The 111,816-nt window shown below is 67.7% G+C and carries 107 protein-coding genes and 1 tRNA gene (2 of these 108 cut by a window edge); 45 read left to right on the top strand and 63 right to left on the bottom strand.

Translation table 11 applies throughout. The features are described 5' to 3' along the window. The 6 genes from xerC to BLS66_RS14665 all read right to left on the bottom strand — a co-directional run. Positions 1-511 carry the 5' portion of a tyrosine recombinase XerC gene (xerC, locus tag BLS66_RS14690; protein WP_074726173.1) on the bottom strand. Its footprint begins 386 nt before the window's first position, so only the first 511 of its 897 coding nucleotides appear in the window; its start codon is at positions 509-511; its stop codon lies beyond the left edge, outside the window. 16 nt (positions 512-527) lie between these two features. Continuing rightward, the gene (locus BLS66_RS14685) at positions 528-1,202 is read right to left on the bottom strand and encodes a DUF484 family protein (protein WP_057495124.1); all 675 of its coding nucleotides are present in this window, start codon (positions 1,200-1,202) and stop codon (positions 528-530) included. Beyond that, positions 1,199-2,050 carry a diaminopimelate epimerase gene (dapF, locus tag BLS66_RS14680; RefSeq protein ID WP_074726172.1) on the bottom strand — a complete coding sequence of 284 codons (852 nt, stop codon included), beginning with the start codon at positions 2,048-2,050 and terminating at the stop codon, positions 1,199-1,201. Before dapF ends, BLS66_RS14685 begins: the two co-directional genes overlap by 4 nt. After that, positions 2,043-2,315, bottom strand: a complete 273-nt coding sequence (gene lptM / locus BLS66_RS14675; protein ID WP_074726171.1) for an LPS translocon maturation chaperone LptM — start codon at positions 2,313-2,315, stop codon at positions 2,043-2,045. Before lptM ends, dapF begins: the two co-directional genes overlap by 8 nt. Before the next feature lie 82 nt (positions 2,316-2,397). Next, complete coding sequence (locus BLS66_RS14670; protein WP_074726170.1) at positions 2,398-2,823, bottom strand: YbaN family protein; 426 nt, start codon at positions 2,821-2,823, stop codon at positions 2,398-2,400. 53 nt (positions 2,824-2,876) lie between these two features. Then, complete coding sequence (locus tag BLS66_RS14665; protein WP_074726196.1) at positions 2,877-4,988, bottom strand: S9 family peptidase; 2,112 nt, start codon at positions 4,986-4,988, stop codon at positions 2,877-2,879. A gap of 241 nt (positions 4,989-5,229) precedes the next feature. On the opposite strand from BLS66_RS14665, the gene BLS66_RS14660 reads away from it, so the two are divergent. Next, positions 5,230-6,423: a pyridoxal phosphate-dependent aminotransferase gene (locus BLS66_RS14660; protein WP_057495121.1), complete on the top strand. Its 1,194-nt coding sequence runs from the start codon at positions 5,230-5,232 to the stop codon at positions 6,421-6,423. 118 nt (positions 6,424-6,541) lie between these two features. Here the strand turns inward: BLS66_RS14660 and BLS66_RS14655 are convergent, their stop codons facing one another. Together BLS66_RS14655 and BLS66_RS14650 are read right to left on the bottom strand one after the other, a co-directional pair. Further along, positions 6,542-8,638: a prolyl oligopeptidase family serine peptidase gene (locus tag BLS66_RS14655; protein WP_074726169.1), complete on the bottom strand. Its 2,097-nt coding sequence runs from the start codon at positions 8,636-8,638 to the stop codon at positions 6,542-6,544. Between the two features lie 69 nt (positions 8,639-8,707). Continuing rightward, positions 8,708-9,031 (bottom strand): hypothetical protein, encoded by a 324-nt coding sequence (locus BLS66_RS14650; RefSeq protein ID WP_057495120.1) that lies wholly within the window; start codon positions 9,029-9,031, stop codon positions 8,708-8,710. 128 nt (positions 9,032-9,159) lie between these two features. Between BLS66_RS14650 and BLS66_RS14645 the strand changes: the two genes are divergently transcribed. Then, the gene (locus tag BLS66_RS14645) at positions 9,160-9,762 is read left to right on the top strand and encodes a lipocalin family protein (protein WP_049464637.1); all 603 of its coding nucleotides are present in this window, start codon (positions 9,160-9,162) and stop codon (positions 9,760-9,762) included. Positions 9,763-9,802: 40 nt separating this feature from the next. Here BLS66_RS14645 and BLS66_RS14640 read toward each other — a convergent pair whose 3' ends face one another. The 5 genes from BLS66_RS14640 to BLS66_RS14620 form a co-directional block, all read right to left on the bottom strand. After that, positions 9,803-10,102: a HigA family addiction module antitoxin gene (locus tag BLS66_RS14640; RefSeq protein WP_049439995.1), complete on the bottom strand. Its 300-nt coding sequence runs from the start codon at positions 10,100-10,102 to the stop codon at positions 9,803-9,805. 10 nt (positions 10,103-10,112) lie between these two features. After that, positions 10,113-10,391 (bottom strand): type II toxin-antitoxin system RelE/ParE family toxin, encoded by a 279-nt coding sequence (locus tag BLS66_RS14635; protein WP_074726168.1) that lies wholly within the window; start codon positions 10,389-10,391, stop codon positions 10,113-10,115. A 206-nt stretch (positions 10,392-10,597) separates the two neighbouring features. Then, the gene (locus BLS66_RS14630; RefSeq protein ID WP_049464639.1) at positions 10,598-11,287 is read right to left on the bottom strand and encodes a methionine ABC transporter permease; all 690 of its coding nucleotides are present in this window, start codon (positions 11,285-11,287) and stop codon (positions 10,598-10,600) included. After that, positions 11,284-12,291, bottom strand: a complete 1,008-nt coding sequence (locus tag BLS66_RS14625; RefSeq protein WP_010481369.1) for a methionine ABC transporter ATP-binding protein — start codon at positions 12,289-12,291, stop codon at positions 11,284-11,286. The genes BLS66_RS14630 and BLS66_RS14625 overlap by 4 nt, the downstream gene beginning before the upstream one ends. 179 nt (positions 12,292-12,470) lie before the next feature. Next, positions 12,471-13,367, bottom strand: a complete 897-nt coding sequence (locus tag BLS66_RS14620; RefSeq protein ID WP_014038546.1) for a DMT family transporter — start codon at positions 13,365-13,367, stop codon at positions 12,471-12,473. Between the two features lie 95 nt (positions 13,368-13,462). Between BLS66_RS14620 and BLS66_RS14615 the strand changes: the two genes are divergently transcribed. Further along, positions 13,463-13,945 carry a YajQ family cyclic di-GMP-binding protein gene (locus tag BLS66_RS14615; RefSeq protein WP_049464641.1) on the top strand — a complete coding sequence of 161 codons (483 nt, stop codon included), beginning with the start codon at positions 13,463-13,465 and terminating at the stop codon, positions 13,943-13,945. 34 nt (positions 13,946-13,979) lie between these two features. Here the strand turns inward: BLS66_RS14615 and BLS66_RS14610 are convergent, their stop codons facing one another. From BLS66_RS14610 to BLS66_RS14600, 3 genes are all read right to left on the bottom strand, one after another. Then, the gene (locus tag BLS66_RS14610) at positions 13,980-15,077 is read right to left on the bottom strand and encodes a helix-turn-helix domain-containing protein (protein ID WP_049464643.1); all 1,098 of its coding nucleotides are present in this window, start codon (positions 15,075-15,077) and stop codon (positions 13,980-13,982) included. A 95-nt stretch (positions 15,078-15,172) separates the two neighbouring features. Further along, positions 15,173-16,300 (bottom strand): NAD(P)-dependent alcohol dehydrogenase, encoded by a 1,128-nt coding sequence (locus BLS66_RS14605; protein ID WP_053461428.1) that lies wholly within the window; start codon positions 16,298-16,300, stop codon positions 15,173-15,175. A gap of 17 nt (positions 16,301-16,317) precedes the next feature. Continuing rightward, entirely contained in the window at positions 16,318-17,784 is a 1,467-nt protein-coding gene (locus tag BLS66_RS14600; RefSeq protein WP_074726167.1) for a benzaldehyde dehydrogenase, read from the bottom strand. 192 nt (positions 17,785-17,976) lie between these two features. On the opposite strand from BLS66_RS14600, the gene BLS66_RS14595 reads away from it, so the two are divergent. Continuing rightward, a complete protein-coding gene (locus BLS66_RS14595) occupies positions 17,977-18,543 on the top strand; it encodes a DUF1415 domain-containing protein (protein ID WP_049464648.1) in 567 nt (188 codons plus the stop codon). Continuing rightward, complete coding sequence (locus tag BLS66_RS14590; RefSeq protein ID WP_049464650.1) at positions 18,540-19,343, top strand: SDR family oxidoreductase; 804 nt, start codon at positions 18,540-18,542, stop codon at positions 19,341-19,343. Before BLS66_RS14595 ends, BLS66_RS14590 begins: the two co-directional genes overlap by 4 nt. 105 nt (positions 19,344-19,448) lie before the next feature. On the opposite strand, the gene BLS66_RS14585 is transcribed toward BLS66_RS14590, so the two are convergent. Continuing rightward, entirely contained in the window at positions 19,449-21,479 is a 2,031-nt protein-coding gene (locus BLS66_RS14585; protein WP_074726166.1) for a M3 family metallopeptidase, read from the bottom strand. Between the two features lie 170 nt (positions 21,480-21,649). Here BLS66_RS14585 and BLS66_RS14580 point away from each other — a divergent pair, with 170 nt between their 5' ends. Next, positions 21,650-22,054 carry a hypothetical protein gene (locus tag BLS66_RS14580; RefSeq protein ID WP_049464654.1) on the top strand — a complete coding sequence of 135 codons (405 nt, stop codon included), beginning with the start codon at positions 21,650-21,652 and terminating at the stop codon, positions 22,052-22,054. Between the two features lie 138 nt (positions 22,055-22,192). Here BLS66_RS14580 and BLS66_RS14575 read toward each other — a convergent pair whose 3' ends face one another. Next, positions 22,193-23,305, bottom strand: a complete 1,113-nt coding sequence (locus BLS66_RS14575; RefSeq protein WP_057495081.1) for a PLP-dependent cysteine synthase family protein — start codon at positions 23,303-23,305, stop codon at positions 22,193-22,195. A gap of 124 nt (positions 23,306-23,429) precedes the next feature. Here BLS66_RS14575 and gloA point away from each other — a divergent pair, with 124 nt between their 5' ends. Beyond that, positions 23,430-23,945 carry a lactoylglutathione lyase gene (gene gloA / locus BLS66_RS14570; protein WP_049464656.1) on the top strand — a complete coding sequence of 172 codons (516 nt, stop codon included), beginning with the start codon at positions 23,430-23,432 and terminating at the stop codon, positions 23,943-23,945. A gap of 90 nt (positions 23,946-24,035) precedes the next feature. After that, a complete protein-coding gene (locus tag BLS66_RS14565) occupies positions 24,036-24,464 on the top strand; it encodes a VOC family protein (RefSeq protein ID WP_049464657.1) in 429 nt (142 codons plus the stop codon). 68 nt (positions 24,465-24,532) lie between these two features. Here the strand turns inward: BLS66_RS14565 and BLS66_RS14560 are convergent, their stop codons facing one another. Together BLS66_RS14560 and glmS are read right to left on the bottom strand one after the other, a co-directional pair. Beyond that, a complete protein-coding gene (locus tag BLS66_RS14560; protein ID WP_014648481.1) occupies positions 24,533-24,964 on the bottom strand; it encodes a CBS domain-containing protein in 432 nt (143 codons plus the stop codon). 448 nt (positions 24,965-25,412) lie between these two features. Further along, entirely contained in the window at positions 25,413-27,251 is a 1,839-nt protein-coding gene (glmS, locus tag BLS66_RS14555) for a glutamine--fructose-6-phosphate transaminase (isomerizing) (protein ID WP_074726165.1), read from the bottom strand. Between the two features lie 202 nt (positions 27,252-27,453). Between glmS and BLS66_RS14550 the strand changes: the two genes are divergently transcribed. The 7 genes from BLS66_RS14550 to BLS66_RS14520 all read left to right on the top strand — a co-directional run bounded on the left by BLS66_RS14550 (position 27,454) and on the right by BLS66_RS14520 (position 35,240). Continuing rightward, on the top strand, positions 27,454-28,731 hold the full coding sequence (locus tag BLS66_RS14550; protein WP_049466613.1) for an efflux RND transporter periplasmic adaptor subunit: 1,278 nt from the start codon (positions 27,454-27,456) through the stop codon (positions 28,729-28,731). A 24-nt stretch (positions 28,732-28,755) separates the two neighbouring features. Then, positions 28,756-29,478 (top strand): ABC transporter ATP-binding protein, encoded by a 723-nt coding sequence (locus tag BLS66_RS14545; RefSeq protein WP_049466611.1) that lies wholly within the window; start codon positions 28,756-28,758, stop codon positions 29,476-29,478. Positions 29,479-29,487: 9 nt separating this feature from the next. Continuing rightward, the gene (locus tag BLS66_RS14540) at positions 29,488-30,792 is read left to right on the top strand and encodes an ABC transporter permease (RefSeq protein WP_049443921.1); all 1,305 of its coding nucleotides are present in this window, start codon (positions 29,488-29,490) and stop codon (positions 30,790-30,792) included. A gap of 21 nt (positions 30,793-30,813) precedes the next feature. After that, positions 30,814-32,016 carry an ABC transporter permease gene (locus BLS66_RS14535; protein WP_057495084.1) on the top strand — a complete coding sequence of 401 codons (1,203 nt, stop codon included), beginning with the start codon at positions 30,814-30,816 and terminating at the stop codon, positions 32,014-32,016. A gap of 1 nt (position 32,017) precedes the next feature. Continuing rightward, entirely contained in the window at positions 32,018-32,419 is a 402-nt protein-coding gene (locus tag BLS66_RS14530) for a PDZ domain-containing protein (protein ID WP_074726164.1), read from the top strand. A 125-nt stretch (positions 32,420-32,544) separates the two neighbouring features. Then, positions 32,545-33,891: a sigma-54-dependent transcriptional regulator gene (locus BLS66_RS14525; RefSeq protein ID WP_074726163.1), complete on the top strand. Its 1,347-nt coding sequence runs from the start codon at positions 32,545-32,547 to the stop codon at positions 33,889-33,891. Next, positions 33,888-35,240, top strand: coding sequence for a sensor histidine kinase (locus BLS66_RS14520; RefSeq protein WP_049466602.1), 1,353 nt, complete (start codon positions 33,888-33,890; stop codon positions 35,238-35,240). Before BLS66_RS14525 ends, BLS66_RS14520 begins: the two co-directional genes overlap by 4 nt. Before the next feature lie 47 nt (positions 35,241-35,287). On the opposite strand, the gene BLS66_RS14515 is transcribed toward BLS66_RS14520, so the two are convergent. Then, positions 35,288-35,821 (bottom strand): GNAT family N-acetyltransferase, encoded by a 534-nt coding sequence (locus tag BLS66_RS14515; protein WP_074726162.1) that lies wholly within the window; start codon positions 35,819-35,821, stop codon positions 35,288-35,290. Further along, positions 35,790-37,157 (bottom strand): bifunctional UDP-N-acetylglucosamine diphosphorylase/glucosamine-1-phosphate N-acetyltransferase GlmU, encoded by a 1,368-nt coding sequence (gene glmU / locus BLS66_RS14510; protein WP_074726161.1) that lies wholly within the window; start codon positions 37,155-37,157, stop codon positions 35,790-35,792. Before glmU ends, BLS66_RS14515 begins: the two co-directional genes overlap by 32 nt. Positions 37,158-37,240: 83 nt before the next feature. Here glmU and BLS66_RS14505 point away from each other — a divergent pair, with 83 nt between their 5' ends. Beyond that, complete coding sequence (locus BLS66_RS14505) at positions 37,241-37,624, top strand: GtrA family protein (protein ID WP_049466598.1); 384 nt, start codon at positions 37,241-37,243, stop codon at positions 37,622-37,624. A 221-nt stretch (positions 37,625-37,845) separates the two neighbouring features. Here the strand turns inward: BLS66_RS14505 and BLS66_RS14500 are convergent, their stop codons facing one another. The 9 genes from BLS66_RS14500 to BLS66_RS14460 all read right to left on the bottom strand — a co-directional run bounded on the left by BLS66_RS14500 (position 37,846) and on the right by BLS66_RS14460 (position 45,062). After that, complete coding sequence (locus BLS66_RS14500; protein ID WP_005411127.1) at positions 37,846-38,268, bottom strand: F0F1 ATP synthase subunit epsilon; 423 nt, start codon at positions 38,266-38,268, stop codon at positions 37,846-37,848. 113 nt (positions 38,269-38,381) lie between these two features. Next, on the bottom strand, positions 38,382-39,788 hold the full coding sequence (gene atpD, locus BLS66_RS14495; RefSeq protein WP_005419510.1) for a F0F1 ATP synthase subunit beta: 1,407 nt from the start codon (positions 39,786-39,788) through the stop codon (positions 38,382-38,384). A gap of 37 nt (positions 39,789-39,825) precedes the next feature. Next, positions 39,826-40,689, bottom strand: a complete 864-nt coding sequence (gene atpG / locus BLS66_RS14490; protein ID WP_074726160.1) for a F0F1 ATP synthase subunit gamma — start codon at positions 40,687-40,689, stop codon at positions 39,826-39,828. A 97-nt stretch (positions 40,690-40,786) separates the two neighbouring features. Next, entirely contained in the window at positions 40,787-42,334 is a 1,548-nt protein-coding gene (atpA, locus tag BLS66_RS14485) for a F0F1 ATP synthase subunit alpha (RefSeq protein WP_005419511.1), read from the bottom strand. Positions 42,335-42,378: 44 nt separating this feature from the next. Then, the gene (locus tag BLS66_RS14480) at positions 42,379-42,906 is read right to left on the bottom strand and encodes a F0F1 ATP synthase subunit delta (protein ID WP_049466594.1); all 528 of its coding nucleotides are present in this window, start codon (positions 42,904-42,906) and stop codon (positions 42,379-42,381) included. Between the two features lie 2 nt (positions 42,907-42,908). Then, positions 42,909-43,379 (bottom strand): F0F1 ATP synthase subunit B, encoded by a 471-nt coding sequence (locus tag BLS66_RS14475; protein ID WP_005419512.1) that lies wholly within the window; start codon positions 43,377-43,379, stop codon positions 42,909-42,911. A gap of 106 nt (positions 43,380-43,485) precedes the next feature. Then, positions 43,486-43,791, bottom strand: a complete 306-nt coding sequence (gene atpE, locus BLS66_RS14470; RefSeq protein WP_005411133.1) for a F0F1 ATP synthase subunit C — start codon at positions 43,789-43,791, stop codon at positions 43,486-43,488. A 73-nt stretch (positions 43,792-43,864) separates the two neighbouring features. Beyond that, positions 43,865-44,665, bottom strand: coding sequence for a F0F1 ATP synthase subunit A (gene atpB / locus BLS66_RS14465; RefSeq protein ID WP_049466592.1), 801 nt, complete (start codon positions 44,663-44,665; stop codon positions 43,865-43,867). A 31-nt stretch (positions 44,666-44,696) separates the two neighbouring features. After that, positions 44,697-45,062, bottom strand: coding sequence for a hypothetical protein (locus BLS66_RS14460; protein ID WP_014648497.1), 366 nt, complete (start codon positions 45,060-45,062; stop codon positions 44,697-44,699). Positions 45,063-45,520: 458 nt separating this feature from the next. Between BLS66_RS14460 and BLS66_RS14455 the strand changes: the two genes are divergently transcribed. After that, the gene (locus BLS66_RS14455) at positions 45,521-46,339 is read left to right on the top strand and encodes a hypothetical protein (RefSeq protein ID WP_049466590.1); all 819 of its coding nucleotides are present in this window, start codon (positions 45,521-45,523) and stop codon (positions 46,337-46,339) included. A gap of 661 nt (positions 46,340-47,000) precedes the next feature. Here the strand turns inward: BLS66_RS14455 and lpdA are convergent. From lpdA to BLS66_RS14440, 3 genes are all read right to left on the bottom strand, one after another. After that, positions 47,001-48,809: a dihydrolipoyl dehydrogenase gene (gene lpdA, locus BLS66_RS14450; protein WP_074726159.1), complete on the bottom strand. Its 1,809-nt coding sequence runs from the start codon at positions 48,807-48,809 to the stop codon at positions 47,001-47,003. 107 nt (positions 48,810-48,916) lie between these two features. Beyond that, the gene (gene aceF / locus BLS66_RS14445; protein WP_057494524.1) at positions 48,917-50,629 is read right to left on the bottom strand and encodes a dihydrolipoyllysine-residue acetyltransferase; all 1,713 of its coding nucleotides are present in this window, start codon (positions 50,627-50,629) and stop codon (positions 48,917-48,919) included. A gap of 167 nt (positions 50,630-50,796) precedes the next feature. After that, positions 50,797-51,312, bottom strand: coding sequence for a DNA-deoxyinosine glycosylase (locus tag BLS66_RS14440; RefSeq protein WP_074726158.1), 516 nt, complete (start codon positions 51,310-51,312; stop codon positions 50,797-50,799). Positions 51,313-51,498: 186 nt separating this feature from the next. On the opposite strand from BLS66_RS14440, the gene BLS66_RS14435 reads away from it, so the two are divergent. The 3 genes from BLS66_RS14435 to glpK all read left to right on the top strand — a co-directional run bounded on the left by BLS66_RS14435 (position 51,499) and on the right by glpK (position 55,371). Beyond that, positions 51,499-52,134 (top strand): OmpW/AlkL family protein, encoded by a 636-nt coding sequence (locus BLS66_RS14435; protein WP_019660737.1) that lies wholly within the window; start codon positions 51,499-51,501, stop codon positions 52,132-52,134. A 128-nt stretch (positions 52,135-52,262) separates the two neighbouring features. After that, on the top strand, positions 52,263-53,768 hold the full coding sequence (glpD, locus tag BLS66_RS14430; protein WP_074726157.1) for a glycerol-3-phosphate dehydrogenase: 1,506 nt from the start codon (positions 52,263-52,265) through the stop codon (positions 53,766-53,768). A gap of 103 nt (positions 53,769-53,871) precedes the next feature. Next, positions 53,872-55,371, top strand: coding sequence for a glycerol kinase GlpK (gene glpK / locus BLS66_RS14425; RefSeq protein WP_074726156.1), 1,500 nt, complete (start codon positions 53,872-53,874; stop codon positions 55,369-55,371). Between the two features lie 687 nt (positions 55,372-56,058). On the opposite strand, the gene BLS66_RS14420 is transcribed toward glpK, so the two are convergent. Further along, positions 56,059-56,853, bottom strand: coding sequence for a MetQ/NlpA family ABC transporter substrate-binding protein (locus BLS66_RS14420; protein WP_053506979.1), 795 nt, complete (start codon positions 56,851-56,853; stop codon positions 56,059-56,061). A 26-nt stretch (positions 56,854-56,879) separates the two neighbouring features. Further along, positions 56,880-57,851, bottom strand: coding sequence for a helix-turn-helix transcriptional regulator (locus BLS66_RS14415; RefSeq protein ID WP_049467495.1), 972 nt, complete (start codon positions 57,849-57,851; stop codon positions 56,880-56,882). Positions 57,852-57,931: 80 nt separating this feature from the next. Between BLS66_RS14415 and BLS66_RS14410 the strand changes: the two genes are divergently transcribed. Both BLS66_RS14410 and BLS66_RS14405 read left to right on the top strand, forming a co-directional pair. Continuing rightward, positions 57,932-58,534 (top strand): LolA-like protein, encoded by a 603-nt coding sequence (locus tag BLS66_RS14410; protein WP_053461456.1) that lies wholly within the window; start codon positions 57,932-57,934, stop codon positions 58,532-58,534. Positions 58,535-58,640: 106 nt separating this feature from the next. Then, positions 58,641-59,417 carry a DUF481 domain-containing protein gene (locus tag BLS66_RS14405; RefSeq protein WP_014648509.1) on the top strand — a complete coding sequence of 259 codons (777 nt, stop codon included), beginning with the start codon at positions 58,641-58,643 and terminating at the stop codon, positions 59,415-59,417. Positions 59,418-59,534: 117 nt separating this feature from the next. Here the strand turns inward: BLS66_RS14405 and hemC are convergent, their stop codons facing one another. The 5 genes from hemC to mdoH form a co-directional block, all read right to left on the bottom strand. Beyond that, on the bottom strand, positions 59,535-60,446 hold the full coding sequence (gene hemC / locus BLS66_RS14400) for a hydroxymethylbilane synthase (RefSeq protein ID WP_049467492.1): 912 nt from the start codon (positions 60,444-60,446) through the stop codon (positions 59,535-59,537). A gap of 654 nt (positions 60,447-61,100) precedes the next feature. After that, positions 61,101-61,832, bottom strand: a complete 732-nt coding sequence (locus BLS66_RS14395) for a LytR/AlgR family response regulator transcription factor (RefSeq protein WP_053461458.1) — start codon at positions 61,830-61,832, stop codon at positions 61,101-61,103. 10 nt (positions 61,833-61,842) lie between these two features. After that, positions 61,843-62,886 carry a sensor histidine kinase gene (locus tag BLS66_RS14390; RefSeq protein WP_049471035.1) on the bottom strand — a complete coding sequence of 348 codons (1,044 nt, stop codon included), beginning with the start codon at positions 62,884-62,886 and terminating at the stop codon, positions 61,843-61,845. Positions 62,887-62,889: 3 nt separating this feature from the next. Beyond that, positions 62,890-63,549, bottom strand: a complete 660-nt coding sequence (locus tag BLS66_RS14385; protein WP_080355599.1) for an alpha/beta hydrolase — start codon at positions 63,547-63,549, stop codon at positions 62,890-62,892. A gap of 50 nt (positions 63,550-63,599) precedes the next feature. Continuing rightward, on the bottom strand, positions 63,600-65,525 hold the full coding sequence (mdoH, locus tag BLS66_RS14380) for a glucans biosynthesis glucosyltransferase MdoH (RefSeq protein WP_053506877.1): 1,926 nt from the start codon (positions 65,523-65,525) through the stop codon (positions 63,600-63,602). A gap of 494 nt (positions 65,526-66,019) precedes the next feature. Here mdoH and BLS66_RS14370 point away from each other — a divergent pair, with 494 nt between their 5' ends. After that, positions 66,020-68,065, top strand: coding sequence for a TonB-dependent receptor domain-containing protein (locus tag BLS66_RS14370; RefSeq protein WP_074726155.1), 2,046 nt, complete (start codon positions 66,020-66,022; stop codon positions 68,063-68,065). Between the two features lie 60 nt (positions 68,066-68,125). On the opposite strand, the gene BLS66_RS20780 is transcribed toward BLS66_RS14370, so the two are convergent. Next, a complete protein-coding gene (locus tag BLS66_RS20780; protein WP_005419553.1) occupies positions 68,126-68,296 on the bottom strand; it encodes a hypothetical protein in 171 nt (56 codons plus the stop codon). Positions 68,297-68,513: 217 nt separating this feature from the next. Here BLS66_RS20780 and BLS66_RS14365 point away from each other — a divergent pair, with 217 nt between their 5' ends. Beyond that, entirely contained in the window at positions 68,514-68,900 is a 387-nt protein-coding gene (locus tag BLS66_RS14365; RefSeq protein WP_046432666.1) for a DUF2628 domain-containing protein, read from the top strand. Between the two features lie 78 nt (positions 68,901-68,978). Here BLS66_RS14365 and BLS66_RS21005 read toward each other — a convergent pair whose 3' ends face one another. The 3 genes from BLS66_RS21005 to BLS66_RS14350 all read right to left on the bottom strand — a co-directional run bounded on the left by BLS66_RS21005 (position 68,979) and on the right by BLS66_RS14350 (position 73,628). Beyond that, positions 68,979-71,510, bottom strand: a complete 2,532-nt coding sequence (locus tag BLS66_RS21005) for a methyl-accepting chemotaxis protein (protein ID WP_049471027.1) — start codon at positions 71,508-71,510, stop codon at positions 68,979-68,981. Between the two features lie 211 nt (positions 71,511-71,721). Further along, a complete protein-coding gene (locus BLS66_RS14355; RefSeq protein ID WP_049471026.1) occupies positions 71,722-72,618 on the bottom strand; it encodes an NAD-dependent epimerase/dehydratase family protein in 897 nt (298 codons plus the stop codon). A gap of 98 nt (positions 72,619-72,716) precedes the next feature. Next, positions 72,717-73,628 carry a S41 family peptidase gene (locus BLS66_RS14350; RefSeq protein WP_074726154.1) on the bottom strand — a complete coding sequence of 304 codons (912 nt, stop codon included), beginning with the start codon at positions 73,626-73,628 and terminating at the stop codon, positions 72,717-72,719. 49 nt (positions 73,629-73,677) lie between these two features. Here BLS66_RS14350 and BLS66_RS14345 point away from each other — a divergent pair, with 49 nt between their 5' ends. Further along, positions 73,678-74,142: a MarR family winged helix-turn-helix transcriptional regulator gene (locus tag BLS66_RS14345; RefSeq protein ID WP_057493885.1), complete on the top strand. Its 465-nt coding sequence runs from the start codon at positions 73,678-73,680 to the stop codon at positions 74,140-74,142. 4 nt (positions 74,143-74,146) lie between these two features. Here the strand turns inward: BLS66_RS14345 and BLS66_RS14340 are convergent, their stop codons facing one another. Beyond that, positions 74,147-75,631 carry a DUF4434 domain-containing protein gene (locus BLS66_RS14340; RefSeq protein ID WP_074726153.1) on the bottom strand — a complete coding sequence of 495 codons (1,485 nt, stop codon included), beginning with the start codon at positions 75,629-75,631 and terminating at the stop codon, positions 74,147-74,149. A gap of 194 nt (positions 75,632-75,825) precedes the next feature. Here BLS66_RS14340 and BLS66_RS14335 point away from each other — a divergent pair, with 194 nt between their 5' ends. Continuing rightward, a complete protein-coding gene (locus BLS66_RS14335) occupies positions 75,826-76,131 on the top strand; it encodes a KGG domain-containing protein (protein WP_049471020.1) in 306 nt (101 codons plus the stop codon). Between the two features lie 10 nt (positions 76,132-76,141). On the opposite strand, the gene BLS66_RS14330 is transcribed toward BLS66_RS14335, so the two are convergent. After that, on the bottom strand, positions 76,142-77,614 hold the full coding sequence (locus BLS66_RS14330) for an MFS transporter (RefSeq protein WP_074726152.1): 1,473 nt from the start codon (positions 77,612-77,614) through the stop codon (positions 76,142-76,144). A 125-nt stretch (positions 77,615-77,739) separates the two neighbouring features. Here BLS66_RS14330 and BLS66_RS14325 point away from each other — a divergent pair, with 125 nt between their 5' ends. Continuing rightward, positions 77,740-78,369, top strand: coding sequence for a TetR/AcrR family transcriptional regulator (locus BLS66_RS14325; protein ID WP_074726151.1), 630 nt, complete (start codon positions 77,740-77,742; stop codon positions 78,367-78,369). A gap of 15 nt (positions 78,370-78,384) precedes the next feature. Here BLS66_RS14325 and BLS66_RS14320 read toward each other — a convergent pair whose 3' ends face one another. The 3 genes from BLS66_RS14320 to BLS66_RS14310 all read right to left on the bottom strand — a co-directional run bounded on the left by BLS66_RS14320 (position 78,385) and on the right by BLS66_RS14310 (position 79,650). Next, positions 78,385-78,735 carry a VOC family protein gene (locus BLS66_RS14320; RefSeq protein ID WP_049471015.1) on the bottom strand — a complete coding sequence of 117 codons (351 nt, stop codon included), beginning with the start codon at positions 78,733-78,735 and terminating at the stop codon, positions 78,385-78,387. 104 nt (positions 78,736-78,839) lie between these two features. After that, positions 78,840-79,040 (bottom strand): hypothetical protein, encoded by a 201-nt coding sequence (locus BLS66_RS21030; RefSeq protein ID WP_049471046.1) that lies wholly within the window; start codon positions 79,038-79,040, stop codon positions 78,840-78,842. Positions 79,041-79,131: 91 nt separating this feature from the next. Next, positions 79,132-79,650 carry an SLOG cluster 4 domain-containing protein gene (locus BLS66_RS14310; RefSeq protein ID WP_074726150.1) on the bottom strand — a complete coding sequence of 173 codons (519 nt, stop codon included), beginning with the start codon at positions 79,648-79,650 and terminating at the stop codon, positions 79,132-79,134. A gap of 175 nt (positions 79,651-79,825) precedes the next feature. Here BLS66_RS14310 and BLS66_RS14305 point away from each other — a divergent pair, with 175 nt between their 5' ends. Continuing rightward, a complete protein-coding gene (locus tag BLS66_RS14305) occupies positions 79,826-83,182 on the top strand; it encodes an autotransporter domain-containing protein (protein WP_074726149.1) in 3,357 nt (1,118 codons plus the stop codon). 138 nt (positions 83,183-83,320) lie between these two features. Here the strand turns inward: BLS66_RS14305 and BLS66_RS14300 are convergent, their stop codons facing one another. Next, complete coding sequence (locus tag BLS66_RS14300) at positions 83,321-83,773, bottom strand: PA2169 family four-helix-bundle protein (protein ID WP_014648535.1); 453 nt, start codon at positions 83,771-83,773, stop codon at positions 83,321-83,323. 472 nt (positions 83,774-84,245) lie between these two features. Here BLS66_RS14300 and BLS66_RS14295 point away from each other — a divergent pair, with 472 nt between their 5' ends. Continuing rightward, complete coding sequence (locus BLS66_RS14295; RefSeq protein ID WP_049471009.1) at positions 84,246-84,887, top strand: glutathione S-transferase family protein; 642 nt, start codon at positions 84,246-84,248, stop codon at positions 84,885-84,887. 22 nt (positions 84,888-84,909) lie between these two features. Here the strand turns inward: BLS66_RS14295 and BLS66_RS14290 are convergent, their stop codons facing one another. Together BLS66_RS14290 and BLS66_RS14285 are read right to left on the bottom strand one after the other, a co-directional pair. Continuing rightward, a complete protein-coding gene (locus BLS66_RS14290) occupies positions 84,910-85,317 on the bottom strand; it encodes a hypothetical protein (RefSeq protein ID WP_049471007.1) in 408 nt (135 codons plus the stop codon). 8 nt (positions 85,318-85,325) lie between these two features. Beyond that, entirely contained in the window at positions 85,326-85,745 is a 420-nt protein-coding gene (locus BLS66_RS14285) for an H-NS histone family protein (RefSeq protein WP_049471004.1), read from the bottom strand. Between the two features lie 122 nt (positions 85,746-85,867). On the opposite strand from BLS66_RS14285, the gene BLS66_RS14280 reads away from it, so the two are divergent. The 4 genes from BLS66_RS14280 (at position 85,868) to BLS66_RS14265 (ending at position 88,444) form a co-directional block, all read left to right on the top strand. After that, entirely contained in the window at positions 85,868-86,266 is a 399-nt protein-coding gene (locus tag BLS66_RS14280; protein WP_049471003.1) for a DoxX family protein, read from the top strand. A 119-nt stretch (positions 86,267-86,385) separates the two neighbouring features. After that, on the top strand, positions 86,386-87,216 hold the full coding sequence (locus BLS66_RS14275) for an alpha/beta fold hydrolase (protein WP_074726148.1): 831 nt from the start codon (positions 86,386-86,388) through the stop codon (positions 87,214-87,216). A gap of 6 nt (positions 87,217-87,222) precedes the next feature. Beyond that, the gene (locus BLS66_RS20940; protein ID WP_240908319.1) at positions 87,223-87,645 is read left to right on the top strand and encodes a hypothetical protein; all 423 of its coding nucleotides are present in this window, start codon (positions 87,223-87,225) and stop codon (positions 87,643-87,645) included. A gap of 238 nt (positions 87,646-87,883) precedes the next feature. Continuing rightward, a complete protein-coding gene (locus BLS66_RS14265) occupies positions 87,884-88,444 on the top strand; it encodes a fasciclin domain-containing protein (protein ID WP_049470998.1) in 561 nt (186 codons plus the stop codon). 78 nt (positions 88,445-88,522) lie between these two features. Here BLS66_RS14265 and BLS66_RS14260 read toward each other — a convergent pair whose 3' ends face one another. The 4 genes from BLS66_RS14260 to dtd form a co-directional block, all read right to left on the bottom strand. After that, entirely contained in the window at positions 88,523-89,002 is a 480-nt protein-coding gene (locus BLS66_RS14260) for a hypothetical protein (protein WP_244153000.1), read from the bottom strand. 174 nt (positions 89,003-89,176) lie between these two features. Next, positions 89,177-89,252 (bottom strand) — tRNA-Ile (locus BLS66_RS14255). Positions 89,253-89,369: 117 nt separating this feature from the next. After that, complete coding sequence (rpoD, locus tag BLS66_RS14250) at positions 89,370-91,223, bottom strand: RNA polymerase sigma factor RpoD (RefSeq protein ID WP_049470997.1); 1,854 nt, start codon at positions 91,221-91,223, stop codon at positions 89,370-89,372. Positions 91,224-91,314: 91 nt separating this feature from the next. Then, positions 91,315-91,755, bottom strand: coding sequence for a D-aminoacyl-tRNA deacylase (dtd, locus tag BLS66_RS14245; RefSeq protein ID WP_049470994.1), 441 nt, complete (start codon positions 91,753-91,755; stop codon positions 91,315-91,317). Positions 91,756-91,816: 61 nt separating this feature from the next. On the opposite strand from dtd, the gene BLS66_RS14240 reads away from it, so the two are divergent. From BLS66_RS14240 to BLS66_RS14225, 4 genes are all read left to right on the top strand, one after another. Beyond that, positions 91,817-92,737: a lauroyl acyltransferase gene (locus tag BLS66_RS14240; protein ID WP_053461508.1), complete on the top strand. Its 921-nt coding sequence runs from the start codon at positions 91,817-91,819 to the stop codon at positions 92,735-92,737. Positions 92,738-92,810: 73 nt separating this feature from the next. Continuing rightward, the gene (ribA, locus tag BLS66_RS14235) at positions 92,811-93,947 is read left to right on the top strand and encodes a GTP cyclohydrolase II RibA (protein ID WP_074726147.1); all 1,137 of its coding nucleotides are present in this window, start codon (positions 92,811-92,813) and stop codon (positions 93,945-93,947) included. A 75-nt stretch (positions 93,948-94,022) separates the two neighbouring features. Continuing rightward, positions 94,023-94,523 (top strand): PH domain-containing protein, encoded by a 501-nt coding sequence (locus tag BLS66_RS14230; RefSeq protein ID WP_049470988.1) that lies wholly within the window; start codon positions 94,023-94,025, stop codon positions 94,521-94,523. Next, positions 94,520-96,058, top strand: a complete 1,539-nt coding sequence (locus BLS66_RS14225; protein WP_074726146.1) for a PH domain-containing protein — start codon at positions 94,520-94,522, stop codon at positions 96,056-96,058. Before BLS66_RS14230 ends, BLS66_RS14225 begins: the two co-directional genes overlap by 4 nt. 124 nt (positions 96,059-96,182) lie before the next feature. On the opposite strand, the gene BLS66_RS14220 is transcribed toward BLS66_RS14225, so the two are convergent. Continuing rightward, complete coding sequence (locus tag BLS66_RS14220; RefSeq protein ID WP_074726145.1) at positions 96,183-97,241, bottom strand: CDP-glycerol glycerophosphotransferase family protein; 1,059 nt, start codon at positions 97,239-97,241, stop codon at positions 96,183-96,185. On the opposite strand from BLS66_RS14220, the gene BLS66_RS14215 reads away from it, so the two are divergent. After that, positions 97,240-98,046 (top strand): glycosyltransferase family 2 protein, encoded by an 807-nt coding sequence (locus BLS66_RS14215; RefSeq protein ID WP_053461511.1) that lies wholly within the window; start codon positions 97,240-97,242, stop codon positions 98,044-98,046. The two genes, BLS66_RS14220 and BLS66_RS14215, sit on opposite strands and share 2 nt — an antisense overlap. Positions 98,047-98,076: 30 nt before the next feature. On the opposite strand, the gene BLS66_RS14210 is transcribed toward BLS66_RS14215, so the two are convergent. From BLS66_RS14210 to def, 5 genes are all read right to left on the bottom strand, one after another. After that, a complete protein-coding gene (locus BLS66_RS14210; RefSeq protein ID WP_074726144.1) occupies positions 98,077-99,333 on the bottom strand; it encodes an O-antigen ligase family protein in 1,257 nt (418 codons plus the stop codon). 152 nt (positions 99,334-99,485) lie between these two features. Beyond that, complete coding sequence (locus BLS66_RS14205; RefSeq protein WP_057493870.1) at positions 99,486-101,195, bottom strand: ArnT family glycosyltransferase; 1,710 nt, start codon at positions 101,193-101,195, stop codon at positions 99,486-99,488. A gap of 22 nt (positions 101,196-101,217) precedes the next feature. Next, on the bottom strand, positions 101,218-102,549 hold the full coding sequence (gene rsmB, locus BLS66_RS14200) for a 16S rRNA (cytosine(967)-C(5))-methyltransferase RsmB (RefSeq protein WP_074726143.1): 1,332 nt from the start codon (positions 102,547-102,549) through the stop codon (positions 101,218-101,220). A gap of 3 nt (positions 102,550-102,552) precedes the next feature. Next, the gene (gene fmt / locus BLS66_RS14195) at positions 102,553-103,476 is read right to left on the bottom strand and encodes a methionyl-tRNA formyltransferase (RefSeq protein WP_074726142.1); all 924 of its coding nucleotides are present in this window, start codon (positions 103,474-103,476) and stop codon (positions 102,553-102,555) included. Positions 103,477-103,596: 120 nt separating this feature from the next. Next, positions 103,597-104,109 carry a peptide deformylase gene (def, locus tag BLS66_RS14190; RefSeq protein WP_049470976.1) on the bottom strand — a complete coding sequence of 171 codons (513 nt, stop codon included), beginning with the start codon at positions 104,107-104,109 and terminating at the stop codon, positions 103,597-103,599. Between the two features lie 126 nt (positions 104,110-104,235). Here def and BLS66_RS14185 point away from each other — a divergent pair, with 126 nt between their 5' ends. From BLS66_RS14185 to tsaC, 7 genes are all read left to right on the top strand, one after another. Further along, positions 104,236-105,366, top strand: coding sequence for a LysM peptidoglycan-binding domain-containing protein (locus tag BLS66_RS14185; RefSeq protein ID WP_049470975.1), 1,131 nt, complete (start codon positions 104,236-104,238; stop codon positions 105,364-105,366). A 153-nt stretch (positions 105,367-105,519) separates the two neighbouring features. Further along, positions 105,520-106,647: a DNA-processing protein DprA gene (gene dprA, locus BLS66_RS14180; RefSeq protein ID WP_074726141.1), complete on the top strand. Its 1,128-nt coding sequence runs from the start codon at positions 105,520-105,522 to the stop codon at positions 106,645-106,647. A 43-nt stretch (positions 106,648-106,690) separates the two neighbouring features. Further along, on the top strand, positions 106,691-107,164 hold the full coding sequence (locus tag BLS66_RS14175; RefSeq protein ID WP_005419622.1) for a DUF494 family protein: 474 nt from the start codon (positions 106,691-106,693) through the stop codon (positions 107,162-107,164). 39 nt (positions 107,165-107,203) lie between these two features. Further along, a complete protein-coding gene (locus BLS66_RS14170) occupies positions 107,204-107,962 on the top strand; it encodes a pilin (protein WP_064239351.1) in 759 nt (252 codons plus the stop codon). A gap of 49 nt (positions 107,963-108,011) precedes the next feature. Further along, complete coding sequence (locus tag BLS66_RS14165) at positions 108,012-108,941, top strand: RDD family protein (protein WP_049470972.1); 930 nt, start codon at positions 108,012-108,014, stop codon at positions 108,939-108,941. Between the two features lie 193 nt (positions 108,942-109,134). Further along, positions 109,135-111,609: a DNA topoisomerase I gene (locus BLS66_RS14160; protein ID WP_074726140.1), complete on the top strand. Its 2,475-nt coding sequence runs from the start codon at positions 109,135-109,137 to the stop codon at positions 111,607-111,609. 152 nt (positions 111,610-111,761) lie between these two features. Beyond that, a protein-coding gene (tsaC, locus tag BLS66_RS14155) for an L-threonylcarbamoyladenylate synthase type 1 TsaC (RefSeq protein WP_083348168.1) crosses the window boundary here: on the top strand, positions 111,762-111,816 show its beginning. The gene runs 536 nt beyond the window's last position; only the first 55 of its 591 coding nucleotides appear in the window; its start codon is at positions 111,762-111,764; its stop codon lies off the right edge, out of view.

Raw genomic sequence — 111,816 nt, 5'->3', positions numbered from 1 at the left:
GGCGGTTGCCCTTGCCCAGCACGTTGACCAGGCCGCTGTCGAAATCCAGATCGCGCCAGGTCAGCGCGCAGACTTCGCTCAGGCGCAGGCCCGAGGAATAGAACAGCTCCAGCAGCGCGCGGTCACGGCGGCCGAGGTCGCCGTCCGGCTCCAGCTCGACCAGCTGCACGGCCTCATCGGCATCGAGAACCTGCGGCAAGCGGCGCGGCGCGCGCGGGGCCTTCAACGTCGCCGCCGGGCTGGCCTCGACGCGTCCGTGCTTGAGCAGCCAGGCGTAGAAGCTTCGGCAGGCCGACAGGCGGCGCTGCAGGCTCTTGGCCGACAGCCCGCGGCGATGCTCATCGGCCACGAACTGGCGCAACGCATCGGCATCCAGTGCTTCCACGGCCACGCCGCGCGGCTCGGCCCAGGCCGACAGCGCGTCCAGGTCGCGGCGGTAGGCATCCAGCGTATGCGCCGACATCCGCCGCTCCACCTGCAGGTGCTGCAGGAAGGCCTGTACCGCGCTCATCGCCGTCGTGCCCTGCTCAGCCCGCGAAGCGCTTCAGGCCAGTGGCCAGGGCGTCGCCCATCATGCGCAGGAACAACGTGCCCATGCCCGGGTAGAAGCGGTTCGGGTCGTGGCTGCCGACCGCGATCAGGCCCACCCCTGGCAGTGGCAGCAGCGCGGTGGTCTGCACTTCCTCGCTGCGCGCGCCGTACAGCACGGCGTTCTTTTCCGGCTGCAGGCGGCCGCAGATCGGCTCGCCGTCCTTCAGGCAGTCGCGGAACGGCCCCAGCTGCGGATCATCGGCAGCGATCACCTGCAGCCAGTCGGCCTGCTCCAGCCCGGCCACCGGCGCATGCACCACCAGCCGCACCAGGTCGCCGGCGAAGTCTTCCTGAAGCGATGCGGCCATCGCGCGCAGGGTGTCAGCCGCGTTGTCCTGCTTCATCAGTGCCAGGGTCAGCTGGTGCGTACGCACCGCCAGCCGTTCATTGACCTGGGCGGTCGCGCCCAGGTCGGCCAACCGTCGCGCCAGCTCGCGGTTCTTCTCGCGCAGGACTTCCAGCTGGTAGCTGGCCAGCGACGCGGTCGGGCCGTCATCACGCGGCACCACCAGGGTCAGCGCCAGGTCCGGGAACTGCTTGAGGAAGCCGGGATGACGCCGCAACCAGGCAGCGACTTCATGGGCCCCGAGCTTGTCGACGGTTTCGGTCATGCCACCCACTCCCCTTCGAAGACGAATGCGGTCGGGCCGGCCATCACCACCGGCTGGCCCTCGCCCGGCCACTGGATGCGCAGGTCGCCGCCGGGCAGGCTGATGCGGGCATCCCGCTGCAGGCGGCCGCGCTGCATCAGGGTCACCGCGGCGGCGCAGGCGCCACTGCCGCAGGCAAGGGTTTCGCCGACGCCGCGCTCGAACACGCGCAGGCGGGCGTGCGCCGGGCCCATGACCTGGGCAAAGCCCACGTTCACCGACCTCGGGAACGACGCGTGCTGCTGCAGCAGCGCACCCACGCGCTCGACCGGTGCGGCATCGATCAGGCCCACTTCGATCACGGCATGCGGGTTGCCCATCGACACTGCGGCGAAGCGTACGCTCTCGCCCTGCAGCGGCAGCAGGTATTCCTCGCGCGGGTGGGCAAAGCCCACCAGCGGCACGTTGGCCGGCTCGAACGCGGGCACCCCCATGGTCACGGCGAACTGGCCATCGCCCAGCACCTTCGCTTCATGGCTGGCCAACGGGCTGTCGATGACGAATGTATCGCCTTGCGCACTGCCTTCGCGCACCAGCCAGGCCGCGATGCAGCGCGCGCCGTTGCCGCACTGTTCGGAGTTGGAGCCGTCGGCATTCCAGATGCGGTACGAGGCCACCGAACCGTCCGCACGCGGCGCCTCGATGGTCAGGATCTGGTCGCAGCCGACGCCGGTGTGGCGGTCGGCCAGGCGCGCGGCCAGTTCAGGCGTGGGCGGCGCGGTGCCGTCACGCAGATCAATCACTACGAAATCATTGCCCGCGCCATGCATCTTGCTGAAGCGCAGGGCCCTGGAACCGGCCTTACTCATTCCCGCTGCCCGCCGTCTTCTCCGGCGCGGGTGCCGGCTGGGTGGTCGGTGCAGCCGGGTCCACGGTGGTGGCCGGGGTAGCGGTGCCCTGGGTCTGCGCCGGGGTCGCCTCGGTGGCGGGCTCGGCTGCCGGTTCGACGGTCTCTTCCACCGGCACCGGCTTCTGCGGCAGTACCAGCGGGCCCTTGTTGCCGCAGGCGGCGAGGAGCAGCAGCGAGGCCGCTGCCAGCGGAATCAGGATGGCGTTTCGATGGGGGATCTTCATGCCCCGAGTATAGCCATTGGCGGCTGAGCGGTTGGTGCAGGGGATCGGGTTGCCGGCCAGCGGCCGGTACTACCGCCGGTGCTCAATCCGCGGGGGGCGGCAGCGGCCGGGTCCACAGCCAGATCGCCACCACGGTCATGCTGCCGATCGAGAACCACTTCACCCAGGCGATCGGCACGCACCACAGCATGATGCCGGCGCATACCGCCATGGTGATCGTGGCCATCCACTTGCCGTAGCGGCTGACCGCGCCGTGCGCCTGCCAGTTGGCGATGGCCGGGCCGAAGCGCGGATGCTGCAGCAGCCAGGTGTGCAGGCGCTCGGATCCGCGCGAGGCGGCCCACGCCGAGATCAGGATGAACACGGTGGTGGGAAGGCCCGGCACGAAGATGCCGACGATGCCGGTGCCCAGGCTGGCGTAGGCCAGCAGCCACCACGCCCAGCGGAAACGCACCACGCGTGGCGGCACAGCGCTATCGCCGGAGGCTGGTGGTTCGGGCAGGCTCATGGCCGCAAGGATACCGGTTCGGGGCGCCGGGAATGCCCGGCACCCCTTCACGCTCAGGGCTGGGCGATGCCCAGCTGCTGCAGCACGAATGCGTACGACTCGGACAGCTCGCGGTAGCGCTGGAAGCGCCCCGACTTGCCGCCGTGGCCGGCTTCCATGTTGGTGCGGAACAGGATCGGGTAGTGGCCGGTGTTGTCATCCCGCAGCCTGGCCACCCACTTGGCCGGCTCCCAGTACTGCACCTGCGAATCCCACAGGCCGGTGCCCACGAACAGCGCCGGGTAGGCCTGCCGCTTCACGTTGTCGTAGGGCGAGTAGGACAGCATGTAGTCGTAATACTGTTTCTGTTCCGGGTTGCCCCACTCGTCGTACTCGTTGGTGGTCAGCGGAATGGTCGGGTCGAGCATGGTGGTGACCACGTCGACGAACGGCACCTGCGCCACCATCACCCGGTAATCCTGCGGCGCCTGGTTGGCCACCGCGCCCATCAGCAGGCCACCGGCGCTGCCGCCGGACGCGGCGACGCGATCCTTCGCCGCCCAACCCTGCGCGACGAGGCCGCGGGTGACATCGATGAAGTCGTTGAAGGTGTTCTGCTTGTGCAGCAGCTTGCCGTTCTCGTACCAGTCGCGGCCCATTTCCTGGCCACCGCGGATGTGGGCGATGGCATACACCACGCCACGATCGAGCAGGCTGACCGCCGTCTGGTTGAAGTACGGGTCCATCGACATGCCGTAGCTGCCGTAGGCGTACTGGAACAGCGCGCCCTTGCCATCCTTCTGGTAGCCCTTGCGGTAGACCAGCGACACCGGCACCTTCACCCCATCACGCGCGGTGATCCAGACGCGATCGGTTTCGTACTTCGAGGCGTCATAGCCGATCACCGGCTGCACCTTCAGTTGGCGGCGCTCACCGGTGGCGGTGTTCAGTTCGAACACCGTGGTCGGGGTGGTCATCGAGGTGTAGACGTAGCGCAGCCACGGCGTATCGGCCTCGGTGTTGTCGCCCAGGCCCATCGAATACGCCGGCTCATCAGCCTTCACGTAGTCGCTGCGGCCATCCTTGAACAGCAGGCGGATACGCTCCAGGCCCTCGGAACGTTCGGCGATGGCGGTGTACGCATCGAACAGTTCAAAGCCCTCGATGAACACCGCATCGTCGTGCGCGATCCAATCCTTCCATTGCGCGCGCGAGGTGGCATCGGTCGGCGCAGTGACCAGCTTGAAGTTCTTCGCACCGTCGTTGGTGCGGATCACCCAGCGGCCGTCGTAGTGGTCGGCGTCGTATTCGACGTCGCGCTGGCGCGGAGCCAGCACGGTGAACGTGGTCGGATCGCTGGCCGGCGCGTAGCGCTCTTCCGACGACACCGTGCTGTGCACGCCGATGGTGATGAAGCGATCGTCGCGGGTGCGGCCGATGCCCATGTAGAAGCTGTCGTCCTGTTCTTCGTAGACCACGGTGTCGGCGCTGACCGGGGTGCCCAGCACGTGCTTTTTCACCCGCACGGTCAGCAGCGTTTCCGGATCGTTCTCGACGTACAGCACGGTGCGGTTGTCGTCGGCCCAGACCAGGTCGCCGGAGCTGCCGGTGATCACATCGGGCAGCACCTGGCCGGTGCGCAGGTCCTTGAAGCGGATCGTGTACTGGCGGCGGCCGACATCATCATCGGCCCAGGCCAGCAGCTGGTTGTCCTGGCTCACTTCCATCGAGCCGACGCTGAAATAGCCCTTGCCGGCGGCCATGGCGTTGACGTCCAGCAGGATCTCCTCGGCGGCCTCCATGCTGCCCTTGCGGCGCGCGTGGATCGGATAGTCCTGGCCGGTCTCGAAGCGGCTGTAATACCAGTAGCCGCGCTCACGCGCCGGCACGCTGGAATCATCCTGCTTGATGCGGCCGACGATCTCCTTGTACAGGGTGTCTTCGAGCGGCTTGAGCGGCGCCAGCACCTGGTCCGCGTAGGCATTCTCGGCCTGCAGGTAAGCCAGCATGTCCTTGTTCTCGCGCTTGTCGTCGCGCAGCCAGTAATAGTCATCATTGCGGGTCGCGCCGAACGGCGCCTTGACCACATGCGGATGCCTGGCGGCATCCGGCGGAACGGGCGGAGTGGCGGCGGTAGCAGTCGTGGTCATCAGGCTGGCGAGCAACAGGCAGAGGGTGGACTTCATGAAATAGGGTTCCTGGCGCATCAATGCAATGGTCTTCGGCGGGGTCACATCCGTTTTCCCGAAAGGGGATCTGACCCCAATCCCGGCAATGCGGCAACCCTGCGGATCGTCATGGTGGCCATGCCTGCCGGTAGTGCCGGCCGCTGGCCGGCAACCGACCCACCCGCAGGCCGTGAGGTTGCCGGCCAGCGGCCGGCACTACCGGAGCGCGTGACCCCGGTGCGCGGCGTACCATGGGCACATGAGCACCCTGCCCCACCCGCCGGGCTACAGCCGGCGCAGCCATGAAATCGCCCCGTTCCACGTGATGTCCCTGCTGGCCCGCGCGCAGGCGCTGGAACAGGCCGGCCACGATGTGATCCACCTGGAAATCGGCGAGCCGGACTTCACCACGGCCGAACCGGTCGTGCGTGCCGGCCAGGCCGCATTGGCCGCCGGCCATACCCGCTACACCGCTGCACGCGGCCTGCCGGCGCTGCGCCAGGCGATCAGCGGCTTCTATCGCAGCCACTACGGGCTGGACATCGACCCTGAACGCATCCTGGTCACTCCGGGCGGCTCCGGTGCGCTGCTGCTGGCCAGCAGCCTGCTGGTCGACCCCGGGCGCCACTGGCTGCTGGCCGACCCCGGTTATCCGTGCAACCGTCATTTCCTGCGCCTGGTGGAAGGCGGCGCGCAACTGGTGCCGGTTGGCCCGGACACGGCCTACCAGCTCACCCCCTCCCTGGTCGAACAGCACTGGAACGCCGACAGCGTCGGCGCGCTGGTCGCCTCGCCGGCCAACCCCACCGGCACCGTGCTTGCCGCCGACGAACTGGCGGCACTGTCGCAGGCCCTGCACGCGCGGGGCGGCCACCTGGTGGTGGACGAGATCTACCACGGCCTGACCTACGGCCTGGATGCGCCCAGCGTGCTGCAGGTGGACGACAGCGCGTTCGTGCTGAACAGTTTCTCCAAGTACTTCGGCATGACCGGCTGGCGGCTGGGCTGGCTGGTGGCACCCCCGGCAGCGGTACCGGACCTGGAGAAGCTGGCGCAGAACCTGTACATCAGCGCCTCCAGCATTGCCCAGCACGCCGCGCTGGCGTGTTTCAGCGAAGAATCGATGGCGATCTTCGAGCAGCGTCGCGAAGCGTTCCGCCAGCGTCGCGACTTCCTGCTGCCCGCGCTGCGTGAGCTGGGCTTCCGTATCGAGGTCGAGCCGCAGGGCGCGTTCTACCTGTACGCCGACGTCAGCGCATTCACCGACGATGCGCAGGCGTTCTGCGCCCACTTCCTGGAAACCGAGCACGTGGCGTTCACCCCGGGCCTGGATTTCGGCTTCCATCGCGCCAACCAGCACGTGCGGCTGGCGTACACGCAGGAAGTACCCCGGTTGCAGGAGGCGGTGGCGCGGATCGCGCGCGGGTTGAAGCGCTGGCAGGGATCACGTTGACGGTAGTGCCGGTCGCTGGCCGGCAACCCGGGAATGCGTGAATGATGCAGTTGCCGGCCAGCGGCCGGCACTACCGGCAAAGAAAAACGCCGCCCTCGGGCGGCGTTTTCCGTTCTGCTTACTTGCCGCCCAGCCGCTCCCACAGGAAGCTGTAGGCCAGCGCCGACATATGCGCGGCCTGCGCGTTGTTGGCGGCGCCGCCGTGGCCCCCTTCGATGTTCTCGTAGTAGGTCACGTCCTTGCCGGCGTCGATCATCTTCGCGGCCATCTTGCGGGCGTGGCCCGGGTGCACGCGGTCGTCGCGGGTCGAGGTGGTGAACAGCACCGGCGGGTAGTTCTTCTTCGCGTTGAACAGGTGGTACGGCGAGAAGGTCTTGATGAACTCCCAGTCGCTGGTATCCGGGTTGCCGTACTCGGCCATCCACGAGGCACCGGCCAGCAGGTGGCTGTAGCGCTTCATGTCCAGCAGCGGCACCTGCACCACCACCGCACCGAACAGCTCCGGGTACTGGGTCAGCATGTTGCCGGTCAGCAGGCCACCGTTGCTGCCGCCCTGCACGCCCAGGTGCTTGGCGCTGGTGATCTTGCGCTTGACCAGGTCCCGCGCCACCGCAGCCATGTCTTCATAGGCCTTGTGACGGTTCTGCTTCAGCGCCGCCTGGTGCCAGCGCGGGCCGTACTCGCCGCCGCCGCGGATGTTGGCGACCACATACACACCGCCCTTCTCCAGCCAGGCGCGGCCCATGCCACCGGAATAGCTCGGGGTCAGCGAGATCTCGAAGCCACCGTAGCCGTACAGCAGCGTCGGATTGGAGCCATCGAGCTTCATCGCCCTGTCGTGCACCACGAAGTACGGCACGCGGGTGCCGTCCTTGCTGGTGGCGAAGTGCTGCTCGATCACCTTGCCCTTGGCATCGAAGAAGGCCGGCATGGTCTTCAGCGTTTCCGGTGCCTGGCCGATCTCGGCCAGGGCCAGCGTGGTCGGGGTCAGGTAGTCGGTTGCAGTCAGCCACACCGCATCGCTGTCGTTGCTGTCCACGGCCGCCACGCCCAGCGTGCCAAAGGCCGGCGCGCCCACGAAGCGGCTGGTCTGCCAGCCATTGGCGCCCGGGGTCAGCACCGACAGGCGGTTCTTGACGTCGTCCAGCACATTCAGCACCAGGTGGTTCCTGGTCCAGGTGGCGCTGGCCAGCGAGGTGGTCGCGGTCGGGGTGAACAGCACGTCGAACTCGCGCTTGCCGGCCAGGAAGTCATCCAGCTTCGTCGCCAGCAGCGAACCGGACGCGTACGTCTTGCCGCGCACGGTCCACGGATCGCGCAGCTCCAGGGTCAGCCACTGCTTGTGCAGGCCCTTCTCGGCCGAATTCGGCGCGTCGATCTTGGTCAGCGTGCCGTCGTCGCCGCGCAGGTAGATCTCGTTGTTGTAGAACGCCAGGGTGCGGCTGACCAGGTTGCGTTCGAAGCCCGGGGTGTCATCGTGCATCGCCGCGATGTACATGTCCTCCGGCTTGCCTTCATACACCACGGTGGCCGAGGCCATCGGCGTGCCGCGCTTCCACAGCTTGGCCACGCGCGGGTAGCCGGAGGTGGTCATCGAGCCGGCACCGAAGTCGGTGTAGACGAACACGGTGTCGCGATCGACCCAGTTGAGGCCGCCCTTCGACTCCGGACGGAAGAAGCCGTCCTTGATCCAGGTCTTGTTGGCCAGGTCGAACTCGCGGGTCACGTCGGCGTCGGCACCGCCGCGCGACAGCGCGATCAGGCAGCGGCTGTAATCCGGGCGCAGGCAGTCGGCGCCGTGCCAGACCCAGTTCTCACCCTCGGCCTTGTTCAGTGCATCCAGGTCGAGCACGGTCTCCCACTGCGGCGAAGCCTTGCGGTACTCGGCCAGGGTGGTGCGCCGCCACAGGCCGCGTTCGTGCTGCTGGTCCTTCCAGAAGTTGTAGTAGTAGTCACCGATCTTCTGCACGCCGGGAATCTTGGCATCGGAGTCGAGCACCTCGCGGATGCGGGTCTCCATCTGCTTGAAGGCCGGGGTCTGCGCCAGGCGCGCCTCGGACTTGGCATTCTGTTCCTTGACCCAGGACAGCGGCTTGTCGCCGGTGACGTCCTCCAGCCAGGCGTAGCGATCGGTGTCTTCAGCGGCCACGGCGGTCCCCACCGAGGCAGCGGTCATCATGCCGGCCAGCAGGCAGGCGGAAGCGAGTCGTGACATTGCAGCTCCAGGCAGTCATAAGCCGTGGAACGCTAGCACGGAATGTCGTGGCCTCCCCCGTGTCGAAGGTCAGGCCGTGGCGGCCGGGCTGCGCCGGCCACGCGAGGCCGGAACAGGCCTGCGCCGCGCCTGTCCACCGGTACGCCGCACCAGCGGCAGCCCTGACAGGCGCGGCAGTGGAAAGCGCAGCAGCGCCCACCAGGCCACCAGCGGCATGCCCACCAGCCACATCGGCAGCCAGCCGAGCCACGTGCTGTTGCCACGTGCCGCCGGCCAGACCAGCACCAGCGCCAGCCCGGCCAGGGCCAGCTGCCGCACGCCACGCAGCAGGCGCGGGTCGGCGCGTTCGACAATGCGTTCAGTTGCAGGGCGACGGACGGAACGTGCGTTCATGGGGCTTCTCCGGTAGACAATGCAACACAGCTTGGGCAAGCCCCTTCTCACAGGTTGCGACACCATTGACGGATCGCGCACGCTCAGTCGACCATGCTCAGGCAAAGCCCTCCTGAGCCCGCTCCCGCATGACTTCGATCCGCCCGCTCTGCGCCGTGTTGCTGGCCCTGTCCCTGGCGGGTCCCGCCATGGCGGCCGGTGAGCCGCCATCACCCCGTGCCAGCGTCCCGCGCGCCGCCGATCCGGATGCACCGATCGACCTGAAGCGCTTCATGGGCACCTGGTACGTGATCGGCCGCGTGCCGAACTTCATCGAGCGCGGGCACGTGGCCAGCGTCAACGAGTACGAACTGCGCGACGCGCACAAGGTCGGCATCACCTACCGTTACCGCGATGGCTTCGGCGAACCGCTGCAGGAAGTGCGCGCGCGCGCCAGCGTCGACCCGGACAGCGGCAACCACGGCTGGCGCACCTGGTTCTACCGCGTGGTGCCCACCCATTCGCGGGTACTGGAAGTCGCCCCGGATTACTCGTGGGCGCTGATCGGTTATCCGGGCCGTGAGATGGCCTGGATCTTCTCGCGCACGCCGGACATGGACAAAGCCCTGTACAAGGAGCTGGCCGAGCGCCTGCGTGACGAGTACGGGGTAAACACCGACAAGCTCAAGCGCGTGCCGCAGCACCCGGAGCAGGTCGGCAAGCTGGGCTACGAAGTACCGAACGCGCGTTGACCGGATCGTGGGCGCGGATCCGGGGCCGCGCGTCCAGGATTCATGCCGCCCGAGGCTGCACGCGGCGTTCGATCTCGCTGCGTGTTGGCAACGTCTTGAGATCGTAGGCCGCCTGCATCGCAAGCCAGGAAGCGGCATCCCCGCCGAAATGCCGTGCCAACCGCGCTGCCGTGTCCGCCGAGATGCTGCGCTGACCGTGGACGATGGCGTGCAGCCGCGTTGCGGGAACATCCAGCGCCTTCGCCAACGCATTCACGCTCAGCGACAGGGGCAGCAGAAACTCTTCGCGCAGGATCTCGCCAGGATGGATGGCGCGCATGCCGTTGTGGGGACGCTTCATGGCGGGCACCTCAGTGATAGTCAACAATTTCCACGGCATCGGCGCCGCTGTCGGTCCAGGTGAAACAGAGCCGCCACTGATCATTGATGCGGAGGCTGTATTGTCCTCTCCCATCACCTGACAGCGCCTCAAGACGATTCCCGGGCGGGCTGCGCAGGAAGGCCAGCGTCTGTGCCGAATCGAGCAGCTGGAGTTTACGTTCAGCCGCGCGTCGTATCGGGCGCCAAGCGCGAGGGCAGGCTCCTTCAAACAGGGCACGGGTCTGCTTGCAGCGGAATGAACGGATCATTCCGTCAAACGTATTACGCCTTACGGAACATACCAAGGAACGCGATGTGCTGCCAGTCCCAGTCTGGCGATATCGATCCCTGATGGGCGTGGCGGCTTCCAGAGCCTGGCGCTATGACAGGCACCCTGTCGACCCTCTGCAGGCTGCAAGCTGCCGGCCAGCGGCCGGCACTACCCGAACGATGCCGGGCGCCGCCCGGCACTCTGTTATCTGCGGCTGTAATGCGCGACCAGGCGGTCGCCGAGCATCTGCAGCAGCTGCACCAGCACCAGCAGCAGGACCACGGTGACCAGGGCGACGTCGGTGTGCGAACGCTGGTAACCATCGCGGAACGCCAGGTCGCCAAGGCCGCCCGAGCCGATCGCACCGCCCATCGCGGTGAAGCCGATCAGGGCCACGGTGGTGACCGTCGCACCGGCAATCAGGCCCGGGCGCGCTTCCGGCAGCAGCACGCGGGTGACCAGCTGCCAGGTGGTGGCACCCATCGCCTGGGTCGCCTCGATCACGCCCCGATCCACTTCGCGCAGCGCGGTCTCGACCAGGCGCGCGTAGAACGGCGCGGCACCAATGACCAGCGGCACGATCGCACCGCGCACGCCCAGCGAGGTGCCCATCAGGAACAGCGTGACCGGGATCAGCACGATCATCAGGATGATGAAAGGCACCGAACGCAACAGGTTCACCACCAGCGCCAGCGCACCGTAGGCGAACGGACGCCGCTTCATCTGCGGCGCGCCGAACAGGTACAGCAGCACGCCCAGCGGCAGGCCGATGACCAGGGTCAGCGGCAGCGAACCAAGCAGCATCAGCAGGGTGTCGAGGGTCGCCTGGCCGATGTCGGCCCACTTGCCCGCATCCAGATGGCGGAAGAAACCACCGGCAGTGGCGATGATCATCGACGCAGCTCCTCAACATGCACGCCGGCAGCCACGAACGCGGCCTGCGCGGCAGACTGGTCACCGCCCACCAGGGCGACCACCAGCTGGCCATACGGGGTGTCCTTGATCCGGTCGATACGCCCGGACAGGATGTTGTAGTCGACCCCGGTCTGGCGCGCGACGCTGCCGAGCAGGGGTTCGTAGGTGTCGCCGCCGAGGAAGGTCAGGCGCACGATGCGCCCGCCGACCACGTCGAAATCGCGGTGCAACGCGCCTTCGTCCACATGCTCCGACTCGCTGACGAACCGGCGCGTGGTCGGGTGCTGCGGGTGCAGGAAGACGCGGGTAACCGGTCCGGTTTCGACCATCTGGCCGGCATCGAGCACGGCGACGCGGTCGCAGACGCGGCGGATCACATCCATCTCGTGGGTGATCAGCACGATGGTCAGGCCGAGCTCGCGGTTGATCTTCGACAGCAGCGACAGCACCGATGCAGTGGTCTGCGGGTCGAGCGCACTGGTGGCCTCGTCGCACAGCAGGATCTGCGGGCGGGTCGCCAGCGCACGGGCGATGCCGACGCGCTGCTTCTGGCCACCGGACAGCTGCGCCGGATACTTCTGCGCATGCGCTTCCAGGCCGACGGTCTGCAGCAGTTCGGCAACGCGCGCATCGATCTCCGCCTTCGGCGTCCCGGCCAGCTCCAGCGGGAAGGCGACATTGCCGGCCACGGTGCGCGAGGACAGAAGGTTGAAGTGCTGGAAGATCATGCCGATGCGCCGGCGCAGCGCGCGCAGGCCGTCCGCGTCCAGCGCGGTGACATCCTCGCCGCCGATCAGCAACCGCCCGCCACTGGGTTCTTCCAGCCGGTTGATCATGCGGATCAGGGTCGATTTGCCGGCGCCGGAATGGCCGATGATGCCGAATACCTCACCGGCTTCGATGGTCAGGTCCAGCGGTTGCAGCGCGCTGACTTCGCGGCCGGCAACGGCATAGGATTTGTGCAGGCGCTGGAACTCGATCACGGGCGTGGCTCACCGGCTGGGTGACGGAAGGGGGCGTGCAGCCTACCAGCGCAGGCCGTCGCGCGCCCGCGCCATGGGCCAGAATGTTATTCCTTTTGGTTCTAAGCCGCCCGCGCCGGCGCATTCGCCGGGGTCGGATCCCCGCAGGGGCTCTGACCGCATTCCCTGGCCCAACCGGCTCAGGGATGATCCAGCGGCTTCGGCGGCTCCTGCCGGTTCACCCGCTCGCGGTGCAGCAGGTACAGACCGGAGGCGACGATGATCGCGGCGCCCACCCAGGTATAGCCGTCGGGCAGCTGGCCCCAGAAGGCCAGGTCCCAGCCGATCACCCAGACCAGCCCGCTGTACTCCAGCGGCGCGATCATCGAGGCCTCGCCCAGCTGGAAGGCCTTGGTCAGGGCGATCTGGCCCAGGGCCCCGGCCAGGCCCATGCCGGCGATCAGCGGTGCATGCGCCAGCTGCAGCGGCACCCAGCCGGGAATGGACAGCAGGCCGGCACCGATGGCCATGATGACCAGGAACCACACCACCATCGACTGCGAGGTATCGGTGCGGGTCAGCAGGCTGACCGTGATCGCCGCCACGGCATAGGCGGTTGCCGCCGCCAGCACCATCAGGCCGGGCACCGAAATGAAGCCGTCCACGCCCGGACGCAGCACCACCAGCACGCCGACCAGGCCGATGCCGATGGCGACCCAGCGCCGCGGCCCGACCCGCTCGCCCAGCAGCGGCACCGACAAGGCGGCGATCAGCAGCGGAGCGACGAAGTAGATGGTGTAGGCGGTGGACAGCGGCAGGTCGCGCAGGGCGAACACGAAGCAGCCGATCATCGCCATGCCCAGCGCCCCGCGCAGCAGGTGCAGGCCCCAGCGGCGCGGCACCAGCGAACGCGGCCCCGCGCTGGCCAGCACCCACACCAGCACGAACGGCAACGAGGCCGCGCCGCGCAGGAAGGTCACTTCCAGGGTGGGGTAGCTGGCCGACAGCTGCTTCATGCCAGCGTCCATCAGCGAGAAACAGGCGACCGCAGCGACCATCCAGGCCACCGCACGCGAAGGGGAGCGTTGCACGTTCATGGCCCATTATCGCCCGGTCGTCGCCTTCTGCAGAACACGGGCATGCGGGCCCTCGCGATAGAATGGTCGCCACTGAATCCTGCGGAGCATCGCCCATGCCTTCCTTCGACGTCGTGTCCGAAGTCGACACCCACGAACTGACCAACGCCATCGACCAGGCCAACCGCGAACTGAGCACCCGCTTCGACTTCAAGGGCGTGGATGCCCGGTTCGAACGCGACGGCGATGTGATCAACCAGACCGCGCCGACCGAGTTCCAGCTCAAGCAGATGAACGACATCCTGCGCGCACGCCTGGCCGCGCGCGGCATCGACGTGCTCAGCCTGGAGTTCGGTGACATCGAGACCAACCTGGCCCAGGCCCGGCAGAAGATCACCGTCAAGCAGGGCATCGAGCAGAAGATCGCCAAGAAGATCGCCGCTGCACTGAAGGACGCCAAGCTGAAGGTGGAAAGCCAGATCAACGGCGACAAGCTGCGCGTGCAGGGCAAGAAGCGCGACGATCTGCAGGAGGCCATCGCAGTACTGAAAGCCGGCAAGTTCGAACTACCGCTGCAGTTCAACAACTTCCGCGACTGATCGATCCGCCGGGCCGTGCCCGGCGATCCCCGCGTCAATCGCGCAGCAGCTTGTACAGCGTGGTGCGCGAGATCCCCAGCTGGCGCGCAGCCAGGCTGAGATTGCCGTCCGCGGCCTGCGCCGCGCGGCGTGCCGCCTCGCGCTGCTGCTGACGCAGCAGTGGCGTACCGGTGGTGTTGCTGGCACGGCGCGGCGTACCGCGCCGCGCCGCGCACCGCGGCCCCTGCAGATGCTGCAGGTAGACCGCACTGCCCTCGCCCAGCCGGACCCGATGCGGTGCACCGGGTTGCAGCAGGCGGCGCCGCTGTGCCGCACTGGCGCCGGCAAACAGCACGCCCAGGTCCAGCAAGGGCAACGGCCCGCGCCTGGGCAGGCCCAGCAGGCGCCGCGCAACGCGGTTGGCCGCGCGCAGCTGGCCATCCTCCTGCACTGCCAGCAGCCCCTGCAGCGGCGACAGCAACCAGCGCGGATCATGCTGCACCGCCAGCAGGTGGACGTCGGCCAGCGCACTGAACAGGCGATTCTCGCTGGCCAGCGCCGCCTGCCGGAAATAGCCCTGCAGCAAGGACGGATCCCGCTCGCCCAGGCCGGTAATGTCGATCGCCCCACAGACCCGGCCATCGGGATCATGCAGCGGCTCACTCAGGCAGAACACCGGGGCGAAACGCTGCAGGTAGTGCTCGTTGCCACGCACCAGCGCAGGCAGGTCGTCGGCCAGGCTGACCGCCGGTGCGGTGGTGCCGATCACGCTCTCGCCGAGCCGCCGCCCGACCTGGATCGGCCGCAGCAGGGGCGCGTCTTCCAGGCCATGCGCCTGCTGCGCGATCACCATGCCATCGCGGTTGGCGCAGAACATCGTCCAGCCGCGCCCACCGAACGCGGCCCACAGCTGTTCGAGCTCGGGCCGCACGCAGCCCGCCAGGCGCCGGTCATCGGGATGGGACAGGTGGCGGCCGTCACCCAGCAGCGGTGGATAGCAAGGCTCCTGTCCCGGCTGCAGGCCCGCCGCACGGGAGCGCTGCCACGACCGCTGCAGGGGCAACGGCAACAGCTGCAATGACTGCGCATCGCCCTCGGCGAAGGCGGCACGCGCCGCCACCACCTGCTGTTGCCCGACTGTCGTGGCCATCATCACCTGCGCCCTCCGCCGGTGGCCGACGCGGCCACGGCTACCGAGGGTACACCTGCGTTGCCGCGGCGAACCAGGCGCCGCGGCAACGCATCGTTTCATGCGGCGATGCGCAGGATCGGCTTCAGCGTGATGCCACGGGTGCTGTCTTCGGCGGCCTGGTTGATCTGTTCCAGCGGATAGAACTTCACCAGCTTGTCGAACGGGAAGCGTCCCTGCTGGAACAGGGCCACCAGCTGCGGAATGAACACCTGCGGCACGCTGTCGCCCTCGACGATGCCACGGATGCTGCGGCCCCCCAGCAGCAGGTTGTTGACATCGAAGCTGGCAGTTGTGCCCAGCTTCGGCGCACCCACCACGCCCATCATGCCCCGTCCGCCGAGCGCCTCGATCCCGGCTGAAAGCACCTCCGGGCGCCCGGTCGATTCCAGCGCGTAGTCGGCCCCGCCGCCGGTGATCGCACGCACCGCCTCGACCACGTCAGTCTCGCGACTGTTGACCACGTGCGTGGCCCCCAGCTCCAGCGCCAGTTCCAGGCGCGAGGGCACCACATCGACGGCGATGATGGTGGTGGCGCCGGCCACCTTGGCCGCCATCACCGCGCTCAGCCCGACCGCACCGGCACCGTAGCTGGCGAAGCTGCTGCCGGACCGTACCTGCAGTGCATTGAGCACCGCACCGGCGCCGGTCTGGATGCCACAGCCCAGCGGGCCGAGCAGTTCCAGTGGCGCATCGTCGGGCACCTTGATCGCGTTGATCTCGCGCGCCAGCGCATAGGTGGCGAACGAGGACTGTGCAAAGAAGTGGTCGTGCAGCGGCTGGCCGTGCGCATCGGTGATCGCGGTATGGCCGTGGCCATCGTCGCCACCGAAATTCAATGCGAAGAAGTCGCGGCAGTAGGCGCCGTGACCGCCGCGGCAGGGATTGCAGTGGCCGCAGGCACCATAGGTCAGCACCACGTGGTCACCCACCTGCAGCGCCTTGACGTTGGGCCCGACCGCTTCGACGATGCCGGCACCTTCGTGGCCGAGCACAGCCGGCAATGGCACCGGGTAGTACTGGTCGCGCACGATCAGGTCGGTGTGGCACAGGCCGGCGGCCACCACTTTCACCCGTACTTCGTCATCCTGCACGCCACGCAGCGTGGCCTGCTCGATGACGAACGGCTGTTCCTTGCCGCGCACAACGGCAGCGGTGATCTCACGGGATGCAGCGTCGTTGTTCATGCGTAGGTCCTCCTGGATCAGATCGGGTAGGCGGGCGCTTCGCCCTTGACGGTCAACCACTGCCACTGGGTGAATTCTTCCCCGTTGGCCGGGCCGCCGATGCTGGTGCCGTTGCCGGACGCACCCACGCCGCCGAAGGGATTGATCACCTCGTCATTCACCGTCTGGTCGTTGATGTGCAGCAGGCCGGTGCGCAGGCGCTCACCCAGCTTCAGCGCGCGACCGACATCGCTGGAGACGATGGCCATCGACAGCCCGTACTCGCTGTTGTTTGCCAGCTGCACGGCGTGGTCGTCGTCGTCGAACGGCACCACCACGGCGACCGGCGCGAAGATCTCTTCGTTGAACGCGGGATTGCCGGCGTCGACGTTGCCGAGCACGGTCGGTGCGAAAAACAGATCGTGGTACGTGCCACCGGCTTCCAGCGAAGCGCCGGCCTGCACCGCCTGCTCGACCACGCGCACGGCATGGTCGCGCTGGCCGGCATTGATCAACGGGCCGATCGCCACGTCTTCGCGCGCCGGATCCCCCACCTTCAGCGACGCCGCTTTGGCCACCAGCTTCTGCAGGAACGCATCATGGATCTTCCTGTGCACCAGCACGCGGCCGGTGGCCATGCAGATCTGTCCCTGGTGCAGGTAGACGCCCCATGCCGTATTGGCCACCGCCAGCTCGAGATCGGCGTCATCAAGAATGATCAGCGAATTCTTGCCGCCCAGCTCCAGCGAAACCTTCTTCAGGTGCCGGCCTGCGGCTTCTCCGACCTTGCGCCCGGCCGCGGTGGAGCCGGTGAACTGGATCATCGCCACGTTCGGATCGCTGGTCAGTGCGGCGCCGGCGGCGCCGTCCCCCGGCAGCACGTGCAGGACGCCCGCGGGCAAGCCGGCCTGCTCGAACAGGCGGGCAATCACCGCGCCACCACATACCGCCGTGCGTGGGTCCGGCTTGAGCACCACCGCATTGCCCAGCGCGATCGCCGGGGCCACCGCGCGCATCGCCAGATACAGTGGAAAATTGAACGGTGAAATGACGCCGACCACGCCCAGCGGGCGACGCCGCGCCAGGTTCAGGCGGCCGGGTTCGGAGGGCAGGATCTCGCCGACACTGCGCGACGGCAATGCGGCGGCCTCGTGCAGCGCCTTGACGGTCACATTGGCCTCGAAGCCGGCCTTCAGGCGGGTCGATCCGCTTTCGCGGACCAGCCATTCAACCAAGGTGTCGATATTCTCCTCGGCCAGCCGCGCGGCGGTGCGCAGCACCTGTGCGCGCTGCTCATAGGGAGCCGCGGCCCAGGCCTGCTGGGCCTGCGCCGCAGCGGCTGCCGAACGCGCGACCTGCGCCGGGTCGGCCAGGCCGATCTCGCCGAGCGTCCGGCCGGTGGCCGGCTCGATCACCGGCTGCCGCTGCACGGCGGCCTGCCAACGGCCATCAAAGAAGGTGCCGGACCAGAGCGCATCCGGCAGCCACGGGGAAGTTGCAGTCATGGGTGTCCTCCTGTGTCGTGCGTCCATTCCACGCCCACCGCCGTCGGCAGGCAATCCGCCATCCGCCGGTGGCCTGCAAGGGATTGACGTGGCGGGGATTTCCAGCATCGCCGCTGTCCAGTTCCTGCACAGTGAACGGCGCGTGGCGGCACACGCCTACAATGGGCGGCCCCGCCAGCCGACGTGCCCGCCATGACCGATTCCCCCCTGCCCACCGATGACCCGATCGCCGCCACCCGCCTGTGGCTGGAGCGCATCGTCATCGGCCTGAACCTGTGCCCGTTCGCCAAGGCGGTATATGTGAAGGAGCAGGTCCGCATCGTGCTCAGCGATGCGACCACGCCCGAAGCGCTGGTTGAGCAGCTGGCCGAGGAGCTGGTGCTGCTGCGCGATACGCCGGCCGAGCAGATCGATACCACGCTGATCGTGCACCCGCAGGTGCTGACCGACTTCCTCGACTACAACGATTTCCTCGACAACGCCGACGCGGCCATCGAGGCGCTGGACCTGCAGGGCATCCTGCAGGTGGCCAGCTTCCACCCGGACTACCAGTTCGAAGGCGTGGCGGCGGACGATGCCAGCAACTACACCAACCGTTCCCCCTTCCCCACCCTGCACCTGCTGCGCGAAGACAGCGTGGCGCGCGCGGTGGACGTCTATCCGGACCCGGACGTGATCGTCGAGCGCAACATCCAGACCCTCGACCGCATCGGCGTGGACGGCTGGCACCGCCGCCTGCGTGGCGAGGACCTGACGTGAGCACGGTGCCATCGATTGCCCCATGGCCGGCCGCGCCGCTGTCGGGCAAGGTGGTGCTGGTCACCGGCGGCGCCAACGGCATCGGCCGTGGCATTGCCCAGTCCGTGCTCGGTGCAGGCGGCCGCGTGCTGATCGGCGACCTCGACGTGGACGCAGGGCAGGCCTGCCTGGACGAATGGCAGCGCGGCGATGACGCCGCGTTCCAGCGCCTGGACATCATGGACGAAGCCAGCGTGCGCGGTTTCGTCGCGGCCGCGCTGCAGCGTTTCGGCCGCATCGATGGACTGGTCAACAATGCCGGCATCGCCGCACCGCACGGCACGCTGCTGCAGGACATGGACTGGGAGGAATGGCAGCGCCGCCTGTCGTCGCTGCACGGTGCCTTCCTGTGCAGCAAGCACGCGCTGCCGGCGCTGTCGGCGAACGCTGCGGGCGCGATCATCAACATCGCCTCCACCCGGGCCTGGCAGTCCGAAGCGCACAGCGAAGCCTACGCCGCAGCCAAGGGCGGGCTGGTCGCCTTCACCCATGCGCTGGCGATCAGTGCCGGCCCGGCGGTGCGGGTCAACAGCATCAGCCCCGGCTGGATCGGTACGACGGCGTGGCAGGCGCCTTCGCGCCGCCACGCGCCCGCGTACTCGGCCATCGACCACGCACAGCACCCGGTCGGTCGTGTCGGCCGCCCCGAGGACATCGGTGCGCTGGCGGTGTACCTGCTGTCCTCGCTGTCCGGCTTCAGCACCGGCCAGGATTTCATCGTCGACGGCGGCATGACCCGGAAGATGATCTACGCCGAATGACCCGCCTCCGGTAGTGCCGGCCGCTGGCCGGCATTCCGGTGGGTCCACGCCCTGCGTGGATAACGGTGACGTGCCAACCAGGGTTGGCCCCGCCACACTGAGGGTTTACGCCATGCCCGAGTGGCGCAGCAGCGCGTCGATCTGCGGGGCACGACCGCGGAAGGCCTTGAAGTTCTCCGCCGCCGGACGGCTGCCACCCCGCGACAGGATTTCATCGCGGAAGCGTGCGCCGGTTTCGGCCACTGCCTGCGGGGCTTCCTCGAACGCGGCATAGGCGTCGGCACTGAGCACCTCGGCCCACTTGTAGCTGTAGTAACCGGCCGCGTAACCGCCGGCGAAGATGTGGCTGAACTGGTGCGGGAAGCGGTTCCAGACCGGCGGGTGGTTCACCGCCACCTCGGCGCGCACGCGGTCCAGCAGGGCCAGCACGCTGTCCTGTGCCGGTTCGAACTGGCTGTGCAGCAGCATGTCGAACAGGCCGAACTCCAGCTGGCGCACGGTGGCCATGCCGCTGTGGAAGTTGCGCGCGGCCAGCATGCGCTCATACAGCGCGCGCGGCAGCGGCTCGCCCGTGTCCACGTGCGCGGTCATGCCCTGCAGGTGCGCCCATTCCCAGCAGAAGTTCTCCATGAACTGGCTGGGCAGTTCCACTGCATCCCATTCCACGCCATTGATCCCGGCCACGCCCAGCTCGCCGATGCGGGTCAGCAGCTGGTGCAGGCCATGGCCCATCTCGTGGAACAGCGTGGTCACTTCGTTGTGGCTGAAGGTGGCCGGCTTGCCGTTGGCGCCACGTCCGAAGTTGCACACCAGGTAGACCAGCGGCGTCTGCACGCTGCCGTCGGCGCGCACGCGACGGTTGCGGCAGTCATCCATCCACGCGCCACCGCGCTTGCCCTCGCGTGCGTACAGGTCCAGGTAGAACTGGCCGACCAGCGCGCCCTGCGCATCGACCAGGCGGAAGAAGCGCACGTCTTCGTGCCAGACCGGCGCGCTGTCCTCCTGCACATGCAGGCCATACAGCTGCTCGATCACCGAGAACAGGCCGCCCAGCACCTTCGGTTCGGTGAAGTACTGCTTCACTTCCTGCTCGGAATAGCTGTAACGCGCCTGCTTCAGGCGGTCGGCGGCGAACGCCAGGTCCCAGGCCTGCAGGTCGTCGATGCCCAGCTGCGCGCGTGCGAACTGCTCCAGCTCGGCCCGGTCGCGGGCCGCGAACGGCTTGGCACGCGCGGCCAGGTCGCGCAGGAAGCCAAGCACTTCGGCCGGGTCCTGCGCCATCTTGGTCGCCACCGAGTAATGGCCGTACGAATCGAAGCCGAGCAACGCGGCCAGTTCGGCGCGCAGGGACAGAATGCGGTCGATGTTGCCACTGTTGTCCAGGGCCTCGTCGCCGAACTCGGACGCACGCTGCGCGCTGGCGCGGTACAGGATCTCGCGCAGGTCGCGGTCTTCGGCCCAGGTCTGCACCGGCAGGTAGCACGGCATCTGCAGGGTCAGTTTCCAGCCGGTCCTGCCGTCCTTCTCTGCCGCAGCGCGCGCGGCGGCCTTCACGTCTTCCGGCAGGCCCTGCAGCCGCGCTTCGTCCTCGATGAACAGCGACCATGCATCGGTGGCGTCGAGCACGTTCTGCGAGAACTTGGCCGACAGCGCCGACAGTTCCTCCTTGATCGCAGCGAAACGCTGCTGCGCCTCCGGCGCCAGCTCGGCACCGCCCAGCCGGAAGTCACGCAGCGTGTTGTCCAGCACCTTGCGCCGGGCTTCATCGAAGCGTGCTGCCTCCGGGCTGGCGGCCAGTGCCTGGTATTGGCGATACAGCGCCAGGTTCTGGCCCAGCGCACTGGCGAAGCGGGTCACCCGCGGCAGATTGCTGTTGTAGGCCTCACGCAGTTCGGGCGTGTTGACCACACCCTGCAGGTGACCGACCAGCCCCCAGGCGCGCCACAGGCGCTCGGTGGCATCGTCCAGCGGGGTCACGAAGGTCTGCCAGGTGACCGGCTGCACCTGCTCGGCCGCGCTGACGGCGGCTTCGGCCTCGGCCAGCAGCACGTCCAGCGCCGGCGCCACGTGCTCGGGGCGGATCGCCTCGAAGCGCGGCAGGCCGGAAAAATCGAGCAGGGGGTTGGCAACGGTCACGGCAGATCTCCAGGGGACGGGCCCGGCACGCGGGCAGCGTTCCCGATATGGCGCTGCCAGGTGCGGCTGACAAGGGGGCGTGCATTGCCGTTCACGTCGGCCTGACGGCCGCGCGCCGAAGCTCTGGCTGCGGGGGAGTCCGCAGCGGTACTTACCGAACGAGGCCCTACATGGAAGGTCTGGCTGCAGTTGCATCCGCCGCACCGCCGCGCTCGCTGGCATTGACCGCCAGTGCGGCCGAGCTGGCCTGGATCGCCGCGCTGTGCGATGCCGGCGACGACGCCCCGCGCCATCTGCAGCAGCTGCAGGCGGTGCTGCAGCAGGGGGGCACCTTCAACGACGCCCAGGAGTGGTACCCGTTCGAGGTGATCGAGCGCGGCGCCAGCCAGTTGCAGCTGGGCCACGAACGTGAGTTCGTGATCTGCGTGCTGCTGTGGCTGCAGGCGCTGGCCCAGGGCCGCGCCAGCATCCTGGACCCCAGCCTGCACCTGGATGACCGCGCGATGGATATCGAGGCGTTGCCGGACGCGCTGCGCGACGCCGTGCTGGATGCATTCACTGCGGCGGGATATTGAGACGGCCCGGCGACCGGGCAGCGTCGACGGTTGGTCGACCATCGCGCGCAGCGCGGCGATTTCACGACCTGAACGGAGAGCAGTCGACCAACCGTCGACGCTGCCCAGCCGATGCAGATCCGGCCGTGCGTTGCCGTGCTACAGCGCTTCCAGGCTGCACCACGGCAGTTCGGGCAAGCCCTGCCCGGCGACCGCTGCGGCCAGCTGTGCGTCGGCGCCGTCGACATCGATCCCCATCCGCGCGTACCACGCCGGGTCGTAGTAACTCTGCGCATAGCGCTCGCCGCTGTCGCACAGGATGCTGACGATGCTGCCGCGGTGGCCCGCCTCGCGCATCCACTGCGCGGCCTGCAGCACGCCGATGAAGTTGGTCCCGGTCGAGCCGCCGACGCGGCGCCCCAACTGCCGGCTGACATGGCGCATGGCGGCCAGGCTCAGCGCATCGGGCACCTTCACCATCGCATCGACGCTGGTCGGGATGAAACTCGGTTCCACCCGCGGCCGGCCGATGCCTTCCACGCGCGAACCACCGCTGCAGGTCAGCGCGCGCCAGTCCTGTTCACCCGCCACAGCGGCCCTGTAACCATCGAAGAACACCGACACTTCCGGGTCCGCGCACAGGATGCGGGTGTCATGCCGGCGGTAGCTGACATAACGGCCCAACGTGGCTGCGGTGCCGCCGGTGCCGGGGCTGCATACGATCCATTCCGGAACCGGGCTGGGCTCTTCGGCCATCTGCTTGAAGATGGACTCGGCGATGTTGTTGTTGGCGCGCCAGTCGGTGGCGCGCTCGGCATAGGTGAACTGGTCCATGAAGTGGCCGCCGGTTTCGCGGGCCAGCTTTTCCGAATCACAGTTGAGGTCGCAGGCGCGCTCGACCAAGTGGCAGCGGCCACCGTGGAACTCGATCGCGGCGATCTTCTCCGGCGAGGTGGTGGCCGGGATCACGGCGATGAACGGCAGGCCGAGCAGGCGCGCGAAATAGGCCTCGGACACCGCCGTCGAGCCGCTGGACGCTTCGATCACCGGCCTTCCTTCGCGCAGCCAGCCATTGGCCAGCGCGTACAGGAACAACGAACGCGCCAGCCGATGCTTGAGGCTGCCGGTGGGATGGCTCGATTCATCCTTCAGATAGAGGTCGATGCCCTCGAACCCGGGCAGTGCCAGCGGGATCAGGTGCGTATCGGCGGAACGGTTGAAATCGGCTTCGATCTTGCGGATGGCGGCGGCCACCCATTCACGCTGCGACATGGCGGGCAATCGTCTTCAGGACGGAACGGTGCGATCCAGCCATTGTACGTCGCAGTGCCGTCAGGTGCCGGCCGGTAGAATGGGCCATCCGGCCGGCAACGGCCCTGTCTGAAGGACCTCCCCCATGACCATTCCCGCCCTGCGCGATGTCCCCGGCGTCGCCGCCCAGGCCCCGGCCGAAACCAGCGGCTTCGTGTTCAACCACACCATGCTGCGGGTCAAGGACATCACCGCCTCGCTGGACTTCTACACCCGCGTGCTCGGCTACCAGCTGATCGACAAGCGCGACTTCCCCGAGGCCCAGTTCAGCCTGTACTTCCTGGCCTATGTGCCGGCCGGCGCGGTGGTGCCGGAAGACGACAGCCAGCGCCGTCTGTGGATGGCCGGCCTGCCGGGCGTGCTGGAACTGACCCACAACCACGGCACCGAGACCCAGCAGGGCGCGGTCTACCACGACGGCAACAGCGACCCGCGCGGCTTCGGCCACATCTGCGTGTCGGTGCCGGACATCGAGGCGGCCTGCCAGCGCTTCGAAGACCTGGGCGTGACTTTCCAGAAGCGCCTGACCGACGGCCGCATGAAGAACCTGGCCTTCATCAAGGACCCGGACGGCTACTGGGTCGAGATCATCGCCAACTGACAAAAAGGGGACGGAGGGGATTAAGCCGTTTCTGGCACTATTGGCCGGAAGCGACTTAATCCCCTCCGTCCCCTTTTTTGCGAGGTTCGCATGGAAACGATGGAACTGCACCGCGGCCGCTTGATCGACCACCTGCAGCTGGTGGTGCGTGACCTGGCCGCCAGCCGCCGCTTCTACCAGGCGGTGTTCGATACGATCGGCGTGCCGCTGGGCGGCGAAGGGCCGGACTTCTTCTGGGCCGACGAGCTGTTCATTTCCAGCGCCAGCAGCAAGGCTGCCGCCGGCCAGTTGACCGGCCGCCACCATCTGGCGTTCCAGGCACGTGACAGCGCGACCGTCGATGCCTTCCACACCGCCGCGATCGCCGCCGGTGGCACCGACAACGGCGCGCCGGGCGAACGTCCCTACCATCCGGGCTACTACGGCGCCTTCGTGCTCGACCCGGATGGCAACAACATCGAAGTGGTCTACCACGGCCCGGCCAGTTACAGCGCCGATTCGGTGAAGGTCACGTTCTGATTTCACCGGCGCCGTGAACGAAGAAGCCGGGCAATGCCCGGCTTCTCTGCATCCAGCGCTGCTGGCCCTCAGTGGGCCGCCATGTAGATGTCCTGCAGCACGGCCTTTTCCAGCTCCAGCTCGCCCAGCAGGTTCTTCACGATATCGCCCAGGCTGAGGATGCCGACCAGCTGGTTGCCGTCGGTCACCATCAGATGACGGCGCCGCGAGTACGTCATCAGCGACATGGCCTGCTTCAGCGTGGCGTCCGGCGCAATGCCCTCAAGGCCGGTGGACGGCAGGCTGGAAATCACCCGGCGGCCGGCCTGCGGGCCGTCGTCGGCCAGGGTACGCACGATGTCCTTCTCGGAAATGATGCCGACCGGGGCATCGTCCTTCATCACCACCAGCGCAGCGATCCTGTTCGCGCTCATCTTGTGGGCGGCGGCACCGATCGTGTCTTCGGCATCGATGGTGATGACAGCTTCTTTCTTGGATTGCAGGAGTTCGCGGACGTTCATTCTTGTTTCCTGGTGCAGGTCACTGAAGTCAAAAAAGTGTGCTCTTCCGATACGCCCCCTCCCCGGGAACAGACCTTTCAGCGCACGTCTGGCGCACCCGGCTGCCGCATCGAATGGTTCGGCAGGCGACGTGCTGCAACGCGAACGAGGAAGGGTTCAACCGCTCAACCCGGACCTCGGTCGAATCGATTCTACGACTGCGACCCTCGGTCACTACCGGCATCGATGGGACAGTTCGTCGTGGGAACCGACTGACGATCCAGAGAATGGCACCGCGGCTGAAACCGCCGCTGAATACTGCCGGCCCTGCGCATTAAAGATTGACGGACGCCTGCCGCCCGCGGACAGAACAGCCGGCCGCTGTCCCACTTGGCGCTGCCACCGCTGCAAACGAAAGGGGGCCACGCGGGCCCCCTTCGCTTGCAGCGTCGCCGCCATCCGACGGCTGTTACTCCACCGTCACGCTCTTGGCCAGGTTGCGCGGCTTGTCCACGTCGGTGCCGCGTGCCAGCGCGGTGTGGTAGGCCAGCAGCTGCACCGGGATGGTGTGCACGATCGGGCTGAGGACGCCGGCATGACGCGGCGTGCGGATCACGTGCACGCCGTCGGACTCATTGAAGTTGCTGTCCTGGTCGGCGAACACGAACAGCTCGCCACCACGGGCGCGCACTTCCTGCATGTTCGACTTCACCTTCTCCAGCAGGCTGTCGTTGGGGGCGATCACCACCACCGGCATGTCCTCGTCCACCAGCGCCAGCGGGCCGTGCTTCAGTTCACCTGCCGGGTAGGCCTCGGCGTGGATATAGGAAATCTCCTTGAGCTTGAGCGAGCCTTCCAGCGCGATCGGGTAATGCAGGCCACGGCCCAGGAACAGCGCATTGGACTTGCGCGCGAAGCGCTCGGCCCACGCCGCGATCTGCGGCTCCAGGTTCAGTGCGTGCTGCACGCTGCCCGGCAGGAAGCGCAACTGCTCCAGGTAATCCGCTTCCTGCGCCGCGTCGATGCGGCCATGCAGCTTGCCCAGCACCACGGTCAGCTGGAACAGCGCGGCCAGCTGGGTGGTGAAGGCCTTGGTCGAGGCCACGCCGATCTCGGCGCCGGCGCGGGTGTAGCACACCAGTTCGCTGGCGCGCGGGATCGCGCTTTCCGGCACGTTGCAGATCGACAGCGTGTGCGTGTGGCCGAGCGACTTGGCGTACTTCAGTGCCTCCATCGTATCCAGCGTTTCGCCCGACTGGGAGATGGTGACGATCAGGTGCTTCGGGTTGGCATAGGCCGCGCGATAACGGTACTCGCTGGCGATCTCCACGCTGCACGGCAGGCCGGCGATGGCCTCGATCCAGTAGCGCGCGGTCAGGCCGGCGTAGTAGCTGGTGCCGCAGGCAATGATCTGCACGCCCTCGATGCCCGACAGCACCGCTTCGGCGTTCTTGCCGAACAGCTCGGCCGGGAAACCACCGGCGTCGATCGCCGCCTCGATGGTGTCGCCCAGTGCGCGCGGCTGCTCGTGGATTTCCTTCTGCATGAAATGGCGGTACGGGCCCAGCTCCAGCGATGCCAGCGACACGTCGGACAGGTGCACATCGCGCTCGACCGGCCGGTCATGCTCATCGAAGATGCGCACGCCATCGCGACGGATCTCGGCGGTGTCGCCCTCTTCCAGGAAGATCACCTTGCGGGTGGCCGAGATCACCGCCGAGACGTCGGAGGCGACGAAGTTCTCGCCCTCGCCCAGGCCCACCAGCAGCGGGCAGCCCATGCGCGCGCAGACGAAGCGCTCCGGCTCGGCACGGCTGACCACGGCCAGCGCGTAGGCGCCGGTCAGCTCCTTCACCGTGTGCTGCAGCGCCACCAGCAGGTCATCGCCGCCCTTCAGGTGATGGTGGATCAGGTGCGCGATGACTTCGGTGTCGGTCTGCGACTCGAAGGTGTAGCCCATCGCACGCAGTTTCTCGCGCTGCTCTTCGTGGTTCTCGATGATGCCGTTGTGCACCAGCGCCACGCCGTGGCTGATGTGCGGATGCGCGTTGGCCTCGGTGACGCCACCATGGGTGGCCCAGCGGGTGTGGCCGATGCCCAGCACCGCATGGAAGCCTTCGGCTTCAGCCGCCGTCGCCATTTCCGATACGCGGCCGGTACGGCGCACACGCCGTACCTCGGGGCGCTCGGCGTGGTCGATCACCGCGATGCCCGAGGAGTCATAGCCACGGTACTCAAGCCGCTTCAGGCCTTCGATCAGTAGCGGCACCACGTCGCGATCAGCGATTGCACCCACGATTCCACACATGTCACGCGTTTCCTTGAAGACGATCGGCGCATTCTAGCCCGCGCGTCCGGCTTCGCCCTCCTGTCCGCTTAATGAAAGTGTCCGGAAAGGTGTCCGCGGACACCCGGACACTCGTGCGAGCCACCCAAATCATTGATCTGCAATGAATTAAAGTTGGCACGCTACGTGCTTGGTACTGGCTACCACCGTCAGGCACGCACCGATGATCCGCGACACTTCCGCACAGGACCAGATCGTTTCCTCCGCCCCGGCCGGCACCTCCCGCGCAAGCTGGCACCGCTACCGCTGGCCGGCGCTGGGCGCCATCGCGCTGCTGGCCGGCATCGGCTGGGCGGTGCATGCCTGGTCCAATGCCAGCCGCTCCTTCGACAGCAGCCGCGTGCGCATCGCGGAGGTGAAGCGGGGCGATCTGGTCCGCGACATCGCCGCCGATGGACGGGTGATCGCGGCCAACAGCCCGATCCTGTATGCCGTGTCGGCCGGCACCGTCGACCTGAAGGTCGTTGCCGGTGACGTGGTCAAAAAGGGCCAGGAGCTGGCGATCATCGACAGCCCGGAGCTGCGCAGCAAGCTGGCCCAGGAACAGGCAACGCTGGCGGGCCTGGAAGCCGAGGCCAGCCGCGCCGCGCTGGACGCGACCCTGGCCCGCGCCAAGTCGCGCAAGGAAACCGACCAGGCCACGATCGAACGGCAGGCCGCCGACCGCGACCTGCAGCGCTACCAGCGCGGCTATGACGGCGGTGCGGTGCCGCAGATCGACCTGGCCAAGGCCAAGGACTCGCTGAAGAAGGCCGACATCACCCTGGCCAACGCCACCACCGATGCGCGCCTGCAGAGCCAGGGCGCGGACCTGGATGCCCGCAACAAGCGCCTGCTGGCCGACCGCCAGAAGGCCGTGGTGGCCGAGGTGCAACGCCAGGTCGATGCACTGACCCTGCGCGCGCCGTTCGATGGCCAGGTCGGCCAGGTGCAGGCCGTCCAGTCCACCAACCTGGCCGCCAATGCACCGGTGCTGGGCGTGGTCGACCTGTCCAAGTTCGAAGTCGAGATCAAGGTGCCGGAAAGCTTCGCCCGCGACCTGGCGATCGGCATGCCGGCCCAGCTGACCGGCGGCAACGGCAAGCCCTTCCCGGGCGAGATCAGCGCGGTGTCGCCGGAAGTGGTCAACGGCGAGGTCAACGCCCGCGTGCGCTTTGCCAGTGCGCAGCCGGAAGGCCTGCGCCAGAGCCAGCGGATGTCGGTGCGGGTGCTGCTCGATACCCGCAAGGACGTGCTGAAGGTCGAGCGCGGCCCGTTCGTCGAGCAGGGCAATGGCATGGCCTACGTGATGGATGGCCGCACCGCCGTGCGGCGTCCGGTGGAACTGGGCGTCAGCAGCCTGGGCGAAGTGGAAATCAAGTCGGGTGTGCAGCCGGGCGACCGCATCGTGGTCTCCGGCAGCGACCTGTTCAAGGACGCCGAACGCGTCTCCGTCAACTGACACATCCTGGAGAGAGGACACCCCATGTACATGCTCGAAATGCGTTCGGTCGCCAAGGTCTTCCGCACCGAACAGGTGGAAACCCACGCGTTGCGCTCACTGGAACTGCAGGTCAAGGAGGGCGAGTTCGTCGCCGTCACGGGGCCGTCCGGCTCCGGCAAGACCACCTTCCTCAACATCGCCGGCCTGCTGGAGACCTTCACCAGCGGCACCTACCTGCTGGACGGCCAGGACGTGAGCACGCTGGGCGACGACGCCCGCAGCCGCCTGCGCAACCAGAAGATCGGTTTCATCTTCCAGGGCTTCAACCTGATCCCCGACCTGAACCTGTTCGACAACGTCGACGTGCCGCTGCGCTACCGCAAGATGAGCGCCAACGAGCGCCGCGAACGCATCGAGAAGGCGCTGACCCAGGTCGGCCTGGGCTCGCGCATGAAGCACTACCCGAATGAGCTGTCCGGTGGCCAGCAGCAGCGCGCGGCGATCGCGCGTGCGCTGGCCGGCAGCCCGCGCCTGCTGCTGGCCGACGAACCGACCGGCAACCTGGACACGCAGATGGCGCGCGGCGTGATGGAACTGCTGGAGGAGATCAACGCCGCCGGCACCACCATCGTGATGGTCACCCATGATCCGGAACTGGCCGCGCGTGCACAGCGCAACGTGCACATCGTCGACGGCCAGGTCACCGACCTGGTCCGCGAGCCGGTGCTGGCCACGCCGCGCCACATCGTCGCCGTCAACGAGTGAGGCCCGGCCATGTTCGCCTACTACGCCCGATTGGCGGTACGCAGCTTCCGCCGCAACAAGGTCCTGACCGCGCTGATGGTGGTGGCCATCGCGCTCGGCATCGGTGCCTCGATGACCACCCTGACCGTGTTCCACGTCCTCTCCGGCAACCCCATTCCGGACAAGAGCGAGCGCCTGTTCTACGCGCAGATCGACCCGCGGCCCCGCAACGGCTTCGGCCTTGAGGAGGAACCGGAAGAGCAGATGACGCGTTATGACGCCGAAGCGCTGCTGCGCGAAGCGAAAGCCGAGCGCCAGGTGATGATGACTGCCGGTGATGCAACGATCGAACCGGACAACAGTACGCTCAAGCCGTTCTCCATCGACACCCGCTGGACCTCGGCCGACTTCTTCCCGATGTTCAACGTGCCCATGCAGTACGGGCGGCCGTGGACCCGCGAGGACGACAACGGGCGGGCCCGCGTGGCCGTCATCTCCAAGGCGCTCAACGAGAAGCTGTTCCAGGGCGCGAACAGCGTCGGTCGCGAAATCCGGCTCGAGGGCAATGCGCTGCGCATCGTCGGCGTCATGAAGGCCTGGAACCCGGAGCCACACTTCTTCGACCTCACCACCGGCGCGTTCGGCAAGGAAGAGGATCTGCTGGCGCCGATCTCCACCTCGTTCGATCTGCAGCTGGGCAGCAATGGCAACATGAACTGCTTCGGTGAAAATCCCGACGGCGCCAACAGCTACTCCGTCAACGCGCCCTGCGCGTACCTGCAGTACTGGGCAGAGATGGATCCGTCCAAGGCCGGCGACTACCGGCGCTATCTGGAGAACTACTCCAGCCTGCAACGCCAGGCCGGCCGCTTCGAACGCCCGGTCAACGTCCGCCTGCGCAACGTGATGGAGTGGCTGGACTTCAAGGGCGCTGTACCCAGCGACGTGCGGCTGCAGCTGTGGCTGGCCCTGGGCTTCCTCGGCGTCTGCCTGGTCAACACGGTCGGCCTGCTGCTGGCCAAGTTCCTGCGCCGCAGCGGCGAGATCGGTGTGCGCCGCGCGCTGGGCGCCAGCCGCGGCCAGATCTTCCTGCAGTGCCTGGTCGAAGCCGGTGCCGTGGGTGTGGTCGGCGGCGTGCTCGGCATCGGACTGGCCCTGCTGGGGCTGTACGCGGTCCGCCAGCAGCCCGTCAGCTACGCGCAGCTGGCCCACCTGGATGGCAGCATGCTGCTCCTCGCGCTGGGCCTGACCCTGCTCGCCAGCCTCGCCGCCGGCTTCCTGCCCGCCTGGCGCGCGATGCAGGTCACTCCCGCCATCCAGCTCAAGTCGCAGTAAGCACGAGAACGAGGACATCCCATGGACATCCGCCCCATCCTCAGCACCCTGCGCCGGCACAAGACCGCTGCCGCGCTGATCGTGCTTGAAATCGCCCTGACCTGCGCCATCGTCTGCAATGCCCTGTTCCTGGTCAGCCAGCGCGTGGAGCGCATCAGCCGGACCAGCGGCATGGCCGAAAACGAGCTGGTCCTGGTCCGCGTGACCGGCGTCGGCAAGCAGACCGATGCCGCCGCCCGCACCCGCGAGGACCTGGCATCGCTGCGCGCCATCCCCGGGGTCACCGCGGTCAGCGTGATCAACCAGGTGCCGTTCCGCAACAGCTCGTCCAACACCAGCATCTCGCGCGAAATGAACCAGGAACGGCCGACGGCCAGCGTCGGCATGTACACGTTCTCCGAAGACGCGTTGCGCACGCTGGGCCTCAACCTGGTTGCCGGCCGCGACTTCCAGCCGGCCGAGTACTTCGACTTCGACAACCTGAGCAAGGCCAACGGCACGCCGGTGATCCTCAGCCAGGCCGCCGCGCACAAGATGGCGCCGGACGGCAATGCGCTGGGCAAGACGTACTACATGGGCAAGCAGACGGTGAACGTGATCGGCATCGTCGATACGCTGGCCACGCCCAATGGCTGGGGCAACAACTGGGATGACACCATGATCATGCCGGTGCGCCGCGTCTTCGGCGATGGCATCTACATGCTGCGCACCGATCCTGCGCGCCGCGATGAGGTGCTCAAGGCCGCACTGTCCGCCCTGGACCGCAACGATCCCAACCGACTGATCCGCGAGAAGCAGTCGTTCACCGACCAGCGCGAGGACTTCTTCAAGAACGACCGCGCAATGGTCGGCCTGCTGATCACCGTCTGCGTGGCGCTGCTGGTGGTCACTGCGCTCGGCATCGTCGGGCTGGCCAGCTTCTGGGTGCAGCAGCGCAGCAAGCAGATCGGCATCCGCCGCGCGCTCGGCGCCACCCGGGGCCAGATCCTGCGCTACTTCCAGACCGAGAACTTCCTGCTGGCCACGCTGGGCATCGTGCTGGGCATGCTGGCCGCCTACGCGATCAACCTGGCACTGATGAACCTGTACGAGCTGCCGCGCATGCCGCTGCTGTACCTGCCGCTGGGCGCCCTGCTGCTGTGGACGCTGGGCCAGGTCGCGGTGTTCGGCCCGGCGCGCCGCGCTGCGGCGGTCCCCCCCGCAGTCGCCACGCGCGGAGCCTGAGATGCGCACACGTCTGATGACCCTGCTGATGCTCCTCCCACTGCCGGCAGTTGCCGGCGGTGGCAGCGCAAGCACCCTGCAGTGGCAGCAGGGCGAGGCCCGGCTGGCGCTGCACTCGACCGAAGGCCAGATCCAGGTGGAGGCGGCGCGCCCGGAGGGCCGATTCGGTGTCCGCCGCGGGGACCGCATCCTGCGCGTGGATGACACGCCCGTGTACCAGATCGATCACCTGTCCCGGGCGCTGATCGATTCCCCCGCCGCGCGGGCCTACCTGCTGCTGCGGCGGGAGCGACGGCTGGTGAGCGTCGCGGTGGATGTGGACGCCTGGCGCCAGGCGCTGGACGCTCCGCCGCCGCCCCCGCCGCCGCCCCCGCCGCCGCCACCTCCTCCGCCCCGCCCCTGAGAAGCGGCAACGCCTGCATGGCCACGGCTTTGGCTATGCTTGATGGGTGGCGCCGGGCTCTCCCGGCGTACGGACACGAACACGGCTCCATCGGTGCCGCCCATCCCTTTCTGCAGAACCGCTTGATGCCTTCGATCCTGATCATCGATGACAACGCCAGTGTGGGCACCGCGCTGGACGTGCTGTTCTCCCTGCACGACATCGACACCCTGCAGGCGCAGAGCCCGGCCGAGGGCCTGGCGCTGCTGGAGTCGCAGCCGGTCGACCTGGTGATCCAGGACATGAACTTCAGCGAGGACACCACCTCCGGCGAGGAGGGCGAAGCGCTGTTCGCACAGATCCGCGCGCGCCACCCGGACCTGCCGGTGATCCTGCTGACTGCCTGGACCCACCTGAGCAGCGCAGTGGACCTGGTCAAGGCCGGTGCCGCCGACTACCTGGCCAAGCCGTGGGACGACCGCAAGCTGCTGACCACGGTCAACAACCTGCTGGAACTGTCCGAGGCCCGTCGCGAGCTGGACCGGCGGCGCGCGCGTGAGCTGCGGCAGCGCACTGCGCTGGAGGAGAAGTACGACCTGTGTGGCGCGGTCTTCGCCGACCCGGCCAGCGAGCGCGTCATCGCCCTGGCCTGCCAGGTCGCGCGCTCGGAGCTGCCCGTGCTGATCACCGGCCCCAACGGCGCTGGCAAGGAGAAGATCGCGCAGATCATCCAGGCCAACTCGCTGGTGGCCAAGGGCCCGTTCGTCACGGTCAACTGCGGCGCACTGCCGTCGGAACTGATCGAGGCGGAACTGTTCGGCGCCGAGGCCGGCGCGTATACCGGCGCCAACAAGGCACGCGAAGGCAAGTTCGAAGCTGCCGACGGCGGCACGCTGTTCCTGGATGAGATCGGCAACCTGTCGCTGGGCGGGCAGATGAAGCTGTTGCGCGTGCTGGAGACCGGCCGCTTCGAGCGCCTGGGCTCCAACCGCGAACGACAGGTCAAGGTCCGCGTGGTCAGCGCGACCAATGCCGACCTGCCGGCGATGATCCGCGACGGCAGCTTCCGCGAGGACCTGTATTACCGCCTCAACACGGTCGAACTGGTGCTGCCGCCGCTGGCCGAACGTCCGGGTGACATCGTGCCGCTGGCCGAGCGCTTCCTGGCTGCCGGCAAGCCGCTGGCCAGCGCCGCCGCTGCCGCCCTGCAGCGGCACCCGTGGCCGGGCAACGTGCGCGAACTGCGCAACGTGATCCAGCGCGCCGAACTGCTGGCGACCGGCAACCGCATCGACGTGGCCGATCTCAACCTGCCGCGTGCGGCACCGGCACCGCGCGCCACCGCGAACGCCGGCAATGATCCAGACCGCGCGCGCATCGAGGACGTGCTGGCGCGCCACCATGGCGTCATCGCCCAGGCGGCCGCCGAGCTCGGCCTGAGCCGCCAGGCGCTGTACCGGCGCATGGACCGGCACGGCATCCCACGCGAATGAAACGGCGCTCGTTCACCTTCCGCCTGTTCCTGCGCCTGCTGCCGGTGCTGGCCCTGGCCGCTGCGTTGCCGTGGCTGCTGGCCTACTGGATGGACCATGGCTGGGTGGTGACCTCGGTGTCGGCGGCGCTGCTGCTGGCGCTGATGTGGTGGACCCTGCGCCGCGCCACCGCTCCGGTGCGCTCATTGATGCGCGCGCTGTCCGGCACCACCAGCAGCTACCGCGACGGCGAGTACACCTTCGGCGTGTACTGGCCGGACAACGACGAACTGGGCGACCTGGTGCAGGCCCACCGAGAGCTGGGCGATGTGCTGCGCGAACAGCGGCAGGGCCTGGTGCAGCGCGAACTGCTGCTGGACACGATGGTGCAGAACACGCCGGTGGCGATGCTGTTGATTGCATCCGGCGGCGATGGCATCGCCCGCGTGGTGTTCTCCAACCTGGCCGCGCGCAAGCTGCTGCACGGCGGCTGGAAGCTGGAGGGCCAGCGCCTGGAAGAGGTGCTGGAACAGGTGCCGGTGGAGCTGCGCGATGCCATCGTCCGCGGCGGCGACAGCCTCTTTGCGGTGCATGCCGAGGGCGAAGAAGGCGATGAGGAGGACGAGCAGGTCTATCACCTCTCCCGCCGCGCCTTCCAGCTCAACGGCCGCCCTCACGATCTGCTGCTGGTGCGCCTGCTCACTGCCGAGCTGCGCCGCCAGGAAGTGCAGACGTGGAAAAAGGTGATCCGGGTGATCAGCCACGAGCTCAACAATTCGCTGGCACCGATCGCCTCGCTGGCCCATTCCGGCGGCGTGCTGGTGCAGCGGGAGCGTTTCGAACGGCTGCCGGAGATCTTCACCACCATCGAGGACCGGGCGCGCCACCTGGAGGGCTTCATCCGTGGCTATGCGCGCTTTGCCAAGCTGCCCCAGCCACAATTGCAGACCGTGCACTGGGCGCCCTTCCTGTCCAGCCTGCGCCAGCAGATCCCGTTCACCCTGGAGCAGGAGCCGGACGAGGAACTGAGCAGCCGCATCGACATCGCGCAGTTCGGGCAGGCGCTGTTGAACCTGCTGAAGAACGCCCACGAAGCCTGCGCCGAAGCCGATCCGCCCAATGATGACGTGCGGGTGCAGCTGACGCGGCTGCCGCAGTGGCTGCGCCTGGATGTGCTGGATCGCGGCAAGGGCATGAACGAGCAGGTGCTGCAGAACGCGCTGATGCCGTTCTATTCGACCAAGCGCAATGGCACCGGCCTGGGATTGGCGCTGACCCGCGAGATCGTGGAGGCGCACGGGGGACGGGTGTCGCTGCAGAACCGCGGTGATGGCGGCTTGTGCGTGTCGATCCTGTTGCCGGTGGCTTGATCGGGTAGATCCACGCCATGCGTGGATGTGCCGAGCCAGGTCGGCACCTACCCAACCTGCCGCATCGCCACCCGCAGGTGCATCGGGAACCCCAACGCAGCCTCTTCGGCCATCACCGCGCGCAGGCCCTCGCTCCACTCCGCTTCCGGCACTTCAACGAACCCTTCGCTGGCGTAGAAGGCTGCATTCCACGGGACATCGCTCAAGGTGGTCAGCACCGCGGCGGCAAAACCGGCCGCCCTGGCCTGCGCCAAGGCATGCCGCAGCAGGGCACGGCCATGGCCACGACGCGCATGTGCCGGGTCCACATCCATCTGCACGACATGGAACTCGCCGCACAGCTCGCCGCCCAGCAGGTAACCCGCAATACCGCCTTCAGCGGCATCGACCACCCACAGCTGCCCGCGCCGAAGGCCATCCTGCAGTGCCTGCGGGTCCAGGCCGTGGCCGGCAAACACCGGATAGGCTTCGTGGCCCTTCAGCAGTTCGCCGGCACGCTGTTCAATTGCCGGCAACAGGCCGAGCTCGTCGGCGCGCGGGACACGTGGCTCAGGGCTTCTTGACCGGGCGCTTCCAGCCATCGATCGTTTCCTGTCGTGCGCGCGCCAGGGTCAGCTTGCCGTCCGGAGCGGTGCGGGTGATGACCGAACCCGCGGCGATGGTGGCGCCCTCGCCGATCGTCAGCGGCGCCACCAGCGAGCTGTTGGAGCCGATGAACGCGTTGTCGCCGATGGTGGTGGTGGACTTGTTCACGCCATCGTAGTTGCAGGTGATCGTGCCGGCACCGATGTTGACCCGGCTGCCGATCTCGGCATCACCCAGGTAGGTGAGGTGGTTGGCCTTGCTGCCGACGCCAAGGGTGACCTTCTTGGTTTCAACGAAGTTGCCGACGTGCACGCCATCGGCCAGCACGGTACCGGGGCGCAGGCGCGCGAACGGTCCCACCAGCGCGGCACCTTCGGTGACCACGCCTTCCAGATCGCAGTGTGCGCGCACCTCGGTGCCCGGGCCCAGATTGACATCCTTCAGGCGATTGAACGGGCCCACGGTGACGCCGTCACCGAGCGCGATGTTGCCCTCGAGGATGACATCGACATCGATCAGCACGTCACTGCCGACGGTGACCGTGCCGCGGATGTCCAGCCGCGCCGGATCGCGCACCCGCGCGCCCTGCGCGCACAACGCCCGCACCGCGCGACGCTGCCACGCACGCTCCAGCTGCGACAGCTGCCAGGGATCGTTTGCGCCCTCGGCTTCCTGCGCGTCGGCCACCAGCGCCATTTCGGCCGGGGTGTACTCATGCGCGGCGAAGGCGAACACGTCGGTGAGGTAGTACTCGCCCTGTGCGTTGCTGTTGGACAGCTGCGACAGCCAGCGCCGCAGCGCGGTGGATTCAGCGGCGATGATGCCGGTGTTGATCGTGCGCACGCGCAGCTGGTCGTCGGTGGCGTCCTTCTGCTCGACGATCGCGCCGACCCTGCCCTCGGCGTCACGCAGCACGCGCCCGTAACCGGTCGGATCATCGACCTCGGCCACCAGCACCGCCAGTCGCCCCGGCTCGGCCAGCAGGTCGCGCAGCGTCTGCGCGCGGATCAGCGGCACATCGCCGTACAGCACCAGCACCTGCGCGGCATCGGGCACCTGCGGCATTGCCTGCGCCACCGCGTGGCCGGTGCCGAGCTGTTGTGCCTGCTCGGCCCACTGCAGGTCGGGCTGGTCGGCAAAGTACTGCCGCACCGCCTCGCCACCGTGGCCGTAGACCACGTGGATGGCCGCCGGCTGCAACGCGCGTGCGGTATCGATCACGTGCGCCAGCATCGGCTGGCCGGCGATCGGCTGCAGCACCTTCGGCAGCACCGACTTCATGCGCTTGCCGGCGCCGGCGGCGAGGATGATGACGTGCAGGGCTTGGGTCATGGGAGCGGCGGTCCGTAATTCGTTGCCGGTGATTCTAGAGCGTGGGCCGTTAACATGGGCATCCCTCTTCCTTCACCATGCCGATGAGCCTCGTCCGCCAGGGAAGCGCCTACCTCGTGATTGGGCTCGTGCAGCTGCTGGTCGATTGGCTGGTGTTCGTGGCCGCCACCGCGCTGGGCATGCCGGTGGCGCCAGCCAACATCGCCGGTCGCCTGGCCGGCATGCTGCTGGGCTTCTGGCTCAATGGCCGCTACACCTTTGCAGAGGCCGGCACCCGCAAGCTGGGATGGAAGCGCTTTGCACGCTTCTTCGGGCTGTGGCTGCTGCTGACGGCGGCGAGCACGCTGCTGGTCAGCCTGGTCGACCAGGCGCTGGGCCTGCAGTACACCTGGCTGGCCAAGCCGCTGGTGGAAGGCGGTCTGGCGTGCGTGTCGTTCCTGTTGATGCGCTACGTGGTGTACCGCTGAGACGGCACCAGGATCGGGATCGGGGCTGGGATTGGTAGAGTCGACTGTCAGTCGACTGCGCTTCCATCAGGTCGCCAGAATGCCGCGCTGCGCGCGATAGTCGACTAACAGTCGACTCTACCCGGTCGACTCTACCCGGTCGGCTCCAGCCAGTCGGCCCTGCCCGCTCCAAATAAAAACGCCGGCACGGGGCCGGCGTTCTCGTGGATGCTGCGCGAGCCTCAGTGCTTGAGGGTCTTGCGCAGGCGCTCCAGTGCCTGCAGCTGGACGACGGCCTCGGCCAGCTTCTGCTGGGCTTCGGCCACTTCCATCGCTTCGCCGCGGTTGGCCAGGATGCGCTCGGCTTCTTCCTTGGCCTTGCGGACCGAGGCTTCGTCGATGTCCTGCGCGCGGATCGCGGTGTCGGCCAGCACGGTCACCACCTGCGGCTGCACTTCCAGGATGCCGCCGGAAATGGCGAAATCCAGCTGCTCGCCGTTCGGCGTGGTCACCACCACCTTGCCCGGCTTCAGGCGGGTGATCAGCGGCGCGTGCTTGGGCGCGATGCCCAGTTCGCCCAGCTCACCGGTGGCCACGACCAGGGTCGCTTCGCCACGGAAGATTTCCTGCTCGGCGCTGACGATGTCGCAACGGATCGTGCTCATGCAAATCTCTTCGCTGTTCGCGGCGGCGCAATGCCACCGTGGGGGTCCACCGGCGCGGGCGGTTGCCCGGCACCGGCGTCAGGTCGGGCAGGATCGCTCCCACCCGGCCCGGATCAGGCCTTCTCGGCCATCTTCTTGGCCTTCTCGACCGCTTCTTCGATGCCGCCGACCATGTAGAACGCCTGCTCCGGCAGGTGGTCGTATTCGCCATCGACGATGGCCTTGAAGCCACGGATGGTGTCCTTCAGCGGCACGTACTTGCCCGGCGAACCGGTGAACACTTCGGCCACGTGGAACGGCTGGCTGAAGAAGCGCTCGATCTTGCGTGCGCGCGACACGGCCTGCTTGTCCTCTTCGGACAGCTCGTCCATGCCCAGGATCGCGATGATGTCCTTCAGTTCCTTGTACTTCTGCAGGGTCTGCTGGACGCGCTGGGCGGTGTCGTAGTGCTCGTGGCCGATGACCAGCGGGTCCATCTGGCGGCTGGTGGAGTCCAGCGGATCGACGGCCGGGTAGATACCCAGCGAGGCGATCGAACGCGACAGGGTCACGGTCGAGTCCAGGTGGGCGAAGGTGGTCGCCGGCGACGGGTCGGTCAGGTCGTCCGCGGGAACGTAGACGGCCTGGATCGAGGTGATCGAACCATTCTTGGTCGAGGTGATGCGCTCCTGCAGGACGCCCATTTCCTCGGCCAGGGTCGGCTGGTAACCCACCGCGGACGGCATGCGGCCCAGCAGTGCCGACACTTCGGTACCGGCCAGGGTGTAGCGGTAGATGTTGTCGACGAACAGCAGGACGTCCTTGCCCTTGCCGTTTTCGTCCTTCTCATCGCGGAAGTACTCGGCCATGGTCAGGCCGGTCAGGGCGACGCGCAGACGGTTGCCCGGCGGCTCGTTCATCTGGCCGTACACCATCGCCACCTTGTCCAGGACGTTGGAGTCCTTCATTTCGTGGTAGAAGTCGTTGCCCTCACGGGTACGCTCACCCACGCCGGCGAACACGGACAGACCGCTGTGCGCCTTGGCGATGTTGTTGATCAGTTCCATCATGTTGACGGTCTTGCCGACGCCGGCGCCGCCGAACAGGCCGACCTTGCCGCCCTTGGCGAACGGGCACATCAGGTCGATGACCTTGATGCCGGTTTCCAGCAGCTCGGTGGCCGGGGACTGGTCTTCATACGACGGCGCAGCGCGGTGGATTTCCCAGTTGTCGCTGGCAGCGACCGGGCCGGCTTCGTCGATCGGACGGCCCAGCACGTCCATGATGCGGCCCAGGGTGCCGGCGCCGACCGGCACCGAGATGCCACGGCCGGTGTTGACGGCAACCAGGTTGCGCTTCAGGCCGTCGGTGGAACCGAGGGCGATGGTACGCACCACGCCGTCGCCCAGCTGCTGCTGGACTTCGAGGGTGATCTCGGTGTTTTCCACCTTCAGTGCGTCGTACACCTTCGGCACCGATTCACGCGGGAATTCGACGTCGACGACCGCGCCGATGATCTGAACGATCTTGCCCTGACTCATTGCTGCATCCTCTAATGTGTGCTTTGAACGAACGCGGTCAGACTGCTGCCGCGCCGCCGACGATTTCGGAGATTTCCTGGGTGATCGCTGCCTGGCGCGCCTTGTTGTAGACGAGCTGCAGGGTGCCGATCAGCTTGTTGGCGTTGTCGCTCGCCGCCTTCATCGCAACCATGCGTGCCGCATGCTCGGAGGCGACGTTTTCCAGCAGTGCCTGGTACACCAGCGACTCGATGTAACGCGTCATCACGTGCTCGAGCACGGTCGCGGCATCGGGTTCGTACAGGTAATCCCAGTCGTGGTGAGCGACCTGCTTCTCAGCCGGCGGCAGCGGCAGCAGCTGATCGAAGCTGGCCTTCTGCACCATGGTGTTCACGAAGCGGTTGTAGACCAGGTACACGCGGTCGATCTTGCCTTCGGTGAAGGCGTCGAGCATGACCTTGATCACACCGATCAGCGATTCCAGCTTCGGCACGTCGCCGATGTGGGTCACGCTGCCGACCATGTTGACCTTCACGCGGCGGAAGAAGGTCGAAGCCTTCTGGCCGATGGTCACCAGGTCCACTTCGGCACCCTTGTCCTGCCATGCCTTGGCTTCGCTCAGCATCTTGCGGAACAGGTTGTTGTTCAGGCCGCCGGCCAGGCCGCGATCGGAGGAGATCACGATGAAACCGACCCGCTTGACCTGCTCGCGCTCGACCAGGAACGGATGCTGGTAGTCGGTGCTGGCCTGGGCCAGATGACCGATCACCTGCTTCATCGCCTGCGCGTACGGACGCGAGGTCTTCATCCGATCCTGCGCCTTGCGGATCTTGGAGGCCGAGACCATTTCCAGGGCGCGCGTCACCTTGCGGGTGTTCTGCACGCTCTTGATCTTGGTTTTGATTTCGCGTCCGCTTGCCATCTCTTGTTTCCCGTGGCGCGGGGCTGATGCCCCGCGTTGTTCAACCGTTTGTCATCTGGTCCAGCGGAGCCAGCGGCTCCGCTCTACAGGACCGCGATTACCAGCTGCCGGTGGTCTTGAACTCGGCGATGCCCTTCTTGAAGGCACCTTCGATGTCGTTGTCCCAACCGCCGGTGGCGTTGACCTTGCTGATCAGCTCGCCCTGGGTGTTGGCGAAGTGGGCGTGCAGGCCTTCTTCGAACGCCAGCAGCTTGTTGACCGGCACGTCGTCGAGGTAACCCTCGTTGACGGCGTAGATCGACAGCGCCTGGTTGGCGATCGACATCGGCGCGTACTGCTTCTGCTTCATCAGCTCGGTGACGCGCTGGCCACGCTCCAGCTGCTTGCGGGTCGCTTCGTCCAGGTCCGAGGCGAACTGCGCGAACGCAGCCAGCTCGCGGTACTGGGCCAGCGAGATACGGATGCCGCCCGACAGCTTCTTGATGATCTTGGTCTGGGCCGAGCCACCGACGCGCGACACCGAGATACCGGCGTTCACGGCCGGACGGATGCCGGCGTTGAACAGGTCGGTTTCCAGGAAGATCTGGCCGTCGGTGATCGAGATCACGTTGGTCGGAACGAAGGCGGACACGTCGCCGGCCTGGGTCTCGATGATCGGCAGCGCGGTCAGCGAACCGGTCTTGCCGGTGACCTTGCCTTCGGTGAACTTCTCGACGTATTCCTCGGACACGCGGGCCGCGCGTTCCAGCAGGCGCGAGTGCAGGTAGAACACGTCACCCGGGTAGGCTTCACGGCCCGGCGGGCGCTTCAGCAGCAGCGAGATCTGGCGGTAGGCCACGGCCTGCTTGGACAGATCGTCGTACACGATCAGCGCGTCTTCGCCGCGATCCATGAAGTACTCACCCATGGTGCAGCCCGAGTAGGCGCTGATGTACTGCATGGCGGCCGATTCGGAGGCGGTCGCGGCCACCACGATGGTGTGGGCCAGCGCGCCGTTCTCTTCCAGCTTGCGCACGATGTTGGCGATGGTCGACGCCTTCTGGCCGATCGCAACGTACACGCACTTGATGCCGGTGCCCTTCTGGTTGATCACCGCATCGATCGCCATGGCGGTCTTGCCGGTCTGGCGGTCACCGATGATCAGCTCACGCTGGCCACGGCCGATCGGGATCATCGAGTCGACCGACTTGTAACCGGTCTGCACCGGCTGGTCGACCGACTTGCGCCAGATCACGCCCGGCGCAACACGCTCCACCGGAGCGGTCAGGTCGGTGCCCAGCGGGCCCTTGCCATCGATCGGCTCGCCCAGCGCGTTGACCACGCGGCCCAGCAGTTCCGGACCGACCGGCACTTCCAGGATGCGGCCGGTGGTCTTGGCGACGTCGCCTTCGCGCAGGTGCTCGTAGTCACCCAGGACCACGGCGCCGACCGAGTCGCGCTCCAGGTTCAGGGCCAGGGCGAAGGTGTTGTTCGGCAGTTCGATCATTTCGCCCTGCATCACGTCGGCCAGACCGAAGATGCGCACGATGCCGTCGGACACGCTGGTCACGGTGCCTTCGTTGCGCGATTCCGCGGCCAGCTTGACCTTCTCGATGCGGTTCTTGATCAGTTCGCTGATTTCGGAGGGGTTGAGCGTGGTTGCCATCGTCAAGTCCTAGTGCCGGCAGCGGGGCCGGACGTTAAATGAATTCAGTTAGCGAGCGCGGTCTGCAGACGGGCCAGCTTGCCCTTCAGCGAACCATCGATGACCACGTCGCCGGCGTCGATCACGGCGCCGCCGATCAGCGAGGCATCGACCGCGGTGGTCACGTCGACCTCGCGGTTGAAGCGCTTGCGCAGCGCAGCCTTGATCGCGTCCAGCTCACCGGCCGACAGTTCGGCCGCCGAGGTCACCGTGGCCTTGACCACGTGCTCGGCTTCGGCGCGCAGGGCGTCGAACATGCCGGAGATTTCCGGCAGCAGCGGCAGACGATGCGATTCGGCCAGGATGGCCAGGAAGCGCGAGTAGGTCTCGCCGTGCGACACCGGCGCCAGCAGGGCGACGGCGTCGTCACGACCCAGCTCCGGGTTGGCGAGCAGGGCCGCCACGCGCGGGTCGGCGGCGACGTGGGCGGAGAACGCCAGGGCGTCCGACCACGGCGCGAACGCGCCTTCGTCGCGCGCGGTCGCGAACGCGGCGCGGGCGTACGGGCGGGCAAGCGTGAGGGCCTGGCTCATCCTTAGATCTCCGAGGCCAGCTCGTCGAGCAGCGCCTTGTGGGCGTTGGCGTCGATTTCGCGCTTGAGCAGCTTTTCGGCACCGGTCACGGCCAGCGCGGACACCTGCTTGCGCAGATCTTCACGGGCACGGTTGGCGGCGGCGTCGATTTCAGCCTGGGCCAGTTCCTTCTGACGGGTGGCTTCGGTGATCGCTTCGTTACGGGCAGCATCAACGATCTGGTTGGCACGCGCGTGGGCCTGATCGATGATCTCGTTGGCCTTGGTGCGGGCTTCCTTCAGCGCTTCGTTGACCTTCTCCTGCGCCTGGGCCAGGTCTTTCTGGCTGCGGTCGGCCGCGGCGAGGCCTTCAGCAATCTTCTGCTGGCGCTCTTCGATCGCGTTCATCAGCGGCGGCCAGATCTTGGTCGCGATGATCCAGATCAGACCAGCGAAGGCCAGCGCCTGCGCAAGGAGGGTGAAATTGATATTCATGGTTAGCTCGATCGCTGGTTTCGGGGTGGACGCGCCGCCGTAGCGGCACATCCGGCCTTCATCCGAAACCGGGTGCATCAGCACCCGGTCGTCTCAAACCGCTGTATCAGCCGGCCAGAGCCTTGGTGACGGCGCCAGCGAAGGCAGCCGACAGCGGGTTGGCGAAGGCCAGCAGCAGGCCAACGGCGACCGAGATGATGAACGCGGCGTCGATCAGGCCGGCGGTGATGAACATGCGGACCTGCAGGACCGGGATCAGTTCCGGCTGGCGCGCGGCCGACTCCAGGAACTTACCAGCCATGATGGCCAGACCCAGACCGGCGCCCAGCGCGGCCAGGCCGATCATGATGCCGACGGCAAGGGCGGTGGAGCTCTGAATCTGCGCGAAGTTGGTCAGGACGGCGAAGTACATGGTTATCTCCAGGAACTTAAGTTGCTAAGGGTGATGAAACGGATGAAGGTTGAAACGCGTTGAAGCTTGAAACTCAGTGAGCGTCTTCCGACAGGCTCAGGTACACGATCGACAGCATCATGAAGATGAAGGCCTGCAGCGGGATCACCAGCAGGTGGAACAGCATCCAGCCAAGGCCGAACGCACCACCGGCAATGGCACCGAAGAAACCGGCACCACCCAGCACCCAGATCAGCAGGAACACGATTTCGCCGCCGAACATGTTGCCGAACAGTCGCATCGCCAGCGAGATCGGCTTGCTCAGCCACTCGACGATGTTGAGGATCAGGTTGAACGGCATCATCCACTTGCCGAACGGCGCCGTCAGGAATTCCTTGATGAAGCCCAGCAGGCCCTTGGACTTCAGCGCGAAGAACAGCATCAGGAAGAACACGCTGATGGCCATGCCGAGGGTGGCGTTGACGTCAGCGGTCGGTACCGGCTTCCAGTAATGGATGCCCGCCCATTCCAGCGGCTTGGCGATGAAGTCGGCCGGGATCATCTTGATCAGGTTCATCATCAGGATCCAGAAGAAGATCGTGATGGCGATCGGCGTGACCAGCTTGCTCTTGCCGTGATAGGTGTCCTTGGCCTGGCGGTCGACGAACTCCAGGCAGATCTCGACGAAGGCCTGCCACTTGCCCGGCACGCCGGCAGTGGCCTTGCGGGTGCCCAGCCAGAACGCGACCACGATCACCAGGCCCATCAGGACGGCGGTGAGGAAGGTATCGACGTGGATATGCCAGAACATACCCTCACCCTTGCCGACCGGCGCGGTCAGGTTGTGCAGGTGATGCTGGATGTAGCTGGTAGGGGTTAGAGCCTCGCCCGCCATGTGTCCGGAACCTTCAGTTAATTGAATTCTGTCAACGCCTGGCCATGGCCAGGACCTGGAACATCAAGCCGACGGCGATACCGGCCAACAGCGCCAATGCAGGCAGCTTGAAGACCAGGAACCCCACCAGCAGGACGCCGAAAACCACGACCCACTTGGCCACGATCGCAATGATCAGGCGAGCCATCGCCGATCCTGCGGCCACCGCGCCACCGCCCAGTGCCATCCGTGCAGCCACCCAGCCACCGGCGGAAATCGCCACTCCGGACGCCAGCGCACCGAGGGCATATTTCGGACCCACCAGCAGGAAGGCCAGGGCCAGGACAGCGACCGCGGCCAGCGGGTAGACCGCGGCGCGCAGCATCAGTCGCCGACCCGCATCAACGGAGTTCAGCACAGGACGTCCCGCGTGGTTGCAAGTGGAAGGCTGAGGCGGGCTAAAGCACGGGGGCCTCATCGAGCCGCCAAATTATAGCAATGGGACAATTTGCGAGACAACCGCTGCCTGTTCATCCCTGGAAGCCGCAAGTTGCGGTAACGGTTACATTTTTGCGTGCCACCAGGGGGACAATGACGTCCGCACCATGTTGCGGCGCAGTATTGAACTTTGGTCGCAGGCTGCGGAACTTTCGTCAGGCATGCCGGTCCGACCATTCGACCTGCCTGCAGCATCCTCGTCGGCTCCACCCCGCAGGTCCCACGATGGCCCCGAAGCCCCGCTCCGGGGCCATCCTTTTGCAGGATCGCGACAGGGCTGAACCGTACACGCCCCATGGACCATACGTTCACGCATGGTGGACGCGTGCGTCCGGCACAGTGGTCTTCATTCTGATGAACCACTGCAAGGACTCTTCGATGCGCCCCGTACCCACCCTGCTCGCCCTTTCCCTGCTCGCCGCCGGCGCTTCGTTCGCCTCTGCGGCCCACGCCGCCGAAGGCGATGACCGCTTCGCCATCCGCCTGGGTGCGATGAACATCGACTCGGACAACACGCTGCGCGGCAGCACCACCGTGGCCGGCCAGGACATCTCCCTGGACCAGGACTTCAAGCTGGGCGGCAAGGAATGGGAGCCGCGCATCGACGGCATGTTCCGCATCAGCAACCGCCAGCGCCTGCTGTTCAACTATTTCAAGTACGACAAGGACCGCCGCGAGACGCTCGACCAGGGCATTTCCTTCGGCGGTGAGACGGTGCCGGCCGGCAGCTTCGTGAAGGGCGAGCTGAAGTACCAGGTGGCAAGCTTGGTCTACGACTACTCGGTCGTCGATACCGACACCTTCGACCTGGGCCTGCAGATTGGTGGCGAGTACGCCAAGGTGAGCACCAAGGGCTACGCCGACCTGGGCACTGTGTACGAAGGCCAGTTCCTCAACGAGAAGGCCGACGGCGTGGCACCGGTGGTGGGTGCACGCATGACCTTCACTCCGTCCGAGCGCTGGATGATCACGCTGCAGGGCCAGTACCTCAACACGCGCTGGGGCAGCTTCGACGACTACAAGGGCGACCTGAGCCGCGCCAATGCGATCGTCGATTATCGCTTCACCAAGAACTTCGGCGTGTTCGCCGGCTACGACTGGTTCAAGCTGGACGTGGACAAGAAGGGCAGCGACGGCACGGTCGGCCTGAAGCAGGAGTTCAAGGGCCCGGTGGCCGGCATCAGCTTCGTGTTCTGATCCCCTGCCCCTTCCACGGCATCTTCTCTCCTGGCGCGGCCTCCGGAACATCGGGGCCGCGTTTTTTGTGGATTGCTGGCGAAGAGCAGAAGCGGGTTGGTCGAGCGCCGGAGGGAGCGGGGGCTGCGTGCGAATGTCCCCCGGCGCCGGCCTGCGGCCGGCACCTCCTCCTTTACTTCGCACACACCCCCGCTCCCTCCGCGTGTAAGGCATCCCGGCCGCCCAGGCTGTGGCTCTCGACTATCCGCAAGCCGAGCCGCTGCGCGGGTGGCAATTGCCGTAGACGCATGCGTGGTCGAGCGCTGGAGGGAGCGGGGGCTGCGTGCGAATGTCCCCCGGCGCAGGCCTGCGGCCGGCGCCTCCTCCTTTACTTCGCACACAACCCCCGCTCCCTCCGCGTATCAGGCATCCAGGCGGCCGTGGCAGAACAGCCGGCTGTGGCTGCTCCGTCCGCAAGCCGAGCCACTGCGCGGGTGGCAGGCATTTCGACAAAGTAAAGGAGGAGGCGACCGCCGCAGGCGGGCGACGGGGGACATTTGTCGAAATGCCTGCCACCCACGCAGTGGCCCAGACCCTCGCGATGTGCTGCCGAAGGCATCCCCGCAGCCAACAAAAAACCCCGGCAGAAACCGGGGTCTTCGTTCGGAACGGCGCGGGCGCCTTACTTCTTCTTCGGCATGTACAGATCGGTGATCGTGCCGTCGTAGATTTCCGAGGCCATCGCCACCGACTCGCTCAGCGTCGGGTGGGCGTGGATGGTGTGGCCGATGTCTTCGGCTTCCGCACCCATCTCGATCGCCAGGCCGATCTCGGCCAGCAGGTCACCGGCATGCACGCCAACGATCGCGCCACCGATGATGCGGTGCGTCTCTTCGTCGAAGATCAGCTTGGTGAAGCCCTCGGTGCGACCGATGCCGATCGCGCGGCCGCTGGCCGCCCACGGGAACTTGGCCACGCCGACCTTCAGGCCCTTGGCCTTGGCTTCGGTCTCGGTGACGCCAACCCAGGCGATTTCCGGGTTGGTGTAGGCCACCGACGGAATCACGCGGGCCACCCACTCCTTCTTGTGGCCGGCCGCCACTTCGGCCGCCAGCTTGCCCTCGTGCGTAGCCTTGTGGGCCAGCATCGGGTTGCCGACGATATCGCCGATGGCAAAGATGTGCGGCACGTTGGTGCGCATCTGCCGATCGACCGGGATGAAGCCACGATCGGTGACCTGCACGCCGGCCTTTTCGGCATCGATCTTCTTGCCGTTCGGCGAACGGCCCACGGCCACCAGCACGCGGTCGAAGGTGCCCTTCGCCAGCGCCGGCGCCTGGCCTTCCTCGGCGGCGTCGAAGGTCACGGTGATGCCCTTGGCGTCGGCAGTGACACCCGATGCCTTGGTCTTCAGGTGCACGTCGATGCCCTGCTTCTTCAGGCGGTCGGCCAGCGGCTTGACCAGGTCCTTGTCGGCACCCGGCATCAGCTGGTCCATGAACTCGACCACGGTGACCTTGCTGCCCAGCGCGCTGTACACGGTGGCCATTTCCAGGCCGATGATGCCGCCACCGACGACCAGCAGCGAGCCCGGCACTTCGGCCAGCTCCAGCGCGTCGGTGGAATCCATCACGCGCTTGTCGTCCCACGGGAAATTCGGCAGCTTCACCGCCTGCGAACCGGCGGCGATGATGCACTTCTGGAAGCGCAGCAGCTGGGTGCTGCCGTCAGCGGCGGTGATTTCCAGCTCGTTGGCCGAAACAAACCTGCCGACGCCCTGCACGTTGCGGACCTTGCGCTGCTTGGCCATGCCGGCCAGGCCCTTGGTCAGCTGGTTGACGACCTTTTCCTTGTACTGGCGCAGCTTGTCCAGGGTGATGGTCGGCTTGCCGAACTCGACGCCGAAATCACCGGCGTGGGCCACTTCGTCGATCACCGCAGCAGCATGCAGCAGCGCCTTGGACGGAATGCAGCCCACGTTGAGGCAGACGCCGCCGAGGCTGGCATAGCGCTCGACCAGCACCGTATCCAGGCCGACGTCGGCGGCGCGGAACGCAGCCGTGTAGCCGCCCGGGCCCGAGCCCAGCACGACCATCTCGCATTCAATGTCGGCCGGCTTGCCACTGGACAGCGCCGGCTTCGGCGCAGCCGGTTCGGCCGGGGCACGGTGCGACGGGGTCACCGGCGGCTTGCTGGCCGGGGCGGCCGCAGCGGGCGCCGGCGCAGCGGCCTTGGCCGGGGCTTCGGCGGCACCCTCCGCGTCCAGCACGACCACCACGGCGCCCTCGGACAGGGTGTCGCCCAGCTTGACCTTGATCTCCTTGACCACGCCGGCGGCCGAGGACGGCACTTCCAGGGTGGCCTTGTCCGATTCCAGGGTCACCAGACCCTGATCCTTCTTCACCGTGTCGCCGACGGCGACCAACACTTCAATCACCGGCACATCGCTGTAATCGCCGATGTCGGGAACCTTGACTTCAATCGTGGCCATGGTGGGTTTTCCTCATGCCCGGCCGGCGCCGCCGGCGGGCTGTCACTGCATCTGTTCACGCGGCCGCGCCAGGGGCAGCGGCCGCACGGTGGGGGCGAAGCGGTGCGTTACAGCAGCACGCGGCGCATGTCGGCCAGTACCTGCGACAGGTACGTGGTGAAGCGTGCGGCCAGGGCGCCATCGATGACGCGGTGGTCGTAGCTCAGCGACAGCGGCAGCATCAGCTTCGGCGCGAAGTCCTTGCCGTTCCAGACCGGCTGGATGGACGACTTGGAGACGCCCAGGATGGCCACTTCCGGTGCATTGACGATCGGGGTGAACGCGGTGCCGCCGATGCCGCCCAGCGAGCTGATCGAGAAGCAGCCGCCGCTCATGTCGGCCGGGCCCAGCTTGCCGTCGCGCGCCTTCTTGGCCAGTTCGCCGGTTTCCTGCGCGATCTGCACCACGCCCTTCTTGTCCACGTCGCGGATGACCGGCACGACCAGGCCGTTCGGCGTGTCGGCGGCAAAGCCGATGTGGAAGTACTTCTTCAGGGTCAGGTTTTCACCGCTGGCATCGAGCGAGGCGTTGAACTCCGGGAACTTCTTCAGCGCCGCGGCGCTGGCCTTGATCAGGAAGGCGAGCATGGTCAGCTTGATGCCGGCCTTCTCGTTCTCCTTGTTCAGCGCCACGCGCAGGGCTTCCAGGTCGGTGATGTCGGCCTGTTCGAACTGGGTCACGTGCGGGATCATCGCCCAGTTGCGGGCCAGGTTCGCACCGGAGATCTTCTTGATGCGCGACAGCGGCTGGACTTCGGTCTCGCCGAACTTGCTGAAGTCGACCTTCGGCCACGGCAGCAGGTTCAGGCCACCACCGGCGGCGACGGCGCCACCGCCGGCAGCCGGCACGCCACCGCTGAGCGCGGCCTTGACGAACTTCTGCACGTCGCCCTTGGTGATGCGGCCGCCCTTCTCGGTGCCGTTGACCTGCAGCAGGTCCACGCCCAGCTCGCGGGCGAACACTCGCACGGCCGGGGTGGCGTACGGCACCTTGGCCGGCAGCACGCCGTCGGCGTTGAACTGCACCGGCGGGCTGGACGGGGTACCGGCCGAGGCGATCTCGCGGGCCGCCAGCTTGTCCGGCTGGGCCGGAACGGCCACCGGCTCGACCTTGGTGGCGGTCTCGGCAGCGGCCGGGGCGGCGGCAGCAGCGGCCTTGCTCGGGGCCGGTGCGGCAGCGCCTTCGGCCTCGATGATGGCGACCACGGCACCCTGCGACAGGGTGTCGCCGACCTTGACCTTCAGCTCCTTGACCACGCCGGCCACCGACGACGGCACTTCCATGGTCGCCTTGTCGCTTTCCAGCGTCACCAGGCCCTGGTCCTTCTTGACCGTGTCGCCCACGGCGACCAGCACTTCGATGACCGGGATGTCGGTGTAATCGCCGATGTCCGGCACCCGGGCTTCAACCGCACCGCCGCTGGCAGCCGGGGCAGCCGGTGCGGCAGCCGCCGGGGCCGGCGCGCTCTGGGTGGCGGCAGCCGGGGCAGCGGCCTTGGCCGGGGCCGGTGCGGCGGCGGCCGGCGAGGCGGCTTCGCCTTCGGCCACTTCGATCAGCGCCACGACCTTGCCTTCGGACAGGCTGTCGCCGACCTTGACCTTGAGTTCCTTGACCACGCCCGCCACCGACGACGGCACTTCCATGGTCGCCTTGTCGCTTTCCAGCGTCACCAGGCCCTGGTCCTTCTTGACCGTGTCGCCGACGGCGACAAGCACCTCGATTACCGGGATATCGCTGTAGTCACCGATATCGGGGACAAGTGCTTCCTTGATTTCGGCCATGGGGATAACTCCGGCAATCTGGTGTAGGGAAACGTCTATTGTGCGGCCAGCGGGGGCCAGCGCCAACCGTTACAGGTGTTTTCAGTACACACGCAGCCGGGACAGGCTGTTGCCCATGGGTCGGGTGCGCGACCAGTCGGTAGCGTATTGTCCAGGCGATGTCCGCCTCATGTCGCCCGTGCGTCAGCGACCGGTTGCCAGGCCTTGCGCAGGCGCGGCAGCGACCACGCGGCATTGGCAGGGCTGGTTGACGGCAGCGCGACCACCGGTGGCGGCGCCTCCAGCCGCGGCAGCACCCAGCGCTGGAAGGCCTGCAGTGATGCACCGCCATTGCAGCCGATCAGCGTCAGCTCAGGCAGCGTGGCGATCAGTTCCGGCAGCGCATTGGCCACTTCGGTGCCGCGCACGATGTCCGCATCCAGGCTGCCGCGCCGCTCGCAGCGGCCGATCACATCCCACAGGCCGATGCCCGCAGCGTTCAACGCCTGCAGCCGCGCTGCATAGGGCAGGTCCACGTTGAAACCGCAGATGTCGGCCATCAGCGGCCAGAAGCGGTTGCGCGGATGGGCGTAATACCGCTGCTGCTGCAGCGACGCCGCGCCTGGCATCGAGCCCAGCACCAGCACCCTGCAGTCCACGTTCACCTGCGCTTGCAGGCCGATGCACACCGTTGCTGTGCTCACATCTTCTCCAACTGCATGAATGTCACCGCGTGCCAGAAACCCCATGAATACAGGCATTCCGCACCGGTCGCTGAACAAGGAAAACTATTTTTTAACGTGCGTCGGATTCGATTCATGTTGGGGCGACTACGGTGTGCTCGCCCCGCAACCGGGGGCCCAAAACAAGAAACATTAGGAGATACCCCCATGCGCTCCATCCGTATCCTGAGTCTCGCCCTGCTGACCTCCGCCGCCTTCGCGCCGGCCGCTTTCGCCCAGGACAGCAGCAGCACCGACACCGCGTCGGGCAAGCATTTTGCCGTTGTCGGCGGCATCTCGCTGCTGGAACCGAAGAACGACCCGATCACCGGCGTGAAGAAGACCGATGGCGGCCCGGCGCCGACCGTCAGCTTCAGCTACTACATCAACGACAACTGGGCCGTTGAACTGTGGGGCGCTGCCGACAAGTTCGAAAACAAGTTCAAGGGTCCGAACAACGCCCGCCTGGGCTCGGTCGAGCAGCAGCCGGTCGCGCTGAGCGGCCAGTACCACTTCGGCCAGGCTGACAACGTGTTCCGCCCGTTCGTGGGCGTGGGCTACTACCAGTCGAGCTTCAGCAACGAGAAGCTGGGCAACGGCGCTGACACCGACATCCGCTTCAAGGATGCCAAGGGCGTGATCGGTACCGTCGGCGTCGACATGAACATCAACTCCACCTGGTTCGCCCGTGCCGACGCCCGCTACATGCGCGCCCGCCCGGACGTGAAGGTTGGCGGCGAGAAGATCGGCGAAGCCAAGATGGATCCGTGGACCGTCGGCTTCGGCATCGGCGCCCGCTTCTGATCCAGGCAGCACCTGCTTCACGGATGTAACGCGACGGGCCCTTCGGGGCCCGTCGTCGTTTCCGTCACCCGCGTTCTGTAGAGTCGACTGACAGGCGACTCTACGCATACACAGGACGCGGAGGCCCGATGGACGACCTCGACCTGCTGGTCATCGGTGGCGGCATCAACGGCGCCGGCATCGCCCGTGACGCCAGCGGCCGCGGCCTGCGCGTCCTGCTCTGCGAGCAGCATGACCTGGCCGCACACACCTCCAGTGCCAGCAGCAAGCTGATCCATGGCGGCCTGCGCTACCTCGAACAGGGCGAGTTCGGCCTGGTGCGCAAAGCGCTGGATGAGCGTGAGACGGTGCGCCGGCAAGCCCCTCACCTGGTCCATCCGCTGCGTTTCGTCCTGCCCTGGGAGCCGCACCTGCGCCCGCGCTGGATGCTGCGCGCGGGACTGTGGCTGTACGACCATCTGGGCCGGCGCAGCCCTGCGTTCCCCGCATCGCACGCACTGGACCTGCAACGCGATCCGCTCGGTCGCTGGCTCTCCCCCTCGCTGCGGCACGGCTTCAGCTACGCCGATGCGCAGGTCGATGACGCGCGGCTGGTGCTGCTCAACGCCCTGGATGCCGCGCAGCGCGGCGCACGGGTGCGGGTCCGTAGCCGCTGCATCGACCTGCGCCCCGTGCAGGGCCGATGGCAGGCCATTCTGGAATCCGCCGATGGCCAGCCGCACCCGGTGACGGCGCGCGCCGTTGTCAATGCGGCTGGTCCGTGGGCCGGTGGCCTGCTGGAACAGATGCAGGGGCGCGGCGATGGCCCCGCACTGCGCCTGGTGCAGGGCAGCCACATCGTGCTGCGCCACCCCTGGCCCAGCGACAGCGCCTGCCTGCTGCAGCAGCCCGATGGGCGCGTGGTGTTCCTGCTGCCCTTCGCCCACGACCACCTGCTGGTCGGCACCACCGACACCGACTATCGCGGTGACCCGGCGCGCTGCAGCGTGCTCCCTGCAGAGGTGACGTACCTGTGTGATGCGGCCAATCGCTACCTGCGTGATCCCATCGCAGCGGAAGACGTGGTCTGGCGGTTCGCTGGCGTACGCCCGTTGCTGGCCGATCCCGATCCGCGTGCGGCACGACTCAGCCGTGATTACCGTCTGCAGCTGCAGTCCCACCCGGCACCGGCGCTGCATGTGCTGGGCGGCAAGCTGACCACCTACCGGGTGCTGGCCGAGGAGGCGCTGGAGCTGCTGCGGCCAGCGCTGCCACAGATGGGGCCGGCGTGGACGGCAGGCGGAGACCCGCTGCCGGGCAGCGACTGGGGCGACGCCACGCAGGCGTGCTCGCGCCTGCAGTCACTGGCACCGTGGTTGCCGAGCGGGATCGCACAGCGCTGGGCCGGGGCCTACGGCAGTCGCAGCGCGGAACTGCTGCAGGGTGTACAGGGCCTGCACGATCTTGGCGAGGCGTTTGGCGGCGGCCTGCATGCCCGCGAAGTGGACTTCCTGCGCAGGCATGAGTGGGCGCTCGACTCCGACGATGTGTTGTGGCGCAGGAGCAAGCTGGGGTTGCGGCTGGATGCTGCGCAGGTGGCACGGCTGCAGGCGTGGATGGAGGGTCGGATCCCTTTCCCACAGAAAGGGCTCTGAGCCCCGTGTTGCCACGTGTGCCAACCAAGGTTGGCAGCTACCAGGGCAGCCGCGCGACGCGATCGATGCATTAGGATTTCCCCATCGCCATCGGAGACGCTGCATGACGCCCCGCTACGTGCTGGCCATCGACCAGGGCACCACCAGTTCGCGCGCGATCCTGTTCGACCGCGCCGGCGACATCGTCGGCAGCGCACAGCGCGAGTTCGCGCAGATCTTCCCGCATCCCGGCTGGGTCGAGCACGACCCGCGCGAGATCCTCACCAGCGTCTATGCCACGTTGACCGAACTGCTCAGCCGCGGGCAGATCGACCCGCGCCATATCGCCGCACTGGGCATCACCAACCAGCGCGAAACCACCGTGGTCTGGGACCGCACCACCGGCCAGCCCATCCACAACGCCATCGTCTGGCAATCGCGGCAGAGCCACGCCATCTGCGAGCGCCTGAAGTCCGAAGGGCATGAAGCGCTGATCCGCGAACGGACCGGCCTGTTGATCGATGCGTATTTCTCCGCGACCAAGGTGCGCTGGATCCTCGACCACGTGGAAGGTGCGCAACAGCGCGCCGAGCGTGGCGAGCTGCTGTTCGGCACCATCGACAGCTGGCTGGTGTGGAACCTCAGCGGCGGCCAGGCGCATGTGACCGACTACAGCAACGCGGCGCGCACCCTGTTGTTCAACATCCACACGCTGGACTGGGACGACGACCTGCTGGCCCTGCTCGACATCCCGCGCGCGATGCTGCCGCAGGTACGCGACTCCAGCGCGGTGTACGCGCATACCCGGCCGCAGTTCTTCTTCGACCACCCGATCCCGATCGCCGGCATCGCCGGTGACCAGCAGGCCGCGCTGTTCGGCCAGGCCTGCTTCCAGCCGGGCATGGTCAAGAACACCTATGGCACCGGCTGCTTCATGCTGATGCACACCGGCGCGCAGGCGGTGCGCTCGCGCAATGGCCTGTTGACCACCATTGCCTGGGGCCTGGACGGGCGCGTGGAGTACGCACTGGAAGGTTCGATCTTCATCGCCGGCTCGGTGGTGCAGTGGCTGCGCGACGGGCTGCGCATGATCGAACGCGCCAGTGACAGCCAGGCACTGGCCGCGCAGGTGCCCGACAGTGGCGGCGCCTACCTGGTGCCGGCGTTCGTCGGCCTCGGTGCGCCCTATTGGCGCAGCGATGTGCGCGGTGCGATGTTCGGGCTGACCCGTGGTACCCGCAAGGCGCATTTCGTGCGCGCGGCGCTGGAAGCGATGGCCTACCAGACCCGCGACGTGCTCGATGCGATGCAGTTCGATGCCGGTATCGCATTGAGCGAACTGCGCGCCGATGGCGGCGCGATCGGCAACGACTTCCTGGCCGGTTTCCAGGCGGACATTCTCGGTGTGCCGCTGTTGCGGCCGCGGCTGACCGAAACCACCGCGCTGGGCGCGGCCTACCTGGCCGGGCTGGCGGTAGGGTTCTGGTCCAGCCGTGAACAGATCGCCGCGCAGTGGGGGCTGGACAGGCGCTTCGAGCCGCAGATGGACGCCGCCCGGCGCGAGCGGCTGTACGCGGGGTGGCAGCAGGCCGTCGCTGCCACCCTCGCCTTCCACGTCGATTGAGGGTAATGCCGGCCGCTGGCCGGCAGCCCCGTGATCTTCGCAATACCCGGTGATTGCCGGCCAGCGGCCGGCACTACCACACGGTCAGGACGCCGGCACCGCGCCCTGGTACTTGGTCTCGATGATCGCCGCGCAGTGGGGCTGGATGGACGCGGCCCGGCGCGAGCGGCTGTACGCGGGATGGCAGCAGGCCGTCGCTGCCACCCTCGCCTTCCACGTCGATTGAGGGTAGTGCCGGCCGCTGGCCGGCAGCTCCGTGATCTTCGCAATGCCCGGTGATTGCCGGCCAGCGGCCGGCACTACCGTACGGTCAGAACGCCGGCAGCACCGCGCCCTGGTACTTGGTCTCGATGATCGCCGCGCAGTGGGGCTGGATGGACGCGGCCCGGCGCGAGCGGTTGTACGCGGGATTGAGGGTAGTGCCGGCCGCTGGCCGGCAGCCCCGTGATCTTCGCAATGCTCTGTGATTGCCGGCCAGCGGCCGGCACTACCACACAGTCAGAACGCCGGCAGCGCCGCGCCCTTGTACTTGGTCTCGATGATCGCCGCGCAGTGGGGGCTGGATGGACGCGGCCCGGCGCGAGCGGCTGTACGCGGGATTGAGGGTAGTGCCGGCCGCTGGCCGGCAGACCCGTGATCTTCGCAATGCTCGGTGATTGCCGGCCAGCGGCCGGCACTACCACACGGTCAGAACGCCGGCAGCACCGCGCCCTTGTACTTGGTCTCGATGAAGGCCTTCACCTGCGGGCTGGTCAGCGCCTTGGCCAGCTTCTGCACGCGGGCGTCGTCCTTGTTGTCCGGGCGCGCGACCAAGAAATTCACGTACGGCGAATCCTTGCTCTCGATCGCCAGCGCGTCCTGGGTCGGGTTGAGGCCGGCATCCAGCGCGTAGTTGGTATTGATCAGCGCCAGGTCGACCTGGTCCAGCACGCGCGGCAACATCGCCGAATCCAGCTCGCGGAACTTCAGGTTCTTCGGGTTGGCGGTGATGTCGCGCTGGGTCGACAGTGCGTTGGTCGGGTCCTTCAGCTGAATCACGCCGGCCTTGTGCAGCAGGATCAGCGCGCGGCTGTTGTTGCTCGGGTCGTTCGGGATCACCACGTCGGCACCTTCGCGCAGCTCGGCCAGCGACTTGACCTTGCGCGAGTAAGCGCCGAACGGCTCGATATGCACGCCGATCACCTTCACCAGGTCGGTCTTGCGGTCGCGGTTGTACGCATCCAGGTACGGCTCGGTCTGGAAGTAGTTGGCGTCCACCTGCTTCTGCACCAGCTGGTCGTTGGGCTGCACGTAGTCATTGAACACGCGCACGTCCAGGTCCACGCCTTCCTGCTTGAGGATCGGCTTGACCACCTCGAGGATCTCGGCGTGCGGCACGGCCGTGGCGGCCACCACCAGCTTCTGCGAGGGCTCGCCGGACGTGCCGCAGGCGGTCAGGGCCAGCGCCGCGGCGAGCAGGGGCAACAACAGGGTCTTCTTCATGGGGGACGGGATTCTCGGGGGGAGTGTCAGGAGGGTTCGTAGTTGCTCAGCGCCAGCTCAAGCAGCGCCTTGGCCTGCTCACGCAGCATCATCGGCTCGACGATCTCGGCATCCGATCCATAGTGCAGCACGTCCATCAGCAACTCGCGCGAAACGCTGTACGGCACCTTCAGCTCATAGCGGCCGTCGGCCAGGAAGCGGCCCTGCTGCTTGGAATGCCAGTGCTCGTCGGCCACCCAGCGCGCGGCCTTGGCGCTGAACAGGATGGTCGCCCACCCCTTCGGCGCACCGGAGAAAATGCCGTAGCTGGCGCCGAGCTGCTCGTCCAGCTCGCTGTCGGCGACGTCGCGGGCGGTGCTGTCGACCACCCGTGCCTTGTGGATGCGGTCCACTGCAAAACTGCGCAGGGCCTCGCGGTCGTGGTCCCAGGCGTCCAGGTACCAGTTGTCGCGATAGTGGGTCAGGCGCTGCGGCGAGACCGTGCGCTTGGTCGGCTCGTCGGTGGAACGGGCGCGGTACTCGAATGCCAGCTGGCGACGCTCCAGCACGGCCGAAGCGACGCTGCGGAAGCTGCCCTCGTCAAACTTGCGGCCGCGATGCGGGATCACCCGCACGCGGTCGACCGGCCAGCTGGAGACGCCCGCCTGGGCGGCCAGCAGGCTCTCGATGCGCTGCTGCAGCGGTGCCAGCACCGAGGACAGCACGCCACCGCCGGTACGCGCCAGCAGGTGCTGGGAGGCCAACAGCGCATGCAGCTCCTCCGAGCTGAGCCATAGGCCGGGCAGCTCGAAGCGATCGCTCTCGTCGGCCTGGTAGCGGAAGCCCGCCTCGCCGTCGCCCTCGATCGGTGCCATCAGCGCGTCGCGCAGGAAGGCCAGATCGCGGTACACGGTGGCACGGGAACAACCGAGCTTGTCCTGCAGGGTCGCCACCGTGACCGGATAGCGCGCGGACTTGAGCAGACGATGCAGGGCGGTGATGCGTTCGTATCGGTCCATGCCCCCGATTATGTCCGAGTCGCGGGTCTTGTGTGGGACGTTTGGGCTATCGTGGTCGCCCCCACCCCATGGAATGCCCGATGCGCCGGTTGCCCGCCCTGTCCCTGCTGGCCTGCCTGCTGCTGGCCGCCTGTGATCGCGCGCCCGCGCCGGCCGGCACCGCGGCCCCCGTGCCAGCCGCCGACCCGGCGCAGGCGGTGCTGGGCGCCAGCCAGCGTTTCGCGGCCCTGCGCAGCTTCCACGCCGAACTGGAGGTCCTGGGCGCACCGCAGCCGGTGCGCAGCGCCATGGATTTCGTCGCGCCCGATCGATTCCGGGTGCAGACCCCGGCCGGTCCGCAGACCATCATCGGCGACACCCTGTTCCTGCAGGCCGACGGCGCGATCCGCCAGGTACCGACGCCGCCCGGCCTGCTGGAGCAATGGCGCAACCCGCTGCCGGCCGACGCCCTGCCGGCCGATCTGCAGGCCGAAGACCTCGGCAGCCAGGCGCTGGACGGGGTCCAGACCCGTCACTACCGGCTGCGCGGTGCCCAACCCGGCGAACGCCTGGAATACTGGGTGGATGCCCAGGGCCTGCCGCGGCAGATCGTGCGCAGTGGCAGCAGCCATGGCCGCAGCTTCCAGCTGCGACTGCGCTATTCGCGCTTCAACGACCCGGCATTGCACGTCGATCTGCCCTGAATAGGGGATCGCAGCAACGCTTGCTGAAGCGCGCATTGGATCGATTCGGACCGCCATCACGCTTCCAGTATCATCACCGGCTGTCAACCGTTCCGGAGAACCCTCGATGTCCCTGCGCGTGTCCCTGCTGGTCCCCCTGCTGCTGTGTGCGCCGCTCGCATACGCGCAGGATGCCTCCGAGCTGGCGGCGATGTCCTCGCCGTGGAGCGGCAGCGGCGGCGAGCTCGGCTTTGCGTCGGCACGCGGCAACAGCAGCACCGAGAGCTTCAACGGCCGCCTGCGCCTGCGTTACACCGACGGCGACTGGGTGCACAGCATGGACCTGTTCGGCCTGCGCTCCAGCTCCAAGGTGACCGAGACCAATGACGACGGCACCACCACCCGTCGCAACAACACCACTGCCAACCGCTACACCGGCAGCGCCGGCAGCGCGCTGCAGCTGGGCGAGCACCGCCAGCTGACCGCCACGGTGCGTACCGAGCGCGACGACTTCGCCACCTACGACCGCCAGAGCTCGTTCGGTCTGGGCTATGGCACCCGCCTGTGGAACACCGAGCGCTTCTCGTTCGACGCGCAGATCGGCCCCGGTGTGCGCCGCACCCACAGCACCGAAGACGACCGCACCCGCACCGGCCTGATCGGCCGTGGCCTGTTCGACATGAAGTATTCGCTGACCGACAACACCGACCTGGTCAACACCCTGCTGGTCGAGTCCGGTTCGTACAACACCTTCGGCCAGAACGACTTCGGTGTCTCGGTGAGCATGAACGAGCACCTGGCGCTGAAGGCCGGCTGGCAGGCGCGTTACAACAGCGACGTCGCCGAGGACAAGCGCAAGACCGATACGCTGACCACGATGAACGTGGTCTACAAGTTCAAATAAGCAGAACGGGCGCCCAGGGCGCCCGTTCCTCTTTCGGTAGTGCCGGCCGCTGGCCGGCAACTGCATTCAACTGGGGCACGCGGTTGCCGGCCAGCGGCCGGCACTACCGGCGATGGCTCAGACGTTCAGCAGTTCGCCGGCACCGGCCTCCAGCAGCATCTTCGCCACGCGCTGGCCGAGCGCCTCCGGGTCGCTGCCCGGGCCCACCGCCTCGGCGCGCACCGCGCGGCCATCGCTGGCACTGCCGACCAAGCCCTGCAGGTGCAGGTCGTCGCCCTGCCACTGCGCGATGGCCGCCACCGGCACATGGCAGCTGCCATGCAGCGCGCGGTTCATTGCCCGCTCGGCTTCCACGCAGGCGCGCGTGGCTGCGTCATCAAGCGTGGCGAACAGCGCCCGCAGGCGCGCATTGCCGCCATCACATTCCACCGCGACGGCGCCCTGTGCCGGCGCCGGCAGCCACTGTGGCGGCTGCAGGCGCGCGACGATGCGTGCGCCCAGGCCGAGGCGCTCCAGGCCGGCCACGGCCAGCACGATCGCGTCGTAGCCACCATTGTCGAGCTTGGCCAGGCGCGTGTTGACGTTGCCACGCAGGTCCAGCAGCTGCAGGTCCGGGCGCAGCGCGCGCAGCTGGGCCTGGCGGCGCAGCGACGAAGTACCGACCCGGGCACCGATCGGCAGCGCGTCCAGCGAGGCATACAGGTTGGAAACAAAGCCATCGGCCGGATCGTGGCGGGGCAGGATTGCCGGCAGCGCGAACGGCTCGTCCAGTTCCATCGGCACATCCTTCAGCGAGTGCACCGCGCAGTCGGCCTCACCGCGCAGCATGGCCAGCTCCAGCTCCTTCAGGAACAGGCCCTTGCCACCGATCGCGGCAAGCGAGCGATCAAGCACCTCGTCACCGCGGGTGCTCATCGGCACCAGTTCCACATGCACGCCGGGATGGGCCTGGCGCAGGCGGTCGGCGACGTGTTCGCTCTGCCAGAGGGCGAGCGGGCTCTTGCGGGTGGCGATGCGGACGGTTTCCATCCGGTCATTATCGCGCCTTCGGCGCGGATACGGCCAACGGCGGAGCCCCTCGTGGCTGGGGGTATCAAAGCAGAAGCCGTGCTTGGCCGGGGCGGTGGGGTCATGCAGGGACGCCGTGAACCCATCCCTGGGGCTTGGCCGCGGCATCCATGCCGCGGACACCCCGTATGACCCCACCGCCCCGGCCTTTGACAGTGTCCGTGTGCGCCAGCCACGGAAGATCAAAAGAAAAATGAAGAAGCAAAGGCAACAGCCGACGGCTTCCGGGGTCAGATCCCTTTTCCGCAGGAAAAGGGATCTGACCCCTCTTCCCCCACCCGATAACACCAATGCTCTTGCTGTCCGATGCGGTAGACAACGGACGGGTTGGGCCGGGGTGGGGTGGCGGGACCGTTGGCGCCATGGGTCCGAGGCATGCCTCGGGCGGGTTGGGCAGGACGCCCAACCCCGGACTTGCCGTGTGCGCAGGACAGCGCACACGAGCAAGGCGCCATCGAGCCCCCATGGATGGGTTTACGGCGTGTCCCGCCGCCCCACCCCGGCCCGACCCAGCACGTAGAAACAACGAGACATGACCCGCTGTTGCTGTTGCTGTTGCTGTTGCTGTTGCTGTTGACTTCACAGCAGTCGCGGCCGCAGGCCGCGCGGGACCACTCACAGATGCCGCAGTTCCTGCTTCAGCGTCGCCACGCAGCGGCGGCTCACTTCCAGCGGCTGCTTGCCATGCCGCAGCACCGCCTGCACCTGCCCGCCGGAGCCGCGACGCAGTTCCACCAGCTCGTGGCGTGCCACCAGGCAGTTGCGATGGATGCGGATGAAGCGGCTGGCGAACTCTTCTTCCAACGACTTCAGCGATTCCTCGATCAGGTCCTCGCCGCGCGCGTGGTGCACCACCACGTACTTCTCCTCGGCCTGCAGGTAGTGGATGTCGTCCAGCGGAATCAGGCGCAGGCTGCCGCGCAGGCGCGCGCACAGCACGCTGCGCGCCTGCTGCCCGCTGTGCGCCTGCGGCTGGCCATCGCGGCCGGCCAGGAACGTGCGGGCGCGTGCAATCGCCGCCGACAGCCGCTCGGCGCGCACCGGCTTCATCAGGTAATCGATCGCCGCGGCCTCGAACGCCGACAGCGCATGCGCGTCATACGCGGTGCAGAACACCACCGCCGGCCGCGGTTCGAAGCTGGCCAGGTGGCGGGCCGCTTCCAGGCCATCCAGCCCGGGCATCGCGATATCCAGCAGGACCAGGTCAGGCTGCAGCGCCGCGCACGCGTGCAGGGCCTGCTCGCCGTTGCCGGCCTCGGCCACCACGTCCACGCCTTCCTGTGCCGCCAACAGGCTGCGCAGGCGCTCGCGCGCCAGTGGTTCGTCATCGGCGATGACTACCCTCACGATCGTTCCCTCACTGGATCGGCACTGTCACCTGGCAGGCATAGTAGCCCTCGCTCCAGCCAGCCGTCATCCGCGCAGCGCTGCCGAAGCGCCAGGCCAGCCGATGGCCGATGCTGTGCTGGGCATGGCCGGCGCCCCGCGCCAGCGCCAGCCCCGGTGCCTGCGGATCGGGCGCCGGGTTGCGCACGCGGATCTGCAACGCGTTGCCCTCGCGCGCCAGGTGCAGCTCGATGGTGCCGCCTTCGGGCAGGCGCGAGATGCCATGCAGCACGGCGTTCTCCACCAGCGGCTGCAGTACCAGCCTCGGCAACGGCAGATCCCACGGCAGCGGTTCCTCGCGCTGCCAGCGCACCTGCAGGCGTTCGCCCAGGCGCAGCGATTCGATCGACAGGTAGCGCTCGGCCAGCTCGCATTCGTCGCGCAGGGTGGAATCACCCTCGCCTGCGCCCAGCGCCGCACGGAACAGATCGGACAGGTCGAGCACGGCACGCTCGGCCACCGCCGGGTCCCGATGCAGCAGGCTGGCGATCAGGTTCATGCTGTTGAACAGGAAATGCGGGCGGATGCGCGCCTGCAGCGCATCGGCCTGCGCGCGCGCATTGGCCTGCACCTGGGCCGCCCAGCGGTCGCTGACATAGAAGTAACGAAGCGCCAGCGCGCTGATCAGCGCGGTGGTGGCGGCGCTGCCGAGGGTGAAGCGCCAGAAGCTGATGCCGTTGGCGAAACTGTCACCCAGCACCGCGTACAACGCGTGCACGATGCCGGCGCAGACCACCGCGATCAGGGTTGCCAGCGCGATCGCGGCAACGGCGCCCAGTACCTGCGGCAGCCTCGACAGCGCCTTCCGCAGCACGCACAGGCTGGCGGCCACTGCCAGCGCCAGCCACAGCGCGAAGCCGCTGGCCGACAGCAGTTCGCCAACGGTCCAGTGGCGGCTGCCATCCGGCGCAAGCGCCAGCACCACCACCACCAGCTCGGCCAGGCCCAGCATCGCCGCCAGCCGTGGCAGGCGGCACAGTTCCGGCATCCACGGCGATGGGCTGGCCGGGGGCATGGCTCAGGCCGCGCCCAGCCGTTCCTGCAGCCAGTCACCCAGCGCCTGGATTTCTTCGGCACAGACCTGGTGGGCCATCGGGTAGCTGTGCCACGCCACGTCCAGGCCCAGCGTGCGCAGCGCCTGTGCGCTGTGCGCGGCGACGGCCTGCGGGATCACCGGGTCGCCACTGCCATGGGCCATGAACACCGGCACCTGCACGGCACCTTCAGCGCGACGGGCACTGTCGGCCTCGGGCAGATAGGTGGACAGGGCGATCAGGCCGGCCAGTGGCGCGGTGCGCGCCAGCGCGGCGGTCAGGATGATCGCCCCGCCCTGCGAGAAGCCGGCCAGGAAGATCTTCTCCGCCGCGATGCCACGCTCGATCTCGCGCGCGATCAGCGCGTCCAGCTGCACCACCGATTCCTGCACGCCGGCCATGTCGGCACGCGACCGGAAGTCCATGCCGACGATGTCGTACCAGCCGCGCATCGGCACGCCGTTGTTGATCGTGATCGGCCGCACCGGTGCGTGCGGAAACACGAAGCGCAGCGCCGGCCAGTGCGGCCGCACCAGTTCCGGCACGATCGGCGCGAAATCGTGGCCGTCGGCGCCGAGGCCGTGCAGCCAGATCACCGACCACTGCGGCGAGGCGCCGGTTTCCTGTTCCACCGTTTGCAGCATGATGCGGCTCCGTCAAGTTCGAGCCGCATTATGCCGCTGGCGTGGGGCAATCAGTACAGCGGCGGGTGCTCGGCCGCTTCCCGCCGCAGCTGGGCGGCGCGGACCAGTACCGGTGGCGGGATGTTCTCTTCGGGAATGTCCAGCAGGCCCAGGCGATGCAGGAAGGCGCCCGGCCCCCGCGAGGAGGTCAGCGCCACCACCGGAATGGCCAACACCATGCCGATCACCACCGGCGCCATCCACGCCGCCAGCGACGGCGACACGGCCCAGGCCAGCACGCCCATGAAGGCGCCGAACACACCCAGGCCGCCGTAGCCGCGGATCAGCGCCATCCACGAGATGCCGCCGTCGTCGCGCTGCTGCGCGTCCCAGCCCGAGTCGCGGCCGGACAGCACCTCGGCCACGCCGCGCGACTGCACGTACATCACCACCGGCGCCATCAGCGCGGCCAGCACGGTTTCCACCAGCATCGACACGAAGGCGCGGATCGCGCCGCCACAGCCCCGGCGGTCGACCGGGTCCAGCAGCATCGCCAGGTAGCCCAGGACCTTGGGCAGCAGCAGCACCGCCATGGTGGCGGCAAACAGCCGCACCACCTGTTCTTCGTCCTGCGCGCGCCAGTACACGCTGGGCGACAGGTGCAGCAGGGCATTGAAATCGATGCCCTCCTGGAACAGCGGGATGGCGATGCCGATCAGCATCAGCATCGCCCACATCGGTGCGGTGAAATAGTGGCCGATGCCGATCAGCATGTGCGTGCGGCTGATCCAGTGCAGGCCGCGGCTGCCGACCACCTTGCCGTGCTGCAGGTTGCCCTGGCACCAGCGGCGGTCGCGCACCAGCAGGTCGGTCAGCGTCGGCGGGCCTTCCTCGTAGCTGCCACCAAGGTAGGGCACCATGTGCGCGGCCCAGCCGCCACGGCGCATCAGCGCCGCTTCGACGAAGTCGTGGCTGAGCACATGGCCGCCGAATGGCTTGCGTCCTGGCAGCGCCGGCAGGCCGGCGTGGTCGGCGAAGGCGCGGGTGCGGATGATCGCGTTGTGGCCCCAGTAATTGCTTTCGGCGCCATGCCACCACGCCACGCCACGGGCAATCACCGGGCCATACACGCGCCCGCCGAACTGCTGCATGCGCGCGAACAGGGTGCGGCCACCGATCACCGACGGCAGGGTCTGGATCAGGCCGACGTCGGCGTTGTGCTCCATGCCGGCCACCAGGCGCACGATGCTGTCGCCGGTCATCAGGCTGTCGGCATCCAGGATCAGCATCTGCGGGTAGGCGCCGCCGAAGCGACGCACCCAGTCGGCGATGTTGCCGGCCTTGCGCCCGGTGTTGTCACCGCGGCGGCGGTAGAACAGGCGGGCCTGGCCGTCCGGCACCCGGTCGCGCAGTTCGGCGAACACCTGTTCCTCGGCAGCGGCGATGTCGTCGCGGCGGGTATCGCTGAGCACGAAGAAATCGAAGCGGTCGAGCTGGCCGGTGGCCGCCACCGACTCATAGATCGCCTGCAGGCCGGCCAACAGGCGGCGCGGATCCTCGTTGTAGGTCGGCATCAACAATGCGGTACGGCTGTGCACGGCCGGCAACGGTTTGTCCGGGTCGATGCCGAGGCGATAGCCGCGGTCGAACACCGCGGTCAGGAAGCCGGCCAGCGCGCTGGCAAAGGACAGCGCGATCCAGGCGAACAGGCCGACGAACAGCACCAGCAGGCAGGCTTCGAGCACGCTGATGCCATTGGCCGACAGCACCCGCCACATCATCCGCGTGGCCACGGCGGTCATCCCGAGCGTGCCACCGAAGATGTACAACCGACGCAGCCCGATCAGGCGTGGCGAGGTGCGGTGCCGCCGGACCTTCAGTGCGCCTTGGCGCAGGGTCTGCTCGGGCATCGGCAATGGCGATTCCGCGGGCAGCAGCGCCCAGCCGGCATCACGCCGGGGCGATTCTGCTTCCGCCTGGATGGTCTGCACCCCCATCGACACCTACTCCGCGCCGTCGGCACGGCCGGCCGTCCCGGCCGGGCTGCATGCACCAAGGTTCCCGGCGCGCTTTCCCGGCGCCCGCACTTGTCCTGGCTGTGTCGGCCCGGGGCCGCACAGTCGATGTCTGTCACTACCGGAACCCACACGATCTCCAACGGGGCGGAATCGAAAATGCGGCCCAGTCTAGGGCGCCAAATGTAAGCCGGGTGCGAAGGCCTACGCCGGGATTTCTCCCCATTCAGCTAATAGCAGGCGATCACGTCTCGGGACGGCCAGATGTCACTCCATCCGCGCCGGCACTGGATCGTAACAAATGAGAACGGGTATCATTCAAAAACCAGGCAGGTCACCGTCTTCCGCACGGCCGCGACCCACCCAGCTGCGCCGGTCCGCACCGCGCGCCCGACGACCCACGGAAGGGTAGCTGCCTGCTGTCTGCCTGCGCCTGCTGCTTCCACCGGGTCACCCTACCTCCCATGGAAGCCGTCATGTCCCTGCCGTCCCGTTCCCCCCGCGCGCGCCTGCCGCGCACCCGCCTGGCCAGCGCCCTGGCCACCGCCTGCCTGCTGGCCCTGCCCGTCCTGGCCGCCGCCGAGGCCAGCGCCGAGGCCTCCCCCCAGGACCTGGACGCCGTGGTGGTCACCGCCTCCGGCAGCCAGCAGTGGATCAAGGATGCCCCGGCCAGCATCAGCGTGATCAGCCGCGAGGACATCGAGCGCCAGCCGGTGCCCGACCTGGCCACCCTGCTCAGCCGTGTTCCGGGGGTGACCGGTGGCCTCAGTGCGGTCGGCGAGCAGTCCAAGATCAAGCTGCGCGGCATGCCGTCCAACTACACGCTGGTGCTGGTGGACGGCAAGCGCATGGGCAGCTCGGCCTCGACCCACTACCGCCCCGATCTCGGCCGCCAGGACCTGAACTGGATCGCGCCCGAGCAGATCGAGCGCATCGAAGTGGTACGTGGACCGATGTCCTCGCTGTACGGCTCCGACGCCATGGGCGGGGTGATCAACATCATCACCCGGCGCATCGGCGACGCCTGGACTGGCAGCGCCACCCACAGCCTTACCCGCCCCGGTGACAGCAAGCGCGGCGATACCCAGCAGATCGGCGCGACCTTCTCCGGCCCGCTGGGCGAGCGCTTCGGCCTGCGCATCGGTGCCAACAGCATGCGCCGTGATTCGGACCGGTCCAACGGCGGCGTCTATGGCAACGCCTACGCCGGCGAGAAGGACCGCAATGTCGATGCCCTGCTGCAGTGGACGCTCAGCGACGCACAGGCGTTGTCGCTGGAGGCGGGCCATGGCGTGCAGCAGGCCTTCATCGATGCGTCGCTGGAAAAGCAGGACGAAGGGGCCTGGGGTGCCAGTGAGCTCAAGCGCAGCTCGCTGGCGCTCAACCACGATGGCAGGTGGCGCTTCGGCACCTCCAGGCTCAGCGCGTACTGGACCGAATACACGAACGACATTGGTGCCACCGGCCGTTCCGAGGCCACCGATACGATCATCGAAGGCAGCCTGACCACGCCATTCACCCTGGGCGTTGAACATCAGTTCGCGGCGGGTGGGCAGTGGAAGCGCCAGCAGCTGACCAACACCGACACCATCGGCCGCGCGCCGATCGACTACGCCGGCAACGCGGTGAGCGGCTCCAATCTGGACGTGGATACCTGGGCGCTGTTCGTCGAGGACGAACTGAAGCTGCACCGCACCCTCGCCCTCACCGTGGGCGCGCGCCTGGACCATCACCCGCAGTTCGGCGGCCACGTCAGCCCGCGTGCTTACCTGGTCTGGCACCCGGCCGAACAATGGACGATCCGCGGTGGTGTCTCCAAGGGCTTCCGCGCGCCCAGCCTGACCGAGAACTCAGCCAGCGCGGCTACCCAGTCCGGCGGCCGCGGCTGCACCTCGCTGATCCCGCTGGGCTATACCCGCGGCGGCTGTTACATGGCCGGCAACCCGGACCTGGATCCGGAAACCAGCACCAACCGCGAGATCGGCATCAGCTTCGACAATGACCTGATCGATGCCGGGGTGACCTATTTCCATACCGACTTCCGCAACAAGATCGAGTACGCGCCCCTGGGCCTGTTCAACGGCCTCTGGTGGACGCGCATGAGCAACGTGCAGCGCGCGCGCACCAGTGGCATGGAAGGCAATTTCAACGTCCGCTTCGGCGAGCAGTGGCGCTGGCGCACGTCGGCGACCTGGATGAAGGAAGCCAGGAACCTGACCACCGGCCGCGACCTGATCGATACGCCGGAATTCTCCGGCTATTCGTCGCTGGACTGGACGCCCGGCACGGTGTTCTCCAGCAGCCTGTCGGCGCAGTACACCGGCAGGCAGGCCGGCACCGCCACGACCTTCCTCAAGGCCTACACCCTGTATGACCTGACCGCGGCATGGAACGTCAACGAGGTGCTGACCCTGCGCGGTGGCGTCAGCAACCTGGCGGACAAGAAGCTGTATGCAGAGGGCTCCACCGACTACTTCGTCGCCGGGCGCAGCTACTTCCTCAGCATGACCGCACGGTTCTGACCGGCGGCGCGCGCCGTGATCGCGCTGGCGACCTGCCAGCGCGATCGACGGTGTTGCGGGTTACTCGCTTTCCAGCGCGGCCGGTGCCGCGTCGCGCGTGGCGGCCGTGCGTGCACGGTCCATCGCCACCGCCAGTTGCTGGCGTGCGAGCAGTTGTTGTGCCTGCACCACTTCAGGTGTCGGCAGGAGCACCGGTCCCGGTGCGTTTTCCGGTGTAGCAGGTGTGGTCATGCAACCTCCATGGACATCCCGCCGCCGCACGGGTCCAACCGGGGCGGCAGCGGAACTGCGCACCCTAACTCAAAAACGAGGCAGGCGGGTGACGATGCGGCACCCGGGCGCACGACGTGGAACACGGAACGCGTCACATTTTTGACGGCAGCCCTTGGATCCTGAATAGGACTTGCCTTATCATGAAAACGTTTTCTCACAGGGATGTTTCCCCAAAATGAATACCACTGACCTGTCCCAGTTCAGCCCGAAGTGGCAGTTCCGCTTCAACTTCTTCCGCCAGCATGGCGCCCCCAAGAATCCCGGTTTCAAGCAGGCCTGGAAGGCGCTGTCGTTCGGTGACCGCCTGAAGATCAACCTGAACTTCTTCGCGTTGTTCTTCGGTGCGATCTACCTGTTGATCCTGGGCATGTGGCGCAAGGCGCTGGTGGTCATCGGCATCAACATCGCGCTGGCCATCATCAGCATGTTCCTTCCCGACGTCGTCGGGCGCATGCTGTTCATCGCGATGAATCTGCTGGTCGCCTCCAGCACCAACTACAGCTACTACCTGGAGAAGGTGGAGGGTCGCGCCAGCTGGAACCCGTTTGAAGGAATGTTCTAAGCCATCAGACCGGCGCAGGGATGCGCGGCAAGGATGCAACCGACGCCCGGCCCCCGCCGGGCGTCTTCATTTGTGCGATCAGGCCGCGCGGCGTGCCACGACCGCCGGCTCGGCCTGCAGCCGGAAGCGCGACACCGCCACCGCCAGCTGCTCGGCCTGCTCCTCCATCGCACGCGCGGCGGCACTGGCTTCCTCCACCAGCGCGGCGTTCTGCTGGGTGGTTTCGTCCATCTGCACCACGGTCTGGTTGACCTGCTCGATGCCGGCCGACTGCTCGCGCGAGGCGGCCGAGATCTCGGCCATGATCTCGTTGACCCGACCGACCTGGCCGACGATGTCCTGCATGGTGCGCCCCGCGCCGTGTACCAGCTGCGCGCCGGCACCGACCTGGGCCACCGAGGCGTCGATCAGCGCCTTGATCTCCTTCGCGGCACCTGCCGAGCGCTGCGCCAGCGCGCGCACTTCACTGGCGACCACGGCGAAGCCACGGCCCTGCTCACCGGCGCGCGCCGCTTCCACTGCTGCGTTCAGCGCCAGGATGTTGGTCTGGAATGCAATGCCATCGATCACCGAGATGATTTCGGCAATGCGCTGCGAGGACGCTTCGATCTGTTCCATGGTGTGCACCACCTGGCTGACCACCTGCCCGCCTTCGCTGGCCACGCCCGCCGCGGAACCGGCGAGGGTGTTGGCCTGCAGCGCATGCTCGGCATTCTGGCGCACGGTCGAGGTCAGCTCTTCCATCGACGCAGCCGTTTCTTCCAGGTTGGCCGCCTGCTGTTCGGTGCGGCGCGACAGGTCGCTGTTGCCGGCCGCGATCTCACCGGCGGCCAGGCGGATGCTGGCCGCCGACTGCTGGATCTGGCCAACGATCTGGGTCAGCTGCTGCACGGTGCTGTTGGCATCGTCGCGCATCACCGCGAACACCCCGTGGAAGTCCCCCTGCATGCGGGTGCTGAGGTCACCGGCGGCGATCGCGCGCAGCAGCGTGGACAGCGCAGCCAGGTTGTGGTCGCTCACCTCCATCATGGTGTTCAGGGTTTCGACCATGCGGCGGAAGTCATGGTCGAAGCGCAGCGCATCACCGCGCACCGCGAAATCACCGGCGGCCGCCGCAGCGGCCAGCTGCTGGATCTGCTCGTTGATCGCGGCCAGGTTGTGCTTGGTGGTTGCCATTGCGGCGGTGAACACCGCCTTCTCGCCCGGCAGCGCTTCCATGTCCACACTGAGGTCGCCCACGGCATAACGCTGCATGACGTCCACCAGGCGCTGGGTGACGGCGTTGCTGGAGGCCACCAGCTGGTTGCTGTCGGCCACCATGCGGCCATATTCGCCCGGGAACGCTGCCGCATCCATACGGTAGCTGAGTTCACCGGCATCGTGGCGGCGCGCCATTTCGGCCTGCGCAGCCATCACCGACTGCAGCTGGCCGCGCATGCCCTGCATCGCGTCCAGCAGCCGCCCCACTTCGTCATTGCTGCGCGCCGGCAGCGCGCTGTCCAGCTTGCCGGCCGCGACGTCACCGGCCACGCGCACGGCTTCGGCCAGCGGACGGATCGCCAGGCGGCGCAGCAGCACATACACGCCGGCGCTGAGGGTCAGCGCGGCGACCACGCCGACCAGCAGGGTCAGCCACAGCAGCTGGCGCGCTTCTGCCACGATCACCGCGTGCGGCACCACCACGCCCAGCGCGAAGCGCTGCGGGGCGTCGCCCACGCGCAGCGGCACATACACGCGCACGTTGCCGGCCGCATCGGGGCTGAAGGCCTCGAACGGGCGGTCGGCGGCAATCTCGGCCAGCATGCTGCGGGTCAATGCATCACTGCGCGGCTTGCCGATCTCGGCGGCATTGGCCGAGGCCAGCACCACGCCCTTGGGCGAGAGCAGTTCGACACGACCGGCCCCCATCGGCTTCAGCGTGGCCAGGTGCTTCTGCAACGCTGCCAGCGAGAAGTCGACGGTGAACACACCCAGGAACCTGCCGTTCTCGATGATCGGCGTGCTCAGCGTGCTCATCAGCACCTGCTGCCCGGCGATGTCATAGGCATACGGTTCACTGACTTTTGGCAGCTTGTCGCGGCTGGGCCCCATGTACCAGTCACCCGATCCGCTGGCGGTCTCGGTGTAATCAGTCATCACCGACTGCTGCGGCTTGCCCTCCTGCCAGGCCCAGTAGCTCATGTAGCGGCCGGTGGCATCGTGCGCCTCGGTGTTGACGAACTCGGCATCCTTGCCGTCGAAGGCATCGGCCTCCCACATGGTGCTCTTGCCCAGCCATTCGGGATGGCTGCGCAGCTGCTCGCCGAGCACCGCCGCCAGGCTGGCGCGGTCGGGCACGTCACCACGGGCGCGCTGGGCCAGCACGCTTTCAACCATGGCATCGTTGCTGGCGAAGGCGGTGCCCAGATCGGCCGCTACCTGGCGCGCCTCGGCGGTCGCCTCGCTGGTCATGGTCTGCCGCGAGGCATTGATCAGGCTGGTGCTGGCCTGGCGATAGATCAGGAACGCGGTCAGGCCGAAGCACAGCAGTGCGATGGCGGCGGTGCCCAGCATCAGCTTGTGGGCGATGCTGCCCGGGCGGCGGGCAGCGGCGGAACGGGAAGAAGGCATGGGAGGGTCCACAAGGCAGTTCAGGACGACCGGCACCCCGAGGGCACCGCGCAGGCGCGCGATCCGTCGCGCAGGCCACCGGCCGCCGGGGGGCCCCGGCGCTGGAAGCGCACCGGGTTAGCGGCCGCCCGCCAACGAGGTTGAGGCAACCCGCCTGGATATTCCTGAATCTGCTCAGGGTCGGGTCAGCGGCCCGTCCCTGCCGACGCCTTCATTCGGCCACGCGGTCCTTGAGCCACTGCGCGCGCGGCAGTACCTCGATGCTGCCGACGGCGTACTGCTGCAGCACCTCGTCCGGCCCGAAGCTCGGCTGCCAGCCCAGCACGCTGCGCAGGCGGGCACTGTCGTAGACGCGGTCGATGCTCAATGGCAATGGCCAGCCACGGCGCTCGAACTCGGCCAGCAGCTGCGGTGCGCGGCGGGCCAGCACGCTGCGCGGATGGGTGGCCAGTTCCAGGCAGTCCTCGCGGCGGAACGGCGTCGGCGCACAGGCGAGGTAGCGTGCGAACCCTGTGCCGTCGTGGTCAAGCAGCAGCGCGGCATGTGCGCTGGCCACATCGCGCGCGTCGATGCCGCGATGCAGGCGGAACATTGCCATGCGTTCGGGCGGCTCGGGGAAACAGCGGCCCATGCGCAGCACGCGAACGCTGAAGCCCGGCGCGGCAGCGGCTTCGGCCAGGGTCTCGGCCTGCAGCTTGGTGCGGTGGTAGATCGTGCGCGGCAGCGGTTCGGTGTCTTCGTCGATCCAACGGCAGCCGCCGGCCACCACCGCGTGGCCGTACAGGGCGGTGGTGCTGGTCAGCACGAAGCGCCGTGCACCGGCGTCGCGCGCCGCCTGCAGCAGGTGTGCGGTGGCCTCCACATTGATCTGCTGGAACACCGTATCCGGCACCAGGCCGACATGCGGGGCATGCAGGGCCGCGGTATGGATGACCGCGTCCACGCCGCGAACCGCACGCGCGACGGCCTGGCGATCGGTGACATCGGCAACGATGCGCGTGGTCGCGAACGGGCTGCGGTCCAGGCCCACCACCTCGTGGGTGGCCGCCAGCGCACCGAAGATCGCGCGCCCGATGCGCCCGGAACTGCCGGTCAACAGAATCTTCATTGAGTCCATTCACTCGAAGCGCCCGGGAACTACCGGGATGCTTCGATTCTAGGCACGCATCCGCGCGTCTGCGAGAGCATGGCCACGCAATGCTGCGTTCATCGTGACGACTTTGCAGGCGCCAGCAGTTGCCGTGCGATGAACAGCGGGTCGTCGCCGCCAGCAATATCGGGCCTTACGCCGGTTCGTTCCCAGTTGCCGCCGGTGCGCAGGTTGATCGGTTGCCGGTCGGGAATGCTGATCTGATAGCCATCGGGCAGCAGCACAGGATCACCAAACATATGCGCGGCACCGCCGCTCCGCGCGCCGACGATGCGGGCACGGCCCAACGCCTGCAGTGAATAGGCAACGAACTCGGCCGCCGAGCCGGTGCGGCGGTCGATCAGCACCACCAGCGGTTTCAGGTACGCGGGCAGGCTCGTCGGAGGCAGCGGCACCGGCGTGCGCCGGCCGCGCCGGTCCAGCTGCTGCACCGCGTCGATCTTCGTGTCCAGCAACGTGCGTACCAGCAGGTCCGCGCTGCCGTCGTCGCCGCCCCCGTTCTGGCGCAGGTCCAGCACCAGCCCATCGGTGTCGGCCAGCAGTGTGAAGGCCGCTGCGAGCTTCGGCCGGGCCAGATCCAGCGGATAGAAGGTGCTCAGCCGCAGGTAGCCGACGTTGCCCTCCAACACCCGGACCTCGCGCACGCCGGCACCATCGCCGCGGGCATCGGCTCGCCAGGCCATCAGCCAGTCGTCCTGGCCGGCCGCCGCGTCCACGCGTTCAACGTGGAAGTGGCCGTCGAAGCGGTCCAGGTCCTGGTTCAGGCGTGCACTGAAGGCCACAGGATCGGCACAGCTGCCCGCATAGCGCTGCTGCGCCGCCCAGGTGCGCAGGGCATCGGCGATACGGGCGCCCTCCGCCTCGTCCAGGTACTGCGCCTGCACGGCGCTGGCCGCCGCCTGCAGCACCGCATCCTGCGCCGGGCAGGCCGCGCCCAGCAGCGCACCGAGCATCCAGGAGAACGCCATGCCCCACCCCGCATTGAAGATATGTAAGTGCTTATATATCATCCGGGTCATGGATCTCCAACACGCCACGCTGGGCACCCTGCTGCGCGCCCTGCTCGACCAGCTGGACCCTGCGGTGGAGCAGGCCTACCGGGACCTGCAGCTGGACTACCGCCCCCGCTACACGCCGGTACTGCGCACGCTGATGGCACAGGGCCCCTGCCGGATCAAGGACCTGGCACTGGCCTGCGGGCTCAGCCATTCGGCGCTCAGCCAGACGGTGGCGGCGATGTTGCGCGACGGTTGGCTGCACGCCGCCAACGGCGAGGATGGGCGCGAACGCATCCTGCAGCTGAGCCCGCGCGCGCAGCGGGCGCTGCCTGCGCTGCAGGCGCAATGGCAGGCCACCGCGCGTGCGGCGCGCAGCCTCGATGCCGATCTGGGGCAGTCGCTGGAGCAGGTGCTGCGCGAAGCGCTTGCCGCGCTCGAACAGCGCCCCTTCACCCAGCGCCTGCAGGACGCGCGCCGGCGCTGAGGCGCTACTGCTCGGCGGCCATCTCGATTTCGCTGACGAAGGTCCAGCTGCCGTTGGTCACGCGCAGCTCCAGCGTGCGGCATAGCGCGGCCAGCGGCACTGCATTGCCGAGTACATACTCCTCTTCGGTCGAACCCATCACGCCGGCCTGGGTGAAGGGTGCCGACAGCGCGCCGATCGAAACGGCGGCAGTTCCCGGCTCGGCGCACATCACCTCCACCGATGTCGGCGTGACGATGCCCCAGGCCGGGCGCGTCATGGTGTGCAGGCCGATCCAGTCCACCCGCCGGCGCTGGCCGAGGTCGAGGGTGATGCTGAGGTTGCCGTGCACGCCGACCCAGCCCGCGTCCATCGGATTGCGCGGGTCGCCCACACGGCGGTCGAACAGCTCATGGCCGCTGCTGTCGGGATAGCTGGCCGCCGGCGCCACGCTGTAGTGGTAGGTGGTCTGCAGCGGATCGACGATGTACGACGCACCCAGGCCATACAAGCCGCGATAGGTGTTCATCATCCGCGGCGCCTCGCCGTAGCCCTGGCCGGGGCCGACCACTTCGGACAGGTGGTACTGGTTGAGCCAGGCAACGCGCTTGCCAGCCGAGCGCGCACTCCACAACTGCTGGTTGATGCGCTGCACCGACGCCGGCCGGTAGGCACCGGACAGGCCGTTGCCGGTGTCCAGGAACAGCGGGCTGCCATGGTTGAACAGTTCGATGTCGGCCCACAGGCCACTGGCCCCCAGCTGCGCCGACAAGGCCTGGTAGTACTGCTCGGTGCTGTAGCCGGGTCGATCCCACTGGAACAGTTTCGCGTACGGCGCCGCGCCGATGCCGTCCTGCCAGATCTGCACGTCGACGCCCGTGGCCGCACGGAAGCGCAGCGCAGCGCTGGCCACACTGGCCGGATCGACGCTGGAGGATGCCAGGTAGGGCGCCACCATCACCGGCCGGGAGGGCGTTGCCGCCTTCAGTGCGGAGACGATCGCGCGGTAGAAGGACGCGCGCTCGGCCGGCACCTGCGCGGGCTCATCGGTGATGTACCAGCCGGCGAATGCTGGATGCGCCGCGTACTGCTGGGCCAGCTGCGCCATCGACTGCGCGGCATCCTGCGCCACCGCTGCGGCATTCGATCCCTGCCAGAACGTCGCACACTGGCCCGAACTGTAGGTGGTGCCGACCACGACTTTCATCCCACGCGCTTCGGCGGCGTCCAGCACCGTGCCCAGCTTGGCCGGGAAGCCGGCGATCCATTCGAAATCCTGCGTACTGCCGGCACAGCCCACGCCAGCCCGGGTGGCGCGGGTCTGGCCGATGATGAGCGTGTCATTGCCCAGATCCTGCAGCTCGTCGAGGAACATCGGCAGCTGTGCCGCCGGCAGTTGCTCATCGCTGGCCGAATAGCCGACGTGGACGAAACTGCCGCTCAGCAGTGCGTTGTCCGCGTGCGCCGGCGCAGCGCAGGCCAACAGGGCGAGCCATCCAAATCGGTTCATGGTGTCCCTTCCTGGCCGGGCATCCATCCGGCGTGCGGGCTCCATCCTAGCAAGGCGGCGCTCACGCGCCGCCATGTAGCGCGGCCGTGAACGCGCGCGCGACGCAGCGTGAAGGCAAGGCCACCGGTGCGGACACTGCCTTAGCCACGTAGCGGCAAGGATGAGCTTCCTTTCCTTGCACCGGGAGAATTCACATGGCTGACCAGCGTCACGGCACCTCCCACCGTGGCTTCGCCTCGATGGACCAGGACAAGCAGCGCGCGATCGCCGCCAAGGGGGGACGCGCCGCCCACGCCTCCGGCAACGCACATGAATTCAGCCCGGCGGAGGCGCGCGAAGCGGGCCGCAAGGGTGGCGAGGCAATCAGCCGCAACCGCCAGCACATGGCCGCGATCGGCCGCGAAGGCGGGCACGCGCGCCATGCCAATGCACGGCGGCAACAGCAGCAGGCAGCCGAACCCGCGCCAGCGACCTCGACGCCGCAGCGTCAGCAGGGTTGAGCCCGTCGGTTCAACCTGGCTTGCGGTGCCGGTAGAGCGCAAACGCCGCCAGCAGGGCCAGCACGCCGGCGACCGTCATTGCCCAGCCGAAGCCGCTGGCCATCGCGCTGCGGTACCACGCCTGGGCCTGCGACCCTGGCAGCGGCAACGCCGGGTGCAGGATGAGTGCGCGGGCCTGCGCAGCCATCGCAGGCTGCCCGGACGCCTGCGCGGCCGCAGCGAACTGCTGCACGGCGCGCAGGCCCATCAGGCTGCCCAGCAGCGCAATGCCCAGGCTCATGCCGGCCTGGCGCAGCGCGTTCATCGTGGCCGACGCAATGCCGGCACGTTCGACCGGTACGCATGACATCACCGCCATGCCGGTCGCCGGTACCGCCAGCCCCATGCCAGTGCCGAGCAGCATCAGCAAGGCGCTGGCATGGCCGTGCGCTGTGGTCGGCTCGAACGTGGCAATCGCACACAGCGCCATGCCGGTCAGTGCATAGCCCGCCACCAGCGCGGTACGCAGCCCGATCCACGCCGCCAGACGGCCGAACAGCAGCGACACCACCGCCATCAGGACGAACTGCGGTACCAGCTGCGCACCGGCCTGCGCAGCCCCGTGTCCCTGCGCCTGCTGGAAGAACAGCGACAGGAAGAACAGGCTGGCATAGGCGGTGAATCCGAGCACGAACGAGGCCAGGTTGAGCACGCCAAAACCCGGTATCGCCAACAGGTCCAGCGGCAGCAGCGGCCGCGCCACCCGGCGCTCGACCCGGCCAAACAGTGCCAGGCCCGCAGCCGCGATGCCGAGCGCCAGCAGGGTTGCAGGTGCCAGCAGGCCGTGCTCGCCGATGGCGATCAGGCCATAGCTCAGTGCAGCCAGCGCGACAATGCTCAGCAGTTGCCCGGCCGGATCCAGCGCGGCGTGCTGCGGATGCCGTCGCTCTGGAATGCCCCAGGCCCCCAGCGCGAGTGCAAGCAGGCCCAGCGGCAGGTTGATCAGGAAGATCCCAGGCCAGCCGGCGCGCTGGACCAGTTCGCCCCCCAGCAGCGGCCCCAGCACCAGCGCCAGCGCACTGAACGCCGACCAGCCCCCGATCACGCGCGCACGCGCACGCGCTTCGGGAAACGCATGGCTGAGGATCGGCATCGCACTCGGGATCAGCAGGGCGCCGGCCACACCCTGCACCGCCCGCCCCGCCACCAGTGCGGAAAGACTCCCTGCGCAGGCACACAGCAGCGAGCCCACGGTGAAGGTCGCCACGCTGAGCAGCCACATGCGGCGGTGGCCATAGCGGTCACCCAGCGGCCCCGCCGACAGCATCACTGCGGACAGGGCGATGGCATAGGCGTTGATCACCCACTGCAGCCCGGCCATGTCGGTGTGCAGTGCCCGCTGCAGCGTCGGCAGCGCGACGTTGACGATGCTGATGTCCAGCGAGGCGAGGAAGGTGCCCAGGTAGGCCGCCAGCACCAGGGCCGGCCGTCGGAAGCGTTGCATGTGCGGATGCCGGGAGAGAGCGTGCGCGCATCGTAGTTTGATGACTGACCGTCAGTCAATGACCGACGGTCAGTCATTGCCGGAGGAAGGCTAGAATGGCGACCGTCGCCCCCGGACCCCGCCCCATGCCGATTCCCGCAGTCGCCAGGCCCCGCACCAAACCCGCTGAAACCCGCCAGGAAGAGCTGATGGACGCCGCGCAGGCGCTGTTCCTGTCACAGGGCGTGGAAGCGACCACCATCAGTGACATCGTGGCCGCCGCCGACGTGGCCAAGGGCACGTTCTATACCTACTTCGCCTCGCGCACCGAGATCCTGCAGGCGCTGGCGCAGCGCTACACACAGCGGTTCATGGCCGAGGTCGACCAGGCCGTGCAGCAGCATCCAGTCCATGATGGCGTGGCCCGGCTGCGCGCCTGGATCCGCGCCAACATCGAGATCTATGTGCGCACGCACGCGCTGCACGACGTCGTGTACCCCAACCATCACCACCACCAGCGCGGCAATGCCGAGCGCAACGCGATCCAGCAGCAGCTGCTTGGCATCCTCGAAGCCGGTGTACGCGCGGGTCTGTGGCAGCTGCCGGCACCGCCGGTCACCGCCTCGCTGATCTATGCCGGCGTGCACGGCGCCACCGACGACCTGATCGCTGTGCCGTCGCAGGACGCAGAGGTGTTCATTGCGGCGGTGGTGGCCGATTGCCTGCGCATGGTCGGCGTGTCGCCGGCCCCGAAGCGTGGCGGCACCCGTCGCTGAAGCGCTCGCCGTCGCTCAGGCGTGGGCGAGGATGTTCAGCAACCGACCGAACGGGTCGCGGACGAAGAAGCGGCGCACGCCCCAGGGCTCGTCGACGGGGCCATACTCCACCGCCACCCCGGCCGCGCGCACGCGCTCCAGTACCTCCTGCAGGTCGTCCACTTCAATCGACAGGTCCGGCACCGGTGTGCCGGAACCTCCTTCGCTGGCGAAGCTGATCTGGGCGGGGGCACTGCCCTGCCCGCCGTGGGTGACGATCCAGCCATGGTCCATCACCACCGGCATGTCCAGCAGTTCGCTGTAGAACGCTGCCGCACGCGCCGGATCAGACGTGGCGATGTTGGCGACGACGCGCTTGACGGCCATGTTCCACTCCACCGGGAAGGAAGCGTCGAGACTGCCCGACCTTGCGCACGAACAGAAGAGCCCCGTCATGGACGGGGCCCGTCATCAGCCGATCATGGCTGGGCTTACACCGCGCCGCAGCGCTCCATGACACATCGATCGTATTCGTACTGGCATTCCATGGCATCACCTCCACCGGCCACACACGCCTGGTAGGCCTTCCAGCAGGGCAGATCGCAGGGCTGGACCGGTCCGGCCACGGCCACCGAGCCGCTGCAGGCCAACGCGAACACAGCACCGGCGATCACTTTCCTGAAAGTACGCATCGACATCACTCCTTGATAAGCCTGGTGAGCCCAGGCCAGGCCACCATAGCGCTGCACACAGGACGTCGGGTGAAGGCGGCTGCGGCTCGACTCAGTGTTGCAGCAGACCCAGCACACGCAGCTGCGCGGCCAGCTCATCCAGGTTGCGCCACGGCAGGATCGGCGAATTGCCGCGCTCGTCCGGCGGGTTGTCCGGCAACGCGTCGGACCAGCCACCGGCCCCGACAAGCGGCAACAGCGGCCGCTTGTGCAGCCATGCCAGGCAGACCTCCGAGATCGTACCGGCGCGCCCGCCGATGACGATGCAGGCATCGCCGGCCAGGGCCATGATCAGGTTGCGCGCATCGCCCATGCCACAGGGCACCACCACCGTCGCCGGCCAGTCGGCCGGCGGCATGCTGCTCTCCGGAATGACGCTGAGCACCTGGCCACCAGCGGCGATTGCCTGCTCGGCAGCCACGCGCGTAGCCGCACTGCCACACCCACTGACGACCGTGATGCCCTGGATGGCCAGGAAACGCCCTGCTTCCGCTGCGCGCTCGAACGCGTCGCTGCCAGGGTCTGCGCTACCCAATATCGCCACCTGTGGTCTACGGACGGCTTTCTCCATGGACGGCTCCAACACCTCGACAAAAAAGAGTCACGGTGCGCAGCCCGGCGGAGCCGCCGCAGATGCCCGTCACAGAACATTAACACGTTCATAAAATTATCTTCACATCAATGGGGGATGTCGCCCTGCCTTGCCGTTAACGGCCTTGTTGTCCGTCAACCAAGGAAGTTGTCCGATGAATCACCCGCTGTATGGCCGTTCGTCCCGCTCCCTGTCGCACCGCCCGCTGGCGCTTGCCGTCGCCAGCTCGCTGCTGCTGGCCACCGCACTGCCAGCCATGGCCAGCGAATCACTCGATGCCTGGCAGCAGCAGCGCCAGCTGCAGGCCGCGTGGGCGCAGCCGACGAACACCTCCGCCGAGGCATCCGTTGCTCAGGCGCTGCCGACCGCAGCCACCCCGTCTGCGGTTCTCGGCACCCCCGGCGATCCCGCCAGCTGGCGCAGCGATGAATTCAACGCCGATTGGGGCCTGGCTGCGATGGGCGCGGATTACGCCTATGCACGCGGCCTGACCGGCAAGGGCGTACGCTTGGCGCTGTTCGATTCGGGCTCCGCGCTGGCGCATCCGGAGTTTGCGGGACGCAATACCTCCAGCATCACCATCGGCGCCAACTGTGCGACGCCGGGTGTGGTCGCAGGTGCCGGCGCCTGCGAACAGACCCGCGGTGAACAACCCGGCTACAACTACTATGGTCTCGGCGCGGGCGTTCCGGCCGCACTCGCAGCACGCCTGATCGCTGCCGGCCAGCCTTACGGCTTCAGCTATGCCGACCATGGCACCCACGTACTGGGCACCATCGGCGCCAACCGCGATGGCAAGGGCATGCACGGCGTGGCGTTCGGCGCGAACCTCACCGCCGCCCGCGTGTTCGGCGACACCTACTACGAGTGGCGCCTGGACCCCGACAATTTCTATCGCCCGCGCGCGCTGTACCGCACCGATCCGGATGACGCCGCGACCCTGGACATGTATGCGCAGATCCAGGCGCAGGGCGTACGCGCCATCAACCACAGCTGGGGCATTTCCACGCGCAACATGACCGCCGCCGCGCTGGACCAGCAGTACGCCAACATCGGTGCCGACTATGGCGTGTATGGCAGCATCTACGCCAGCAACGGCGACACCCCGGGCTCGACCCTCATCCAGGTGTGGTCGGCCGGCAATGGCAGTGGTGCGGTCGCCGGTATCACGGCCTCGATGCCGCGCTGGAAGCCCGAACTGGAGCCCTACTGGCTGGCAGTGGCCAACGTGCGCCGGCCCAACGCGGCCGCCGGGGAAACCGACTACGTCATTGATGGCAGCTCCAGCATCTGCGGCGTTGCGGCCAACTGGTGCATCTCGGCACCCGGCACCGACATCGTCAGCACGATCGTTTCCGGCGATATCCAGGGCCGCGTCGAGAACACCTCCGCTTACGTGCGGCTGATCATCGACAGCGAGAACACCCAGTACGTCTACGGCACGAAGACCGGCACGTCGATGGCGGCGCCGCACATCACCGGCGCGCTCGGCCTGCTGATGGAGCGCTTCCCTTACCTGGACAACGCCCAGGTCCGCGACGTGCTGCTGACCACCGCGCGCGACCTTGGCGCGCCGGGGATCGACCCGATCTACGGCTGGGGCATGGTCGACCTGCGCAAGGCCATCGAAGGCTACGGCTCGCTGCGCGTGGACACCAACGTGGTGATGAACCAGAAGGCCGGTGGCCTCAAGGTCTGGGAAGGCGATGCCTGGGACAACTGGACCAACGACATCGGCGGCCCCGGCAAGCTGACCAAGTCCGGCATCGGTTGGCTGCGCCTGAGCGGCAACAACCGCTTCAACGGCGCGGTGCTGCGCGAGGGCACGCTGGAGTTGAACGGCACCAACACGCTCACCTCGGCGGTCGAGGTGCAGGGCGGCCAGTTCCTGCTCAACGGCAGCCTGGTCTCCACCGCGCTGACCACCACCGGGGGCGTGAGCACGGTCAGCGCCAGTGGCGCGCTGAAGAACAGCAACCTGGTGGTCAACGGCGGCGTGGTGTCCTTCAACGGCACGCAGACCGGCGGCACCACCACGGTCCGCGCCAACGGCCTGCTGAAGGGCGTCGGCACGCTCGGCAACACCCGCGTCGACGGCATCATCGCGCCGGGCAACTCGATCGGCACGCTGACCATCAACGGCAACTACGTGCAGGGCGCCACCGGCGTGTATGCGGCGGAGCTGGCCCCGGGTGGCCGCAGTGACCAGCTGCACGTGACCGGCACCGCCACCCTCGGCGGCACCCTGGTCGCACTGCCGGAACCGGGCGTGTACTACCTCGGCGAACAGTTCAACTTCCTGCGTGCCGACGGTGGCATCAGCGGCCAGTTCGCCAGGACCGACTTCAGCGCGTTCTCGCCCTTCCTGCAGTTCAGCCTGGCCTACGGCGCCAATGGCACGCGTATCGAAGTCGCCCGTGGCGCCTCGCTGACCACGGCTGCCAACACCCCCAACCAGCGTGCCGTGGCGGCGGCTGCCGACCTGCTGCCGATCGCCCAGGGCCTGCCCAAGCCGCTGACCCAGCTGTTCCCGCAGCAGATCGGCGGCGTGCTCGACGGTCTCAGCGGCGAGCTGCATCCGGCCACGGCCATCGCCCTGGTCGAGGGCAGCCGCTACGTGCGCGATGCCGCGTTGTCACGCCGTGCCGGTGTCGCCGCGCCCGGTACGGACGCCGGTGATGCGACGGGTGCGTGGGTGCAGGCCATCGGTGGCAACAGCACGCTGGACGGTGACTACAACACCGCCCGCACCGAAGCCAACAGCAACGGCTTGCTGGTCGGCCTCGACCGCGAGTTCTCCGGCTGGCAGGTTGGCGTGCTGGCCGGGACCGGCCGTACCGACGTCAAGCAGCAGGACCGCCGCGCCAAGTCGAAGATCGACAACACGCACTTCGGTGCCTATGCCAGCCGCACCTGGGGCGGTTTCGGCCTGCGCGGTGGTGTGGCGTGGAGCAAGCACGAGGTGAAGAGTACGCGCGAGGTCGCCTTCGCAGGTTTCAGTGACAGCCTCAGCGCGCGTTACGACGCCCGCACCCGCCAGGCCTTCATCGAGGCCGGCTACCGCTTCGGTGGCCCGGAGGCCGGGCTGGAACCGTACCTGCAGGTGGCGCGTGTCGAAGTGGACCTCAAGCGCGTCAACGAACGCGGTGGAGCAGCGGCACTGCAGGGCAAGGTGGACGATACCGGAACCACCATCGCCACCGCCGGCGTGCGCTTCGACAAGGGGCTGAAGGCTTCGTTCCAGCAGGAGAGCTGGCTGCACCTGCGCGGTGGCGTCGGCTATCGCCGCGCCTCCGGTGATCGCAGCCAGGTCGCCAACCTGGCCTTCGCCAACGGCAGCACGACGTTTGCGGTCAACGGTGCACCGATCGCCGACAACGCGGTGGTCGCCGAGCTGGGCCTGTCGGCCTGGCTGACCGCGCGCCAGCAGCTGGAGCTGGGCTACAGCGGCCAGTTCGGCAGCGAAAGCCGCGACCACGGCGCCCAAGCACGGTGGTCGGTGCGCTTCTGATTCCGACGCCGCGTCTGGTTGAACGATCGGGGGTGGCCGGAGGGCCACCCCACTTTCTTGCCACATACCGCAAAAAAAAGCCGGAGCAGCGTACTGCCCCGGCTTCGGCGACTCAGCGGAAGCAGCCGCTAAGAACGATCAGGCCGCCTTCATGGCGTGCTTTCGAGCACGCATCACGTTGTGGCATTCCTGCACTTCCGGCAGCAGCTGGGTCACTTCCTGGCGCACCGCCGGCGGAAGCTCGTTGTCCTGCAGCACGTCCTTGAACGCGCCCAGCAGGCGGTCTTCGGATTCTTCCAGCTCGGCTACGTAGCCGTAGTTGGTGTCACCGAAGGCGGCGCGGACCTTGCCATAGAACTGCTGCATGGAACCCACCACGGTGCCGTGTTCGGCCGGCTTGCCACCGCTGGCGGCAACCGAACCGCTCAGTGCGGCGACGATGCGGCCCTTGACCCCGGCGATGCGGGTGAACAGCGCCGACAGCTCGGCATCCTTCACCTTGGTAGCAGCCTCTTCGTAGAACGACTTGCCGTCACGAGCGATTTCGATCAGGTCGTTGAGGCGATGTTCGATGGTGGACTGGGTGCTCATGGCGTTGCTCCTGTTTCGTCGTTTCGGGGGAGAAAAGCAGCCTCGACTGCGCTGCCTGTGGGGTCACTGTGGACAGGCCCGTGTGGTTCGCGGGTGAGCGGCGATTGATGCGCAGATCACTTCACCCAACCCGCACTGACTGCTTCACGCCAGAGCGGCATGCCGTTCACGGCGCGTGCCCGCGCAGCCTCACCAGGGAATGAACAGAATGATCAGGACGACCACCAGCACGGCGGCGAGCGCCGCCAGGAGGATGTTGCGCTGGCGTCCACTGGGCTTGGGTTTACCGGGAGTATTCATGCCTACCTGCCTGTAGCTACGGATGACCCCGGCAGCTTGATGAATCCGCGCCCGTGCTCCCGTGCAGAACGCGTGCAGGCGACGTGCATGTCGCCAGCGCCGGTGTCGATTCCCGGCCCGCCCGTTCGTCGGATCATGAAAGCCCCTCCCTTGCCGACCCGAGCGTGTACCCATGCTTCCCGTGCTCACCGCCTTTGCCAACTCCCCCGACCGCGGCCAGGGCCTGGCCCGGGACATGCGCGTGCGCTGGGCACTGGAGGAACTGGAAGTGCCCTACGACGTGCACCTGCTCACCTTTGCTGAGCTGAAACAGCCCGCGCACCTGGCCAGGCATCCATTCGGGCAGATTCCGACGTGGCAGGAGGGCAGCCAGACCCTGTTCGAATCCGGCGCCATCGTCCTGCACCTGGCCGAACGGCACGCCGGCCTGCTGCCACGCGAGCCCGACGCCCGCACGCGCGCGATCATGTGGCTGTTCGCCGCGCTGAACACGGTGGAGCCGCCGATTGTCGAACGCTCCATGGCCTGGGTACTGGAGCGCGAACAGCCGTGGTACGCACAGCGGCTGCCGATGCTCGATGAGCGGGTCCGGACCCGGCTGGCGCAGCTGTCGACGTGGTTGGCCAGGAGCCCATGGCTGGACGGCGAATTCAGTGTGGGTGACCTGATGATGGTCTCGGTACTGCTGCGGCTGAACAGCAGCGGGCTGCTCGACCCGTACCCACAGGTGGCCGCCTACGCGGACCGGGCGACGCAGCGGCCCGCCTACCAGCGGGCCTTCGCCGCGCAGCTGGCGGTGTTCCAGAACGCCTAGCGCTGCGCCCCGCGTCGAGGCATCACTGCAGCCTGCGCCGGCACGCCGCCTGCACCAGCATCAACTGCGCCATCAGAATCAGCATCGCACAGCCCGACAGCAGCCAGGGGTCGATGTACCACTGCTCGTTGAAGCGGAAGTCGCCCGCGGAAATGCGCTTCCAGCCGTTGAAGTGCTGCATCGCCGCCACCACGAAGGCGAACGCGCCGCTGGTGTACGACAGCCAGGGCACCACGATGCCGCCCGGTCGCGCGAACAGCGTCAGCACGCCTACAATGCCGATCACCGTGCGCTGCACCCGGCAGTAGGGGCAGACATAGGCCATCCCGCTCCATTCCACCGCCCAGGCGAGCAGACTGACCAGCACGGCCGCGGCTGCGGCGGTGTACAGGGCCCTGGGCGCGATCGTCATGCCTGCATCATCTGCCATGCCGCGGTTCAGTCCTTCTTGAAGACCGTGCGCTTGCCGATGGGGCTGCTCTTGCGCGCCGTCGGCCGGGCCAGGCCGGGAATGAGGAAGTCGGTGACCTTGTGACCCTTCTGCACCTTGGACGCCAGCCATCGCGGCATGCGGCCACGTCCGGACCAGGTGAGCCGCTTGTACTCCGGATCGCGGTACTTGGCCGCCACCTTGCCGGTCCTGCGCCGCGCGGGCTTGGCGCCGGGTGCGGGCGCGTCGACCGCCTCTGCGCCGAACAGTTCGTCCAGGGTATAGCCGGCTTCGGCAGCGGCGGCCTTCAGCATCCGCCGCACCGCAGCGGCCGGACGGCGACGGGAAACAAGCTGTTTCCGCTGTTCGGCGGCAACCACCAGGGCACCCAGCTCGCGAAGGCTGAGCGATTCGATATCGATCGTCATGCAGGAAAGGTCCACCGGGGGCGTGGTGGCTGTCAAGACACGGCGACGGCCCCGCCTGCACACAGGCTTCACCGGACGTGGGCTCCGATCGCCTTCGCCAGCCATCCTCAGAGGACCTCGACGTGAGCCACGCATCGCATTCGCTTGCCTATCTGCTTGCGCGCATCCTGCTGATGGCGCTGTTCCTCGTCTCCGGGCTGGGCAAGCTGGGCGATCTCAGTGGCACCCAGGGCTACATGGAAGCCATGGGTGTGCCCGGCATCCTGCTATGGCCGACCATTGCCTTCGAGATCGGCAGTGGCCTGTGCATCCTGCTCGGCTTCCAGACCCGGCTGGTGTCGATCGTGCTGGCAGGTTTCAGCCTGGTCACCGCCGCCATCTTCCACCACAACCTCGCCGACCCGACCCAGCAGATCATGTTCCTGAAGAACCTGGGCCTGGCCGGTGGATTCCTGCTGCTGGCCTGCACCGGTGCAGGGCGCTACAGCGTGGATGGGCGCGGTCGGCGCGCGCAGCGGTAACACAGCGGCACCTCAGGCATTGCGCGCAGGGCGCCGCGCAGCGCCGCCTGGAATGGACTCGGTCGCGGTGATGGCCGCGACGCCGGACGCTCCCCAACTCCCAACAGCGAGAACCTGAAATGGCTACGGTTACCACCCGAGACGGTGTCGAGATCTTCTACAAGGATTGGGGTCCGCGTGACGCCAAGGTCATTCATTTCCATCACGGCTGGCCGCTTACCTCCGACGACTGGGACGCGCAGATGCTGTTCTTCGTCAACAAGGGATACCGCGTGGTCGCGCACGACCGCCGCGGGCATGGGCGCTCCAGCCAGGTGTCGGATGGCCATGACATGGATCACTACGCCGACGATGTTGCGGCCGTGGTCGAGACACTGGGCACCCAGGGAGCGATGCATGTCGGCCATTCCACCGGCGGTGGCCAGGTGGTCCGCTACATCGCACGCCACGGCGAGAAGAATGTGTCCAAGGCCGTGCTGATCAGCTCGGTGCCACCGTTGATGGTCAAGACTGCAGCAAATCCGCAGGGCACGCCCAAGGCCGTCTTCGATGATTTCCAGGCGCAACTGGCGGCCAACCGTGCGCAGTTCTACTACGATGTGCCGGCAGGCCCGTTCTATGGTTACAACCGCCCGGGCGCGAAGCCCTCGGACGCGGTGATCTGGAACTGGTGGCGACAGGGCATGCAGGGCTCGGCGAAGGCGCACTACGACGGCATCGTGGCCTTCTCGCAGACCGATTTCACCGAAGACCTGAAAGGCATTTCCATTCCCGTCCTGGTGATCCATGGCGACGATGACCAGGTGGTGCCATACGCCGACTCCGGCGTTCTTTCCGCAAAGCTGGTGAAGAACGGCAAGCTGATCACCTACGAAGGTGCACCGCACGGCATTCCGACCACGCACGCGGACCGGATCAACGCCGACCTGCTGGCCTTCCTGGAAAGCTGATCGAAGATGTCCGGGAAGGGCGTCGGCCTTTCCCGGACGCCGGCGGCGCGCACCTCTCCGATCTGCGGAGCCTGCAGCAGCATTCTTAATTCTTCAGCATTGGATCGCGCGCGCTTCGTGCCATGCGAGCGGCAAAGCAGCATGATGGGCGGCCATACAAACCCAGGGCGATCGTTCATCTTCATGCGTGACATCGGACAGTTCTACGTAATCAGCGTCGAGGGAGTGACGCGGGCAGACGGCACACTCCTGCAGGTCACCCGGATCGATTGCTCATGCATCAGGTGTTCCCGGCAGTTCAGGGCCATCCCCAACCATGGTCTTGTCGATCTCGACGGTGCGGCCGCGCTCAGCTGCCCCACCTGCGGCAATCACCAGTCTGTCAGCCGCGCACGGCTCGAAGAACTCAGCCAACGCAACGGCGAATAGCCCGCGCTTCATGCGCTCCGCGGCGTCGACACGCCCGATATCCGTTGGACCCGTGCAGGGTTCGCGGGTTCGGCCGCGGCAGATCATCGCCCCATGCAACGGGAATTCACTTGCTTTTTACAACGCGCCGCCTTTTGCCGCGGATCCGCATCCAGAGCCCTCTGCCTGCATCCAGCGACCTCGCCCACGCGTATGTAGGATGCCCGCGCCTTGCGGGCATCCCATAGAGGAACGCGCCGTGAAAGCTCTTCAGCGGATAGCCGCCACCGTAAGCTTCGCCGTACTCGTTTCAGCCACGTCCACGAGCTTCGCCGCCAATACCGTGATGGTCGGCGGCGCCGAGATGTATCCCACCAAGACCATTGTCCAGAACGCCATCAACTCCAAGGACCACACGACCCTGGTCGCTGCGGTCAAGGCGGCCGGCCTGGTCGACACGCTCAATGGAGCCGGCCCCTTCACCGTTTTCGCGCCGACCAATGCAGCCTTCGACAAGCTTCCCGCAGGTACCGTTGATACGCTGGTGAAGCCCGAAAACAAGGCGCAACTGACCAAGATCCTGACCTACCATGTTGTACCGGGCAACTACAGCGCTGCGCAGCTGCTGGCCGACGCCCGGAAGCACGGCGGCAAGGCCACGCTGAAGACCGTTGAAGGTGAACCGCTCACGGTCGCCCTGCATGACGGCAAGCTGTGGGTCATCGATGCCAAGGGTGGCAAGGCCGGCATCAGCATTGCCGATGTTGGCCAGTCCAATGGCGTGATCCATGTGATCGATACGGTGTTGATGCCGAAGTAGGTGCAGGCAGCGGGAAGACGGCATGGCGGCAGTCGCGCTGCGGCTGCCGCTGCTGCCGTGCAGGCATGCCGTTGGCCGTCAGAAGAAGATGCCCGCTTGTTCGACAGTTGCGAGTGGACTGGCCTTCCGCACCGCCTCCAGGAACAACAGGAAATCGCGGTTGAACAGTGTCAGGTTGGTGGTGAAGCGCACACTGCGCCTGCCCGACGCGCTGCTGAAATCCACCTGCCAGACATAGCGTCCGTAGATGACGTCGGAGGTTCGCCTGACCGCAATGATCTGCGTGAGAGGAACCGCCGTGGGCACCGCGCCCCGCTGCAGATAGAACGCCTCTGCATCAAAGAGGTAGTGCTCACGATCCTCTTTCCCGTCGATCATGACCAGGGTCATGGAGCGCTTGGAGATTCGGCGCGGAGCGCTCACCTCCAACCCTGATGCCAATGCGGCACGGGCGTGCCGTGCGCCGCGTCGATGGAGAAACACGATCGCCGCCAGCGGAAGCGCCGCGAGGACACTGAAGCCTGCCGTCTTCAGAACAACGTCCAGTGTATGCGGCACATGAACCTCCCGGATGATCTTCAGCGCGCGCGCCCTGGCCGATGTCGTGCACACGCACCGGCAGCCGCTGCAGGCTGTGGCTGTCACGACGTGCCAGTGAAACCACCATGCAAGCGCTGACGTTTCCGGGCGGCGCGAAAAAAGCGCCGGGGTGGAGCCTGAGTGCCAATTTCTTGGTGGGCCCACCAGGATTCGAACCTGGAACCAAGGGATTATGAGTCCCCTGCTCTAACCGTTGAGCTATAGGCCCCGCGCAGCGTCACAGTGTAGTGGAGCCTGCGCTCGATCGGCTACCCGGCAGCAGCATCCGGAAAAGAAAAACCCCGCACCAGGCGGGGTTTCTCAACGCTTCAACAACCGCTGGAAATCAATCGATATCCAGGAAGCTGCGCAGCTGCTCCGAGCGGCTCGGGTGACGCAGCTTGCGCAGCGCCTTCGCTTCGATCTGGCGGATGCGCTCGCGGGTCACGTCGAACTGCTTGCCGACCTCTTCCAGCGTGTGGTCGGTATTCATGTCGATGCCGAAGCGCATGCGCAGCACCTTGGCTTCCCTCGGGGTGAGGCCGGCCAGCACGTCGCGCACGGTTTCAGACAGGTTGATGTTGGTGGTGTTCTCGATCGGGGACTCCACGTTGGTGTCCTCGATGAAGTCGCCCAGATGGGAATCCTCGTCGTCGCCGATCGGGGTTTCCATCGAGATCGGCTCCTTGGCGATCTTCATCACCTTGCGGATCTTGTCTTCCGGCATGTCCATTTCCTTGGCCAGCTCCTCCGGCGTAGCCTCGCGGCCGTACTGCTGGAGCATCTGGCGGGAAATGCGGTTCAACTTGTTGATCGTCTCGATCATGTGCACCGGAATACGGATGGTGCGCGCCTGGTCGGCGATCGAGCGGGTGATCGCCTGGCGGATCCACCAGGTGGCGTAGGTCGAGAACTTGTAACCGCGGCGGTATTCGAACTTGTCCACCGCCTTCATCAGGCCGATGTTGCCTTCCTGGATCAGGTCGAGGAACTGCAGGCCACGGTTGGTGTACTTCTTGGCGATCGAGATCACCAGGCGCAGGTTGGCCTCGACCATTTCCTTCTTGGCCTTGCGCGCCTTGGCTTCACCATAGGCCATGGCACGGCTGATTTCCTTCAGCTCTTCCAGGTCCAGCTGGGTCAGCTTCTCGATGTCGATCGTCGCCTGCTGTTCGGCAATGATCTGGTCCTTCACGTCGCGCAGGGCCGACGACCACTTCTGCTTGCGCTTCAGTGCATCTTCCACCCACTCCAGGTTGGTCTGGTTGCCTTCCCAGGAACGGATGAAGTCCTTGCGCGGCATGCGGGCGGTGACGGTGGCCAGGTTCAGCACGCGGCGCTCATGGGCCTTGATCGAGGCCATGGTGTCGCGCAGCTGCTTGGTCAGCACGTCGGTCAGCGGCAGCGGCAGCTTCAGGGTGACGAACACCGCCGACATCTCTTCGCGCAGGCGCGGCAGGTTCTTCTTGTCGCCCTTGGTCGCCGCCTTCTTGAAGGCGTTGAAGGCGTCGCTCAGCGCCTGCATGCGCGCAGCGACTTCCTCCGGATCCGGACCGGTCGGTGCGGCTTCTTCCTCGCCACCCTCGACATCATCGTCCTCGTCTTCGTCGGCTTCGGCATCGGCATCGCTGCTGTCATCGGCAGCGGCCACCGGCGGCGCCGGCTCTTCGTCGACCAGATCGTTGAAGCCGACGATCACTTCGGCCAGACGCTTCTTGCCTTCCTTGTGGGCTTCGTAGTCGTTCAGCAGCGACTCGACCGAAACCGGGAACTGGCCGAGGGCGGCCTGGACCTGCGAAAGGCCTTCCTCGATGCGCTTGGCGATGGCGATTTCGCCTTCGCGGGTCAGCAGCTCGACGGTGCCCATTTCGCGCATGTACATGCGCACCGGGTCGGTGGTACGGCCACCTTCGGTGTCGAGCGCGCTCAGCGCAGCGGCGGCTTCTTCGGCCGCGGTGTCATCGACTTCGCGGTTGCCGGTGTTGCCGTCGTTGAGAAGCAGGGTCTCCACATCCGGCGCAACTTCATGGACATCGATGCCCATGCCGTTGATCATGCCGATGATGTCTTCGATCTGTTCCGGGTCGACCATGTCGTCCGGCAGATGGTCATTGACTTCGGCGTAGGTCAGGTAGCCCTGTTCCAGGCCCTTGCTGATCAGTTGCTTGATTTCGGATTGGGCAGGACGTTCGTTGGCCATGTAGTGCTCGCGCCACCGGCTGGGTAGGAAATAGGGAACGTAGCATTATACCAGCCCGGGGCCCCGCCTGCCGGGCGGTGGTCCCGCAGGCTCAGGGCCGGAGAAGGAAGGTCACAGGACCGTCATTGACCAGGCTGACGACCATATGGGCACCAAACCGGCCCGTTTCCACCCCTGGCGCGTGATTTTCACGACAGATCCCGACAAATCGATTGAACCCGCGTTCAGCCTCGTCCGGCGGCGCGGCGGTGGTGAAGCTGGGCCGCATGCCCGATCGGGTGTCGGCGGCCAGGGTGAACTGGCTGACCAGCAGCAGGCCGCCGCCGGTATCACGTAGCGAGCGGTTCATCTTCCCGGCCTCGTCGGCGAATACCCGGTAGCCCAGCAGGCGCTCGGCCATGCGCTGCAGCTGGGCCTCGCCGTCGCCCGGCTCCATGCCGACCAGGGCCAGCAGGCCGGGCCCGATCTGCCCCACCACCTCCTGGTCGACATGGACGGCGGCCTGGCTGACGCGCTGGATCAGGATGAGCATGGTGGTTTCCGGATGAACAGGGCCGGCCACGATAGCAGCGCCCTTGGCTAAACTGGCGCCGATGAATCCGCACCGCAAAGCCCGGCTGGTCTACCGCGCCACCACCCTGTTCGCCCGCCTGCCCTGGCCGCTGCTGCGGGCGTTCGCGCACGCCCTGGCATGGACATGGGTCCGTCTCAATGCCCGGGAGAGCCGCGTTACCCGGCGCAACCTCGAACTGGCCTACCCGGAGCTGGACGGTCCCGCGCGCGACCGCCTGCACCGCGAGCTGCTGCGCTCGACCGCCCTGCAGGCGATCGAGACCCTGCGCCTGTGGAGCCGGAAGCCGGCCGACAACCTGCGCCTGCACCTGCAGCAGCGCCACGGCGAAGCCCTGTACGACGCAGCCCTGGCCAGCGGCAAGGGCGTGATCGTGGCCGCCCCGCACTTCGGCAACTGGGAGCTGCTGAACCAGTGGCTGGCCTCGCGCGGGCAGATCGCCATCGTCTACAAGCCGCCGGAGGACGAAGCCAGCGACGCCTTCCTGCAGCTGGTGCGCGGCGGCCAGAACGTGCAGCAGGTGCGCGCCGAGGGCCCGGCCGTGCGCCAGTTGTTCAAGGTGCTCAAGGAGGGCGGCGCCACCGGCATCCTGCCCGACCAGCAGCCCAAGGCCGGCGATGGCGTATTCGTGCCGTTCTTCGGCGTGCAGGCGCTGACCATGACCCTGGTCAACCGCCTGGCCGAGCGCACCGGCGCCACCGTGCTGTATGGCTGGTGCGAGCGCATCGGGCCGGACATGGAATTCGCCCTGCACATCGAGCCGACCGACCCGGCCGTGGCCGACCCGGACCCGCAGGTGGCCGCCACCGCGCTCAATGCCGGCATCGAGCGCATCGCCCGTCGCGACCCGGCGCAGTACCAGTGGACCTACAAGCGCTACACGCTGCGGCCCCCGGGCAGCGGCGAGGAAGACCCGTACGCGACCGAAGAACATCCGCATTGACGGCTGTCCGGTCGCCTGCGACCGGCGGCCGCACCACGTTGAATACGACGCCGCTGCCCCCATAGAGACTGCGATGTCCGCCTCCCCCGGTCCTGCCATGACTGCTGCCTCTTCCCTGTTCGGCGATCCCGCCGCGATCCGCTGCGAACGCGCGGTGGCCGAACTGCGTGCCGGTCGCCCGGTGCTGCTCCACGACGGCCAGGACCAGCGCCTGGCCGTGATCGCGCTGGACAGCGCCACGGCCAGCAGCTTCGCCGCGTTCGCCAGTGCTGCACGCCAACGCCATTACCTGTTCCTGACCGCCACCCGCGCCCGCGTGCTCGGCGTGGAGGCTCCGCAAGGCGCACGCCTGCCCCTGGCCGGCGTCGCCTTCGATGCCCTGCCCTCGCTGGGCTACCTGCGCGAACCCGGCCCGATGCCCGAAGACTGGAGTGCCGGCGACGCCTTCGATGCCGGCGCGGTGGAGCTGGCCCGCCTGGGCCTGCTGCTGCCGGCGATGGTGGCGGTGCGCCTGGATGCGGAGGACACGACCTTTGCGGGTGCGGCCGAAGTGGCGTTGTGCGACCTGGCCGAGGGCGCGGCACACGCCGCCCACGATTACGAACTGGTCGCCCGTTCGCCGGTGCCGCTGCGCGATGTCGGCATGACCACCTTCGCGGTGTTCCGCGGGGGCGTGGCCCAGCGCGACCAGGTCGCAATCATCGTCGGCGAACCGGACCTGTCGGCAGTGGTGCCGGTACGCGTGCACTCCTCGTGCCTGACCGGCGACCTGTTCGGTTCACTCAAGTGCGACTGCGGCGACCAGCTGCGGCGTGGCCTGCGCAAGCTGAAGGAACTGGGCGGTGGCGTGCTGCTGTACCTGGACCAGGAAGGCCGCGGCACCGGCATCGCGGCCAAGATGCGCGCCTACGGCTACCAGCACGACGGCCTGGACACCATCGATGCCGATGCGCAGCTGGGCTTCGGCGCCGACGAGCGCCGCTACGGCAGTGCGGTGGCGATGCTGCACGGCCTGGGCATTTCGCGCGTGGCCCTGCTCAGCAACAATCCGACCAAGGCACAGCGCCTGCGCAACGCCGGCATCGAGGTGCTGGACTGCATTCCGGTCACCGGCGAGATCACTGCCGAGAACGAGCACTACCTGCGTACCAAGGCCGATCGTGCAGGCCATCTGCTGGATGTTGACGCGCTGATCCAGGCTGCCCAGTAACGCAGCCGACCTGCTACCGTCTGCGCGGTGCGGCCAGCGCCGCCACCGCCCGCCCTGCCGCCTGACGGAGCCTGCGTGACCGACGTCGCCCCTACCGCCCCACCCACCGATGCCTGGCAGTCGCTGCCGCAACGCGCCGCGCGCCTGGCCGCACTGGAAGGCGCATTCGGCGGCGCGTTCGTGCCGGGCCTGCCACTGGCCGCAGCTGGCTGGTTCTTCGATCTGCCCGGCGGCCTGTGGACCGCTGCGATCGGTCTGCTGGCGGGCATCGCCTTCGGCGCATGGCTCGGCCGCCGGCGACTGACCCGCACCCGCTGGCGGCTGGATGCACAGGGCCTGGGCCTGCGCCGCGACCTGATGTGGCAGCTGGAAACCCGCATTCCGATTTCGCGCGTACAGCACCTGGACCTGCGCAGGGGCCCGTTGGAACGCCGCGCCGGCCTGGCCACGCTGATCGTGCACACCGCCGGTACCCGCATGAGCGCGGTGACTGTCAGCGGCCTGGATGAAGTCGATGCCGAACGCCTGCGCGACACGCTTTCGCACCAGCTGGACCAGGACGCCGACGCCCTGTGAGCCTGCCACCGCCCCTGCCCGCATCGCTGCCTGGCGGTGGCGAAGACCATCGCCTGCACCCGTGGTCGTGGCTGTTCGTGCTGCTGATGCAACTGCGCCACTACTTCCTGCCACTGGTGGCACTGCTGGTGTTCGGCCAGCGCGGCGACCGCGATCCGATGTGGGCACAGCTGATCCCGTTGTCGGCGATTGCCGCGCTGGTGCTGGTCTCGGTACTGCAGTACCTCAGCTACCGCTACCGCATCGGCAGCGACGCGATCACCGTGCGCAGCGGACTGCTGGCGCGCAACCGCCGCGAGATCCCGTTCGCCCGCATCCACAACGTGGAAGTGCGGCAGAACCCGCTGCACCGGCTGTTCGGCGTGGCCGAGCTGCGCCTGGAGTCGGCTGGCGGCGTGCGTCCGGAAGCGGAAATGCGGGTGCTGAAGCTGGACCAGGCGCTGGCGCTGGAACGTCTCGTGCGCCAGCGTGGGCAGGCACCGCAGGCCGCCGACGCTGTCGCCACGCCTGCGGACACCGCGGCCGGCACCGAACACGTCCTGCTGCGCCTGTCGGGCTGGGACGTGGTGCGCATGGGCCTGCTTTCCAACCGCGGCTGGGCGCTGGCGGTCGCCGCCTTCGGCGTGCTGTTCCAGACCGTGCCGCGCCCGGTGATGGACGCGGCCATCCAGCGTGGCGGCCGCGAGGCATTCGGTTATGCCAGCCACCTGCACCCCGGCGTGGCCGGCGCTTTCCTGCTGCTGGCAGCGGCCCTGCTGCTGGGCTGGCTGGGGCTGCGCCTGCTGTCGGTGGTGCTGACGCTGCTGCGCTATCACGGCTTCACCCTCAGCGAGCAGGATCGCCGGCTGACCGTCTCGGCCGGCCTGCTCAGCCGCACCCGCAGCAGTGTTGCGCGACGCCGCATCCAGGCCTGGACACTGCGCGAAACCACCCTGCATCGCTGGTTCGGACTGCGCCAGCTGCGCATCGACAGCGCCGCCGGCGGTCCCTCGCGCGACGAGGATCGCGCCCTGCGCGAGCTGGCGCCGTTGGCCCCCCGCGAGCACTGCACGCAGCTGGTGCGGCACCTGCTGCCCCGGCTGCAGTGGCCGCCCGCGCAGTGGCAGTCCATCCCGCAGCGTGGATGGTGGCGGCTGTGCCTGGGCGCACTGATGCTGGTCCCCCTGCTGGCTGTCGCGGGCTATTGGCGCTGGGGAACATGGGGCCTGCTAGTGCTGGCCTGGCTGCCGGTGGCGCTGCTGGTCGCGCACCGGCAGATGGCGCGCATGGGCTGGTACCTGGATGACCACTACGTAGCCGTGCGCGGCGGCTGGTGGAAGCGCTGGTGGCGCTGGGCCGAACTGGACAAGGTGCAGGGCCTGCGCCTGCGGCGCTCACCGCTGGACAAGCTGCTGGGTACCAGCAGCCTGCAACTGGATACCGCCGGCGCGCATGGCGATGTGGCGCTCACCCTGCACTACCTGCCGCGGGCGCAGGCGCACCAGGTGATGGAGCAGCTGGCCGCAGCGCTGGCGCGGCGCACGCTGCGCTGGTAAGCAATACAGGCAGTGCCGGCCGCTGGCCGGCAACCGCAGACATTGCCGAGGTTGCCGGCCAGCGGCCGGCCCTACCGCGAGCGGAGTCGTGCATCCACGCATGGCGTGGATCCGCATCAACCCATCAGCGCTGCGACGGCCCCCAATAGCCCAGGTCCTTGCGGATCTGCAGGTCGCGCACCCAGCTGCCGAACGGCTTGCGTCGCAACGCGCCCATTTCACCGGACAGGAAATCCTCGGTGGCCGCGATCACCCGTTCGCTGGACAGGCCGTCACGGTAGGGGTGGATGGCGTCGGCATAGCGCACGATCTCCACCTGCAGCGCTGCGTCCGGATGCAGCGCGCGCTGCAGCATCGCCGGCAGCTGCAGCGGGTCGTCGAAGTCGATCATGTGCGGCTTGGGCACGCGGTTGCGGAAGGTCACCACCGGCTTGTGCTGGACGATGAACTCCGAAACGATCGACGAGGTATCCGACACCAGCACATCGGCAGCGCGCTGTGCGGCCATCACCTGTTCCGGCTCGATGAAGCGCGCATGGGCACCGGCCAGCGCGCGGTAGCGTTCGAACAGGTCCGGTGGGCACTTCGGGTGCAGTGTCAGCAGCCAGTAGCGCTCACCGGCCGCGATGTCGGCCGCGATCTCCGCATGCAGGTGCGGGGCGGCACTCAGGCGCTCGGTGAACGTCGAACCGAACAGGATCACCGGGCGCCCGCCCGCTGCTGCGCGCAGCGCGGCGCTCTCGCCACCGTCGTCGCGGAAAAGCGGATCCAGCTTCGGCCAGCCGGTCTCGGCCACGGCGAAGTGGCCCTGCTGGGCCGCGATCTCACGGAACGGCGCGGTGGTGGCCGGGCCCTGCGTGCAGTACAGGTCGAACATCCCGCGCACCCGGAAGTGGCCGCGCGCACTGTCGCGCTTCTCCACGTTGAAGCCATGGAACAACTGCACCTTGGCCCCGGACAGGAAGGTCGGCACCCAGTTGGCGGCGCTGAACACCGCACGCGGCCGCATCGCCAGCGCCTGTTTCAGGCCGATGCTGGGCACCCCTGGCAGCTGGCTGCCGGCCGCGCCGTCCTCGAACCAGGCCGCGACCTCCTGCCCGGAGGCGTGCAAGGCCTGCGCCAACGGGGCGAGAATAGGCAGCGCATAGCGCTCCGTCGCAAACAACAGGTACCCGGCCATCATGTCCTCCACGACCGCTCCCATCGAACGGCCTCGCATCTCGGCCTGCATTATCGCGTTCAACGAGGCGGGCCGCATCGGCGACTGCCTGGCCTCGCTGGCCTTCTGCGATGAGATCGTCGTCGTCGACTCGTACTCCACCGATGCCACCGTGGCCATCGCCGAGGCCGCGGGCGCCCGGGTGCTGCAGCGCCCGTTCGACGGCTTCCGCAGCCAGAAGGACTACTGCGTCGGGCAGGCCCGCCACGACTGGGTGTTGTGCCTGGACGCCGATGAGCGGATCAGCCCGGAGCTGCGTGCGGCCATCGAACAGGCCCGTGAAGGGGGCTTCGCCGGTCATGCCGGCTACCGCTTCGCGCGCCTGTCGGAGTACTTCGGCAGGTTCCTGCGCCATGGCAACGCCTACCCGGACCGGGTGATGCGCCTGTTCGACCGCCGCCGCGGCGGCTGGCGCGGCAAGCGCGAGATCCACGAGGCAGCCAGCGTCGATGGCAGCGTCGGCACCCTGCGCGGCGACCTGATCCACTATCCCTACCGCTCCTTGCAGCAGCAGCTGGCCAAGACCGAGAAGTACGCACGGATGATGGCCGAGCACGAATTCGCGCGCGGCAAACGGGCCACGCTGGGCAAGCTGGTGCTGGCGCCGGCCTGGCGGTTCTGGCGCGGCTTCCTGTTCCGTGGCGGCTTCCGCGACGGCTGGCACGGCCTGGTCTACGCCTATGTGCGCGCCAACTACGTGCGCCAGAAGACCATCATGCTGTGGATGCTGGGCAACGGCCAGGCCGTGGCTGACCCGCCGAACCCCTGATCGCCCGGCCCTGTGCGGGGCGCCGCTGGATCACGTCCCGCTGATTGCCCGGTGGCGCGCGCCCTCGACGATCGACAGGCCGGTCAGCAGGCCGACCAGGGTCACGTAGAAACTGGCGGTCATCTGGTGCGCGAACATCGACTGGGTCAGGCCGCACAGTGCGTAGGTGATCACCAGCATGATGCCGGCGGCCGCCGGGCCCCGGAAGGTCGATCGTCCACTGCGGCGATGCAGGCGCACGAACAGCCAGAGCGGGATGCCATACACCGCCAGCAACAGCAGCAGGCCAGGTGCGCCCTGGGTCGCTGCCCATTCGGCGACATCGTTGTGTGCATGCCCCAGGTGGCAACGCAACTCTTCCGGGTTATCGCGGCAGACCGGCACGCGCAGCATCGCGCTGTCGAAATGACCGATGCCCACCCCCACCAGCGGATGGTCGAGGAAAGTCTGCCAGGCCACCTGCAGGCGCTCCACGCGGGCCCCGGCGGACGAGTCGCTGTCGCCCAGTTCCATCCGCTGCACGTCACTGTGCAGCTCGCTCAGGCGGACCTGGTGGCGCAGTTCCGGTACCGACAGCAGCAGGGTCGCACCGATCGCCAGCATGCCGGCCAGCACCGACAGGCGCGCCGCGCCGGTGCGCCAGCGCAGGCTCAGCGCAAGCACCACCAGCAGTGCCAGCAGGGCGGCAAACACGCCGCGGCTGCCAGTCAGCACGATGGTGCCGCAGCCAGCGGCCATGCCAAGGATCACCAGCGACCAGCGCCGCGACGGGCGGCAGAACACCAGCAGCACCATCAGCACCATCACGATGTCGGCCAGCACGATGGCGTTGGTGAACAGGTCCGCGCGCGGGGCGCCGCCCAGCACCTGCCACAGCGACATCACGAAGGTGGCGAGCAGGCCGGTCAACGCGCCGTACCAGAGCCAGCGCAGGTTGGGACGCAGCGCGCACACCCACAGCGCGATCCACGGGATCACCACGAACCGCGATCGGTTGTCGACGTCACGCAGGCCCTGCTCGAACAGCAGCACCGACAGCAGGCCGAGCGCCAGCACCGCCAGCATCAGCCAGGCCAGCACTTTCACCGGTTGGCCCGCCATGCCGCGCGCGCGCCACAGCAGCTCCGGCGCCAGCAGGGTGCTGAGCAGCAGCAGCAGGCCGTACGGCAACAGGTTGATCGGCACGGTCAGCACCAGGGCCGGCAGGCAGAACAGGCCCAGCTGGGCCAGGCCGTGGGCCACCCCGTGACGCCCGCCGGCGGGAACGCCCAGCGGATCGCCGGCCATGAGGTTCAGGTTGTCCGGTGAAGCTGGCACGTCGGGAAGTATCGCTGCAATCGGCTGGAAGAACGGGAACGGCCGATGCAGGCCATCCCGGCCTGCTGTTTTACTGCCTTTGGCCACGCTTGGGCAGACTGGACAAGCAGGAAGGGGGCGGGCTAGTCATGTTCCTGCAGACGCCGTTCACGTTCCCGCTCCTCCGCGGTGACCACGCAGGGCACCTTCACCGCCGCTGCCGGCACCAGCCACCAGCGCCGGCGGTTGGCCACGCCAGCCAGTTCGGAGCGGTTGCGGTCGATGCACGACAGCATCGCGTATTCATGGACCAGCAGCCAACGGCGATCGGGCGCCAGCCGCTGCCAGCGCGTGGCCGCCAGGAGCTGCTCGTCCCAATCGGTCTCGAAACCGAAGGTCGCCGCAGGGCGATCGGCCAGCAGCAGATGCTGTTCCTTCCAGGCCACCAGTCCCAGCTCGGCATCGGGGGCCAGGCGCGCGCCGACCGTGCGCATCAGGCCGCGGGCGGAACTGGAATCGTTCAGCAACGGGTAGCCGACCAGGCTGTACAGCACCCAGACCATCGCCAGGGTCGATACCAGCGCATGCTGCCGGCGGCGGCCACAGGCCAGCAGGCTCAGGCCGCCCCACAGGCCCATCGCCAGGATCGTCCAGGCCAGTGCATTGACCGCCCCGGGTGCCAGCCCGCGGCTATGGGTCAGGCGCAGCTCGAAGGCCGGGTCGCCCACCACCGCCATCGCGCCGGCCACGGCCAGGCCCAGTGACAGCAGGCCGGTGAACAGCCCCACCACGGCCTGCACATCGCGCCGCTTCAGCAGCCCCGGCAGCAACGGCGCCAGCGCCAGGCAGAACATCGGCAGCGCCGGCAGGATGTAGACATCGCGCTTGCCATCGGGGATCGAGAAGAACAGCACCACCATCAGCCACCAGGCCAGCGGCAGCAGATAGCGCGCGTCGCGGCGGCGCAGCCGGCGGCGCCAGGCCGGAATCGCCCAGGGCAGCGCCAGGAAGGCCGGGATCCACATCAGCGGCATCGTCGCCAGGAAGTACCAGCCGGGCTGGTGGTGGTCCCACGAATGCGTATAGCGCCGCGCCGTCTGTTGGAACAGGATGTCGTCCATGTACGCGCGGTATTCGTCCGAGCCGGTGGCAAAGCCGGCCAGCAGCATCGGCGCCAGCCACAGCGATACCGCCAGCAGGAACGCCAGCGGCGCCAGCCAGAAGCGCACGTCGCGCGCATGCAGGCTTACCCGGGGCCACTGCAGCGCCGCGGCGATCGCCGCTGGCACGATCATCAGCAGCGCCAGCATGCCCACGCCCTTGGTGATCACGCCGATGCCGGCGAAGAACCAGCCCAGCCACCACCAGCGCCACGCCGGCCCCAGCAGCAGGTGGCGCAGCAGGCCATAGTTGGCCAGGGTGATGAACAGCAGCAGCAGGGGATCGATCTGCGCCTTCTTCGCCTGGAAGGTGAACTGCAGCGCGAACAGCAGCGCCCAGCCGGCATACAGCCCCACCCGCCGCGTCCACAGGCGCCGGCCCAGATCGACCACGCACCACAGCGTGCCCAGTGCCGCCAGCAGCGACGGCAGCAGGAACGCCACGCGCCACTGCCCGACCAGCCCATACAGCGTGGCCTGCCACCACATCAGCATCGGCGGCTTGTCCGAGTACAGCTCGGTGCCGCGGTGCGGGAACAGCCAGTGGCCGCTGTCGATCATCTGCTTGGCCACCAGCGCGAAGCGCGGTTCGTCCGATGGCCACGGATCACGAAGGCCCAGCCCGGCCCCCAGCACCAGCAGGGCCATCACCACCAACAACCACGTCTCGCGCGATGCGCGGGATCTCAGCATGGGACTCGCAACGTCAGCAGGGTCAGGCTGTTTTTAGCAGACGCGCGTAAAAGAATCCGTCAGCATCGCTGTCACCGGGCAGTCGCTGGCGCGCAATGCCTTCGCAGTCCAGGCCGAATCTGTCATCCAGCGGCTCTGCCACCGCGTCCGGATGCCATTTCAGGAAGGCCCTTACCTGATCGATGTTCTCGGCACGCAGGATCGAGCAGGTGGCGTACAGCAGCACGCCGCCCGGGCGCAGCATCGACCAGCAGGCCTCCAGCAGGCGGGCCTGCACGCCGACCAGCGCATCGATGTCCTCGGCGCGGCGATGGAACATCACGTCCGGCTGGCGACGGATCACGCCGGTGGCCGAACACGGAGCATCCAGCAGGATCGCGTCGAACGGCGTGCCATCCCACCAGGCACCGGGGTCGCTTGCATCGGCCACCCGGGTCTGCGCGCCTTCGCCCACGCCGGTGCGGGTGTAGGTGTCGCGCGCACGCGCGAGGCGGCGCGCGTCGATATCCAGCGCCAGCAGGCGCAGGCCCGGGTCACGTTCCAGCAGGTGCGCCGACTTGCCACCGGGCGCCGCGCAGGCATCCAGCACGCGGGCGCCGGCCGCCGGCGCCAGTGCGTCGGCGGCACATTGCGCCGACAGGTCCTGCACCGACAACGCACCGTCCGCGAATCCCGGCAGCTGGTTCACCGCGATGGGCGCCGCCAGGCGCAGCGCGTCGGCGCTGAGCGGGCTGGCTTCGGCGGCAATGCCGGCCTCGGCCAGCGTGGCCAGCCCCTTGTCACGGCCCCCCTGCTGGCGGTTGGCACGCAGCCACAGCGGCGCCGGCTGCAGGCTGGCAGCAAAGATCGCCTCGGCCTGCGCCGGCCAGTCACGCTCGATGGCATCGGCCAACCACGCCGGGAAGGCGTCACGCGCAGGCTGCTCCGGGAAACCCTCGCGCTGCGCGCGGCGCAGGATCGCGTTGACCAGCCCGGCCTGGCGCTCACGGCCCAGCGCGCGGGCGGCGTCGACCGTGGCCGACAGGGCCGCATGCGCCGGCAGTTCCAGCACGTCCAGCTGCGCGAAGCCCACCATCAGCAGCGTGCGCAGGTCGGCGTCGCGCGCCGACAGCGGCTTCTGCATCCACGACTGCAGGGCCGCGTCATAGGTACTGCGGCGGCGCAGGACCGCAAAGCACAGCGCTTCCAGCAGGGCGCGATCGCGGCTGTCGGCCAGCTTGGGCAGGGCCCAGGCCAGTTCCGCCTTCAGCGAGCGGCCACGGGTGAACACCTGCGCCAGTACGCGTGCGGCCAGCATGCGGGTGGCCGCGCCCGGCGCCGCCTTGGCGACGGAGAAATCATTCTGCTTCGACACCGCTTATGCCCCCACGTGCAGGTCGCGGCGTGCATTGAGGTAGTCAGCGGCGGTGATCGCCTTGCCGCCTTCGCGCTGCAGCGTGCGCAGGCGCAGCACGCCCTGGCCGCAGGCAATGTCGATGCCGTCGCGGCTGGCCGCCAGCACGGTACCCGGCGCCTGGCCATGGGCCACGTCCAGCGCCACCGCGCCATGGATGCGCACGCGCTCGCCGGCCAGCGTGGCCTCGGCGATCGGCCACGGGTTGAAGGCACGCACGGTACGCGCCAGTGCATCGGCGTCCTGCGCCCAGTCCAGCCGGGCTTCGGCCTTGTCCAGCTTGTGCGCGTAGGTCACGCCCTGCTCCGGCTGCGGCCGCGCGATCGGCTTGATGCCGGCACGCAGCAGGCCCAGGCCATCAGACAGCACCTGTGCACCCAGTTCGGCCAGCTTGTCATGCAGCTGGCCACCGGTATCGGTCGCCGTGATCGGCAACGGCTGGTGCAGCAGCACCGGGCCGGTGTCGAGCCCTGCCTCCATCTGCATCAGGCACACGCCGGTCGTGGGGTCACCGGCCTGGATCGCGCGCTGGATCGGCGCGGCACCACGCCAGCGCGGCAGCAACGACGCATGCACGTTCCAGCAGCCGTGGGTCGGGATCGCCAGCACGGCCCTGGGCAGGATCAGGCCGTAGGCGACCACCACCATCAGGTCCGGCTGCAGGTCACGCAGCTGCTGCTGGGCAGCCGGGTCCTTCAGCGATTCGGGCTGGTAGACCGGAATGCCGCGGGCCACGGCCTCGAGCTTGACCGGCGACGGCGCCAGGCCACGGCCACGGCCGGCCGGGCGGTCAGGCTGGGTATAGACGGCCACGACCTCGTGGTGGCGCGCCGCAGCGCGCAGCGACGACACCGCGAATTCCGGCGTACCGGCAAAGACAATCCTCATGGCTACCCCACTTGCAGGATGGATTCGTGCAGGAAAGAAAACGGCGCCGTCGGCCGGCGCCGTAGAGCCCGCGCGCGTCGCGCAGGCACGGGCCACCCGAAGGGCGGCCCGGATCGGCGATCACGCCACGTGCTTGCGCTGCTTGGCCAGCTTCTTGCGCACCATCTCGCGCTTGAGCGGCGACAGATAGTCGATGAACAGCTTGCCGTCCAGGTGGTCCATCTCGTGCTGGATGCACGTCGCCAGGACTTCACCCGCCTCCAGCTGCTGTTCCTGGCCGTTGCGGTCCAGGTACTTCACGGTGATGGTGTCGGCACGGGTCACGTCGGCGAAGATGCCCGGCACCGACAGGCAGCCTTCCTGGTACACCCGGCCTCCTTCCTTGGCGACGATTTCCGGGTTGATGAACACATGCGGTTCATTCTTTTCTTCGCTGACGTCGATGACCATGAAGCGCTTGTGCACGTCCACCTGGGTGGCGGCCAGGCCGATGCCGGGCGCGTCGTACATGGTCTGGAACATGTTGTCGATCAGTTCCTGGAAGGCCGGCGTGGTGACTTCGGCGGCTTCGATCAACGCAGCCTTGGTACGCAGGCGCGGATCGGGGAACTCGAGAATGGGGAGAAGGGCCATGGCTGTTTCCGGGTAGGGGGCCGGCACGCCGGCATACGTCGCAGATTCTAGCTCCAACGCTTGCCTTGCGCCCCGGTTTCTGGACTATAGTGCGTGGACCTGTTGGGGAATCAGGGCTTCACACCTATGTTGCTTCGTTTTCGTACGGTCGTCGCCGCGGCGATGCTGACCGTGGCTGCCTATGCTACCGCCGTGGAAGTGAATGGCGGGCACCCGGACACCTATGTGGTCCGAAAAGGGGATACGTTGTGGGATATCGCTGCGCGTTTCCTGCAGAAGCCTTGGCTGTGGCCGGAGATCTGGCAAGCCAATCCGCAGATCGCCAACCCGCACCTGATCTATCCCGGTGACGTGCTGAGCCTGGCCTACCTGGACCGGGTGACCGTGTCCCAGGCCGGTCCGCGCCAGGAGGCCCCGATCGACGCCATTCCGCTGGCCCAGGTCGAGCCGTTCCTGAAGCAGCTGAGCGTCGTCGACAGCGTCAAGCAGCTGCCCTACGTGGTCGGGCTGGAGGACAGCCGCCTGCGCGCTGCGGGCGGTGACACCGTCTACGTGCGCCTGGCCGATGCCCAGGTGGGCCAGCGCTGGGCCGTGGTACGCCCGACCGTGCGCTACGCCCAGCCCAAGCCGACCGAGGACCTGACCGCCAATGGCGACGTCACCCCGGGCAGCGGCAACCTGTGGAAGGCCTACAACGCGCCCAACGCGCGCCGTGGCGTGCTCGGCTACGAGCTGGCCCAGGTCGCCACCGGCACCATCACCCGGATCGCCGGCGGCCAGGTCGAGGCCTCCACGCTGGTGCTGGACAAGAACGTCGGCGGCCGCGAAGTGCGCGCCGGCGACCGCCTGGTGCCGATCGAGGCGCGGCCGTACGACCTGCAGTTCGTGCCCCACGTGCCCGCTGCCGGCGTCGAGGGCGTGGACGTGCGCGTGCTGGCCGTCACCGACATGTTCAACGCCGGTGGCCCGCGCGACGTGATCGCGATCTCGGCCGGCCGGGCCCAGGGCGTGGACAACGGCACCGTGTTCTCGCTGTGGCGCCCGGGCCGCCATGTGGCGCACCGCATGAAGTACCCGACCTCCTCGCGCATGGACGATTCGCTCAGCACCGGCGCCGGCCGGGTCTCGCTGCCGGACGAATATGCCGCGCATGCGATGGTGTTCCGTACCTTCGACAACGTCAGCTATGCGCTGGTGATGCAGGGCGTGAAGCCGGTGCAGGTGGGTTACAACGCGCTGCACCCGGACGCAAAGTAGAGTCGGTTGCTTTTCGTCCAGATGCTCGAGAACGCCCGCGCTGTGCGCGATGCTCGACTGACAGTCGACCCTGCAGGGCGCTCCGGCAAACCCTGACGGTCACATGCGAAGGCGCCCTAGGGCGCCTTCGTTGTATCCGGCCGATAGTAGGGGATGACCACGCATGCATATGAGGCGCTGCTGCGCCTGTTGATGGCGGGAGGCGCACTGGCGCCACGACGGGCCCTGCTGCAGGCCGCGGGCGATGCACAGGCCGCCATCGCGCAGGGCAGCGCGAACTGGCGCGCGCACGGCTGCACGCCGGAGCAATGCGCCGCACTGGAACGTCCTGACCGCCGGGCCTGGGCAGCCACCCTGCGCTGGCTGGAACAGGACAACCATGACCTGCTGCCCTGCACCGATCCGGCCTTTCCGCCATCGCTGCTGGAGGTGCCCAACCCGCCGCTGGCGCTGTTCGTCGCCGGTGATCCCTGCCTGGCCTGGCGCCCCTCGGTGGCGCTGGTCGGCAGCCGTTCCCCCACCCCGGGCGGGCGCGCACTGGCCGCGCGTTTTGCGGGCTGTTTCGTCGAGGCCGGCCTGGCCGTGACCAGTGGCCTGGCCGCAGGCATCGATGCGGCCGCGCACCAGGCCACGCTGGACGCCGGTGGCTGCACCGTGGCGGTGATCGGCACCGGCCCTGACCGCGCCTATCCGGACAGCCACGCCCGGCTGCAGGCGCGCATCGCCGCCGAAGGCGCGGTGCTCAGCGAATACCTGCCCGGCACGGCCGCCCGCCCCGGCCACTTCCCTGCACGCAACCGGCTGGTGGCCGGGCTGGCGCTGGTGACCGTGGTGGTCGAGGCCGCCCAGCGCTCGGGTGCGCTGATCACCGCGCGGCTGGCCGCCGAGGCAGGCCGCGAGGTCTGCGCACTGCCCGGATCGGTGCTGAACCCGCGCGCGGCGGGCTGCCACCGCCTGATCCGTGAAGGCGCCGCGCTGGTCGAGCGCCCCGAGGACGTCCTGGAACTGCTGGCGCCCGCCCTCCGCCAGCAGCTGCCGGGCTTGCAATCGCGCCTGGCCACCCCCACTGAACAGGCACCGCCGGCGCTCCTGCCGGCGCGCTGGGCCGACGACCCTGACTACCAGTGCTTGTGGCGGGCGCTGGACCACAACCCAAGCGGTATGGATTCACTGATCACGCGTTGTGGATTGACGGCGTCACAGGTGTCCTCCATGCTGCTGGCCATGGAACTGGCGGGAATCGTGGTGTGCGTACACGGCCGCTACTGTCGAACTCCCTAGTTTCTTCACCTCCACAGCGTCGCGCGACGCAGGCCGAGGGGCAATGAAAGAGAGCATCCTGGATGTACTGCTGTACCTGTTTGAACACTATTTCAGCGAAGATGCGGACCTGATCCGTGACCGCGATTCGCTCCAGAACGGCCTGATCCAGGCCGGTTTCAGCCCCACCGAGATCAACAAGGCGTTCGACTGGCTCGATGCCCTGGCCGCGCAGCGGCCGAGCGTGGCCCAGGCGCGGGTCGATGGTCCCGTGCGCATCTACCATGGTCCCGAGCTGGACAAGCTGGACGTGGAATGCCGTGGCTTCCTGCTGTACCTGGAGCAGCACGGCATCCTCGATGCGGACCAGCGCGAGCTGGTACTGGACCGGGCAATGGCCCTGGACCAGGACGAACTGGACCTGGACGACCTGAAGTGGGTCGTGCTGATGGTGCTGTTCAACCAGCCCGGCTCCGAAGCGGCCTATGCCTGGATGGAAACGCAGATGTTCATGGACGAGCCAGAACCCCTGCACTGACCGTACACTTGGGGGCATAGCGCATTCAGGAGCGTCCCCGTGAGCGAGTGGTTCCATGCAGAAGGCAACCGGCAGCAAGGCCCGCTGCCGGCGGAACAGTTGGTCGAGCTGTTCCGCAGCAACCAGATCTCCCTGGACACATTGGTCTGGCGTGACGGCCTGCCGCAATGGCAGCCGTTGCGCACCGTGGTCGATGAGCTGGGCCTGATCGTGCCGGCGCTGGACGTGGCCGCACCGGTCGCCGAGCCCGAGCCCGAGCCTGAACCGGCCGTACCCCCGCCGCCGCAGCCGCCGGTGCTGCCGCCGTCCACGCCCTATGCCACCCCGGCCCCGGCCGGCGTCCTGCCGCCGCCGAAAAAGAAGCTTTCCGGCTGCGCCCTGACCGCGATCATCGGCGGCGGGCTGCTGCTGGTACTGGTGCCGATCGTGGCCATCCTCGCGGCTATCGCACTGCCTGCCTACAACGACTACACCGTGCGCGCCAAGGTCGCCACCGCGGTCAATGCCCTGCAGCCACTGAAGGACCAGGTGCAGCATTTCGCCGATGATGAAGGCCGCTGCCCGGGTGCCAACGATGCCGGTTTCCCGGCCCCGGGCGACTTCACCCAGGCCGGCCTGTCGGCGGTGAACATCGGCCGCTTCAACAATGGCCACTGTGGCATCGAAGCCACGCTGGCCGTGCCCGGCAAGAGCCTCGATGGCGACCTGCTGTGGCTGGAATACGATCGCGACAGCGGCCGCTGGCAATGCAGCGGCGAGAGCGACGACAAGTACCTGCCGCCGTCGTGCCGCGGCTGAACCCCGCGCACGGCTGCACCTCCAAGGACGACCCAACAGGGAACATGCAATGACTGAGTGGTACTACGCCGAAGGACAGCAACGCCAGGGCCCGCTGCCGGTCCAGGAGATCCGCCAGCGCTTCCAGCGCGGCCAACTGAACCTGGACACCCTGGTCTGGCGCGAAGGCATGGCCCAGTGGGCGGCCTTGCGCCAGGTGGTCGATGAGCTCGGCCTGCAGACGCTCGCCGACGCCAGCACGGCCACCGCCAGTGGCGGCTTCGACCTGCGCGGCGACTACGCCGCCATCGACAACGGCACTGCACCGCTGCCGGGCACCGGCGCGCTCAGCAGCTCGCCCTACAGCGCCCCGGGCACCGCCGCTGCCGGTGGCCCGCAGCCGGTGGTGGGCGGGGAAGTGGTCTACGCCGGCTTCTGGAAGCGGGTGGCGGCCTACATGATCGACTACTTCGTGCTGGCCGTGCCGGGCGGCATCATCGGCGCCATCATCGGCGTGGTGCTCGGCGCCAGCATGGGCGCGGTGGGCAGCGGCGAAAGCTCCATCGAGATCGTCGCGCAGCTGGCCAGCGCCCTGATCAACCTGGTGATCGGCGTGGCCTACTACACCTGGTTCCATTCCTCGCAGGGCGGCGCCACGCTGGGCAAGATGGCGGTCGGCATCAAGGTCGTGCGCAGCAACGGCGAACGCCTGACCAGAGGCCGCGCCTTCGGTCGCTACTGGGCCATGCTGCTGAGCAGCTTCACCCTCGGCATCGGCTTCCTGATGGCAGCCTTCACCGAGCGCAAGCAGGGCCTGCACGACATGATCTGCGACACCCTGGTGGTCGACCGCTGGGCCTACACCGACCAGCCGCACCTGCAGCGCCGCGAGCTGGGCACGGTCACCATCGTGATCCTGGTGCTGACCGGCCTGCTGATGCTTGCGGGCCTGGCGCTGCTGGTCGCCGCGGTCGGCTTCATCGCCAAGATGGCCTCCTGAACGGCCATCCTCACGCCTGGCTGCTTGACAGCGGCTGGCCGGGCGTGATTCCTCTAATAAGGTGAAACCTGAACGCCCGGCACACTACCGGGCGTTCAGCGTATTGATTTGTCCGTGGCCGCTTCACTAATGCGGCCGTTTGCTCCACCCTAGCGGCCCCTCCCCTGCGGCTCGCCCCACAGACACTGCTGCCATGCCCAAGCACCTGCTCATCGTTGAATCGCCGGCCAAGGCCAAGACGATCAACAAATACCTCGGCAAGGACTACACCGTCCTGGCCTCGTATGGGCATGTGCGTGACCTGATTCCGAAGGAAGGCGCGGTCGACCCGGACAACGGGTTCGCCATGCACTACGACGTGATCGACAAGAATGAAAAGCATGTCGATGCCATTGCCAAGGCCGCCAAGGGCGCCGACGACATCCTGCTGGCGACCGACCCGGATCGCGAGGGTGAAGCGATCAGCTGGCATATCGCCGAGATCCTGAAGGAACGCGGGCTGGTCAAGGACAAGCCGATGCAGCGCGTGGTGTTCACCGAGATCACCCCGCGCGCGATCAAGGAAGCGATCAGCCAGCCGCGCGCGATCGCCAGCGACCTGGTCGATGCCCAGCAGGCGCGCCGCGCGCTGGACTACCTGGTCGGTTTCAACCTGTCGCCGGTCCTGTGGCGCAAGGTCCAGCGCGGCCTGTCCGCCGGCCGCGTGCAGAGCCCGGCGCTGCGCATGATCGTCGAGCGCGAGGAAGAGATCGAAGCGTTCATCGCCCGCGAATACTGGTCGATCGCCGCCGAGTGCGCCCACCCGTCGCAGCACTTCAACGCCAAGCTGGTCAAGCTGGACGGGCAGAAATTCGAGCAGTTCACCATCACCGACGGCGATACCGCCGAAGCCGCCCGCCTGCGCATCCAGCAGGCCGCGCAGGGCTCGCTGCATGTCACCGACGTGGCCAGCAAGGAGCGCAAGCGCCGCCCGGCGCCGCCGTTCACCACTTCCACCCTGCAGCAGGAAGCTTCGCGCAAGCTCGGTTTCACCACCCGCAAGACCATGCAGGTGGCGCAGAAGCTGTACGAAGGCGTGGCGATCGGTGACGAAGGCACCGTCGGCCTGATCTCGTACATGCGTACCGACTCGGTGAACCTGTCGCAGGACGCGCTGGCTGAAATCCGCGACGTGATCGCCCGTGATTACGGTATCGCCTCGCTGCCGGACCAGCCCAACACCTACCAGACCAAGTCGAAGAACGCCCAGGAAGCGCACGAAGCGGTGCGCCCGACATCGGCCCTGCGCACCCCGGCCCAGGTGGCGCGCTTCCTGACCGACGACGAGCGCCGCCTGTACGAACTGATCTGGAAGCGCGCCGTCGCCTGCCAGATGATCCCGGCCACGCTCAATACCGTCAGCGTCGACCTGTCCGCTGGCAGCGAGCACGTGTTCCGTGCCAGCGGCACCACGGTGGTGGTGCCCGGTTTCCTGGCCGTGTACGAGGAAGGCAAGGACAGCAAGAGCGCCGAGGACGAGGACGAGGGCCGCAAGCTGCCGGCGATGAAGCCCGGTGACCGCGTGCCGCTGGAACGCATCCAGGCCGAGCAGCATTTCACCCAGCCGCCGCCGCGCTACACCGAAGCGGCGCTGGTGAAGGCGCTGGAAGAGTACGGCATCGGCCGTCCGTCGACCTACGCGTCGATCATCCAGACCCTGCTGTTCCGCAAGTACGTGGAAATGGAAGGCCGCAGCTTCCGTCCGTCCGACGTCGGCCGCGCGGTGTCCAAGTTCCTGTCCAGCCACTTCACCCAGTACGTGGACTACGACTTCACCGCCAAGCTTGAAGACGAACTCGACGCCGTCTCGCGTGGCGAAGAAGAGTGGATCCCGCTGATGGCCCGCTTCTGGGAGCCGTTCAAGGAGCTGGTGGAAGACAAGAAGGAATCGGTGGACCGCGCCGAGGCCAGTGGCGCGCGCGAGCTCGGCACCGACCCGAAGACCGGCAAGCCGGTCAGCGTGCGGCTGGGCCGCTTCGGGCCCTATGCGGCCATCGGCAGCACGGCGGAGGACGCCGAGGAAAAGCCCAAGTTCGCCTCGCTGCGCCCGGGCCAGTCGATGCACACCATCTCGCTGGAAGACGCGCTGGAACTGTTCCTGATGCCGCGTGCGCTGGGCGAGGACAACGGCGAGCCGGTCAGCGTCGGCATCGGCCGCTTCGGTCCGTTCGCCAAGCGCGGCAGCACCTACGCCTCGCTGAAGAAGGAAGATGACCCGTACACCATCGACCTGGCCCGCGCCGTATTCCTGATCGAAGAGAAGGAAGAGATCGCGCGCAACCGGATCATCAAGGAGTTCGAAGGCAGCGACATCCAGGTGCTGAACGGCCGCTTCGGCCCGTACATCAGCGACGGCAGGATGAACGGCAAGATCCCCAAGGATCGCGAGCCGGCATCGCTGACCCTGGCCGAAGTGCAGCAGCTGATGGAAGAAACCGGCAAGCCGGTGCGCAAGGGCTTCGGTGCCAAGAAGGCCGCTGCGAAGAAGGCGCCGGCCAAGAAGGCGGCGGTGAAGAAGGAAGCGGCGCCGAAGAAGGCCGCGGCCAAGAAGGCAGTAAAGAAGGCGGCCGCAAAGAAGGCGCCGGCGAAGAAGGCCGTCAAGAAGGCGGTCAAGAAGGCCGCGAAGTAACCCCACGCCATGCGTGGATGCTGTGTCACGCCATGCGTGGATGAGGGGTAGTGCCGGCCGCTGGCCGGCAACCCCAGAAGCATCAGACGCCGGCCAGCGGCCGGCACTACCGGGTGCCAGGGTCCACCCCTTCTGCACGCCGCAGGAGGATAATGAAGGCCCACGTCGGGCCGGTCGCCGCCATGAAAGAACTCACCCTGGACTCCG

Origin of the sequence: Stenotrophomonas pavanii (assembly GCF_900101175.1) — a bacterium.
GTDB classification, from domain to species: domain Bacteria; phylum Pseudomonadota; class Gammaproteobacteria; order Xanthomonadales; family Xanthomonadaceae; genus Stenotrophomonas; species Stenotrophomonas pavanii.
Note: the sequence above shows the minus strand (reverse complement) of the source record. Positions and strands in the feature narration are given on the sequence as shown.

What these genes read in the sequence shown, in the direction of transcription:
- BLS66_RS14685 (WP_057495124.1), bottom strand. Translation starts at nt 1,202, where the DNA reads ATGACCGAAACCGTCGACAAGCTCGGGGCCCATGAAGTCGCTGCCTGG.
- dapF (WP_074726172.1), bottom strand. Translation starts at nt 2,050, where the DNA reads ATGAGTAAGGCCGGTTCCAGGGCCCTGCGCTTCAGCAAGATGCATGGC.
- lptM (WP_074726171.1), bottom strand. Translation starts at nt 2,315, where the DNA reads ATGAAGATCCCCCATCGAAACGCCATCCTGATTCCGCTGGCAGCGGCC.
- BLS66_RS14670 (WP_074726170.1), bottom strand. Translation starts at nt 2,823, where the DNA reads ATGAGCCTGCCCGAACCACCAGCCTCCGGCGATAGCGCTGTGCCGCCA.
- BLS66_RS14665 (WP_074726196.1), bottom strand. Translation starts at nt 4,988, where the DNA reads ATGAAGTCCACCCTCTGCCTGTTGCTCGCCAGCCTGATGACCACGACT.
- BLS66_RS14660 (WP_057495121.1), top strand. Translation starts at nt 5,230, where the DNA reads ATGAGCACCCTGCCCCACCCGCCGGGCTACAGCCGGCGCAGCCATGAA.
- BLS66_RS14655 (WP_074726169.1), bottom strand. Translation starts at nt 8,638, where the DNA reads ATGTCACGACTCGCTTCCGCCTGCCTGCTGGCCGGCATGATGACCGCT.
- BLS66_RS14650 (WP_057495120.1), bottom strand. Translation starts at nt 9,031, where the DNA reads ATGAACGCACGTTCCGTCCGTCGCCCTGCAACTGAACGCATTGTCGAA.
- BLS66_RS14645 (WP_049464637.1), top strand. Translation starts at nt 9,160, where the DNA reads ATGACTTCGATCCGCCCGCTCTGCGCCGTGTTGCTGGCCCTGTCCCTG.
- BLS66_RS14640 (WP_049439995.1), bottom strand. Translation starts at nt 10,102, where the DNA reads ATGAAGCGTCCCCACAACGGCATGCGCGCCATCCATCCTGGCGAGATC.
- BLS66_RS14635 (WP_074726168.1), bottom strand. Translation starts at nt 10,391, where the DNA reads ATGATCCGTTCATTCCGCTGCAAGCAGACCCGTGCCCTGTTTGAAGGA.
- BLS66_RS14630 (WP_049464639.1), bottom strand. Translation starts at nt 11,287, where the DNA reads ATGATCATCGCCACTGCCGGTGGTTTCTTCCGCCATCTGGATGCGGGC.
- BLS66_RS14620 (WP_014038546.1), bottom strand. Translation starts at nt 13,367, where the DNA reads ATGAACGTGCAACGCTCCCCTTCGCGTGCGGTGGCCTGGATGGTCGCT.
- BLS66_RS14615 (WP_049464641.1), top strand. Translation starts at nt 13,463, where the DNA reads ATGCCTTCCTTCGACGTCGTGTCCGAAGTCGACACCCACGAACTGACC.
- BLS66_RS14610 (WP_049464643.1), bottom strand. Translation starts at nt 15,077, where the DNA reads ATGATGGCCACGACAGTCGGGCAACAGCAGGTGGTGGCGGCGCGTGCC.
- BLS66_RS14605 (WP_053461428.1), bottom strand. Translation starts at nt 16,300, where the DNA reads ATGAACAACGACGCTGCATCCCGTGAGATCACCGCTGCCGTTGTGCGC.
- BLS66_RS14600 (WP_074726167.1), bottom strand. Translation starts at nt 17,784, where the DNA reads ATGACTGCAACTTCCCCGTGGCTGCCGGATGCGCTCTGGTCCGGCACC.
- BLS66_RS14595 (WP_049464648.1), top strand. Translation starts at nt 17,977, where the DNA reads ATGACCGATTCCCCCCTGCCCACCGATGACCCGATCGCCGCCACCCGC.
- BLS66_RS14580 (WP_049464654.1), top strand. Translation starts at nt 21,650, where the DNA reads ATGGAAGGTCTGGCTGCAGTTGCATCCGCCGCACCGCCGCGCTCGCTG.
- BLS66_RS14575 (WP_057495081.1), bottom strand. Translation starts at nt 23,305, where the DNA reads ATGTCGCAGCGTGAATGGGTGGCCGCCGCCATCCGCAAGATCGAAGCC.
- gloA (WP_049464656.1), top strand. Translation starts at nt 23,430, where the DNA reads ATGACCATTCCCGCCCTGCGCGATGTCCCCGGCGTCGCCGCCCAGGCC.
- BLS66_RS14565 (WP_049464657.1), top strand. Translation starts at nt 24,036, where the DNA reads ATGGAAACGATGGAACTGCACCGCGGCCGCTTGATCGACCACCTGCAG.
- BLS66_RS14560 (WP_014648481.1), bottom strand. Translation starts at nt 24,964, where the DNA reads ATGAACGTCCGCGAACTCCTGCAATCCAAGAAAGAAGCTGTCATCACC.
- glmS (WP_074726165.1), bottom strand. Translation starts at nt 27,251, where the DNA reads ATGTGTGGAATCGTGGGTGCAATCGCTGATCGCGACGTGGTGCCGCTA.
- BLS66_RS14550 (WP_049466613.1), top strand. Translation starts at nt 27,454, where the DNA reads ATGATCCGCGACACTTCCGCACAGGACCAGATCGTTTCCTCCGCCCCG.
- BLS66_RS14545 (WP_049466611.1), top strand. Translation starts at nt 28,756, where the DNA reads ATGTACATGCTCGAAATGCGTTCGGTCGCCAAGGTCTTCCGCACCGAA.
- BLS66_RS14540 (WP_049443921.1), top strand. Translation starts at nt 29,488, where the DNA reads ATGTTCGCCTACTACGCCCGATTGGCGGTACGCAGCTTCCGCCGCAAC.
- BLS66_RS14535 (WP_057495084.1), top strand. Translation starts at nt 30,814, where the DNA reads ATGGACATCCGCCCCATCCTCAGCACCCTGCGCCGGCACAAGACCGCT.
- BLS66_RS14530 (WP_074726164.1), top strand. Translation starts at nt 32,018, where the DNA reads ATGCGCACACGTCTGATGACCCTGCTGATGCTCCTCCCACTGCCGGCA.
- BLS66_RS14525 (WP_074726163.1), top strand. Translation starts at nt 32,545, where the DNA reads ATGCCTTCGATCCTGATCATCGATGACAACGCCAGTGTGGGCACCGCG.
- BLS66_RS14520 (WP_049466602.1), top strand. Translation starts at nt 33,888, where the DNA reads ATGAAACGGCGCTCGTTCACCTTCCGCCTGTTCCTGCGCCTGCTGCCG.
- BLS66_RS14515 (WP_074726162.1), bottom strand. Translation starts at nt 35,821, where the DNA reads ATGGCTGGAAGCGCCCGGTCAAGAAGCCCTGAGCCACGTGTCCCGCGC.
- glmU (WP_074726161.1), bottom strand. Translation starts at nt 37,157, where the DNA reads ATGACCCAAGCCCTGCACGTCATCATCCTCGCCGCCGGCGCCGGCAAG.
- BLS66_RS14505 (WP_049466598.1), top strand. Translation starts at nt 37,241, where the DNA reads ATGAGCCTCGTCCGCCAGGGAAGCGCCTACCTCGTGATTGGGCTCGTG.
- BLS66_RS14500 (WP_005411127.1), bottom strand. Translation starts at nt 38,268, where the DNA reads ATGAGCACGATCCGTTGCGACATCGTCAGCGCCGAGCAGGAAATCTTC.
- atpD (WP_005419510.1), bottom strand. Translation starts at nt 39,788, where the DNA reads ATGAGTCAGGGCAAGATCGTTCAGATCATCGGCGCGGTCGTCGACGTC.
- atpG (WP_074726160.1), bottom strand. Translation starts at nt 40,689, where the DNA reads ATGGCAAGCGGACGCGAAATCAAAACCAAGATCAAGAGCGTGCAGAAC.
- atpA (WP_005419511.1), bottom strand. Translation starts at nt 42,334, where the DNA reads ATGGCAACCACGCTCAACCCCTCCGAAATCAGCGAACTGATCAAGAAC.
- BLS66_RS14480 (WP_049466594.1), bottom strand. Translation starts at nt 42,906, where the DNA reads ATGAGCCAGGCCCTCACGCTTGCCCGCCCGTACGCCCGCGCCGCGTTC.
- BLS66_RS14475 (WP_005419512.1), bottom strand. Translation starts at nt 43,379, where the DNA reads ATGAATATCAATTTCACCCTCCTTGCGCAGGCGCTGGCCTTCGCTGGT.
- atpE (WP_005411133.1), bottom strand. Translation starts at nt 43,791, where the DNA reads ATGTACTTCGCCGTCCTGACCAACTTCGCGCAGATTCAGAGCTCCACC.
- atpB (WP_049466592.1), bottom strand. Translation starts at nt 44,665, where the DNA reads ATGGCGGGCGAGGCTCTAACCCCTACCAGCTACATCCAGCATCACCTG.
- BLS66_RS14455 (WP_049466590.1), top strand. Translation starts at nt 45,521, where the DNA reads ATGCGCCCCGTACCCACCCTGCTCGCCCTTTCCCTGCTCGCCGCCGGC.
- lpdA (WP_074726159.1), bottom strand. Translation starts at nt 48,809, where the DNA reads ATGGCCACGATTGAAGTCAAGGTTCCCGACATCGGCGATTACAGCGAT.
- aceF (WP_057494524.1), bottom strand. Translation starts at nt 50,629, where the DNA reads ATGGCCGAAATCAAGGAAGCACTTGTCCCCGATATCGGTGACTACAGC.
- BLS66_RS14435 (WP_019660737.1), top strand. Translation starts at nt 51,499, where the DNA reads ATGCGCTCCATCCGTATCCTGAGTCTCGCCCTGCTGACCTCCGCCGCC.
- glpD (WP_074726157.1), top strand. Translation starts at nt 52,263, where the DNA reads ATGGACGACCTCGACCTGCTGGTCATCGGTGGCGGCATCAACGGCGCC.
- glpK (WP_074726156.1), top strand. Translation starts at nt 53,872, where the DNA reads ATGACGCCCCGCTACGTGCTGGCCATCGACCAGGGCACCACCAGTTCG.
- BLS66_RS14420 (WP_053506979.1), bottom strand. Translation starts at nt 56,853, where the DNA reads ATGAAGAAGACCCTGTTGTTGCCCCTGCTCGCCGCGGCGCTGGCCCTG.
- BLS66_RS14415 (WP_049467495.1), bottom strand. Translation starts at nt 57,851, where the DNA reads ATGGACCGATACGAACGCATCACCGCCCTGCATCGTCTGCTCAAGTCC.
- BLS66_RS14410 (WP_053461456.1), top strand. Translation starts at nt 57,932, where the DNA reads ATGCGCCGGTTGCCCGCCCTGTCCCTGCTGGCCTGCCTGCTGCTGGCC.
- BLS66_RS14405 (WP_014648509.1), top strand. Translation starts at nt 58,641, where the DNA reads ATGTCCCTGCGCGTGTCCCTGCTGGTCCCCCTGCTGCTGTGTGCGCCG.
- hemC (WP_049467492.1), bottom strand. Translation starts at nt 60,446, where the DNA reads ATGGAAACCGTCCGCATCGCCACCCGCAAGAGCCCGCTCGCCCTCTGG.
- BLS66_RS14390 (WP_049471035.1), bottom strand. Translation starts at nt 62,886, where the DNA reads ATGCCCCCGGCCAGCCCATCGCCGTGGATGCCGGAACTGTGCCGCCTG.
- BLS66_RS14385 (WP_080355599.1), bottom strand. Translation starts at nt 63,549, where the DNA reads ATGCTGCAAACGGTGGAACAGGAAACCGGCGCCTCGCCGCAGTGGTCG.
- mdoH (WP_053506877.1), bottom strand. Translation starts at nt 65,525, where the DNA reads ATGGGGGTGCAGACCATCCAGGCGGAAGCAGAATCGCCCCGGCGTGAT.
- BLS66_RS14370 (WP_074726155.1), top strand. Translation starts at nt 66,020, where the DNA reads ATGTCCCTGCCGTCCCGTTCCCCCCGCGCGCGCCTGCCGCGCACCCGC.
- BLS66_RS20780 (WP_005419553.1), bottom strand. Translation starts at nt 68,296, where the DNA reads ATGACCACACCTGCTACACCGGAAAACGCACCGGGACCGGTGCTCCTG.
- BLS66_RS14365 (WP_046432666.1), top strand. Translation starts at nt 68,514, where the DNA reads ATGAATACCACTGACCTGTCCCAGTTCAGCCCGAAGTGGCAGTTCCGC.
- BLS66_RS21005 (WP_049471027.1), bottom strand. Translation starts at nt 71,510, where the DNA reads ATGCCTTCTTCCCGTTCCGCCGCTGCCCGCCGCCCGGGCAGCATCGCC.
- BLS66_RS14355 (WP_049471026.1), bottom strand. Translation starts at nt 72,618, where the DNA reads ATGAAGATTCTGTTGACCGGCAGTTCCGGGCGCATCGGGCGCGCGATC.
- BLS66_RS14350 (WP_074726154.1), bottom strand. Translation starts at nt 73,628, where the DNA reads ATGGCGTTCTCCTGGATGCTCGGTGCGCTGCTGGGCGCGGCCTGCCCG.
- BLS66_RS14345 (WP_057493885.1), top strand. Translation starts at nt 73,678, where the DNA reads ATGGATCTCCAACACGCCACGCTGGGCACCCTGCTGCGCGCCCTGCTC.
- BLS66_RS14340 (WP_074726153.1), bottom strand. Translation starts at nt 75,631, where the DNA reads ATGAACCGATTTGGATGGCTCGCCCTGTTGGCCTGCGCTGCGCCGGCG.
- BLS66_RS14335 (WP_049471020.1), top strand. Translation starts at nt 75,826, where the DNA reads ATGGCTGACCAGCGTCACGGCACCTCCCACCGTGGCTTCGCCTCGATG.
- BLS66_RS14330 (WP_074726152.1), bottom strand. Translation starts at nt 77,614, where the DNA reads ATGCAACGCTTCCGACGGCCGGCCCTGGTGCTGGCGGCCTACCTGGGC.
- BLS66_RS14325 (WP_074726151.1), top strand. Translation starts at nt 77,740, where the DNA reads ATGCCGATTCCCGCAGTCGCCAGGCCCCGCACCAAACCCGCTGAAACC.
- BLS66_RS14320 (WP_049471015.1), bottom strand. Translation starts at nt 78,735, where the DNA reads ATGGCCGTCAAGCGCGTCGTCGCCAACATCGCCACGTCTGATCCGGCG.
- BLS66_RS21030 (WP_049471046.1), bottom strand. Translation starts at nt 79,040, where the DNA reads ATGCGTACTTTCAGGAAAGTGATCGCCGGTGCTGTGTTCGCGTTGGCC.
- BLS66_RS14310 (WP_074726150.1), bottom strand. Translation starts at nt 79,650, where the DNA reads ATGGAGAAAGCCGTCCGTAGACCACAGGTGGCGATATTGGGTAGCGCA.
- BLS66_RS14305 (WP_074726149.1), top strand. Translation starts at nt 79,826, where the DNA reads ATGAATCACCCGCTGTATGGCCGTTCGTCCCGCTCCCTGTCGCACCGC.
- BLS66_RS14300 (WP_014648535.1), bottom strand. Translation starts at nt 83,773, where the DNA reads ATGAGCACCCAGTCCACCATCGAACATCGCCTCAACGACCTGATCGAA.
- BLS66_RS14295 (WP_049471009.1), top strand. Translation starts at nt 84,246, where the DNA reads ATGCTTCCCGTGCTCACCGCCTTTGCCAACTCCCCCGACCGCGGCCAG.
- BLS66_RS14290 (WP_049471007.1), bottom strand. Translation starts at nt 85,317, where the DNA reads ATGGCAGATGATGCAGGCATGACGATCGCGCCCAGGGCCCTGTACACC.
- BLS66_RS14285 (WP_049471004.1), bottom strand. Translation starts at nt 85,745, where the DNA reads ATGACGATCGATATCGAATCGCTCAGCCTTCGCGAGCTGGGTGCCCTG.
- BLS66_RS14275 (WP_074726148.1), top strand. Translation starts at nt 86,386, where the DNA reads ATGGCTACGGTTACCACCCGAGACGGTGTCGAGATCTTCTACAAGGAT.
- BLS66_RS20940 (WP_240908319.1), top strand. Translation starts at nt 87,223, where the DNA reads ATGTCCGGGAAGGGCGTCGGCCTTTCCCGGACGCCGGCGGCGCGCACC.
- rpoD (WP_049470997.1), bottom strand. Translation starts at nt 91,223, where the DNA reads ATGGCCAACGAACGTCCTGCCCAATCCGAAATCAAGCAACTGATCAGC.
- dtd (WP_049470994.1), bottom strand. Translation starts at nt 91,755, where the DNA reads ATGCTCATCCTGATCCAGCGCGTCAGCCAGGCCGCCGTCCATGTCGAC.
- BLS66_RS14240 (WP_053461508.1), top strand. Translation starts at nt 91,817, where the DNA reads ATGAATCCGCACCGCAAAGCCCGGCTGGTCTACCGCGCCACCACCCTG.
- ribA (WP_074726147.1), top strand. Translation starts at nt 92,811, where the DNA reads ATGTCCGCCTCCCCCGGTCCTGCCATGACTGCTGCCTCTTCCCTGTTC.
- BLS66_RS14215 (WP_053461511.1), top strand. Translation starts at nt 97,240, where the DNA reads ATGTCCTCCACGACCGCTCCCATCGAACGGCCTCGCATCTCGGCCTGC.
- BLS66_RS14220 (WP_074726145.1), bottom strand. Translation starts at nt 97,241, where the DNA reads ATGATGGCCGGGTACCTGTTGTTTGCGACGGAGCGCTATGCGCTGCCT.
- BLS66_RS14210 (WP_074726144.1), bottom strand. Translation starts at nt 99,333, where the DNA reads ATGGCCGGCGATCCGCTGGGCGTTCCCGCCGGCGGGCGTCACGGGGTG.
- BLS66_RS14205 (WP_057493870.1), bottom strand. Translation starts at nt 101,195, where the DNA reads ATGCTGAGATCCCGCGCATCGCGCGAGACGTGGTTGTTGGTGGTGATG.
- fmt (WP_074726142.1), bottom strand. Translation starts at nt 103,476, where the DNA reads ATGAGGATTGTCTTTGCCGGTACGCCGGAATTCGCGGTGTCGTCGCTG.
- def (WP_049470976.1), bottom strand. Translation starts at nt 104,109, where the DNA reads ATGGCCCTTCTCCCCATTCTCGAGTTCCCCGATCCGCGCCTGCGTACC.
- BLS66_RS14185 (WP_049470975.1), top strand. Translation starts at nt 104,236, where the DNA reads ATGTTGCTTCGTTTTCGTACGGTCGTCGCCGCGGCGATGCTGACCGTG.
- dprA (WP_074726141.1), top strand. Translation starts at nt 105,520, where the DNA reads ATGACCACGCATGCATATGAGGCGCTGCTGCGCCTGTTGATGGCGGGA.
- BLS66_RS14175 (WP_005419622.1), top strand. Translation starts at nt 106,691, where the DNA reads ATGAAAGAGAGCATCCTGGATGTACTGCTGTACCTGTTTGAACACTAT.
- BLS66_RS14165 (WP_049470972.1), top strand. Translation starts at nt 108,012, where the DNA reads ATGACTGAGTGGTACTACGCCGAAGGACAGCAACGCCAGGGCCCGCTG.
- BLS66_RS14160 (WP_074726140.1), top strand. Translation starts at nt 109,135, where the DNA reads ATGCCCAAGCACCTGCTCATCGTTGAATCGCCGGCCAAGGCCAAGACG.